General features: G+C 68.5%; 98 protein-coding genes, 1 other RNA gene and 1 riboswitch (2 of these 100 only partly in view). Of the genes, 59 read left to right on the forward strand and 40 right to left on the reverse strand.

Annotated features, from left to right (window positions below; translation table 11 throughout):
* Both BMW54_RS12550 and BMW54_RS12555 read left to right on the forward strand, forming a co-directional pair.
* Positions 1-970, forward strand: the 3' portion of a protein-coding gene (locus BMW54_RS12550; protein ID WP_090056459.1) for a xylose ABC transporter ATP-binding protein. 578 nt of this gene lie to the left of the window's left edge; the window shows 970 of its 1,548 coding nt (coding positions 579-1,548); its start codon lies off the left edge, out of view; its stop codon occupies positions 968-970.
* A 28-nt stretch (positions 971-998) separates the two neighbouring features.
* Positions 999-2,144, forward strand: coding sequence for a sugar ABC transporter permease (locus tag BMW54_RS12555; RefSeq protein ID WP_217642658.1), 1,146 nt, complete (start codon positions 999-1,001; stop codon positions 2,142-2,144).
* A 119-nt stretch (positions 2,145-2,263) separates the two neighbouring features.
* Here the strand turns inward: BMW54_RS12555 and BMW54_RS12560 are convergent, their stop codons facing one another.
* From BMW54_RS12560 to metE, 3 genes are all read right to left on the reverse strand, one after another.
* Complete coding sequence (locus tag BMW54_RS12560) at positions 2,264-2,776, reverse strand: DUF4142 domain-containing protein (RefSeq protein ID WP_090056464.1); 513 nt, start codon at positions 2,774-2,776, stop codon at positions 2,264-2,266.
* Positions 2,777-2,896: 120 nt separating this feature from the next.
* Entirely contained in the window at positions 2,897-4,117 is a 1,221-nt protein-coding gene (gene metK, locus BMW54_RS12565) for a methionine adenosyltransferase (RefSeq protein ID WP_090056465.1), read from the reverse strand.
* 291 nt (positions 4,118-4,408) lie between these two features.
* Entirely contained in the window at positions 4,409-6,700 is a 2,292-nt protein-coding gene (gene metE, locus BMW54_RS12570; protein WP_090056468.1) for a 5-methyltetrahydropteroyltriglutamate--homocysteine S-methyltransferase, read from the reverse strand.
* Positions 6,701-6,889: 189 nt separating this feature from the next.
* Positions 6,890-7,108, reverse strand: a riboswitch (cobalamin riboswitch).
* An 84-nt stretch (positions 7,109-7,192) separates the two neighbouring features.
* Between metE and BMW54_RS12575 the strand changes: the two genes are divergently transcribed.
* From BMW54_RS12575 to BMW54_RS12600, 6 genes are all read left to right on the forward strand, one after another.
* Entirely contained in the window at positions 7,193-8,473 is a 1,281-nt protein-coding gene (locus BMW54_RS12575; protein WP_175472851.1) for a glycosyltransferase, read from the forward strand.
* 248 nt (positions 8,474-8,721) lie between these two features.
* Positions 8,722-11,109 carry a membrane-bound PQQ-dependent dehydrogenase, glucose/quinate/shikimate family gene (locus BMW54_RS12580; protein WP_090056472.1) on the forward strand — a complete coding sequence of 796 codons (2,388 nt, stop codon included), beginning with the start codon at positions 8,722-8,724 and terminating at the stop codon, positions 11,107-11,109.
* A gap of 424 nt (positions 11,110-11,533) precedes the next feature.
* On the forward strand, positions 11,534-13,606 hold the full coding sequence (fusA, locus tag BMW54_RS12585) for an elongation factor G (RefSeq protein ID WP_090056473.1): 2,073 nt from the start codon (positions 11,534-11,536) through the stop codon (positions 13,604-13,606).
* A 148-nt stretch (positions 13,607-13,754) separates the two neighbouring features.
* Entirely contained in the window at positions 13,755-14,951 is a 1,197-nt protein-coding gene (locus BMW54_RS12590; RefSeq protein WP_175472852.1) for a molybdopterin molybdotransferase MoeA, read from the forward strand.
* On the forward strand, positions 14,948-15,481 hold the full coding sequence (locus BMW54_RS12595; protein ID WP_254779316.1) for a molybdenum cofactor guanylyltransferase: 534 nt from the start codon (positions 14,948-14,950) through the stop codon (positions 15,479-15,481). The genes BMW54_RS12590 and BMW54_RS12595 overlap by 4 nt, the downstream gene beginning before the upstream one ends.
* On the forward strand, positions 15,478-15,816 hold the full coding sequence (locus BMW54_RS12600; RefSeq protein WP_090056477.1) for a hypothetical protein: 339 nt from the start codon (positions 15,478-15,480) through the stop codon (positions 15,814-15,816). The genes BMW54_RS12595 and BMW54_RS12600 overlap by 4 nt, the downstream gene beginning before the upstream one ends.
* Positions 15,817-15,818: 2 nt before the next feature.
* Here BMW54_RS12600 and fdhD read toward each other — a convergent pair whose 3' ends face one another.
* From fdhD to dusB, 6 genes are all read right to left on the reverse strand, one after another.
* Entirely contained in the window at positions 15,819-16,709 is an 891-nt protein-coding gene (gene fdhD / locus BMW54_RS12605) for a formate dehydrogenase accessory sulfurtransferase FdhD (protein ID WP_090056479.1), read from the reverse strand.
* Between the two features lie 59 nt (positions 16,710-16,768).
* Positions 16,769-17,146, reverse strand: a complete 378-nt coding sequence (locus BMW54_RS12610) for a hypothetical protein (RefSeq protein WP_090056482.1) — start codon at positions 17,144-17,146, stop codon at positions 16,769-16,771.
* The gene (locus BMW54_RS12615; protein WP_175472853.1) at positions 17,143-17,916 is read right to left on the reverse strand and encodes a hypothetical protein; all 774 of its coding nucleotides are present in this window, start codon (positions 17,914-17,916) and stop codon (positions 17,143-17,145) included. Before BMW54_RS12615 ends, BMW54_RS12610 begins: the two co-directional genes overlap by 4 nt.
* Before the next feature lie 147 nt (positions 17,917-18,063).
* Positions 18,064-18,444, reverse strand: a complete 381-nt coding sequence (locus tag BMW54_RS12620) for a hypothetical protein (RefSeq protein WP_090056487.1) — start codon at positions 18,442-18,444, stop codon at positions 18,064-18,066.
* Positions 18,441-19,220, reverse strand: coding sequence for an enterotoxin A family protein (locus BMW54_RS12625; protein WP_090056490.1), 780 nt, complete (start codon positions 19,218-19,220; stop codon positions 18,441-18,443). The genes BMW54_RS12620 and BMW54_RS12625 overlap by 4 nt, the downstream gene beginning before the upstream one ends.
* Positions 19,221-19,523: 303 nt before the next feature.
* Positions 19,524-20,510 carry a tRNA dihydrouridine synthase DusB gene (gene dusB / locus BMW54_RS12630; RefSeq protein WP_090057090.1) on the reverse strand — a complete coding sequence of 329 codons (987 nt, stop codon included), beginning with the start codon at positions 20,508-20,510 and terminating at the stop codon, positions 19,524-19,526.
* A 143-nt stretch (positions 20,511-20,653) separates the two neighbouring features.
* On the opposite strand from dusB, the gene BMW54_RS12635 reads away from it, so the two are divergent.
* The 10 genes from BMW54_RS12635 (at position 20,654) to BMW54_RS12675 (ending at position 32,830) form a co-directional block, all read left to right on the forward strand.
* Positions 20,654-20,857, forward strand: coding sequence for a hypothetical protein (locus BMW54_RS12635; RefSeq protein ID WP_090056493.1), 204 nt, complete (start codon positions 20,654-20,656; stop codon positions 20,855-20,857).
* Between the two features lie 43 nt (positions 20,858-20,900).
* Positions 20,901-21,548 carry a cupredoxin domain-containing protein gene (locus BMW54_RS18830; protein ID WP_175472854.1) on the forward strand — a complete coding sequence of 216 codons (648 nt, stop codon included), beginning with the start codon at positions 20,901-20,903 and terminating at the stop codon, positions 21,546-21,548.
* Between the two features lie 8 nt (positions 21,549-21,556).
* Positions 21,557-23,899, forward strand: a complete 2,343-nt coding sequence (locus BMW54_RS12640; RefSeq protein ID WP_175472855.1) for a putative bifunctional diguanylate cyclase/phosphodiesterase — start codon at positions 21,557-21,559, stop codon at positions 23,897-23,899.
* 62 nt (positions 23,900-23,961) lie between these two features.
* Positions 23,962-25,074, forward strand: a complete 1,113-nt coding sequence (locus BMW54_RS12645) for a porin (protein ID WP_139206105.1) — start codon at positions 23,962-23,964, stop codon at positions 25,072-25,074.
* A gap of 164 nt (positions 25,075-25,238) precedes the next feature.
* Positions 25,239-26,417, forward strand: coding sequence for a GGDEF domain-containing protein (locus tag BMW54_RS12650; RefSeq protein WP_175472856.1), 1,179 nt, complete (start codon positions 25,239-25,241; stop codon positions 26,415-26,417).
* A gap of 122 nt (positions 26,418-26,539) precedes the next feature.
* The gene (locus BMW54_RS12655) at positions 26,540-29,140 is read left to right on the forward strand and encodes a glycoside hydrolase family 31 protein (protein ID WP_090056502.1); all 2,601 of its coding nucleotides are present in this window, start codon (positions 26,540-26,542) and stop codon (positions 29,138-29,140) included.
* Positions 29,141-29,143: 3 nt separating this feature from the next.
* Positions 29,144-30,046 carry a glycine betaine ABC transporter substrate-binding protein OsmF gene (locus tag BMW54_RS12660; RefSeq protein WP_090056504.1) on the forward strand — a complete coding sequence of 301 codons (903 nt, stop codon included), beginning with the start codon at positions 29,144-29,146 and terminating at the stop codon, positions 30,044-30,046.
* Positions 30,043-31,167: an ABC transporter permease gene (locus tag BMW54_RS12665; RefSeq protein WP_090056506.1), complete on the forward strand. Its 1,125-nt coding sequence runs from the start codon at positions 30,043-30,045 to the stop codon at positions 31,165-31,167. The genes BMW54_RS12660 and BMW54_RS12665 overlap by 4 nt, the downstream gene beginning before the upstream one ends.
* The gene (locus BMW54_RS12670) at positions 31,164-32,093 is read left to right on the forward strand and encodes an ABC transporter ATP-binding protein (protein ID WP_090056508.1); all 930 of its coding nucleotides are present in this window, start codon (positions 31,164-31,166) and stop codon (positions 32,091-32,093) included. The genes BMW54_RS12665 and BMW54_RS12670 overlap by 4 nt, the downstream gene beginning before the upstream one ends.
* Positions 32,090-32,830, forward strand: a complete 741-nt coding sequence (locus BMW54_RS12675; RefSeq protein WP_217642659.1) for an ABC transporter permease — start codon at positions 32,090-32,092, stop codon at positions 32,828-32,830. Before BMW54_RS12670 ends, BMW54_RS12675 begins: the two co-directional genes overlap by 4 nt.
* A gap of 2 nt (positions 32,831-32,832) precedes the next feature.
* Here BMW54_RS12675 and BMW54_RS12680 read toward each other — a convergent pair whose 3' ends face one another.
* Positions 32,833-34,887, reverse strand: a complete 2,055-nt coding sequence (locus BMW54_RS12680) for a M13 family metallopeptidase (protein WP_090056510.1) — start codon at positions 34,885-34,887, stop codon at positions 32,833-32,835.
* A 219-nt stretch (positions 34,888-35,106) separates the two neighbouring features.
* On the opposite strand from BMW54_RS12680, the gene BMW54_RS12685 reads away from it, so the two are divergent.
* From BMW54_RS12685 to BMW54_RS12695, 3 genes are all read left to right on the forward strand, one after another.
* A complete protein-coding gene (locus BMW54_RS12685; RefSeq protein ID WP_090056513.1) occupies positions 35,107-35,883 on the forward strand; it encodes a TenA family transcriptional regulator in 777 nt (258 codons plus the stop codon).
* Positions 35,884-36,011: 128 nt separating this feature from the next.
* A complete protein-coding gene (locus BMW54_RS12690; RefSeq protein ID WP_343124118.1) occupies positions 36,012-38,681 on the forward strand; it encodes a putative bifunctional diguanylate cyclase/phosphodiesterase in 2,670 nt (889 codons plus the stop codon).
* A gap of 147 nt (positions 38,682-38,828) precedes the next feature.
* The gene (locus BMW54_RS12695; RefSeq protein WP_090056517.1) at positions 38,829-39,503 is read left to right on the forward strand and encodes an HAD family hydrolase; all 675 of its coding nucleotides are present in this window, start codon (positions 38,829-38,831) and stop codon (positions 39,501-39,503) included.
* A gap of 58 nt (positions 39,504-39,561) precedes the next feature.
* Here the strand turns inward: BMW54_RS12695 and BMW54_RS12700 are convergent, their stop codons facing one another.
* From BMW54_RS12700 to rsmI, 3 genes are all read right to left on the reverse strand, one after another.
* Entirely contained in the window at positions 39,562-39,924 is a 363-nt protein-coding gene (locus BMW54_RS12700; RefSeq protein ID WP_254779318.1) for a YraN family protein, read from the reverse strand.
* A gap of 34 nt (positions 39,925-39,958) precedes the next feature.
* Positions 39,959-41,758: a penicillin-binding protein activator gene (locus BMW54_RS12705; RefSeq protein WP_090056519.1), complete on the reverse strand. Its 1,800-nt coding sequence runs from the start codon at positions 41,756-41,758 to the stop codon at positions 39,959-39,961.
* A 146-nt stretch (positions 41,759-41,904) separates the two neighbouring features.
* Positions 41,905-42,729, reverse strand: coding sequence for a 16S rRNA (cytidine(1402)-2'-O)-methyltransferase (gene rsmI / locus BMW54_RS12710; RefSeq protein WP_175472858.1), 825 nt, complete (start codon positions 42,727-42,729; stop codon positions 41,905-41,907).
* 295 nt (positions 42,730-43,024) lie between these two features.
* On the opposite strand from rsmI, the gene rnpB reads away from it, so the two are divergent.
* From rnpB to lpxC, 16 genes are all read left to right on the forward strand, one after another.
* Positions 43,025-43,390, forward strand: an RNA gene (rnpB, locus tag BMW54_RS12715) — RNase P RNA component class A.
* A 356-nt stretch (positions 43,391-43,746) separates the two neighbouring features.
* On the forward strand, positions 43,747-44,193 hold the full coding sequence (gene mraZ, locus BMW54_RS12720; RefSeq protein WP_090056523.1) for a division/cell wall cluster transcriptional repressor MraZ: 447 nt from the start codon (positions 43,747-43,749) through the stop codon (positions 44,191-44,193).
* Positions 44,194-44,253: 60 nt separating this feature from the next.
* A complete protein-coding gene (rsmH, locus tag BMW54_RS12725; RefSeq protein ID WP_256374592.1) occupies positions 44,254-45,162 on the forward strand; it encodes a 16S rRNA (cytosine(1402)-N(4))-methyltransferase RsmH in 909 nt (302 codons plus the stop codon).
* Positions 45,159-45,431, forward strand: a complete 273-nt coding sequence (gene ftsL, locus BMW54_RS12730; RefSeq protein WP_090056525.1) for a cell division protein FtsL — start codon at positions 45,159-45,161, stop codon at positions 45,429-45,431. Before rsmH ends, ftsL begins: the two co-directional genes overlap by 4 nt.
* Positions 45,428-47,236, forward strand: coding sequence for a peptidoglycan D,D-transpeptidase FtsI family protein (locus BMW54_RS12735; protein WP_254779320.1), 1,809 nt, complete (start codon positions 45,428-45,430; stop codon positions 47,234-47,236). Before ftsL ends, BMW54_RS12735 begins: the two co-directional genes overlap by 4 nt.
* The gene (locus BMW54_RS12740; protein WP_090056528.1) at positions 47,233-48,726 is read left to right on the forward strand and encodes a UDP-N-acetylmuramoyl-L-alanyl-D-glutamate--2,6-diaminopimelate ligase; all 1,494 of its coding nucleotides are present in this window, start codon (positions 47,233-47,235) and stop codon (positions 48,724-48,726) included. Before BMW54_RS12735 ends, BMW54_RS12740 begins: the two co-directional genes overlap by 4 nt.
* Positions 48,723-50,087: a UDP-N-acetylmuramoyl-tripeptide--D-alanyl-D-alanine ligase gene (gene murF / locus BMW54_RS12745; protein WP_090056530.1), complete on the forward strand. Its 1,365-nt coding sequence runs from the start codon at positions 48,723-48,725 to the stop codon at positions 50,085-50,087. Before BMW54_RS12740 ends, murF begins: the two co-directional genes overlap by 4 nt.
* Positions 50,077-51,159: a phospho-N-acetylmuramoyl-pentapeptide-transferase gene (gene mraY / locus BMW54_RS12750; protein ID WP_090056532.1), complete on the forward strand. Its 1,083-nt coding sequence runs from the start codon at positions 50,077-50,079 to the stop codon at positions 51,157-51,159. Before murF ends, mraY begins: the two co-directional genes overlap by 11 nt.
* Positions 51,160-51,164: 5 nt before the next feature.
* Complete coding sequence (ftsW, locus tag BMW54_RS12755; protein WP_090056533.1) at positions 51,165-52,388, forward strand: putative lipid II flippase FtsW; 1,224 nt, start codon at positions 51,165-51,167, stop codon at positions 52,386-52,388.
* Positions 52,385-53,479, forward strand: a complete 1,095-nt coding sequence (gene murG, locus BMW54_RS12760) for an undecaprenyldiphospho-muramoylpentapeptide beta-N-acetylglucosaminyltransferase (protein WP_090056536.1) — start codon at positions 52,385-52,387, stop codon at positions 53,477-53,479. Before ftsW ends, murG begins: the two co-directional genes overlap by 4 nt.
* Positions 53,476-54,918, forward strand: coding sequence for a UDP-N-acetylmuramate--L-alanine ligase (gene murC / locus BMW54_RS12765; protein ID WP_090056537.1), 1,443 nt, complete (start codon positions 53,476-53,478; stop codon positions 54,916-54,918). The genes murG and murC overlap by 4 nt, the downstream gene beginning before the upstream one ends.
* Entirely contained in the window at positions 54,915-55,889 is a 975-nt protein-coding gene (locus tag BMW54_RS12770) for a D-alanine--D-alanine ligase (RefSeq protein ID WP_090056540.1), read from the forward strand. Before murC ends, BMW54_RS12770 begins: the two co-directional genes overlap by 4 nt.
* Positions 55,886-56,626, forward strand: coding sequence for a cell division protein FtsQ/DivIB (locus BMW54_RS12775; RefSeq protein WP_090056542.1), 741 nt, complete (start codon positions 55,886-55,888; stop codon positions 56,624-56,626). The genes BMW54_RS12770 and BMW54_RS12775 overlap by 4 nt, the downstream gene beginning before the upstream one ends.
* 8 nt (positions 56,627-56,634) lie before the next feature.
* Entirely contained in the window at positions 56,635-57,870 is a 1,236-nt protein-coding gene (gene ftsA / locus BMW54_RS12780; protein ID WP_090056544.1) for a cell division protein FtsA, read from the forward strand.
* A 136-nt stretch (positions 57,871-58,006) separates the two neighbouring features.
* Positions 58,007-59,191, forward strand: a complete 1,185-nt coding sequence (ftsZ, locus tag BMW54_RS12785; protein ID WP_090056547.1) for a cell division protein FtsZ — start codon at positions 58,007-58,009, stop codon at positions 59,189-59,191.
* Between the two features lie 328 nt (positions 59,192-59,519).
* A complete protein-coding gene (gene lpxC, locus BMW54_RS12790) occupies positions 59,520-60,431 on the forward strand; it encodes a UDP-3-O-acyl-N-acetylglucosamine deacetylase (protein WP_090056549.1) in 912 nt (303 codons plus the stop codon).
* Between the two features lie 586 nt (positions 60,432-61,017).
* On the opposite strand, the gene BMW54_RS12795 is transcribed toward lpxC, so the two are convergent.
* Complete coding sequence (locus BMW54_RS12795; RefSeq protein WP_090056551.1) at positions 61,018-61,476, reverse strand: DciA family protein; 459 nt, start codon at positions 61,474-61,476, stop codon at positions 61,018-61,020.
* Between the two features lie 33 nt (positions 61,477-61,509).
* Here BMW54_RS12795 and BMW54_RS12800 point away from each other — a divergent pair, with 33 nt between their 5' ends.
* Together BMW54_RS12800 and secA are read left to right on the forward strand one after the other, a co-directional pair.
* The gene (locus tag BMW54_RS12800) at positions 61,510-62,448 is read left to right on the forward strand and encodes a M23 family metallopeptidase (protein ID WP_090056553.1); all 939 of its coding nucleotides are present in this window, start codon (positions 61,510-61,512) and stop codon (positions 62,446-62,448) included.
* 130 nt (positions 62,449-62,578) lie between these two features.
* Complete coding sequence (secA, locus tag BMW54_RS12805; protein ID WP_090056555.1) at positions 62,579-65,293, forward strand: preprotein translocase subunit SecA; 2,715 nt, start codon at positions 62,579-62,581, stop codon at positions 65,291-65,293.
* A 36-nt stretch (positions 65,294-65,329) separates the two neighbouring features.
* Here the strand turns inward: secA and BMW54_RS12810 are convergent, their stop codons facing one another.
* From BMW54_RS12810 to BMW54_RS12840, 7 genes are all read right to left on the reverse strand, one after another.
* Positions 65,330-66,181 carry a symmetrical bis(5'-nucleosyl)-tetraphosphatase gene (locus BMW54_RS12810; protein WP_090056557.1) on the reverse strand — a complete coding sequence of 284 codons (852 nt, stop codon included), beginning with the start codon at positions 66,179-66,181 and terminating at the stop codon, positions 65,330-65,332.
* 57 nt (positions 66,182-66,238) lie between these two features.
* Entirely contained in the window at positions 66,239-66,622 is a 384-nt protein-coding gene (gene apaG, locus BMW54_RS12815; protein WP_090056559.1) for a Co2+/Mg2+ efflux protein ApaG, read from the reverse strand.
* A 52-nt stretch (positions 66,623-66,674) separates the two neighbouring features.
* Complete coding sequence (rsmA, locus tag BMW54_RS12820; protein WP_090056561.1) at positions 66,675-67,454, reverse strand: 16S rRNA (adenine(1518)-N(6)/adenine(1519)-N(6))-dimethyltransferase RsmA; 780 nt, start codon at positions 67,452-67,454, stop codon at positions 66,675-66,677.
* Positions 67,451-68,446 (reverse strand): 4-hydroxythreonine-4-phosphate dehydrogenase PdxA, encoded by a 996-nt coding sequence (gene pdxA / locus BMW54_RS12825; RefSeq protein ID WP_090056563.1) that lies wholly within the window; start codon positions 68,444-68,446, stop codon positions 67,451-67,453. The genes rsmA and pdxA overlap by 4 nt, the downstream gene beginning before the upstream one ends.
* 8 nt (positions 68,447-68,454) lie before the next feature.
* The gene (locus tag BMW54_RS12830; RefSeq protein WP_090056565.1) at positions 68,455-69,825 is read right to left on the reverse strand and encodes a peptidylprolyl isomerase; all 1,371 of its coding nucleotides are present in this window, start codon (positions 69,823-69,825) and stop codon (positions 68,455-68,457) included.
* A 30-nt stretch (positions 69,826-69,855) separates the two neighbouring features.
* On the reverse strand, positions 69,856-72,357 hold the full coding sequence (gene lptD, locus BMW54_RS12835; RefSeq protein WP_254779322.1) for an LPS-assembly protein LptD: 2,502 nt from the start codon (positions 72,355-72,357) through the stop codon (positions 69,856-69,858).
* Between the two features lie 163 nt (positions 72,358-72,520).
* Positions 72,521-73,081: a cob(I)yrinic acid a,c-diamide adenosyltransferase gene (locus BMW54_RS12840; protein ID WP_090056570.1), complete on the reverse strand. Its 561-nt coding sequence runs from the start codon at positions 73,079-73,081 to the stop codon at positions 72,521-72,523.
* Positions 73,082-73,162: 81 nt separating this feature from the next.
* Here BMW54_RS12840 and ubiH point away from each other — a divergent pair, with 81 nt between their 5' ends.
* The 3 genes from ubiH to BMW54_RS12855 all read left to right on the forward strand — a co-directional run bounded on the left by ubiH (position 73,163) and on the right by BMW54_RS12855 (position 76,446).
* Positions 73,163-74,371: a 2-octaprenyl-6-methoxyphenyl hydroxylase gene (gene ubiH, locus BMW54_RS12845; protein WP_090056573.1), complete on the forward strand. Its 1,209-nt coding sequence runs from the start codon at positions 73,163-73,165 to the stop codon at positions 74,369-74,371.
* Positions 74,368-75,582 (forward strand): FAD-dependent oxidoreductase, encoded by a 1,215-nt coding sequence (locus tag BMW54_RS12850; protein WP_090056575.1) that lies wholly within the window; start codon positions 74,368-74,370, stop codon positions 75,580-75,582. The genes ubiH and BMW54_RS12850 overlap by 4 nt, the downstream gene beginning before the upstream one ends.
* A gap of 66 nt (positions 75,583-75,648) precedes the next feature.
* Entirely contained in the window at positions 75,649-76,446 is a 798-nt protein-coding gene (locus tag BMW54_RS12855) for a dienelactone hydrolase family protein (protein WP_090056578.1), read from the forward strand.
* A 15-nt stretch (positions 76,447-76,461) separates the two neighbouring features.
* Here BMW54_RS12855 and BMW54_RS12860 read toward each other — a convergent pair whose 3' ends face one another.
* Complete coding sequence (locus tag BMW54_RS12860) at positions 76,462-77,460, reverse strand: polyprenyl synthetase family protein (protein ID WP_090056580.1); 999 nt, start codon at positions 77,458-77,460, stop codon at positions 76,462-76,464.
* 131 nt (positions 77,461-77,591) lie between these two features.
* On the opposite strand from BMW54_RS12860, the gene BMW54_RS12865 reads away from it, so the two are divergent.
* The 6 genes from BMW54_RS12865 to ssb all read left to right on the forward strand — a co-directional run bounded on the left by BMW54_RS12865 (position 77,592) and on the right by ssb (position 84,034).
* Positions 77,592-78,791, forward strand: coding sequence for an MFS transporter (locus tag BMW54_RS12865; protein WP_090056582.1), 1,200 nt, complete (start codon positions 77,592-77,594; stop codon positions 78,789-78,791).
* Positions 78,792-79,001: 210 nt separating this feature from the next.
* Entirely contained in the window at positions 79,002-79,562 is a 561-nt protein-coding gene (locus tag BMW54_RS12870; RefSeq protein WP_090056584.1) for a fimbrial protein, read from the forward strand.
* Positions 79,563-79,629: 67 nt separating this feature from the next.
* A complete protein-coding gene (locus BMW54_RS12875) occupies positions 79,630-80,361 on the forward strand; it encodes a fimbrial biogenesis chaperone (RefSeq protein WP_175472859.1) in 732 nt (243 codons plus the stop codon).
* Between the two features lie 16 nt (positions 80,362-80,377).
* Positions 80,378-82,807 (forward strand): fimbria/pilus outer membrane usher protein, encoded by a 2,430-nt coding sequence (locus BMW54_RS12880; protein WP_090056588.1) that lies wholly within the window; start codon positions 80,378-80,380, stop codon positions 82,805-82,807.
* An 8-nt stretch (positions 82,808-82,815) separates the two neighbouring features.
* Positions 82,816-83,319: a fimbrial protein gene (locus BMW54_RS12885; protein WP_175472860.1), complete on the forward strand. Its 504-nt coding sequence runs from the start codon at positions 82,816-82,818 to the stop codon at positions 83,317-83,319.
* A 103-nt stretch (positions 83,320-83,422) separates the two neighbouring features.
* Entirely contained in the window at positions 83,423-84,034 is a 612-nt protein-coding gene (gene ssb / locus BMW54_RS12890) for a single-stranded DNA-binding protein (protein WP_090056592.1), read from the forward strand.
* A 402-nt stretch (positions 84,035-84,436) separates the two neighbouring features.
* Here ssb and BMW54_RS12895 read toward each other — a convergent pair whose 3' ends face one another.
* Positions 84,437-85,264 (reverse strand): LysR family transcriptional regulator, encoded by an 828-nt coding sequence (locus BMW54_RS12895; protein WP_254779324.1) that lies wholly within the window; start codon positions 85,262-85,264, stop codon positions 84,437-84,439.
* Positions 85,265-85,383: 119 nt separating this feature from the next.
* On the opposite strand from BMW54_RS12895, the gene BMW54_RS12900 reads away from it, so the two are divergent.
* Entirely contained in the window at positions 85,384-86,163 is a 780-nt protein-coding gene (locus BMW54_RS12900; RefSeq protein WP_090056597.1) for an alpha/beta hydrolase, read from the forward strand.
* A 90-nt stretch (positions 86,164-86,253) separates the two neighbouring features.
* On the opposite strand, the gene BMW54_RS12905 is transcribed toward BMW54_RS12900, so the two are convergent.
* A complete protein-coding gene (locus tag BMW54_RS12905) occupies positions 86,254-86,715 on the reverse strand; it encodes a PA2169 family four-helix-bundle protein (RefSeq protein ID WP_090056600.1) in 462 nt (153 codons plus the stop codon).
* A gap of 175 nt (positions 86,716-86,890) precedes the next feature.
* On the opposite strand from BMW54_RS12905, the gene BMW54_RS12910 reads away from it, so the two are divergent.
* Together BMW54_RS12910 and BMW54_RS12915 are read left to right on the forward strand one after the other, a co-directional pair.
* Positions 86,891-87,703: an SDR family NAD(P)-dependent oxidoreductase gene (locus BMW54_RS12910; RefSeq protein WP_090056603.1), complete on the forward strand. Its 813-nt coding sequence runs from the start codon at positions 86,891-86,893 to the stop codon at positions 87,701-87,703.
* Positions 87,704-87,811: 108 nt separating this feature from the next.
* A complete protein-coding gene (locus BMW54_RS12915) occupies positions 87,812-90,151 on the forward strand; it encodes a S9 family peptidase (RefSeq protein ID WP_090056604.1) in 2,340 nt (779 codons plus the stop codon).
* 162 nt (positions 90,152-90,313) lie between these two features.
* Here the strand turns inward: BMW54_RS12915 and msrB are convergent, their stop codons facing one another.
* The 4 genes from msrB to BMW54_RS12935 form a co-directional block, all read right to left on the reverse strand.
* Complete coding sequence (msrB, locus tag BMW54_RS12920; RefSeq protein ID WP_090056607.1) at positions 90,314-90,898, reverse strand: peptide-methionine (R)-S-oxide reductase MsrB; 585 nt, start codon at positions 90,896-90,898, stop codon at positions 90,314-90,316.
* A gap of 77 nt (positions 90,899-90,975) precedes the next feature.
* Positions 90,976-91,323, reverse strand: coding sequence for a glycine zipper 2TM domain-containing protein (locus BMW54_RS12925; RefSeq protein WP_090056609.1), 348 nt, complete (start codon positions 91,321-91,323; stop codon positions 90,976-90,978).
* Positions 91,320-92,267 carry a YihY/virulence factor BrkB family protein gene (locus tag BMW54_RS12930; protein WP_254779326.1) on the reverse strand — a complete coding sequence of 316 codons (948 nt, stop codon included), beginning with the start codon at positions 92,265-92,267 and terminating at the stop codon, positions 91,320-91,322. The genes BMW54_RS12925 and BMW54_RS12930 overlap by 4 nt, the downstream gene beginning before the upstream one ends.
* A 67-nt stretch (positions 92,268-92,334) precedes the next feature.
* Positions 92,335-93,045 (reverse strand): HAD family hydrolase, encoded by a 711-nt coding sequence (locus tag BMW54_RS12935; RefSeq protein WP_090056615.1) that lies wholly within the window; start codon positions 93,043-93,045, stop codon positions 92,335-92,337.
* Between the two features lie 88 nt (positions 93,046-93,133).
* On the opposite strand from BMW54_RS12935, the gene BMW54_RS12940 reads away from it, so the two are divergent.
* A complete protein-coding gene (locus BMW54_RS12940; RefSeq protein WP_090056618.1) occupies positions 93,134-93,325 on the forward strand; it encodes a CPXCG motif-containing cysteine-rich protein in 192 nt (63 codons plus the stop codon).
* Between the two features lie 57 nt (positions 93,326-93,382).
* Here BMW54_RS12940 and BMW54_RS12945 read toward each other — a convergent pair whose 3' ends face one another.
* From BMW54_RS12945 to BMW54_RS12985, 9 genes are all read right to left on the reverse strand, one after another.
* Positions 93,383-94,723, reverse strand: a complete 1,341-nt coding sequence (locus BMW54_RS12945) for a carbohydrate porin (RefSeq protein ID WP_090056619.1) — start codon at positions 94,721-94,723, stop codon at positions 93,383-93,385.
* 118 nt (positions 94,724-94,841) lie between these two features.
* A complete protein-coding gene (locus BMW54_RS12950; protein WP_090057101.1) occupies positions 94,842-96,365 on the reverse strand; it encodes a CoA-acylating methylmalonate-semialdehyde dehydrogenase in 1,524 nt (507 codons plus the stop codon).
* Positions 96,366-96,391: 26 nt separating this feature from the next.
* A complete protein-coding gene (iolB, locus tag BMW54_RS12955) occupies positions 96,392-97,189 on the reverse strand; it encodes a 5-deoxy-glucuronate isomerase (RefSeq protein WP_090056622.1) in 798 nt (265 codons plus the stop codon).
* Positions 97,186-98,094, reverse strand: a complete 909-nt coding sequence (gene iolE, locus BMW54_RS12960) for a myo-inosose-2 dehydratase (protein ID WP_090056623.1) — start codon at positions 98,092-98,094, stop codon at positions 97,186-97,188. The genes iolB and iolE overlap by 4 nt, the downstream gene beginning before the upstream one ends.
* Positions 98,091-99,974 (reverse strand): 3D-(3,5/4)-trihydroxycyclohexane-1,2-dione acylhydrolase (decyclizing), encoded by a 1,884-nt coding sequence (gene iolD, locus BMW54_RS12965; RefSeq protein WP_090056626.1) that lies wholly within the window; start codon positions 99,972-99,974, stop codon positions 98,091-98,093. The genes iolE and iolD overlap by 4 nt, the downstream gene beginning before the upstream one ends.
* Entirely contained in the window at positions 99,971-101,938 is a 1,968-nt protein-coding gene (iolC, locus tag BMW54_RS12970) for a bifunctional 5-dehydro-2-deoxygluconokinase/5-dehydro-2-deoxyphosphogluconate aldolase (RefSeq protein ID WP_090056629.1), read from the reverse strand. Before iolC ends, iolD begins: the two co-directional genes overlap by 4 nt.
* A 13-nt stretch (positions 101,939-101,951) precedes the next feature.
* Entirely contained in the window at positions 101,952-102,740 is a 789-nt protein-coding gene (locus BMW54_RS12975) for an ATP-binding cassette domain-containing protein (protein WP_217642660.1), read from the reverse strand.
* Positions 102,741-102,751: 11 nt separating this feature from the next.
* Positions 102,752-103,912 (reverse strand): ABC transporter permease, encoded by a 1,161-nt coding sequence (locus tag BMW54_RS12980; RefSeq protein ID WP_090056634.1) that lies wholly within the window; start codon positions 103,910-103,912, stop codon positions 102,752-102,754.
* Positions 103,913-103,930: 18 nt separating this feature from the next.
* Complete coding sequence (locus BMW54_RS12985; protein WP_090056636.1) at positions 103,931-104,974, reverse strand: sugar ABC transporter substrate-binding protein; 1,044 nt, start codon at positions 104,972-104,974, stop codon at positions 103,931-103,933.
* Between the two features lie 203 nt (positions 104,975-105,177).
* Between BMW54_RS12985 and BMW54_RS12990 the strand changes: the two genes are divergently transcribed.
* The 5 genes from BMW54_RS12990 (at position 105,178) to BMW54_RS13010 (ending at position 109,843) form a co-directional block, all read left to right on the forward strand.
* On the forward strand, positions 105,178-106,044 hold the full coding sequence (locus tag BMW54_RS12990; protein WP_090056638.1) for a MurR/RpiR family transcriptional regulator: 867 nt from the start codon (positions 105,178-105,180) through the stop codon (positions 106,042-106,044).
* Positions 106,037-107,029 (forward strand): inositol 2-dehydrogenase, encoded by a 993-nt coding sequence (gene iolG, locus BMW54_RS12995; protein ID WP_090056640.1) that lies wholly within the window; start codon positions 106,037-106,039, stop codon positions 107,027-107,029. The genes BMW54_RS12990 and iolG overlap by 8 nt, the downstream gene beginning before the upstream one ends.
* Before the next feature lie 11 nt (positions 107,030-107,040).
* Complete coding sequence (locus BMW54_RS13000) at positions 107,041-108,054, forward strand: Gfo/Idh/MocA family oxidoreductase (RefSeq protein WP_175472862.1); 1,014 nt, start codon at positions 107,041-107,043, stop codon at positions 108,052-108,054.
* A gap of 141 nt (positions 108,055-108,195) precedes the next feature.
* Entirely contained in the window at positions 108,196-109,422 is a 1,227-nt protein-coding gene (locus BMW54_RS13005; RefSeq protein ID WP_090056642.1) for an MFS transporter, read from the forward strand.
* Positions 109,423-109,450: 28 nt separating this feature from the next.
* On the forward strand, positions 109,451-109,843 hold the full coding sequence (locus BMW54_RS13010; protein ID WP_090056644.1) for a hypothetical protein: 393 nt from the start codon (positions 109,451-109,453) through the stop codon (positions 109,841-109,843).
* Between the two features lie 20 nt (positions 109,844-109,863).
* Here BMW54_RS13010 and BMW54_RS13015 read toward each other — a convergent pair whose 3' ends face one another.
* Both BMW54_RS13015 and cls read right to left on the reverse strand, forming a co-directional pair.
* Positions 109,864-110,622: a carboxylesterase family protein gene (locus BMW54_RS13015; RefSeq protein WP_254779328.1), complete on the reverse strand. Its 759-nt coding sequence runs from the start codon at positions 110,620-110,622 to the stop codon at positions 109,864-109,866.
* A 65-nt stretch (positions 110,623-110,687) separates the two neighbouring features.
* On the reverse strand, positions 110,688-112,109 hold the full coding sequence (gene cls / locus BMW54_RS13020; protein ID WP_090056647.1) for a cardiolipin synthase: 1,422 nt from the start codon (positions 112,107-112,109) through the stop codon (positions 110,688-110,690).
* A 116-nt stretch (positions 112,110-112,225) separates the two neighbouring features.
* Here cls and BMW54_RS13025 point away from each other — a divergent pair, with 116 nt between their 5' ends.
* Both BMW54_RS13025 and BMW54_RS13030 read left to right on the forward strand, forming a co-directional pair.
* Entirely contained in the window at positions 112,226-113,410 is a 1,185-nt protein-coding gene (locus BMW54_RS13025; RefSeq protein WP_090056649.1) for an MFS transporter, read from the forward strand.
* 22 nt (positions 113,411-113,432) lie between these two features.
* Positions 113,433-114,449: a zinc-binding alcohol dehydrogenase family protein gene (locus BMW54_RS13030; protein ID WP_090056651.1), complete on the forward strand. Its 1,017-nt coding sequence runs from the start codon at positions 113,433-113,435 to the stop codon at positions 114,447-114,449.
* A gap of 21 nt (positions 114,450-114,470) precedes the next feature.
* Here BMW54_RS13030 and BMW54_RS13035 read toward each other — a convergent pair whose 3' ends face one another.
* A protein-coding gene (locus tag BMW54_RS13035) for an FAD/NAD(P)-binding protein (RefSeq protein ID WP_090056653.1) crosses the window boundary here: on the reverse strand, positions 114,471-114,917 show its end. 936 nt of this gene lie beyond the right edge of the window; the window shows 447 of its 1,383 coding nt (coding positions 937-1,383); its start codon lies off the right edge, out of view; its stop codon occupies positions 114,471-114,473.

Below are 114,917 nucleotides of genomic sequence, written 5' to 3' on the forward strand. Positions count from 1 at the left end.
CGACGGCGTCGCGTGCGTGTACATCTCGCACAAGCTCGACGAGGTCGCGCGCGTCTGCGACACGGTCACCGTCATCCGCGACGGCAAGCACATCGTGACGAAGCCGATGAGCGAGATGACCACGCACTCGATCATCACGGCGATGGTCGGTCGCGACATCGAAAACCTGTTCCCGAAGGTGGAGCACGACATCGGCGAGGTGATCTTCGAGGCCCGCCACGTCACCTGCTGGGACGTGACCAACCCGAACCGCAAGCGCGTCGACGACATCTCGTTCGAGGTGCGCCGCGGCGAGATCGTCGGCATCGCGGGTCTGGTCGGCGCCGGTCGCACGGAGCTCGTCTCCGCGATCTTCGGCGCCTATCCGGGCCGCTACGAGGCCGAGGTCGTCATCGAGGGCAAGCCGGTCAAGGTGCGCAGCCCCGAACAGGCGATCAAGGCGGGCCTGTCGCTCGTTCCCGAGGACCGCAAGCGCCAGGGCATCGTCCCGCTGCTGGGGGTGGGCGACAACATCACCCTCGCCACGCTGTCGCATTTCGCCCGTGCCGGCCAGATCGACCGGCAGGCGGAGATGCAGGTGGTCGATGCCGAGATCAAACGGCTGCGCGTGAAGACGGCGAGTCCCGAACTGGCGATCGTCGGCCTGTCCGGCGGCAACCAGCAGAAAGCCGTCCTGACCAAGATGCTGCTGCCCGAGCCCAAGGTGCTTATCCTCGACGAACCCACGCGCGGCGTGGATGTTGGTTCCAAGTACGACATCTACAAGCTGATGTTCGAACTCGCCGCACGCGGCGTCGCGATCATCATGGTCTCGTCCGAGATGCCCGAGGTGCTCGGCGTGAGCGATCGCGTGCTCGTGGTGGGCGAGGGCAAGCTTCGCGGCAACTTCCCGAACGTCGGCCTGACCTCCGAGCAGGTGCTCGCCGCCGCCATCTCCCATGCCGCCGAAGGGCCGGCACACGCCGCCTGACCCCATTCGCGTTACCAGGAAGCCTTCCATGCAGGCCCAGAAAGTCCAGCAACTGTTCGTCCGCTACAAGATCCTCGCGCTGCTCATCGCGGTCGCGCTGATCTGGCTCTTCTTCCACATCAAGACCGACCAGGCCTTCGTCACGCCCGGCAACCTGTCCAACCTGTTCCGGCAGATGGCGATCACGGGCATGCTCGCCTGTGGCATGGTGTTCATCATCATCGCCGGCGAGATCGACCTGTCGATCGGCTCACAGCTCGGGCTGCTCGGCGGCGTCGTCGCCATCCTCACCGTGAACATGGGCTGGGGCACCTGGCCGTCCATCGCCGCGGTGCTCGCGCTGGGCCTGGTCATCGGCGCGTTGAACGGCTTCGTCGTGACGAAGATGCGCGTCCCGTCGTTCATCGTCGGCCTGGGCGGCATGCTGGCGTTCCGCGGCCTCGTGCTTTACCTCACCGGCAGTTCCACGATCGCTCCCGCGCCGGACGACCTCATCGCGCTCGGCCAGGGCTTCGTTCCGCCGGTCCTGTCGGTGTGGATCGGCGCCTTCATCTTCCTCGCCATGGTCGCGCTGACGGTCCGCCGTCGCATGCGCCGTGCGTCGCTGGGATTGCAGCAGGCCGCCACCTGGATCGACGTCGCGCGGCTCGTCGCGATCGGTGCCTTCATCTTCGGCTTCGTGCGCGTGCTCAACGACGCCAACGGCATCCCCATCCCGGTGATGATCCTGCTGGCGCTGCTGGCCGTGTTCACCTACGTGTCGACGCAGACCGTCTTCGGCCGCCACATCTACGCCGTGGGCGGCAACATGGAAGCCACGCGCCTGTCCGGCGTGAACGTCGCCCGCGTGAAGCTCGTGGTCTTCGCGATCATGGGCCTGATGTGCGCGTTCGCGGGCATCATCACCGTGGCCCGCACGGGTTCGGGATCGCCGTCCGCCGGTACGGGCGCCGAGCTCGACGCGATCTCCGCCTGCTTCATCGGCGGCACGTCGATGCGCGGCGGTTCGGGCACGGTCTACGGCGCGCTCATCGGCGCGCTGGTCATGGCCAGCCTCGACAGCGGCATGCAGCTGATGGACGTCGACAATTCCTGGCAGCTGATCATCAAGGGCGTGATCCTGGTGCTGGCCGTGTGGGTCGACGTGCTCTCCGGGTCGAATCGCAACGCCTGATTCTTCCGTAAGCTCCAATCGCCGATACGATCGGCTCCCACTCTTCGGTAGCAGGCCGCCGACCGAAGGGTGGGAGCCGATCGCCTCGGCGATCGCAGCGCACGGTTCCCCTCATCGCCTCACTTCTGCGGCAGAGCCTTCGCTTCCTGCAGGTGGTGCTTCAGGGTCGGCAGGGTCTTCTTAGCGAACGCCTTCAGCTCGGGGCTCGAGCCCTTTTCGATCTCGACCTCGAACACGGCCACCGCCTCCTCGTGGTCGGCGATCATCATCTTGCGGTATTCGCGGTTGAAGTCGGCGCCGTTCAGCCGCGACAGGGCGTCGATCATCTTCGAACCTTCCGGGGTCGGCTCGTGCGCGATCGAGTAGCCCTTGTCGCCGGACTTCAGTTCCTTCAGCTCGTCGTTCGCCTTCGTATGGTCCGTGACCATCTTCTGCGCGAAGCTCTTGACCGCCTTCGACGTGGACTGCTTGAGCGCGATCTCGCTCGCGGCCACCTCGGTCACGCCCGCGGCGGAGGCGTTCTTGTAGAAGCCGGCGTCGGTCGCCGTCCCGCCCTGGGAATCCTTGTCCTGGGCCTGCGCGGCGAACGACAGAGCGGTGGCGAGGAGGGCGGTGGACAGGATGCGGATCATGGGTAGGGTCTCCGGTGACGAAGGCCCTTATGTCGCACCCCGCCCATGAAACCGCCGTGAGGCCCACAGGCCAAAAAAAGGGCGCCCGGAGGCGCCCTTTCGTACGGCTTGATGCGTCGCTTACTTGCGGCGCGCGACCGTCGCGCCGAGGCCCGCGGCATCGTGCAGGATCTCGGCCTTGTCGGTCTTCTCCCACGAGAACGCCGTGAACGTGTTGCCGTTCTTGTCGGTGATCTCGTAGGGCTTGCGGCCGAAGTGACCGTTCGAGGCGGTCGGCTGGTACATCGGGTGCACCAGGTCGAGCATCTTGATGATGCCGTACGGGCGCAGGTCGAAGTGCTTGCGGATGAGCTTCTCGATCTTCTCGTCGGGAATCTTGCCGGTGCCGAACGTGGTCACGGAGATCGAGGTCGGCTCGGCCACGCCGATGGCGTAGCTGACCTGGATCTCGCAACGGTCGGCGAGGCCGGCCGCGACGATGTTCTTAGCGACGTAACGCGCGGCGTAGGCGGCCGAACGGTCGACCTTCGACGGATCCTTGCCCGAGAACGCGCCACCACCGTGACGGGCCCAGCCGCCGTAGGTGTCGACGATGATCTTGCGGCCGGTCAGGCCGCAGTCGCCCACCGGGCCACCGATGACGAACTTGCCGGTCGGGTTGATGTGGAACTTCGTGCCCTTGTGCAGGAGCTTCGCCGGCAGCACGGGCTTCAGGATCAGCTCGCGCACGCCTTCGATGAGGTCCTTCTGCTTGACGTCCGGATCGTGCTGCGTGGAGAGCACGACGGCGTCGATGGCGACGGCCTCGCCGTTCTCGTAGCGCAGGGTGACCTGGCTCTTCGCGTCCGGGCGCAGCCACGGCAGCGGCGAGTTCTTCTTCTTGCGGACCTTGGTCTGCTGCTCGACGAGGCGGTGCGCGTAGTGGATCGCGGCCGGCATGTACTCGCTGGTCTCGTTCGTCGCGTAACCGAACATCAGGCCCTGGTCGCCCGCGCCCTGTTCTTCCGGCTTCTTGCGGTCGACGCCCTGGTTGATGTCCGGCGACTGCTTGCCGATGAGGTTCAGCACGCCGCAGGTCTCGCCGTCGAAGCCGACTTCCGAGCTGTCGTAGCCGATGTCGAGGATGACCTTGCGGGTGAGCGCTTCGAGGTCGATCCACGCGCTGGTGGTGATCTCGCCCGCGACGATGGCGACGCCGGTCTTCACCAGCGTCTCGCACGCCACGCGCGCGCGCGGGTCCTGGGCAAGGATCGCGTCGAGGACCGCATCCGAGATCTGGTCGGCGATCTTGTCCGGATGGCCTTCGGAGACCGACTCGGAGGTGAAGAGGTAGTTGCTCATCGCTGGGATATATCCTTCTTTACGGATAAAGAGATAAATGGGGCGCGCCATGATACACGCCCCCGGTCCGGTTTGCAGGGGGAAGGGTACCCCCGCGGGGTGACGGTTGCATGGATGTTCAGGGCGCGCCGCCGTGGGAGCGGACCTGTGGGAGCGGACCTGGCGCGCCGCTGTGGGAGCGGACCTGGCCGCGACAGCTTTTCGCCGGAGTCCTGGAGCTGGCGCGCGAACTCCGGGACTGACGCGAACGGCTGTCGCGGCCAGGTCCGCTCCTACAAGGGGGGCGCTAGGCTAGCTTGTGGCCGCCAGGCGCTCCCTTGCCGCCCGGGCCACCGTCACCATGCCTTTCAGCGCCTCGGCGACTTCCGGCCAGCCGCGGGTCTTCAGGCCGCAGTCCGGGTTGATCCAGAGCTGGTCGGGGCGCAGGACCTGGAGCGCCCTGGCCACGAGGTCGGCCATTTCGGCCTCCGCCGGGACGCGCGGGGAGTGGATGTCGTAGACGCCGGGGCCGATCCCGTTCGGGTAGCGGAAGGTCGTGAAGGCCTCGAGCAGCTCCATCCGTGAGCGGCTCGTCTCGATCGAGATCACGTCCGCGTCCATCGCGGCGACCGCCTCGATGATGTCGTTGAACTCCGAGTAGCACATATGGGTGTGGACCTGCGTGCCGTCGCTGACGCCGCCCGCCGTGATGCGGAACGCGTCCACCGCCCAGGCGAGGTAGGCCGACCACGCCGCGCGTCGCAGCGGCAGGCCTTCGCGCAACGCCGGCTCGTCGATCTGCACGATGCCGATGCCCGCCTTTTCCAGGTCGTGCACCTCGTCGCGCAGCGCGAGGGCGATCTGTCGGCAGACCTCGTCGCGCGGCAGGTCGTCGCGCACGAACGACCACTGCAGCATCGTCACCGGTCCCGTGAGCATGCCCTTCATCGGCCGGTCGGTGAGCGACTGGGCGTACGCGGACCACGCCACGGTCATGGGCGCGGGACGCGCGACATCCCCGTAGATGACCGGTGGCTTCACGCAGCGCGAGCCGTAGCTCTGCACCCAGCCCAGCGACGTGAACGCGAAGCCCGCCAGCTGCTCGCCGAAGTATTCGATCATGTCGTTGCGCTCGGGCTCGCCATGCACGAGCACGTCGATGCCGGCCTCCTCCTGGAAGCGCACGGCGCGACGTACTTCGTCGCGCAGCACCTCGGCGTACGACGCGTCGTCGAGCCTGCCGGCGCGGTGCGCGGCGCGGGCGTTGCGCAATTCGGCGGTCTGCGGAAAGGAACCGATCGTCGTCGTCGGCAGGTCGGGCAGGGCGAACCGCTCCCGCTGGACCGCGGCGCGGAAGGCGTACGCCGAACGTCGCTGAGCGAACTGCGGCGTGAGGCCACGGACACGCGCACGCACATCGGCGCGCGCGACGTCCGGCGACGCGAGGCGCCGCGCCACGATCGCCTGCTGCCGCTGGAGGGCTTCGCGCGCGGAAGGTGATCCGACGACGGCGTCGGCGTAACGACGCAACTCGCCGATCTTCTGCCGCGCGAACGACAGCCACGCACCGATGTCGCCCGGCAGCCGCTTCTCTTCCGACGCGTCGATCGGCACGTGCAACAGCGAGCACGATGTCGAAAGCCAGAGACGTTCGTCGCCGAGGCGATCGCGCAGTGCCTCGACGCGGGGCAGGACAGCCTCGGGCGCGCTGAGCCAGATGTTGCGTCCGTCGAGGACGCCGGCGGAAAGCACGGTGTCGCGAGGCAGCGCGTCGATCAACGCATCGACCGACGCGCCACCGCGGACGAGGTCGACATGGATGCCCGCGACCGGCAGCGAGGCGGCGAGGTCGAGGTTGTCGCCGAGGTCGCCGAAATACGTGGCGAGGAGGATGCGTGCGCGCGAACGTTCCGCGATCCGCGCATACGCGTGGCGGTAGGCCTCGCGCGTCGGCTCGTCGAGATCGAGGACGAGCGCGGGCTCGTCGACCTGCACCCAGTCCGCGCCGGCGTCGGCCAGCGCGTGGAGCACGTCGATCCACGCGGGCAGCAGCGCGTCGAGCAGGGCGAGCGGATCGCTGCCGTCGACGGTCTTGGACAGACGAAGGAACGTGACCGGTCCCAGCAGCACCGGGCGCGCCACGTGCCCCGCGGCCATGGCCTCGCGGAATTCGGCGACCACCTTGGCCGGCCGGGCGCGGAACGTCTGTTCCGCGGACAGCTCCGGCACGATGTAGTGGTAGTTGGTGTCGAACCACTTCGTCATCTCGAGCGCGTGCAGGTCGAACGTATCGTCCTGGTGTCCGCGCGCCATGGCGAAGTAGCCCGCCAGCGGATCCTGCTCGTGCAACCGCCGGTAGCGCGGCGGAATGGCGTCGACCGTCACGGCGGCGTCGAGCACGTGGTCGTAGAGCGAGAAATCGTTCACCGACACGCTATCGGCGCCCGCCTTGCAAGCGAGCGACCAGTGCCGCAGGCGCAGTTCGCGCGCCGCGGACTGCAGTTCATCGGCGGAAACTTCGCCCTTCCAGTGGCCTTCGAGCGCGCGCTTCAATTCGCGGCGTCGGCCGATGCGGGGAAATCCGGGGTAGGTGACGTGTGGCATGCATGGATCCTCTTCGGGGAAAAGAGGAGGGAAGGGCGGCCGCCCACGCGCCGCCGTCCACCCGCACGCGATGCGTGCCGGTGGGCCGCGTCATGAGGGATGACCGTCGACCTTCGCCCCCGCGGGCGAACCGGGCGCCCGTCTTTCGACGGCACCCAGGTCGGACGGAACGGACGCGTCCATGACGACGCATGCGCTCCGGCCGGCGGCAGGTCTTCGGGCTCGTGGATGTGACGCCGTGGGGCGTCGCCTCGCCCGTCGCTTCCCGGATCGCCATCGATCCAGTGCCTGTGACGGGTTCGTCTCCACATACCGCTGCGGGGCAGCGCCGGAATCGCACCGGCTTCCCTCTTAGCTTTATCTCTCTATTCGAATATCGAGATAAAGACCGCTGGCAGCCGGCAAGGTAGTCGTCGACGGCCGGCAAGTCAATGCGCGCGCGCCGTGCACGCGGTAGCCGCGAGAATGCCCTGGTCGGCAAAGGAGCGAGGCATGGCGGGACGACACATCGTGATGGCCACGGTCGGGTCGCAGGGCGACCTGTTTCCGTTCCTGGCCGTCGGGCGCGAGCTGGTCGCGCGCGGGCACCGGGTCACGGTCGCCGCGCATGCGATCCACCGGGAGGCCGTCGCGGCGGCGGGACTCGCCTTCCTCCTTGCCAGCGGGATCGCGGAACCCGAGGACAAGGCAGCCTTCGCGGCCCGCGCGTTCCATCCCCTGCGCGGGCCGCGCTTCGTCGTGCGCGATCTCGCCGCGGCGGACGTCGCGGCAAGTTACGCCGCGCTCGCTCCCGTCTGCGCGGAGGCCGATGCGATAGTCACGACGACGCTGGCGTTCGCCGGGCAGATCATCGGCGAGACGGGGCGGCTCGCATGGCTCTCGGCCGTGCTGTCGCCGGCCGTCTTCCTTTCCGCGTGGGACCCGCCTGCGACGGGCTACGCGCGGCTCGACACGTTCCTGCGCGGTTCGCCACGGCGCGGCGGATGGTTGGGCCGCCTCGCGCGCACCGTCACGGCGCCATGGACGCGCCCGGTACGCGATTTCAGGGTGTCGCTGGGACTGCCGCCGGTTTCTCCGTGGGGCGATCCGTTCCATCAGGGACAGCACGCGCGCGACGGTGTCCTCGCGATGTACTCCCCGCTGCTCGGCGAGCCCCCGCCGGATGCGCCCGCGCGAACGCGTATCACAGGGCAGTGCCGTTACGCGCCCGGCGGCGACCGGCTCGCGCCGGAACTCGCCGCGTTCCTCGACGCGGGCGATGCGCCGATCGTCTACACGCTGGGCTCGGCCGCGGTGCACGCCGGGGCGTCGTTCCTGCGGGAAAGCATCGAGGCCTCCGTCGCGCTGCGGCGGCGCGCGGTGTTGTTGACCGGATCGCCCGAGATGCGCGCGCGTCTTCCGGCGGCGTTGCTGGAAGGTGTCCTCGTGCAGGAATACGCGCCGCATGGCGCGCTGTTCGCGCGCGCGGCGGCGGTCGTGCATCACGGTGGCGTGGGCACGACGCAGGAAGCGCTTCGCGCGGGACGCCCGCAACTCGTCGCGCCCCACGGCTTCGACCAGCCGGACAACGCGGCGCGCGTCGAGCGACTCGGCGTCGGGCGTGTGCTGCGCGCATCCCGCTATCGGGCGGATCGCGCGGCGGCATTGCTGCGCGAAGTGCTGGGCGACGATGCGGTGACGCGTCGTGCCGCGGACGCCGCGCGCGTGATCCAGCGCGAGGACGGTGCGCGCATTGCGGCCGATACGATCGAGGCCGCCATGCGGGAGCGCTGAGGGAGGCGTGCCCGCTGCCGCGGGATCGCCGATACGATCGGCTCCCACAGGCTGCCTGCCGAAGGGTGGGAGCCGATCGCATCGGCGACGGGTGCTCGCGTGTCCTCGCAAGATCGTGCACCCGAAGATCGTCGTCCTGCGAACGCGACGCGTACACGCGGGATATACCTGCCATGCTTATCTTTGGACGTTCACCACGCGGCATCGGGCGCGACGCGTACGACCGCGTCGCGCACCGGAGATATGCCATGTCACCCATCATTCGTTCACACCGCCCGCCGCGCATCACGGGCGCCGTGATCGCCGTCATCGGACTCGCGCTCGCGTTCGGCGGCGCGTGGCTCGTCGCACTCGGCGGCAGCTTCTACTACCTGATCGCCGGGCTCGCTGTCGCGGCGACGGGTGTGTCGCTGATACGCGGATCGTCGACATCGCTGTGGCTCTACGCGCTGCTGCTGCTCGGCACCACCGTGTGGGCCATCGGCGAAGTCGGCTTCGTCGGGTGGCAACTCGAGCCTCGACTCCTCGTCCCCGTGCTGCTCGGTATCTACCTCCTGATGCCGTGGGTACGACGGAAACTGGTGCCGTCGCGCGGCGCGGGTGCGGCGGTCGTCGTCGCGGTCGTGCTCGCGTTCGGCGTCGGCGTGGCGGGCTTCATGCAGCCCGTCGGCACGCGGGGCGAGGCCACCTTGCGCAACGACGCGGGTGGGCACGACGCGTCGGTCGCCGACGGCGACTGGCGGTTCTACGGCCGCACGCCGCGCGGCGACCGCTTCTCGCCGCTGGACCAGGTCGACACGAAGAACGTGAAGGACCTCAAGGTGGCGTGGACGGCGCGCACCGGCGACACGATGCGGCCGGGCGAAGACCAGGGCGGTACCGACGCGGGTCATGAATTCAACTTCGAGAACACGCCGATCAAGGTGGGCGACACGCTCTACGTGTGCACGGGTCACAGCTGGGTCGTGGCGTTCGACGCGGCGACGGGTCAGAAGAAGTGGAGCTTCGATCCGAAGGCGAATACCGACGCCGACGTCTACCTCGCGTGCCGCGGCGTCGCCTATTACGAGGCCCCGCCGGGCACGGCGACGGACTGTCCGCGCCGCATCATCGCGCCCGTGCTGGACGCGCGCGTGATGGCGCTGAACGCCGAGACCGGAAAACCCTGCGAGGACTTCGGCGAGCACGGCTTCGTGTCGCTGACCCAGTACCTCGGTCACGTGCCGGCGGGCTTCCATTTCGTCACCTCGCCGCCGCTCGTGCTGAAGGATCGCGTGATCCTGGGCGGCTGGGTTTACGACAACCAGGCGGAGGGCGAACCGTCCGGCGCCGTGCGCGCGTTCGATCCGCTGAGCGGCAAGCTGGTCTGGGCCTGGGACGTTGGCCACGATCCGCAGAACTGGACGCCCGGCCCGAACGAGCAGCTGACACGCGGCACGCCGAACGCATGGGGCGTCTACACCGCCGATCCCGACCTCGGGATGGTGTACCTGCCGATGGGCAACGCGACCCCGGATTACTTCGGCGGCCATCGGCGCGACTTCGACGAGAAGGTGTCGAGCTCCACGGTGGCGCTGGACATCGAAACCGGGGCACCGCGATGGGTTTACCAGAACACGCACCACGACCTGTGGGACATGGACGTACCGGTCGGCCCGTCGCTCGTGGACCTGCCCGATCCCAAGGGAGGCACGATCCCCGCGCTGGTGCAGACCACGAAGCGGGGCGAGTTCTTCGTGCTCGACCGTCGCACGGGTGCGCCCATCACCGAGGTCCAGGAGAAGCCGGTGCCGCAGAACGCGGTTCCGGGCGACAGGACGTCCCCGACACAGCCGTATTCGGTCGGCATGCCGTCGCTCACGCCGAAGGACCTCACGGAACAGCAGATGTGGGGCGCGACGCCCTTCGACCAGCTGATGTGCCGGATCGAGTTCCGCAAGGCGGCGTACGAGGGGCAGTTCACGCCACCGCAACTGAAGGACACGATCGTGTATCCCGCGTTCGACGGCGTGATCGACTGGCACGGCGCGTCGATCGATCCGTACAACAAGCTGCTCATCGCCAACGCGAACTACATTCCGTTCATCATCAGCCTCGCGCCGCGCGGTCCGGCCGAAGAACGCGGCCTGGTGAAGCCGTGGGACGGGTCCGGCAACGAGCCCAAAGTGGGTGGCGGCCTCGCGCCGCAGTACGGGACGCCGTACGTCGGAAAGGTCCATCCGTGGCTGAATCCGCTCGGCGTTCCCTGCAATCCGCCGCCGTGGGGCACGCTCGCGGCGATCGATCTGGTCACGCACAAGCTCGTCTGGGAACATCCGCTCGGCACGACGCGCGACACGGGCCCCTTCGGCACGCACGTCAACGCGCCGCTGCCCACCGGCATCTTCAACATCGGCGGCAACATGACGACGCGCGGCGGCCTCGTATTCATCGGCGCGACCGCCGACAACTACCTCCGCGCGATCGACGAGCGCACGGGCAAGGAGCTGTGGCGAGCGCGCCTTCCGGCCGGCGGCCAGGCGAACCCGATGTCCTATTCGGTCAACGGCAAGCAGTACATCGTCATCGCCGCGGGCGGCCACAGCGGGCTGGGCACGAAGTCCGGCGATTATGTCGTGGCGTACGCCCTGCCATGACCGCGACGCGTCGATTCCCGGGGGCTTGAAACGGATTCGGGCCACCCCATCTTGCTGCTACCCTGGCGACACGCGTCGCCTCCCGAGCCGAAGAGACCCACCATGTTCCGCTGCAAGCACGATCTGCTGAACGTCCCACCGATCGCCCCACGGGCGCGTCGCGGGTGCGCGCGTTCCGTGCCAGGCGGGATATCGTCGTAAGACGTCTCTCGTCCTCGAAGAACACCGAAAGCACCCGCGAGGGTGCTTTTTTTTGTGCTTTTTTCCATGCAAGCCCACACCGGAGTGTCCGTGTCATGAAGAACTGCCGCGACCCCCGGACCTGATCGCCGCGCTCGAGCCAGGGGCGGCGACGGATCCGGGGAGTGCCTCGCCCGACGTCGATGCTTATCCCTGGCGAACCCCGAACAGGAATCCGTTTGTCATGAGTACCACCCGCGAAACCCGTATCCCCGTCGACCGTTGGCGCAACCTCGGCATCATCGCGCACGTCGATGCGGGCAAGACCACGCTCACCGAGCGCCTGCTCTACAAGACCGGCACGATCCATCGCACCGGCGAGGTGCACGATGGCGCGACCACCACCGACCACATGGAACTCGAGCGCGAGCGTGGCATCACGATCGGCGCCGCGGCCGTGCGCGCGAACTGGACGCCGGAAGGCGGCCTGCCGCATCGCCTCACGCTGATCGACACGCCCGGGCACATCGACTTCGCCATCGAGGTGGAGCGTTCGCTCCGCGTGCTCGACGGCGCGGTGACCGTGTTCTCCGGCGTCGCCGGCGTGCAGCCGCAATCCGAAACCGTGTGGCACCAGGCGCGCCGTCACGGCGTGCCGCTGATGGCGTTCATCAACAAGATGGATCGCCCCGGCGCGGACTTCGACGCCGTCGTCGCGCAGATGCGCGAGAAGCTCGGTGCGAATCCGTGGGTCGTCGCGCGTCCCGTGATCGAGGGCGAGCACATCGTGGGTCTCGTCGACCTCGTCGCCGAGCGTACCTGGCGTTTCGACGACGCCGGCACGCCGTCCGTGCACGCGTGGAACGCCGACGAACGTGCCGCGCACGCCGACGCGCGCGCCGAACTCGTGGCCGCGGTCGCCGATCGCGACGAAACGCTCGCCGAACTGTGGCTCGCCGAACAGCCCATCGACGCGGCGGCGCTGACCGCGGCGTTGCGCCGTGGCACGCTGGCCGGTACCGGCTCGCCGGTGCTTCCGGGTTCGGCGTTCCGCAACGTCGGCATCGAGCCGCTGCTCGACGCGCTCGTCGCGTACCTGCCGTCGCCCGTCGATCGCCCCGCGGTCGTCGCGCATACGGACCACGGCGACGAGACGATCGCGCCCGACGCGGACGCGAAGCTCGCGGCGCTCGTTTTCAAGGTCGTCAACCAGGCGCACGGCCCGCTGGCGTTCATCCGTGTCTACTCGGGCCGTCTGCACGTCGGCGACGCCGTGTGGCGCAGCGGTACCGACCGCGTCCAGCGCATCGGTCGGCTGGCGGTCGTGCGCGCGGAAGACACCGAGGCCGTCGAGGTCGCGGAAGCGGGCGACATCGTCGCCATCGCGGGCTGGAAGGATGTGGCCACGGGCGAGACGCTGTCGGACGCGCATCACCCCGTGCGGCTGGAGACGATCCAGGCGCAGCCGGCCGTGCTGTCCTGGCGCCTCACGCCCGAGCGTTCGGCCGACCTGCTCAAGCTCGGCAACGGCCTGGCGCGCCTGGCGCAGGAGGATCCGTCCTTCCGCGTAGGCACCGATCCCGACACCGGCGAAACGCTGGTCTGGGGCATGGGCGAGCTGCACCTCGAGGTGATGGTCGAGCGCCTGCGTCGCGAATGGGGCGTGCAGGTCCGCACCGGCTCGCCACGCGTGGCTTACCAAGAGACGCCGGCCCGGGCTTCCGGACCCGTCGAGGGCAAGCTGGCGAAGCAGACTGGCGGCAGCGGTCAGTTCGCGCGCGTGGTGCTGTCGATCGCCCCGACGGGCGACGACGCGAACGCGTACGAGGACCGCACGACGGGCGGCGTGATCCCGAAGCAGTTCCAGGCCGCCGTGGAGAAGGGCGTGTCGTCGGCACTGATCGAGGGTCCGCGCGGGTATCCCGTGGTGGGCGCGGCGGTGGCGGTACTGGACGGCCAGGCGCACGCGGTGGACTCGAACGAGATGGCGTTCCATCGCGCCGCGCAGCTCGCGGTGAAAGCGGCGCTGGAGGCGACCGGCACCGTGTTGCTCGAGCCCGTGATGCGGGTGTCGGTCAGCGCGCCGGGCGCGGCGGTGGGCGACGTGCTGGGCGACCTGCAACGTCGCGGCGGCCAGATCGTCAACCTGGTCGACCGGCAGGAGCGTACGGAGATCGATGCCGACGTTCCGCTGGCGCAACTGGACGGCTACAGCACCGCGTTGCGGTCGCTCAGCCAGGGCCGCGCGTCCGCGACGGTGGCGTTCCACGCGTACCGCCCGGCCGCGACGCAGGACGCGGCGCGCCGTAGCGCGTAATGAAGGCGTGCCGGGGTGCGAGAGCACCCCGGCACGTTCTGTCTTGCGTGAGTTCACCCGCGTTTAGCGCGAAGCGCGCTCGCGGATGCGTTCTCCGCGTGCCGCCCAACCCGCCCAAATCATGCGCCGGCGGGTTACGCTGCGCTCCATGATTTCCTATCCCGACGCCCTCGCGCTGCTACTGGATACCGCGGCGCCCCTCGGTCGCGAAACCGTCGCCATCGACGCGGCCATGCGACGTTTCCTGGCAGGCGACGTGATGAGTCCCCTCGCCCTGCCGTCGTTCGACAACGCCGCGATGGACGGCTACGCGCTGCGTGCCGCCATGGACATCGTTCCGGCGGGTTCCTCGTTCGCGGTCGCGGCCATGCAGGCGGCGGGCGACACCGCGCACGCGTTGCCGGGAGCGGAGGCCTGCGAAATCGCCACGGGCGCGCGGATGCCGGAGGGCTTCGACACGGTGGTTCCGGTCGAGCGTAGCGAGCGTCAGGGCGAGCGTGTACGTTTCCTCGCCGACGAACGTCGCGGCCAGAACGTGCGTCACGCGGGCGCCGACATCGCGGTGGGTGCGCGTGCCTTCGCGGCGGGGCAGCGGGTCGACGCCGCGGCGATCATGCTGCTGGCGGCGCTCGGTATCGAAGAGGTCGACGTCGTGCGGCGGCCGCGCGTGGCGGTGATCACGACGGGCAGCGAGCTCAACGCGCCCGGACCGCTGCCGCCCGCGGGTATTCACGACTCCAATGGACCCTTCCTTGCCGCGAGCCTCGCGCACTGGGGCGTCGAGTGGCTGGGTCGTACCCGTGTGCCCGACACCGGCGACGCGTTCGTCCTCGCGATGCGGCGTGCGCTGGACGAGGGCGCCGACCTCGTCGTGACCACGGGCGCGGTGTCCGCCGGACGTTTCGACTTCGTCCCCGCGGCGCTGGCTTCCCTAGGCGCGCGCGAACTCTTCCACAAGGTGGCCATCCGACCGGGCAAGCCGCTGCTCGCCGCCCGTTTCGCGGATGGCCCGCTCGTCCTCGCGCTGCCGGGCAATCCCATCGCCGTGGCGGTCGGGTATCGCTTCTTCGTCGGCCCCGTGCTGCGCGCGATGGCCGGGCTCCCGCCCGAGGCGCCCACGCGCGTGCGCGTCGCGGCGTCGATGCCGGCGAAGGAAGGCACGCGCCATTTCGGGCTCGGCACGCTCGCCTGCGATGGCGACGGGCAGCAGGTCGCGCACCTGGCGGAAGGACAGGCGGCTTACCGCATCCTTCCCTACACGCAGGCCACGACGTGGTTGTCGAACGTCGCCGCGTCCGGCGACACGGCCGACGCGTGGCCGCTCGATCCGGCGGACGCCGCGTGATCCTCGGGCTCGTGCTCGCCGGCGGCCGATCCTCGCGCATGGGCGAGGACAAGGCGCTGCTGCGGATCGACGGCGTGACGCTGCTCGAGCGGACGTCGCATGCGCTGCTGGCCGCCGGCGCCGATCGCGTCGCGATCAGCGGCGATCGCGAGGGCGGCATCGCCGATCGCTGGCCGGCCGCGGGCCCCGTCGGCGGCATCGCCAGCGCGGCGCTCGCGCTGCCGGACGGCGAATGGCTCGTCGTGCCCGTCGACATGCCGCGCCTGGACGACGCGGTCCTGGCCCCGCTCATCGCCGAGCGCGCGCGAGCGACGACTTCCTGGCAGGGTCATCCACTGCCGATGCGGATCAGGATGGACGCGGCCGCCCGCGCGGCGCTCGACGATCTGATGCGTATTCCCGGAAGGGAATGCTCGATCGCCGCGTTGCAGGCGCGCCTCGGTGCGACCACACTGCCGCTGGATCGTCTGGATCCGCGGCGACTCATGAACTGCAACACCCCCGACGACTGGCGCGAGGCGAACGCATGAGGGTACAGCTCGAAGAAGACACGGTCCGCGTCCGCATCGACGAGGACGAACTGGCCGAACTGCTCGACGACATCGCGTTGCTCGGATCGACGGCCTTCGGCACCGCGTTCACGATGCGCTACGCCATCGATGCCACCGACGGCCCGGCCTGCACGCTCTCGGGGAACGCGCACGAGTGGCGGATGGGCGTGCCGCGCGGCGCGTTGCGCGACCTGCAGTCGCGCCTGCCGAGCAAGGACGGCCTCGTCTTCGACATTCCCGGTTACGACACCGTGGCGACCACCGTGCGCTTCGACGTCGACGTGAAGGACAGCCTGCGCCGGCGCCGGGGCTGACGTCAGCCCATCACGCGCTCGGCTCGCGTGTAGATGTTGAACCGCCCCGGTCGCGCGAACCCCAGCAACGTCACGCCGCAGTCGGCGGCGAGGTGGACGGCCAGCGCTGTCGGCGCGGAGATCGCGACGACCATCGTGATGCCCGCGACCGCGGCCTTCGTCACCATCTCGTAGCTCGCGCGGCTCGTGATCACGAGGAAGCCGTCGCGCGGATCGGTGCCGTCGACGAGCATCGCGCCGATGAGCTTGTCGAGCGCGTTGTGCCGGCCGACGTCCTCGCGCACCTTCACGATGCTGCCGTCGGGCAGCGACCAGGCGGCGGCATGCACCGAGCCGGTGAACGCGTTGATCGGCTGCCGGGCGCGCAACGCCTCCAGCGCGCGTTCGATCGCGTCGACCGGGACGGTCGGCCCCGCGGCGACCGGCGCCGGATGGCGCACGACGTCTTCCAGTTCGCGGCTACCGCAGATGCCGCAGCCGCTGCGGCCCGGCAGCTCGCGCGCGGCCGGTTCGTGCGTGACGGCCGGTGCGTCCTGTCGCGCGGCGAGCCCGGTCGCCGTGCGGATGTCGACGACGATGCCCTCGAGCACCTCGCGTACCTCGATGTCGACGATGTCGAGGACCGATCCGACCTTGCCCTCGGTGAAGGCGAAGCCGCGCGCGAAGTCGTCGAGGTCGGCGGGCGTCGTCATCATCACGGCGAACGGCTGGCCGTCGAAATGCATGGCGACCGGGACTTCTTCCGCGAGGCGGTCGTCGTCCTCGACACGCCTGCCGCGCTCGAAGCGGATGACCGGCCGCGTCGCGCAGCCGACGGGCGGCGTCCGGTGCGGCGCCGGCGCACCGGCGACCGCACGCTGGATATCGATCCCGGAGACCTGCTTCTCGCTCATGAATGCTTCCGCTCTGGTGCCGGAAGCGATTCTACGGCCAACGGCGGGCCGCTGCCTTGTCAGTTCAGAGGGTCGAAGAAAACGATGTTGATGGCTATGTCCTCGGTCGGGTAACCCTTGGTCTGGTAACAGACTTTCCTGCCGAGTGAGTACGCGGTGTAGAGCAACGGTTGCATGCCGGAGTGCGGGACGCGATACCAGTTCCTGTCATCGGAGAAGGCCGCGTAGGCATCGTCGGCGCCGCTGGTCCAGATGGAATCGACGGTGACGCCACAGCGGAATCCGGGCGACCGGGCCGATCGCTCGATGGGCGTGTTGTACGGGTTGTCCTCCGCGGGAGTCGCGTTGTGCTGCTGTGCGATGGCTCCTGTCGGAAGCAGGGCGATGGCGCATGCGATGGGGATCGTCAGTGGTCGCGACTTGTTCTCAGAATTCACGGGTCTTCCCTCCATTCATCATCGACGGGTTTTTTGTCGAACAGCCGGATCAGCACGGCAAGGCGATCGGCCATTCTTCTTCGGCACGCGAGTACGTTCCCGATGACGTCGCGGGACGCCTGGCGTCTGCCGCGGTCGGGGGACAGCAGGAAACTGAAGCAGGAGCTGCTACAGGCGTCCGGTGAATCGGGTGTGGCCGGCTGGTCTTCGCGGTACCGCCAGATGAAAGGTTCGGTCGCGACAATGGATGGTCCGGCGACGTAGTGCAGGTTCACATGGCTCGTCACCCGGTCGGGTGCCGCTCCACGTCCCTGACTGATGTACTCGACGGCGTCGACGATCGTGTCGCGGGGAATGGCGCCTCGGGCAGCCCATTCCGCCTGGTCGACGAACGTGCGTGCCGCCTGGTGATATGGCGAGTTTCCCGTCGACGCGAACGCGTGCATGAGGCTCGTCGTGGTGCTGTGGAACTGATCCGTCTGCCTGATCCGGTACACGAAGAACCGGTGGCCGCGTCGCGCGAATTCACTTCCCCAGTCCAGGGCGAACTGCAGACTGGATGTGGTCGCCACGAAGCCAGACGTGCGCTCGCCCCGATAGCAGGTCTCTCCCGTGACATGACGGAACAGGTTCGCGTTGTCGCCCGCAGGGACGAACCCCGTTGAAAAGATCACGTCGGGCGCGCGATGGTCCATGCGGTAGAGGAAGTTCTCCGCATGGCCCGCGATCGGCAACGCGAGTAGAGCAAGGAGGACCAGCCAGGCTTTCATGTGGCGTCCGGACACCGTGGGAAGCGCGGTATTCTGGGTATCCGCCCTCACGCCCGCAGGCGGTGCGAGCCTCATCGTGCCGCCCGTAAGATCCCGGTGCGCTGTACGTGCGGGCTCGCCCCGCGTCAGGGGCGTGCCGTGCTCCCGCTAGTTGAGGGGATCGAGAAAGACGACGTTGATGCCGATGTCGGCATGCGGGTAACCCTTGGTCTGGTAACAGACCTTCCGGCCCAGCGAATAGGCGGTGTAGAGGAGCGGCTGCATGCCCGCGCGGGGAACGCGGTACCAGATCCTGTCGTCGGAGAAGGCGGCGTAGATGTCGTCGGACGCGGTGCTCCAGACCGACTCCACCGTGACGCCGCAGCGGAAGCCGCTCGACCGGGCGCTGCGGTCGATCGGCGTGTTGTAGGGATTGTCGGCGGCCGGCACGGCGTTGTGTTGTTGTGCGCCTGCCGTCAGGGGCGACAGCGCGAGAACGCAGGCGAGCCAGGCCGAGCGCGCGGCGGAGTGGGTCTTCGTCGGAATCACATTTCGTCCTTTATCTTCTCTTCGATGATGGGTGTCTCGTCGAACAGGTTCACGAGCGCGGATGTCCGGTTCGCCACCTTCTTCCGGCAGGCGATCACGTTGTGGATGATTTCGACCGGGGCGTGCCGCTTGGTGCGGCCGCTGAAAAGCGAAAAGCTGAAGCACGAGCTGCCGCACATGGCGCCTGGCGAGTCGGGCGCCGCCGGCGCGTCTTCGCGGTAGTCCCAGCGGTATGGCGTGTTGACGACCGTGGCGGGCGCGGCGACGTAGCGAAGATTCGACGTCGTGCCGATACGTTCGGGCGCCTCCATCGACCCGCGGGCGATGTAGTGCGTCGCATCGATGATCGTGCTCGGCGGAATGGTTCCACGTGACGCCCACTCGCTCTGCTCGACGAACGTGGCGGCCGTGCTTCGGTAGGCCTCCGTGCCCGTGACCGCATACGCGTGCATCAGGCTGGTCGTCGTGTTGTAGAAGTGCGCGGTCTGGCGGATCCGGTAGATGTAGAAACTGCGTCCGCTACGGACGAGTTCGCTGCCCCAGTCGAGCGCGAACTGCGGATCGGACGTGGTGGCGACGAACGCGCCGCTGTGCTCGCTGAAGTAGCAGGTCTGGCCGGTGACGTGCCGGTACAGGTTGGTGTTCGCGCCGGGTGGCACGAAGCCGGTGGCGAAGATCACGTCGGGTGGCCGCATGTCCATGCGGTAGAGGAAGCGCTGGGCGTGGCACGCGAACGACGTCGCGACGAGGCCGAGGAGAACGATGAAGCGAAGCATGCTGGCATCCGTGCGCCTGGAAAGCACTCATTTTGCGGGCGAGCCCACGGCGACGCAGGCGGTGTAGCCCTCGCCACGACGCACGAAAGTTCCCTAAGCGCTGTAGGCCGCTAGATGACCCGTTGTGGGACTGCCCCTGGCCGCGACGTCTGTTGGAGCGGACCTGGCCGCGACAGCTTTTCGCCGTAAGTCTCGATCTCACGCGCCAGCTCCCAGGTGTTCGCGAAAAGCCGTCGCGGCCAGGTCCGCTCCCACGGAGCTATCGCGGCCAGGTCCGCTCCAACTGCCGTACCGGTGAGCGGCTCACGCCGCCAGCGACACCCCGGCGGCGAGCGCGTCGAAATACTCGCGCGTCAGCCGCAGCTGCGTGGCGGCATCCTCGGCCTGGTTGACCACGTGGCGGAACGCGGCGTTTTCCGGACGATCCTTCGCGTACCAGCCGAGATGCTTGCGCGCGATGCGCACGCCCATCCGCTCACCGTAGAACGCGTACAGGTGCTCCAGGTGCCCGGCGAGGATGTCGCGCACCTCGGCGGGCGAGGGCTCCGGCAGGAAGCCGCCGGTATCGAGGTGGTGCGCGATCTCGCGGAAGATCCACGGACGACCCTGCGCGCCCCGTCCGATCATCACGGCGTCCGCGCCGGTCTGGCGCAGCACCTCGCGCGCCTTCACCGGATCGGTGATGTCGCCGTTGGCGAGCACCGGTATGGAAATGCTGGCCTTTACCGCGGCGATCGTCGCGTATTCTGCCTCGCCTTCATACTTGTCCGCGCGCGTGCGGCCATGCATGGCGAGCGCGGCGATGCCGGCCTCTTCCGCGATGCGCGCGATGGTCAGGGCGTTGCGGTGCTCGCGATCCCAGCCGGTGCGGATCTTCAGCGTCACCGGGACGTCGACGGCCTTGACCACCGCCTGCAGGATGCGCGCGACGAGCGGTTCGTCCTGGAGCAGGGCGGAGCCCGACCAGACGTTGCAGACCTTCTTCGCCGGACACCCCATGTTGATGTCGACGATCTGCGCGCCGTTGTCAGCGTTGTACTTCGCCGCTTCCGCGAGCATGCCCGGGTCGTAACCCGCGATCTGCACGCTGACCGGCTCCGGCTCGCCATCGTGATCCATGCGGCGCAGCGACTTGGTGGTGTTCCACAGTCGCGGATCGGCCGTCGTCATTTCGGACACCGCCAGGCCGGCCCCCATGCGCTTGCACAGGAGCCGGAACGGCTTGTCGGTGACGCCGGCCATCGGCGCGAGCACCACGGCGGGCGAAATGGAGTAGGGGCCGATACGCATGCCGTTGATTTTACGACATTCGCCGCAGGCGTGCGTCGGCGACGGACCGATGGACTCCCCCAAACGCCATCCCGCCATTCGGTCTATTGTCCCTTCACATGCCACGCCCTAACGTCGGAAGCGACGAAAGGGGAGGTGGAACCATGCGCAGCACGATCCGGAGTGTCGCGATCCTTGCGGGTATCGCGCTGTCGCTGGCCTGCGGCGTGGCCGGCGGGGCGGGGCGGCCGTCGTTCGACGAGGTGGCCGCGACCCGGCCGCACAACGATATCTGGAGCACCGACCCCTGCGGGTCGCACCGGCACATGGTCGGGGTCTGCCGGTTGCTGCGCCCTGTTCGCGGTTGAGCGTCGATCTGGGCTAGGCTTGCCCCATTCCCGGGGGAAGTCCATGCCACGTCTGCTGATCGCCACGGCGACCCTGTTTTCGCTCGCCATGGGGCCGGCCCATGCCGGTCGCGTCGCCGTCGAGGTGGTCGATGTCGAGGGCAGGCCGGTGCGCGACGCCGTGGTCAGCCTCGAGCCCCTGGCGGGCACCGCGGCGAAGCCCATCGTCCCGGCCACGCGTTACGTGGACCAGAAGAACGAAACCTTCCTCCCGTACGTGACCGCGCTCCACGCGGGCGACAGCATCGTCTTCCGCAACAGCGACGGCACGCGGCACCAGGTCTACTCCTTCTCCGACCTGGCGAAGTTCGAATTCGTGCTCAAGCCGGGCGAGAGCTCGCCGCCGCTGGTCCTGCCGCGCCCCGGCAACATCGCGGTGGGCTGCAACATCCACGACATGATGATCGCCTACCTCTACGTGACGAAGGACGCCGACATGGCGACCACGGACGCGAAGGGGCAGGCCGTGCTCGACGGCGTCGGCGCGGGTCGCTATCGCGCCCACGCATGGCACCCCCAGATGCGCCCCGGCATCGCGCTGCCGGTGCAGGGCCTGCAGGTCGACGACTCCACGCCAGGGAAGGTGACGTTCACGCTGGCCCTCCTGCCCGATCCACGGGGCATGTCGGACCGCGAACACATCGGCTACTGACCCGACGCATGCGCGCTCCCGGGTTCCGCTCGCGGCTTGCCCTGTTCTTCGTCGCGTCGCTGGTCCTCGTCCAGGGGCTGACCGCGCTTCTGACCTACGGCATCGCCCATCGCCAGCTCGTGGCGGAAGGTGGCCGGCAGCTCAGCGTCAACGCGGGCGCCTTCGTGGCGCAGATGAACGATCTCTCCATTCGGGTCGCGAACGGCGTGCAGATCCTCTCGCTCGATTACGGGCTTCGTTCCGCGATCGGCGCGCGCGACAAGGAGACGGTGCTCTCGGTGCTGCGCAACCACGGCCGCCGCGTCGGTGCCGCGCGCATGCAGCTGCTCGGCCTCGACGGACGCGTGCAGGCCGACACACTGGCGCCGGCCAGCGACGGCGAACCGTTCGCGTTCCCGGACCTGCTCGCCAGCGCCTACGACAGGCGCAGCGCGGCCGTGATCGTGTCAGAAGGCAAGGCGTACTGGCTGGTCGTCGTGCCGATCTACGCGCCACAGCCCGTCGGGCTCGTCGTCGCGAGCATCCCGGTGGACGACGCGCTCCTTGCGCACATGCAGGAACTCTCCGCGCTGCCGCGCGACGTGGAACTGGCGACACCCGTCGGCGAAGGGCGCTACGCGGTGATCGCGCGGGGCAGCCATGATTCCGGACTGACCGAGAGCCTCTCCGCGCGGGGCGAGCCATTGCCGTCGACACCGACGCTCGCCGCCATCGGCGGTCGGGAGTACCTCGTGCTCGCCCAGCTGCTGCGCCAGCCGAAGGGCGGCGGCGCGGTCTACGCCGTGCTCGGCTATTCGCTCGACGACGCGTTGCGTCCTTACCTTCCCGTCTGGAATGCCTGGCTGGCCGTGCTGATGGTCGGACTCGCCGGCGGCTTCCTCGTCGCGTGGCTCGTGGCGCGCGGTGTCGCGCGTCCCGTCGAAGCCCTGGCCGGATCGGCGCGGCGCATCGCGGCGGGCGATTACGACGACGTGCCCGACGTGCGCCGTGGCGACGAGGTGGGCGACCTGGCCATCGCGTTCCACACGATGACCGACGCGATCCGCGAGCGCGAGCGGCGCATCCTCCACCAGGCGTCGCACGACGGCGTGACGGGCCTGCCGAACCGGGCGGCCGCCGAGTCGGCCGTCGACGACGATCTGGCCACGACGCCCGGCATGCAGGGCGCCCTGCTGATCGTGGGTGTCAACCGGCTTCCGGAGATCGTGAAGACGGTCGGCCACGCGCTGGCCGATCGCCTGATGCGCGAAGCCGCGGTGCGTCTCGGACAGGTCGCCGGCACGCACTTCGTGGCTCGCGCGACGGACACGCAGTTCGCCGTCTGGCTGCGGGACACCGGCAGGATGGAGGCCATAGACACCGCGTTCCGGATCATGGACGCGTTGGGCCTCCCGTATCTGGAAGCCGACATCCGCATGGACCTGGGGCCCGCCGTGGGCATCGCGCTGACGCCGGGACATGGCGAGCGCGCCGCGATCCTGCTCAGGCGCGCGGAGGTCGCCGAGTTCGCGGCGGTGGGATCGACGCGCGGCGTCGACGTCTACGATCCCGAAGCCGATCCGCACCGGCCGGAACGTCTCTCGCTGATGGGCGAGCTGCGCGCGGCGATCGAGGCCGACGCGCTGGAGCTCTGGTACCAGCCGAAACGCCGCATGGCCGACGGCGTCATCGACAGCGCCGAAGCGCTCGTGCGCTGGCATCGTCCGGGCCGGGGCGCCGTATCGCCCGAGCTCTTCGTCGCCGTCGCGGAAGAGACCGGCACCATCGGCCGGCTCACGCGCTGGGTGCTGGCGCGCGCGATCCGGGAGATGACGGCCCTGGCGGCGGCGGGTATCGACGTCACCGTCGCCGTGAACCTTTCCGCCCGTGACGTCGGCGACTCCGAGCTAGCCGGCCGGGTGGAAGCGCTGCTTCGCGCCCACAGCCTGCCTGCGCAGGCGCTGAGCCTCGAGGTGACCGAGAGCGCGGTGATCCACGAGCCCGCCGCGGCGCTTCAGGTCCTCGGTCAGCTGGCCGATATGGGCATCGACGTCGCCATCGACGACTTCGGCAGCGGCCAGGCGTCGTTCGCCTACCTCCGCCGCCTCCCCGTCACCGAGCTGAAGATCGACCGGATGTTCGTGCAGCACCTCGCCACCGATGAAACCGACCGCGTCATCGTCCAGTCGCTGGTCGAGCTGGGCCACCGCCTCGGCTACCGCGTGACGGCCGAGGGCGTGGAGGACGAGGGTAGCCTGGCGTTCCTCGCCGAAGTCGGTTGCGATCACGCGCAGGGTTACCTCGTCGGCCGGCCGATGCCGTTCGCGGACCTCGTGGCGCGATGCATGGCACCGGCCAGCGGCGACTCGTGATGCGCCGTCACCTCGCATTCGTCCTTCTGGGAGCGTGCGCGTCCGTCGCCTCCGCGCGGGACGTGAAACTGCACGCCTTCGCCGATGCGAGGCTCGTCGATGCGCCGTCACCGACATCGTTCATCGACGGCGGTAGCGGCCACGCGCGTTATGGCGACGGCGAGCGCGGTGTCCGCTTCGGCGCGGCGGGTGTCGTCGTCACGGCGCAGCTGACGCCTGCCCTGTTCGCGCTGGTCGACGTGCAGGCGCAGCGGACCGACCGCACCGACCTGCAGGTTCCCGAGGCGTTCCTGCGCTACCGGCCGGTGTCGACGAGCGCGTGGCGCGGCTCCGTGAAGGCGGGACTCTACTTCCTGCCGATATCGCTGGAAAACGACGGTGTCGGCTGGACCAGCCCGTGGACGGTCACGCCATCGGCGATCAACAGCTGGGTAGGCGAGGAGATCCGCGGCTTCGGCGCGGAGGCGCGCGAGGAGTGGCGTGGCGTCGCCGGCACGTTCACGGCGGGGGGCGGGTTGTTCCGCCACAACGACGTGGCCGGGAACATCCTCGCGCTGCGTGGCTGGTCGCTCAGCGACGTGACGTATGGGCTGGGCGGCCGGCTGCGCGAACCCGCCGAGGCCGGCGAGCGCGAGGTCTACGATCCCTTCCACGCGATAGGCGGCCGAACCGGCTGGTATGCCGACGCGGCGTGGAAGGCGCCGGCGGGATGGGAGCTGCGCCTGCTGCGTTATGACAACCGCGCGGATCCCTCGGCCTACAGGCTCTACGCCGGCGGCGAGAAGCTGTTCGCGTGGCGAACGCGTTTCTGGTCGGCGGGCGCGGTGTGGACACGCGGCCCGGTCACCCTCATCGCGCAGGCGATGGACGGCGATACGGAGGTGCGGCCCGACGGCGTGAGCTACCGGACGCCGTTCCGTTCGGCCTTCCTGCTGGCCGGCTGGAACCGTGGCGCCTGGCGGCCGGCGCTCCGTGTCGAGCGTTTCGGCACCGACAACCCTCGCGAGCGCGGCCACGCCGTCACCGCCGCGCTCAACTGGCGACCGCGCGACTGGCTGCGCCTGACGGCGGAATGGCTGCACGTGCACGTCGATCGCGACGCGTCCGCCGTGATCGGCGATCCGTCGCGACAGGGCGGCGAGCAGTGGCAGCTGATGGCGCGCGTCTACTACTGACGCCTCGGAACCCTGTGGGAGCGGACCTGGCCGCGACGGCTCTTCGCGAAGAGTCGCAGGGCCTGTGGCGAACGGCCCCGGAATATGTCGCCGTCAGGTCCGCTCCCACGGCGCGCCCGCACGGCGTACGATCCGCCCAGGGCAACGAGCGACGGCGGGACGACTTGGACGAGGGGATCTGGGAGCGCAAGTACCATCTTGCGCTGGAGCGGATGGAGCGCGACGAAGAGGCGTCGCGAGCCGTCGGCGACGTGCTGCGCCGGCTTTCGCTGCGGCTGGCCGTGCTGGTCCGGGGCGATGGCGGCGAACTCGACGAACTGCTCGACCGGTTGACGACGGAACTGCGCGGTTCGCCGTCGCCGGCGACCGTCGAGCCGCTCCTGGAAAGACTCGCCGAGGCCGTGACCCGCCTGGACGCCGCGCCGCCGGGCGCCGCCCGTGCATCCGACACCACGGAGGATGCGCTCGTCGACGCCTTGCGCGCCGACGTGGCGCGTTTGCAGGAACTGCTCGGAACGGTCAGCGCGCGGCTGGGCGACATGACCCGTTACCTCGCCGGCGAGCGTGACGAAGCGGACGCCGGCGCGACGGAAGGCCACCGGCTCGACGCCCAGGTGCGCGAGGAAATGCGCCTGCTCGGCGAGAAAACGCAGGCGGCCACGGATCTGGCGAGCCTGCAGGCCGAGGTCGACGAGCGGCTTTCGGTCATCGACCGCCACTTCCGCGACTTTCGCGAGCGTGAAGACGCGAGGCTTTCGGCGTACCGCGAACGCGCCGAGCGCATGCATGATCGTCTCGAGCAGCTCGAGTCGCAGGCATCCAGCCTGCAGGATTCGCTTCGCCGCGAGCACGAGCTCGCGCTGACCGATGGCCTCACCGGACTGCCGAACCGCCTCGCTTACGATCGCCGCGTCGCCGACGTCGAGCGCCAGGTGCGCGAGGAGGGCGGCGTGGCCTGCGTCGGCGCCTTCGACATCGATCATTTCAAGGCGATCAACGACACGTACGGCCACGCGGCGGGCGACGCCGTGCTGCGCATCGTGGGGCAGACGCTCGCGCGTGAACTCGACGGCCGCGCCTTCGTCGCACGCTACGGTGGCGAGGAATTCGTGGTCCTCTTCTCCGACATGGGGCCCGACGACGCCGAGGACCTGGCGAGGCGCCTCTGCGCCACGGTGGAGAAGCTCGCGTTCCACGCGAGCTCGAAACCCGTCACCGTGACGATGTCGGGTGGGCTGACGCGCTTCACCGCGGCGGAGCGTGCCGCGGCCGTCTTCGACCGCGCCGATCGCGCGCTCTACGCCGCGAAACGCGCCGGACGCAATTGCTGCGTGGTGCTCTGAGGCACCGATCGTAGGAACGCTCCACCATCGATTCCTTCAGGAATGCGAGCCCGTTCACCGGTTCGATGCGGCAACGCGTCATAATGGTCCGCCTCCGGTCCGACAAGGGGTGACGCAAGCCCATGGAAGCCACGACTCAGAGCCGCCCCGTCACGGGAGCGGCAGCCCGGCCCGAGGCCATCGTCGAGCGCGGCGAGGTCCGGTTCACCGTCCTCACGCCGCGCCTCATCCGCCTGGAATGGAGTGCCGACGGTGTCTTCCGTGACGACCGGACGCAGGTCGTCGTCCATCGCGCGGTGGACGTACCGCCGTTCACGCTCACCGAAGACGCCGACGGGCTCGCCATCGACACGGGGCGGCTCCGGCTCCGCTGGACGAAAGGCGGTGGCCGCTTCGACGCCGCGAACCTGTCGATCGTCGTGCGCACCGCCGACGGCGACATCACCTGGCACCCCGGCGATGCGCAGCAGGCCAACCTCGGCGGCACCTACCGCACGCTCGACCGCTACGACGGCGACACGTGGCAGGACGGCAGCAAACTCCCCTTGGAGGAAGGCCTCATCGCGCGCGATGGCTGGCACGTCGTCGACGACACGCACGCCTTCGGCCTGGACGACGACGGCTGGGTGCTCGAGCGGCCGGAGGGCGAACGGCAGGATCTGTATTTCTTCGGATACGGCCGCGACTTCATGGCGGCGCTCTCGGACTTCGCGTCGATCGCGGGGCCGCAGCCGATTCCGCCACGCTTCGTCTTCGGCTACTGGTGGTCGCGTTACTGGAACTACTCCGATGCCGAACTGCGCACGCTCGGCGCGCGTTTCGAGAAGGAGCGCATTCCGCTGGACGTGCTCGTGCTCGACATGGACTGGCATACCACGCCGGGTCTTTCGTTGCGCCCCGGCCACGAACACAAGGATGTCTTCGGCGAAGCGTCGGGCTGGACGGGTTACACGTTCAATCGCAGCCTGTTTCCGCATCCGAAGGCCTTCATGCGCTGGGCGCGCGGCCAGAACCTGCGCATCACGCTCAACCTTCATCCCGCCTCGGGCGTCATGCCGCACGAGGAACGTTACGAAGCGATGGCCGCGGCGCTGTCGTGGGACACGAGCACGCAGGCGCCGATTCCGTTCGAAGGCACGTCGCCCGCGTACATGCGCGCGCTGTTCGACACCATCCTGCACCCGCTGGAAGAGGATGGCGTCGACTTCTGGTGGCTCGACTGGCAGCAGTGGCCGGAATCGAAGGCGCATCCCGGCCTCTCGAACACGTGGTGGCTCAACCATGCGTTCTTCACCGAGATGCAGCGCGACGGCGAGAAGCGCGGCCTGATCTACCACCGTTGGGGCGGTCTCGGTAACCATCGTTATCCGATCGGCTTCTCCGGCGACAGCGTGATCTCGTGGACGTCGCTCGCGTACCAGCCGCACTTCACGGCGATGGCCTCCAACGTGCTGTACGGCTACTGGAGCCACGACATCGGCGGCCATACGTTCCACAAGCACATCCCGCGTCCCGAGCGCCATCTCGAGCCCGAGCTCTACGCGCGCTGGATGCAGCTGGGCGTGTTCAGTCCGGTGCTGCGCACGCACTCCGCGAAGGAAGCGAGCCTGCACAAGGAACCGTGGCACTTCGGGCCACCCTGCGGCGACGCGATCTTCGCCGCGATCCGTCTTCGCTATCAGCTGGCCCCGTACATCTACGCGGCCGCACGCCATGCGTACGACACCGGCGTGTCGCTCGTGCGTCCCATGTACTACCACTGGCCTGAGCACGAGGAAGCGTACGCGCATCCCGCGCAGTACATGTTCGGCAACGACATCCTGGTCGCGCCGGTCACCACGCCGGTCGGTGCCGACGGCACAGCGCCGTTCCCCGTCTGGCTGCCGCCGGGCCTGTGGTACACCCGCGACGGCGCGGAATCGTTCGAAGGGGGTGCGATCCTCGAACGCTCCTACACGCTGGAGGAGATCCCGATCTTCGTCCGCCCGGGCAGTGTCGTCCCGCTCTACCCGGAAGGCATGCGCGACCTCGCGACGGTGCCGGACTCGATCATCCTGCAGGTCTTCCCCGGCGACGAGGGCAGCACCGTGCTCTATGACGACGACGGAACGACCCAGGGTTACCAGCGCGGGGAGTTCGCGCGCACGCCGGTGCGCAGCCGCCGCGGCGATCGCGCGCATCGCGTGCACATCGACGGCATGGAAGGGCGGTATCGCGGGCGGCCGGAAACACGCGCGTATGTCGTGCAGTTCCTGGACGCGGGCATCCCCGAGACCGTCGAGGTCAACGGCGAAGCGCTGCCGTACAGCCCGACGCCGAAGCCAGGAACCTGGTTGTTCGACGCCGCGTGGCTATGCATCCGCGTCGACCTCGGCCATGTGCCGGTCTGCGAGGCGCAGGACGTCGTCGCCCGCTTCGCTCCCGAGCACGCGCCGCCCAAGGCGCTGCTGCATCGCATGCGGCGCGCGGCCGACGCGGTGAAGTACCTCAAGCAGGTATGGGGCGACATCTCGGCGCTGCCGGACGACGTCGACCTCGCCGGGCAGGCGGCGCGCGTGATCGAGTACGCGGTGGAGGAGGGCGACGACGAGGGCCGCGCGGAGCGTTTCACCCAGGCGGTGCAGGCGTTCGAGGCACGTTTCGCGGCCCTGCCCGATAGCGTCTCGGCGACGCCGATCGACGACGCGTTCAAGCGCGGGTTCATCGACCTGTTGGGGCGCTGACCGTTGCGTCGCCTGCTGGGCTTCGCGCTCGCCCTGGCCGCCCTGGCCGCGCAGGCGCAGGGTGCCGTGCGGGTCGGCTCCAAGGCGGACAACGAGGGCGCGCTCCTCGGCCAGATCGTGCTCCAGGTGCTGAAACACGAAGGCATTCCGGTGGTGGACCGGACGCAGCTCGGCCCGACGTCGATCGTGCGCCGAGCGCTGCTCAACGGCGATCTCGACGTGTATCCCGAATACACCGGCAACGCGGCGTACTTCTTCCATCGCGAAACCGATCCGGCATTCCGCGACGCCGCGAAAGCCCATGCGCTCGCGTCGTCGCTCGATCTCGCCGCCAACCGCCTCGTGTGGCTCGCGCCGGCGCCGGCCGACAACCACTGGGCGATCGGCGTCCGCGGCGACGTCGCGACACGTCGCGGTCTGCGCAGCCTCGCGGACTTCGCGCGCTGGGTGACGGGCGGGGGCGACGTCCTCCTCGCCGGTTCCGCCGAGTTCGTGGAGAGCGACGCGGCGCTGCCCGCGTTCCAGTCCGCCTACGGGTTCGCGCTGCGCGGCGACCAGCTGCTCGTGCTGGCGGGCGGCGATACGTCCGCGACCATCAAGGCGGCCGTCGAGGGTACGTCGGGTGTGAACGCGAGCATGGTCTATTCGACGGACGGCGCGATCGCGGTCACCGGACTGGTCGTGCTCGACGATCCGAAACACGTGGAGATGGTGTACCAGCCCGCGCCGGTCGTTCGCGAGGCGGTGTTGCAGGCTCACCCGGCGATGCGCGCGGCGCTGGACGCGGCGTTCCGTCCGCTGACGGTGGACGTGCTTCGGCGGCTGAACGCGCGGACGCAGATCGGTGGCGAGGACGCGGGAGCGGTCGCGGCGGATTACCTGCGGTCGGAGGGGCTGTTGAAATGATGTCGCGGGCGCTGCCGGTGTTCGTCTTGTCCGCGATGGCGCTCGTCGCGGCGGCATGCCTGCCTTTCCTGCACGTCGCCCCGAATCGTCTGCTTTCGGGCCATGCCGTGAGCCCGCTCGCAGGGCCGCTCGCCGCGGCCTGGCTTGCCGTCATCGCCGTCACCGCGTTCCGCATTCCCATGCAGCGCGTCGTCGTCACGGCCATGGCCTGGTTTGCGATCGCGGGGCTGCCGTGGCTCGCCGGCGCGGAGGCCCAGCGCCTCCTTTCGGACGCGTCGGCGACGACGCGCGTGCAGCCCGGTGCGGGGTTCTGGCTGATGTGGCTCGCCGCCGCGCTGCTCCTGCTCGACGGGCTGCGCGGCCGGCGTCCGGCGGTGCAGGTCGCCGCGTGGATCGCGGCCGGTGTCACCATCGCCATGCTCGCGGCGGCCGGCGCGTTCGACGGACTCTCGCTCGTCCGCGAATGGCGGGCGCAGCGCGCACCGTTCGCGGCCGCCGTCGCGGAACATCTGCGACTGGCAGGGACCACGCTCGTGCTGGCCTTGCTGACGGGGGCGCCGCTGGGCTGGTGGGTCTGGCGGAGGCGCCGCGCCGATGGCGTCGTCGTCGGCATTCTCGCCTTCCTTCAGACCGTTCCGTCGCTCGCCCTGTTCGCGTTGCTGATCGGACCCTTCGCGTGGCTCGCGCGCACATGGCCCGCGCTCGGCACCCTGGGTTTCGGCGGCACCGGCGCCGCGCCCGCGGTCTTCGCGCTGTGGCTTTACGCCCTGCTTCCCGTCGTGCGCTACACCGCCGCAGGCCTCGATGCCGTGCCGGCCGATACACGCGACGCCGCGCGCGGCCTCGGCATGAGTCGCACGCAGCTGCTCATGCGCGTGCAACTTCCGCTGGGATGGCCGGTGCTGCTGGCCGGCCTGCGCATCGTCGCGGTGCAGACGATCGGTCTCGCCGCCGTCGCCGCGCTGATCGGCGCGGGCGGGCTCGGGCGTTTCGTCTTCCTCGGGATCGGACAGGGAGCCACCGACATGGTGCTGCTGGGCACGCTCGCCATCATCGTGCTGGCGCTGCTGGTGGATTTCGTCTTTCAGGCTGTCCTCGCATGGACGGAGCGTCGCGCATGATCGAGTTCGACCACGTATCCAAGCGCTTCGGCGGGCACGTCGTGATCGACGACCTGTCGCTGCGCATCGACGACGGCGAGTTCTTCGTCCTCGTCGGTCCGTCCGGCTCGGGCAAGTCCACCTTGCTGCGCACGGTGAACCGGCTCGTGCCGGTCGACGCGGGCGCGGTCCGCATCGACGACGAGGACGTGCTTTCGCGCGATGTCGAGACGCTGCGCCGTGGTATCGGTTACGCCATCCAGTCGGTGGGTCTGTTCCCGCATCGCACCGTTGGCGAGAACATCGCGACGGTCCCTCGCCTCCTCGGCTGGCCAGAGGGCGACATCCGCGCGCGCGTGGCGGAACTCGTCGAACTCCTCCGGCTCGACGAGCCCGGCATCGCGGATCGCTATCCCGCCACGTTGTCGGGCGGGCAGCAGCAACGCGTGGGCGTGGCGAGGGCGCTGGCGGCGCGGCCGCGCATCGTGTTGATGGACGAACCGTTCGGCGCGCTCGATCCCATCACCCGCGACTCGCTGCAGGGCAGTCTGAAGGCGATCCAGCGCGATACGGGAACGACCATCCTGTTCGTCACGCACGACATGGACGAAGCGTTCCGGATCGGCGATCGCGTGGCGTTGATGCTGGACGGAAGGATCGCGCAGGTGGGGGCGCCGCTCGATCTCCTGCATCGCCCCGCCAACGACCGCGTCCGCGACTTTGTCGGCGGCACGCGGGCCCGGCTGCGCGAACTCGCGGTGCGCACCGTGCGCGACAGCATGCGCGTCGGCGAGCCCGCGGAAGGCGAGGCGGTGGACGTGGCCGATTCGTTGCAGGACGCGCTCGCGGCCATGCTGGCGCAGCGGCGCGATCGGCTGCCGGTGAACGAGCGGGGCGAGCGTGTCGGCGCGATCGTCCTCGCCGACCTCGTGGCGAACGGGCCGTGACGAACGCCTGGCATACGCATGGCGTGATACGTGTCGTCGCGCCGCTGGCGGTGCTCGCGTCGCTGTTGTTCGTGCTGCCGCGATCCGGTCCGTGGTTCCACGCCTGGCTACCGGAGCTCTCGCATCCGCTGTACACGCGCACGTCGTTCGGCGCGCTGATGCTCGCGCATCTGTCGCTGGTGACGATCGCCACGCTGCTCGCCGTGGCGATCGGTCTGGGGTTGGGTATCCTCGCCACGCGCCCGTCCGGGCGCTCGCTCCTGCCGACCGTGCGCGCCGTCGCCGTGATCGGCCAGACGTTCCCGCCCGTCGCCGTCCTCGCGATCGCGGTGCCGCTGTTGGGCTTCGGCGCGGCGCCCACGCTGCTCGCGCTCGTGCTCTATGGCGTGCTGCCCGTCCTCGGTCAGACGATCGCCGGGCTCGAACACGTGTCGGTCGCGACGCTGCACGCCGCCGACGGCATGGGTTACGGGCGCTGGCGCCGCCTGTGGGAGGTAGAGCTGCCGCTGGCGGCGGGGCCCATCATGGCCGGCGTGCGCCTGTCCGCCATCGTGAGCGTGGGGACGGCGACGATCGGTTCCGCGGTGGGCGCGACCACGCTGGGCTCGCCCATCGTCGAAGGACTGGTCGGCAACAACACCGCCTACGTGGTGCAGGGCGCGCTGCTGGTCGGCGCGCTCGCACTGAGCGTGGATGCGGTGCTCGGCGCGATCGAGCGCCGCATCCGCCGGGGGTGACGCTACCAGATCCGCACGCGCTGCTTCGGATCGAGGTACAGCTTCTCGCTCGGCGTCGGCTTGAACGCGTCGTACCAGGGATCGAGGTTGCGCACGGTCTGCGCGCGGTAGGGGCCGGGCGAGTGACCGTCGCCGATCACCTGCTGGCGCAGGGCGGCGTCGCGCGTCTTGCTGCGCCACGACTGCGCGAACGCGAGGAAGAAGCGCTGGTCGCCGGTCAGGCCGTCGATCACCGGCGCGGGCTTGCCGCCCAGGCTTTCCTTGTAGGCCGCGTGCGCGATCGCGAGGCCCGACACGTCGGCGATGTTCTCGCCCAGGGTCTGCTGTCCGTTGATGTGCAGGCCCGGCAGGGGCTCGTACTGATTGTACTGCGCGACGAGCTTCTGGCCGGCTTCCTTGAAGTGTTTCTCATCTTCCGGCGTCCACCAGTTCGCGAGGCGCCCCTGGGCGTCGAACTCGGCGCCCGTGTTGTCGAAGCTGTGGCTGATCTCGTGGCCGATGACGGCACCGATCGAGCCATAGTTCGCGGCCGGGTCGGCCTTCGGATCGAAGAACGGCGCTTCGAGGATCGCCGCCGGGAAGTTGAGGGCGTTCTGCAACGGCAGGTTCACGGCGTTGACGGTCTGCGGCGTCATCCACCATTCGTTGCGATCGACGGGCTTGCCCAGCTTCGCGACCTGGTGGCGGTATTCGGCGAGCTCGGCGCGCTGGTGGTTGCCGAGCGCGTCGTCCGGCTTGATGACCACCTTCGAGTAGTCGCGCCAGGTGTCCGGGTAGCCGACGCCGACCTTGATGGTCGCGATCTTCGCCTTCGCCTTCTGCTTGGTGGCGGCCGACATCCATTCGATCGTGTCGACGCGCTGGTCGAAGGCCTTCAGGATGTTGGCGACCATGTCCTGCACTTCCTTGCGCGACGACGCCGGGAAGTACTGCTTCACGTAGATCTGCCCGACGGCGTCGCCGAGGTCGACGTTGGTGCGGCTCACGCCGCGCTTCCAGCGGTCGCGCTGTTTCGGCGTGCCCGTGAGGGTCTTGCCGTAGAACCCGAACGAGAGCTCGTCGTACGCCTTCGGCAGCAGTCCGGATGCGTTCTCGTTGATCGCATGGAAGCGCAGCCAGGCCTTCCAGGTGTCGAGGGGTTCGCTGGCGACGAGCGCGGCGAACTTCGTCACGGTGGCCGGCTGCCAGACGATGAAGGTCGGCTGGTCGTCGAGCCCCGCGGCTTTGAAATAGGCGTTCCAGTCGAGACCGGGCGCCTTGGTCGCGAAGCTGGTGCGCGGCCACGGATTGTTCGCCTTGTGGATGTCCTCGCTCTCGACGATCGACAGCTGGGCCTGCGCGATCTTCGTCTCCAGCGCGAGGACGGCCTTCGCCTTGCCCGCGGCGTCGGGCGTGCCGGCCTGGGTCAGGATCGCCTGGACGTAGGCGGCGTATTTCTCGCGTGTCTCGACCATGTCCTTGTCGGTCTTCAGGTAGTAATCGCGGTTCGGCATGCCGAGGCCGCCCTGCAGCAGGTAGGGCACGTTCTTCGACGGGTCTTCGAGGCCCTGCGCCACGAACAGCCCCAGCAGGTGCTCGGTATCGAGGTTGGTCGCGTTGATCGGATCGACATCGGCGCGCAGCTGCGCGCCCAGCGCCGTGGCCAGGGCCGTCTTGTCCTTGATGCCGTCGATGGCGGCCAGCGCCGGTTCCAGCGGCTTCAGCCCGGCTTTCTCGATGCCCGCCTCGTCCATGTACGCCTTGTAGTAGTCCGCGATCAGGCGCTGCTCGCTTCCCGCCGCCGGGTTGCCCTCGCCGGCGGCCTTGATCAGTTCGGCGTTGCGCTTCTCGGCCTTCTGGAACACCTCGAGGAACACGCCCGTGCTGGCGCGGTCGGCGGGAATCTGCGCCGTCTTCTCCCAGGCCCCGTTGGCGTAACCGTTGAAGTCGTCGCCCGGCTTCACCGCCCGGTCGATGCCCTTCAGGTCGATGCCGGAGGGCGCGTCGGCCGCGAGGGCGGCCGTGGAGGCGAGGCCGCAGGCGATCGAGGCGGCGAGGAGCCGGTGGATGGTGGCCATGGACGAATCCCTAGGTGGTTGGGGAGCCCACGATAGACCTCCCCTCCGCACTTTTGTCCATGACCGATGGACTAGGTCCGGTTCCTTCCGTTCCACGAAAGCGGCCGGGGGGATGTGCCCTAATGGTCTTCCGGTGCCGCAACGGCGCCGGGAGGGCGGGCCGCGGGTCGCCCGGGTCCGCCTATCCATCATTGGCAGAAGATCTTTAGGGAGATCTATATGAACGCACGTTTCGAACTGACCGGCTCGCAGACCGACATCGCCAGCTATCCGATCTGGGCACAGGACATGGTGTCTTCCTGTGCGGATGCGCGGCGGGGTATCGTGGAGCATGAGATGTGGGACGCCATGCGCGCCGCCACGCTCGACCCGCAGACCACCCGTAACTTCATGGTCGGCGTCTGGCCCGTCATCGAGCGCTTTCCGGGGTACATGTCGCACAGCCTCCTGAAGACCCGCTACGGCCGCAGTGCCGGCGACGACCTCGCCCGGCGCTGGCTCGTCCGCAACATCCGGGTGGAGCAGAACCATGCGGAGTACTGGCTGAACTGGGCGGAGAGCGCGGGGGTGTCCCGCGAGGAGGTGCTGTCGGCCGAGCCGCCGAAGGGCACCCAGGCCCTGGCCGACTGGTGCGAGGAGGTGAGCCGCAACGATTCGCTGGCCGCGGGCATCGCCGCGACGAACTACGCGGTGGAGGGGGCGACCGGCGATTGGTCCCAGTTGATCTATGAAAGCAAGACGTACGCGGAAAGTTTGCCGATTTCCGGCCGCAAAGCCGGCCTTCGCTGGCTTCAGCTTCACGCCGCGTATGACGATACCCATCCGTGGGAAGCGCTGGAGATCGTCTGCACGCTGATGGGAACCAACCCCCCGGCCGACCAGATCGAGCACATCAAGGAATGCGTCCGGCGCAGCTACGTCAGCATGAGCATCACGCTGGATCGCTGCATGGACGGGGCCGGGACGGTCCGCAAGTGGAACGAGGCGGCCGCGTAACTCGCAAGTTGGACGCCTTCTGGCGCACTATCACGTCCGTTTGATCGATCAATGAGGGTTCGATGCGGTTCGAAGCCAGTCATCATCAACTCCTGACCAGGCGCCTCCGGCCCCTGGCATGGGCGTTGGTGGCTGTCGTCGGGCTCGTGCTGGCCCTGACGTGGGTGGCGGTCCAGACCCAGGTGACTCTCGCCGGTTTCCTCAACGGCGAGAGTCTCTGGTCGAAAGCGCAGAAACAGGCGGTCATCGACCTGGACGAATATGCCGGTCATGGCCGCCCCTCCGACCTGGCGGGGTTCCGCCGGAACTACGCGGTCCTCGTGGCCGATCGCTGGGCCCGCGACGCGATCGCCAGCGGCGACTTCTCGCATGCCGAGGTCGAGGAGGCCTTCGCCAGGGGCGGGGTGATCCGCGAGGCCATTCCGGGCATGGTCTTCATCTTCCAGTATTTCTCCGGGTTGCCGTACGTCCGCGAGGCCGTCACCGAGTGGCGCTCCGTCGACGGCAGCCTCATGGCGCTCGACGCCACCGCGAACCGCCTCGAGCGCGCCTGGGGTTCGGGCACGCCCTCCCCGGAGGCGATCGTGGCCGAGCGCGCGCGCATCGCGGCGCTGAACAACACGATCGAACCACGGGCGAAGGCGTTCTCCCTCTACATCGCCAACGGCGCCTCCTGGCTCGGGCGCGTCCTCTTCTTCACGGTGCTCGGGGTGGCGGCGCTCGCGTCGCTGCTCTGGCTGCGCCTCGCGCAGCGCATCCTGGCCGGCATCCGTGGCACGGAGGAGCGCTACAGCCTGCTGTTCGACAGCGCCGCCGACGCCATCTTCATGGTGGACCAGGAAAGCGGCCGGATCCTCGACGCCAACGATCGCGCCGCGACCTGGCTCGGATGCAACCGCGCCGACCTCATCGGCATCGAACTGTCCAGCCTGTTCGTGGAAGGATCGGCGCTGGCGGGAGAAGGGCACCTGCGGACCGCCGACGGCGGCCTGCGGCCGGTGGAAACGCACAGCAGCCTCGTCTCGTGGGGTTCGCGCGAGGTGTCGCAGGCGATCGTGCGCGACATCTCCGACCGCGTCGCCATGGAGCAGGAGCGCAAGATCGCCGCGGAAGCGCTGGCGAGCATCGCCGAGGGCGTGATCATCGCCGACGCCGATCGTCGCGTGACCACGGTCAACATGGCCCATACCAAGCTCACCGGATTCCCACCGCACGCGCTTCGGCGCACGCGTTTCGACGCGACGCGCACGCTGCCCGACGGCCGGCCGCTGCCGCAGACGCTGTGGGAGGACATCGCTCGCGGGGAGAACTGGCTGGGCGAGGTCGAGAGTCGCCGCGCCGACGGCAGCACCTATCCCGAACTGATGAGCATCAGCACCATCCGCGACCGCGAAGGGCGTCCGCAGCACTACGTCGCGGTGGTCTCGGACATCACGGCGCGCAAGGCCGATCGCCAGCGCCTGCAGCACCTCGCCACGCACGATCCGCTCACCGGCCTGGTCACGCGCTCCGAGTTCGAGCGCCGCTGCGCGGAGGCGATCACGCGCGCCGCGCATGAGCGCGGCGCGGTGGCCGTGCTGTTCGTCGACCTGGACGCCTTCAAGGTCGTCAACGACAGTTACAGCCACGCGATCGGCGACGCCCTGCTGATGCGCGTCGCGGAACGCATCCGCGCGCAACTCGCGCCGCACGACGTCGCGGGCCGCATCGGTGGCGACGAATTCACGGTGCTGCTCGCCGACCTGCGCTCGCGCGAGGAAGCGCTGCTCGTGGCCGAGGCCATGCTCGCCGCGCTCTCGCGTCCGTTCGATCTGGGCGATTACGAGCTCTTCGTCAGCGCGAGCATCGGCATCGCCGGCTACCCGCTCGACGGCAACGACGCCGTCACGCTCATCGCCAACGCCGATGCCGCGATGTACGTGGCCAAGACCGAAGAGCGCAACGCGCTGCGCTTCTACACGCCGAAGATGCACGCGGACGCGCGCCGCCGCCTCAAGCTCGCCTCCGAGCTGCGCCAGGCGCTCGTTCGCAACGAGTTCCACCTCGTCTACCAGCCCAGCATCGAGATGAAGACGGGCCGCATCGTGGCGGTCGAGGCGCTGATCCGCTGGCGCCATCCGGATCGCGGCAACGTCGGCCCGGACGAGTTCATCCCCATCGCCGAGAGCCTCGGCCTGATCCGTCAGATCGACCAGTGGGTGCTCGAACACGCCTGTCGCCAGCTCGTCCGCTGGGACGAGGCGCGGCTCCCGCCGTTGCGCATGGCGGTCAACGTGTCCGCGGGATCGTTCGGTCACCCGGACTTCCTGCAGGGCATCAGCCAGGCGCTGCGTGCGACGGGCGTGCCACCGAGCCGTCTTCTCGTCGAACTGACCGAAAGCGCGATCCTGCGCCTCGGCGAAGACACCGAGCGCGCGATGCAGGCCCTGCACAATCTCGGCGTCGCCGTTGCCATCGACGATTTCGGCACCGGTTATTCGTCGCTGGCTTACCTGAAGCTGCCGGCCGTGGCGTACCTGAAGATCGACCGCTCGTTCGTCACCGGGCTGCCCACGAACGGCAACGACGTGGCGATCACCGAGGCGATGGTGGCCATCGCCCGCAGCCTCGACCTGCACACCATCGCCGAAGGCATCGAGACGGAAGGCCAGCACGAGTTCCTCGTGCGCGCCGGCTGCCAGGAAGGGCAGGGGTTCCTGTATTCACGGCCGCTGCCGCCGGACGAGATCGAGCGCCTGCTGGCGCCGAAGGCCACGGGCGGCAAGCGCCTTTCGCTGGTGCCGCCCCGCCGGGCGTGAAGCTGTTGGAGCGCACCTGGGCGCGACGGGTGCTTGCCGCGAGCACCCCATCGCGCCCAGGTGCGCTCCTACAATACGCAAGCGGCATCTTCCGTCGACACTTGGCGTCCCCATATAGCGGTGATCGTTCCCGTGCAAGGATTTCCCGTGTCCACCCACGATGCCATCGTCTTCCTGTTCGACGTCGACAACACGCTGATCGACAACGACCGTTTCAGCGCCGATCTGGCGGCGCGCCTCGAGAGCGAGCTCGGCGAGGATGGGCGCGCACGCTACACGGCCATCGACAAGTCGATCCGCGCCGAGGTGGGTTACGCCGATTACCTCGGCGCCCTGCAGCGGCTGCGTGGCAAGGAAAGCAGTCCGGCCTACATGGCGCTGTCGTTCTTCCTGCTCGACTACCCGTTCGACGAGCGCCGTTTTCCCGGGGTGCCGGAGGCGATCGCGCACCTGCGCACCCTCGGTCGGCCGGTGATCATGTCCGACGGCGACACCGTCTTCCAGCCGCGCAAGATCCGCCGCGCGGGGTTGTGGGACCTTTTCCGCGAGGACGTGCTGATCTACGTGCACAAGGAAGAGATGCTCGACGACATGCGGCGCCGCTATCCCGCGGACCACTACGTGATGGTCGACGACAAGCCGCGCATCCTGGTGGCGCTGAAGAAGCTGCTCGGCGACAAGGTGACCACGGTGTTCGTGAAGCAGGGTCACTACGCGGCGGCCGCCGGCAAGGAACTCGAAGAGACCCCGCCGGACATCGTCGTCGACACCGTGGCGGAACTGGCGACCCTGACCCGCGAGGATTTCCTGGCGTCCGCCTGAGCGGCCCCATCGCCCACGCTCGTGGCGTAGGAGCAGGATCGAGCCAGGCGATGCGCGTTCAGGCCTCGAACGCGTTCGGAATCCATTCCACCCGGTCGCCCTCGAACGCCAGGACGTCGAACCGACAGGGGCGGCGCGCATCGTAGGGTCGTCCCGCCATCCACACGTGCGCCGCGCTGATCACGCGGCGTCGCTTGGCCGCCGTGACCGACGCCGCGGCGCCGCCGAAGGCCTGGCCGCGGCGATAGCGCACCTCGACGAACACCACCGTGTCGCCGTCCCGCATGACGAGGTCGATCTCGCCGTGACGGCAGTTGAAGTTGGCCTGCACGACGCGCAGGCCGCGGGCTTCGAGAAATCGCCGCGCCGCCGCTTCGAAACGGTCGCCGGTGGCGCGGCGGGGTGGGATCTTCGTTGTCACGCGAACCTCGTTGCAGGCCCGCGCCGGCGAGGGATCAGCCGCCGCCGCTTTCCACGGTCGGGGCCGCGGCCGGCGCTTCGAGCTCGAGACTACCCGCGACCGGACGTGCGACGCCGTCGGCGAAGCGCGCCCAGATGAGTACGCGACGGACGCGTCCGAACTCGTCGGCGACCAGCTGGCCCGTGGCGCCCGGCAGGTAGCTCCCGGGATGGCCGCGCATCCAGTCGATGTACGGCACCAGCCCCCACGCATCCATGCCGAACGCGAACAGGCGCGCGGTGACGCCCTTGGTCGCCGGAATGGCGTTGCCGAGTTCGGCGCGGCGGGGCAGGCCCGGCTGCGCGTCGAACAGCCACGGCGCGTCGCAGAATTCCACGCCGTCGAGGTCGCGGTCGGCGGAGGGATCGTCGCCGCCGCCGTACACGTGCGACGTGGCGAACACCGGCAGCGCGTTCTTGGCCAGGCGCAGCTGCGGCAGGAGCAGGCGTGCCTGCTGGGGCTTCATGCTGATGAACACGCCGCTCGTCGCCGGATCCTCGCCGACCGGTTCCGAAAGCTGCGAAGCGAAATCGATGCTAGCCGAATCGAGCGTCACCTGACCTGCGAGCGTGCCGCCACGCGCCTGCCACTCGGCCTTGAAGGCGTTGCCGGCGCGGCGCGCGAAGTCGTCGGTGGAGACGATGACGGTCGCCGTGCGGATGCCGCGGTCGGCCATGTGATCGGCCACCTGGGCGCCCTCGGTTTCCGGCAGCATGCCGAACTCGTTCGCACCCGCCGGCGGCAGGTTGCGGTTGTCGTTCGGGTAATTGAGCGTGAGCATCGGCGCTGGCAGGGCGCCCTTGGCGAAGATGGCGGAAACGCCGTCGCGGTTGAGCGGGCCGACGACGAAGCGCGCGCCTTCCGCGACGGCCTTGTCGTAAGCGGCGACCGCGTGGGCCGCGTCGTTGCCGGAGTCGTACACCACCACCTCGGGGCGCGGCGCGTCGGTATGCGCCGCCTCGATGTAATTGGTGAAGAAGCCATCGCGGATCGCGGCGCCCGCGCCGGCGAGCGGACCCGACAGCGGCAGCAGCAGCGCGACCTTGGTCGGCACCTTGTAGCCTTCGCGGACGCCCTTGTCGCCGCTGACGGTGCCGACCGCCTGGTCGAGCACGGCCGGCGCCCGGTTGACGCTGCCCAGCTGGGACTGCGCCTCGACCACCCACGGCTTCAGCGGATCGTTCGCCGCGAGAGCGGCGCCGCGGTCGGCGAGCGGCTGCGCGCCCAGGCCGGTGAGCAACGCGAGGATCTGCTTGCGGTTTTCCTCCCGGTCGATGCCGCGGAGCTGGCCGTCGAGCTCGACCCGGGTCTGCGCGGCGCTCCAGGGATCGCCGGCGGCCGCCTGCGATCGTGCGCGCAGTTCAGCGAGGCGCTGGTCGATCTGCGGCGACACGCGCGTCGCCGGCTTGCCGGTGAGCGAGAGCGCCGTCTTCGCGTCGTTGTTCTTCAGGGCGATCTCGGCGCGCAGGGCGTCGAGGCGCAGGGCATCCTCGCCTTCGAGGCGGGAGCGGCGCACGTCGGCGACGACCGGCGCGGCGCGGTCGAGCGCGCCTTCCTGCCGGTAGGACTCCGCGGCGAGCAGCTTGTAGTAGTCGCGATGCGTGGCGTCCTGCGCGGCGAGCGCGAGGTACGCCTGCGCCGCCTGGTCGAACTGACCCTTGATGTAGAGCGTCTGCGCCGCTTGCGTCGCTTCGCCCGACGGCGCCGTGCCATGCTGGACGCCGCCCTGCGTCACGCAGCCGGCGAGGCCGGCGGAAAGCAGGATGCCGAGGGTGGTGGCACGGATCGATCGCATCGAAAGGATTCCTTGGCTGCGCAGTGACGCCCCTGGCGGCGCCGAAACGACAGGATCATAGCCCATCGGTTTGCGAGGCCGGCGTGGAGGCGGAAGCGGCCGCCCGGGGGCTCCTCGCGAAAAGATGTCGCGCGCAGGGCGCGCTCCTACGGTCCGTAAAGCGCCTTCCGCGGCGCGCCGGTGATCGCCGCGGCGAGCTTGGCGGCCTTGGCGGGTGGCAGTTCCTCCTTGAGGATGCCGAACACCCGCAGGCCCTCGGCGAGGCGCTCGTCCTCGCCGGCGTCGCGGCCGGCCACCATCACCACGAACTCGCCCTTCTGCTGGTTCGGATCGGCGGCCACCGCCGCCACCAGCGACTCCAGCGTGCCGTCGAGCACGGTTTCGAACATCTTGGTCAGTTCACGCGCCACGACCGCTTCGCGCGAGGCGCCGAAGACGTCGCGCATGTCCTGCAGCGATTCGAGGATGCGATGCGAGGACTCGTAGACGATCAGCGTGCGCGATTCGCCGGCCAGCTCGGTCAGGCGCGAACGCCGTGCGCCGCCTTTCGCGGGCAGGAAGCCCTCGAACACGAACCGGTCGCTCGGCAGCCCCGCCACCGACAGGGCGGCGATCACCGCGCTGGGTCCCGGCACGGGACTCACCCGAAGGCCGGCCGCCCGCGCGGCGCGCACCAGCCGGAAACCCGGATCGCTGATCAGGGGCGTGCCCGCGTCCGAGACCAGCGCGACGTCGTCGCCGCCGCGCAGGCGCTCGACCAGGCCGTCGACCGCGGTGCGCTCGTTGTGGTCGTGCAGCGCGACCAGCGGCGTGTCGATGTTCAGGTGCTGGAGCAGAGGACGCGTATGCCGCGTGTCCTCCGCCGCGATCACCGCCACGCGCCGCAGCGTCTCGATCGCGCGCGCGCCGATGTCGTCGCGGTGACCGATCGGCGTGGCGACGACGTGCAGGGTGCCGGGGCGGGAGGGCATGGGGAGGTCCGTTGCGTGAGGCTGGGCAGGGGATTGTAGGGGCGGAAGGTGTGGTGGGTGCGGCACGGGTGGGGGTTGGGAGATGGGAATTGGGGGCGACAGAGCCGGCGGGCGCATGAGGGTGCTGGACATTCCGCGCCGGCCACGACGCCGACGGGCGGCTTCCGGTCCCCTCGGGCGTTCGCCGGGATCACGCCCCCCATTCCCATCCCCCATCTCCCATCCGTGCCGCGCCGTGCCAGTTTCCCTTACGCCCGCGCACCGCGATCCCCCTCCCCCCGCTATACTCCCCCACGGAGTCGGCCAGACAGTCGCGAAACGCCGTGTGCGTTTCGAGGAAAGTCCGGGCTCCACAGGGCAGGGTGCCAGGTAACGCCTGGGCAGCGTGAGCTGACGGCCAGTGCAACAGAGAGCAGACCGCCGATGGCCCCGCGAGGGGATCAGGTAAGGGTGAAAGGGTGCGGTAAGAGCGCACCGCGTGCGGGGCTAACGTCGCACGGCACGGTAAACCCCACCCGGAGCAAGACCAAATAAGGGAACCATGACGCGGCCCGCGTCGTTCCCGGGTAGGTTGCTAGAGCCTGGCGGCGACGCCAGGCCGAGAAGAATGACTGTCACGTCGCAAGACGCACAGAACCCGGCTTATCGGCCGACTCCAACTTCTTCGCGGTATGTGGGAAGCGCGCTGGCGCGCGAATGGGTGCTTGCCTCGAGCGCCCATTCGCGCGCCAGCGCGCTTCCCACATTTCTACAGTTCAGTCCGTCATCTTCCATGAACGTGAGTTCATCGGCCTGCGTGAATTGCCCTTCACCTGCCTCCCGAAAGCGCGAAGTCCATCGCAAAAAACCCCAACGATTCAATCACCTTGCGCCCGTTCCTCAGAAACGGCTGGAAATGGTGATGAACGTGAGCTTTCTCCTTGATTCACAAGAAAAAATTCCTTGACAGTCTCAGGGGGCGAGACTATCGTGGGCCCCAGTGTGAAATCGTGGGATTTGGTGGGGCAACCAACGAATATGTTCCAGGGCGAGACAGCCATCACGGTCGACGACAAGGGTCGTCTGACGATTCCGACTTCGTATCGGGATCAGGTGGCCGTCGCCTGCGCGAATCGTCTGGTCGTCACCTACAACCCCTTCGAGACCGGTTGCCTCTGGATCTTCCCGTACGCGGAGTGGGAGCAGGTGCGCGATCAGGTCAACGCGCTGCCCAGCGTGAAGGCCGTCCATCGCGCGTTGCAGATGAAGCTGGTGGGTGCCGCGGCGATCGTCGAACCCGACGGAGCGGCCCGCATCCTCCTTCCATCGAGTCAGCGCGCGGCGGCGGGCATAGAAAAAAAAGCGGTGCTGCTGGGCATGGGCAACAAGTTCGAGCTGTGGAGCGAACAGGCTCACCTCGCGAAGATCCGCCAGACGATCGGCGAGGACGAGATCAGCGACGACATGGCGGAACTACGGTTGTGACGAACTAATTCGAGGTTTTCGGTGGAACGGGAGTGGGATGTGGCGACGGCGGGGCGCGATGTGCACATCCCTGTGATGCTCGACGAAGTGGTGGAGGGCCTCGCCTTGCGCGAGAACGGGCGTTATCTGGACGGGACATTCGGCCGGGGCGGGCACGCCCGGGCGATCCTTGCCCGTCTCTCCGACGCCGGCCGTCTCTACCTGATGGACCGCGACCCGACCGCGATCGCGGTCGCCGAAACCGGCCTCGCCACCGATCCCCGCGTGGCGCTGCGCCACGACAACTTCGCCACCATGGGCGAGTGGTCCGCGCTCGAAGGCGGCCTCGACGGCATCCTGCTCGACCTGGGCGTGTCGTCGCCGCAGCTCGACGACGCCAGCCGCGGCTTCAGCTTCATGGCCGACGCGCCGCTGGACATGCGCATGGATACGACGCGCGGCATCAGCGCCGCCGACTTCCTGCGCGACGCCGACGAGGCCGAGATCGCCGACGTGCTGTGGACCTTCGGCGAAGAGCGCTTCAGCCGGCGTATCGCCAAGGCCATCGTCGAGCGTCGTGCGACGGCGCCCATCCTGCGCACCGGCGAACTCGCCGAGCTGGTGGCGCGCTGCGTGGGCCGCCGCGAGCCGGGCAAGAACCCCGCGACGCGCACCTTCCAGGCGTTGCGCATCCGCGTCAACGCCGAACTGGAATCCGTCGAGCGTGGCCTCGACGCCGCCCTCGAGCTTCTCAAGGTCGGCGGCCGGCTCGCCGTGATCAGCTTCCATTCGCTGGAAGACCGCACGGTCAAGCAGTTCATCCGTTCGCACGAAGGTCGCGTGCAGGGCAGCCGCCGCGCGCCGCCGACGGAAGCGAAGCTGGCCCGCCTCAAGCCCGTGGGCAAGGCCATCTTCCCTTCCGACGCCGAAGTCGCCGCGAACCCGCGTTCGCGCTCCGCCGTGCTGCGCATCGCGGAGAAACTCGCATGAAGGTCTTCGGCGCGATCTGCCTCTCGATCCTGCTGCTGGCGGTCATCGCCAGCGCGATCGGCGTGGTGTGGACGCGCCACGAGAGCCGCCAGCTGTTCATCGAGCTCTCGAAGCTGCAGGCGCAGAAAGACGACCTGGGCGTGGAGTACGGTCGCCTCGAACTGGAGCAGGCGACCTACGCCGAGCCCAGCCGCATCGACGCCGACGCCCGCGGCAAGCTCGGCATGTTCACGCCGAAGCCGCAGGACATCCAGCTGGTGCGCCGATGAGGGCCCGTCACGGCAAGCCGGTCGTGCCCACCCGCCGTCGCGGCCAGGGCCCGAGCCCGCGCAAGCGCATGACGGTGATCGTCGCCGTGCTGTGCGTGGCCGCCTCGGGCCTCGTCGTGCGCGCGTTCGACCTGCAGGTGGTCCGCAAGCAGTTCTATCAGGACCAGGGCGACGCGCGCTTCCTGCGCGAGATGCCCATCGCCGTGTCGCGCGGCACGATCTTCGACCGCAACGGCGAACCGCTGGCCGTCTCGACGCCGGTGGCGTCCATCTGGGCCAATCCGCCGGAAGTGCTCGAGAACGAGGACCGCATTCCGGAGCTCGCGAAAGCGCTGCACGTCGACGCGGACGACCTCAAGCAGAAGATCGCGCAGCGCGCCGACAAGGAGTTCATGTACATCGCGCGCCAGCTGCGCCCCGAGGACGCGCAGGCGATCGTCGACCTGAAGATCCCCGGCATCGCCGCGCAGCGCGAGTACCGCCGTTACTACCCGTCGGGCGCGGTGAACAGCCACATCCTCGGCTTCACCAACATCGACGACCACGGCCAGGAAGGCCTGGAACTCGCGTTCGACGAATGGCTGGCCGGCAAGCCGGGCGCGAAGCGCGTGATCCGCGACCGCATGGGGCACGTGGTGCAGGACGTCGAGCTGCTGCGCGAACCGCAGCCGGGCCGCGACCTCACGCTGTCGATCGATCGCCGCATCCAGTACCTCGCGTACAGCGCGCTCAAGGACGCCCTGGAAAAGAACAAGGCCGATTCCGGGTCGATCGTGGTGATGGACGTCCACACCGGCGAAGTGCTCGGCATGGCGAACCTGCCGTCGTTCAACCCGAACGCCGTGCGCGGCAGCACGCCGTCCGAGCGCCGCAACCGCGCGGTGACCGACGTCGTGGAGCCGGGCTCGACGATGAAGGCCTTCACGATGGCCGCGGCGCTGACGAGCGGCAAATACACGCCGACCTCGCCGCTGATCGAGACGTCGCCCGGCACGTGGATGATGGGCGGCCATCCGGTGCGCGACACGCATAACTGGGGCACGCTGACGCCCACCGGCGTGATCACGAAGTCGTCGAACGTCGGTGCCGCGAAGATCGCGATGACGCTCGACACCGACTTCCTCTACGGCATCTACAAGGCGTTCGGGCTCGGCAACAGCACCGGCAGCGGCTTCCCCGGCGAAGCGGCGGGTTACCTGCCCGTCGGTCGCACCTGGAAGCCGATCGAGAAGTCGCGCCTCGCGTACGGCTACAACCTCAACGTCACGCCGCTGCAGCTGGCCACCGGCTACGCCGCGCTCGCCAACGGCGGCGGCCTGCGCTCCCCGACCTTCATCAAGGGTGCGGACAACGATCCGGTGCAGGTCGTCACGCCGGCCGTCGCGCACGAGATCGTGCGCATGCTCGAGACCGTCGTGTCGCCGGGCGGCACGGGCTACGGCTTCGCTTCCGTCGCCAACTACAGCGTCGCGGGCAAGACCGGTACGTCGCACAAGAACTCGGTCGGCGGCTACTACTCGAACAACTACATCTCGCTGTTCGTCGGCATGATTCCGGCCAGCGCGCCGCGCCTCGTCACCGTCGTGGTGATCAACGATCCGAAGGGCGGCCGCTACTACGGCGGCTCGGTCGCCGGCCCGGCGTTCGCGCAGGTGATGGAAGGCGCGGTGCGCCTGCTCGACATCGCGCCGGACAACGTCGGCCGCTGGTACGCGGGCGGCCCCAGCCAGGGCGGACTCATCGGCACGACGAACGCGCCGCCTCCGGCCGCCGACGACAGCGCCGCCGAAGAGGTGGTGCCATGACGATGCGTCTGGCCGACCTGCTCGACGGATTCGCCGACGCCGCGGGCGCCGGCGATCTCGCCGTTTCGGGCCTCGCGATCGATTCGCGGGAGATCCAGCCGGGTAACGCGTTCGTCGCGTTGCGCGGCACGAAGGATCACGGCATCGCCTTCGCCGCGAAGGCCGTGGCGAACGGTGCGACGGCGATCCTCGCCGAGCCGCCGTTCGACGCCGTCGACGCGGGCATCCCGGTCTTCGCGGTGGACGGTCTGCGCGAGAAGACCGGCGCCATCGCGGCACGTTTCTTCGACGATCCCTCGGCCGCGCTCGAGGTGATCGGCGTCACCGGCACGAACGGCAAGACCTCCACGGTGCAGCTCGTCGCGCAGGCGCTCGCGTTCCTGGGGCGCAAGCCGGCGACGGTCGGTACGCTCGGCGCGGGCCTGCATGGCGCGATCGCCGAAGGCGAGCGCACGACGCCCGATGCGATCCGCATGCAGGCGCTGCTCGGCGAATTCCGCGATGCGGGCGCCACGCACGTGGCGATGGAAGTCTCGTCGCATGCGCTCGAGCAGGGCCGCGTCAACGCGATCGCCTTCGATGTCGCCGTGTTCACCAACCTCACGCGCGACCATCTCGACTACCACGGCACGATGGAAGCCTACGGCGCCGCGAAGGCGAAACTGTTCGCCTTCGAAGGCCTGCGTGCCGCCGTCGTCAACGTCGACGACCCGTTCGGCGCCAAGCTGGCGAAAGGCCTGCCCGAGGGCGTGGCGAAGCTGCGCACGTCGATGGCGACGGACGCCACCGAGAAGGACGCCGAGGTTCGCGCCGACATCGTTGTGACGTCGGCGAAGGGCCTGTCGTTCAACCTCACGACACCGTGGGGCATGCGCACCGTGCGCAGCGCGCTCCTCGGCCGTTTCAACGTGGCCAACCTGCTCGCCGTCGCCGCCGTGCTCGGCGCGCTGGGCGAGCCGTTCGATCGCATCCACGCCGCGCTGGAATCGCTCCAGCCGGTGAACGGCCGCATGAGCCGCCTCGGTGGCGACGGCCGCAAGCCGCTGGTCGTGGTCGATTACTCGCACACGCCCGACGCGCTGAAGCAGGCGCTGCTGGCGCTGCGGTCGCATACGAAGGGCCGGCTGATCTGCGTGTTCGGTGCGGGCGGCGATCGCGATCAGGGCAAGCGTCCGCTCATGGCGGCGATCGCCGAACGTCTCGCCGACGTCGTCATCGTCACCGACGACAACCCGCGCACCGAGGATGGCGATGCCATCGTCGCGCAGATCGTGGCCGGCTTCGTCCATCCCGAAACCATCATGGTGATGCGCGATCGCGCGCAGGCCATCGCCCTGGCGCTTGCCGACGCGAAGGCCGACGACGTCGTGCTGATCGCCGGCAAGGGCCACGAAACCTATCAGGAAGGTCCGGAGGGCAAGCGTCCCTTCGACGACCTCGCCGTCGCCAGCGAGGCGATGGCATCCGGCAAGAAAGGAGTCCGCGCATGATGCGCCTGTCCGCCGTCGCCCTCTGGACCCGTGGCCGCCTTCAGGGCGCCGACGTGGACGTGGGCGGCTTTTCCATCGACACCCGCACGCTCAGGGCCGGCGACCTCTTCGTGGCGCTGCCCGGCGAGCGCGTCGACGCCCATGATTTCGTCGCCGCCGCGGCCGAACGCGGCGCGGTCGCGGCGCTCGTCACGCGCCCCGTGGACGCGCCGATCCCGCAGGTGATCGTCAACGACACGCAGGCGGCGCTCGGCGATCTCGCCAGCGCGGTGCGCGCGCAGCGCGACGTCCGCGTCGTCGGCATCACGGGATCGAACGGCAAGACGACCGTGAAGACCCTGACCGCGTCGATCCTGTCCCGCCACGGCCGCACGCACGTGAACGCCGGCAACTTCAACAACGAGATCGGCATGCCGCTCACGCTGCTGGCGATGCCGGAGGACACGCAGTACGCCGTCCTCGAGATGGGCGCCGGCAAGCCGGGCGACATCGACTACCTCGCCGCCATCGCACGGCCCGATATCGGCCTCGTCAACTCCATCGCGCCCGCCCACCTTGAGCGGATGGGCACGATCGAAGGCGTCGCCGAAACCAAGGGCGCGCTCTATCAGTCGCTGCCTCCCGATGGCATCGCGATCGTCAATGCCGACGACGAGCGCTTCGCCGGCTTCTTCGCCAACCTCGCCGGGTCGCGCACGATCCTGCGCTACGCGCTCGACCATCGCGCGGACATCGGTGCCGACATCGTCGAAGAGCGCATCGATGGCACGCACTTCGTGCTGTCGACGCCGCATGGCGATGGCGACGTGCATCTGCCGATGCCGGGCCGCCACAACGTGGCGAACGCGCTGGCGGCCGCCGCCATCGCGACGGCGCTGGGCGTGCCCGTCGAGACCATCGTCGAGGGCCTGGAGCAGGTCCCCGCCGTGGCGGGCCGCCTGAACCTGGAGCCGATGCCCGGCAACTGGACGCTGATCGACGACAGCTACAACGCGAATCCCGGCTCCGCCGCGGCGGCCATCGATACGCTCGCGCTCGCGCGCGGCGAGCGCTGGCTCATCCTCGGCGACATGGCCGAGCTCGGCCCCGACGCCGTCAGGCTGCACGCCGGCATCGGTCGCCTCGCCCGCGAACGTGGCATCGAGCGGCTGCTCGCCACGGGCGCGAAGAGCGCGGCGGCGGTCGAGGCCTTCGGCGCGGGTGCGCAACATTTCGCGACGCAGGAAGAGCTCATCGAAGCCGCCTGCGCGCAGATCCACGAGGGCGTGACGTGCCTCGTGAAGGGGTCGCGTTCCTCCGGCATGGACCGGGTCGCGGCTGCGATGAAGAAGTACGCTGAAGGAGCATCCCATGCTGCTTGAACTGGCGGAATGGATGGCTCGGCACTTCACGTCGCTGCATCTGTTCCAGTACATCACCTTCCGCGCGATCATGGCCGCGCTGACCGCGCTCGCCGTGTCGCTGCTGCTGGGTCCCGCGCTGATCCGCAAGCTCGCCGCGCTCAAGGCCGGGCAGGTCGTGCGCAGCGACGGTCCGCAGACGCACCTGTCGAAGGCGGGCACGCCGACGATGGGCGGCCTGCTGATCATCTTCGCCGTGGCGATCGCCACGCTGCTCTGGGCCGACCTCGGCAACCGCTATGTGTGGGTGGTGCTCGCGGTGACGCTCGCGTTCGGGGCCATCGGTTTCTACGACGATTACCGCAAGCTCGTGCTGAAGGACAGCCGCGGCCTCGCCAGCCGCTGGAAGTATTTCTGGCAGTCGGTGTTCGGCCTCGGCGCCGCGGTGTTCCTCTACCACACGCACCAGCTCCCGGCCGAGACGGCGCTCTACGTGCCGCTGTTCAAGCAGGTCGCGATCCCGCTGGGCATCCTCTTCGTGGTGATCGGCTATTTCATCATCGTCGGCTTCTCGAACGCCGTGAACCTGACCGACGGCCTGGACGGCCTGGCGATCATGCCGAGCGTGCTGGTCTCCGGCGCGCTGGGCATCTTCGCCTACCTCGCCGGCAACAAGCTGTTCTCCGAATACCTCGGCATCCCTGCGATCCCGGGCGCGGGCGAGCTGGCGATCTTCTGCAGCGCGCTGGCCGGCGCGGGCCTCGGCTTCCTCTGGTTCAACACCTATCCGGCGCAGGTCTTCATGGGCGACGTCGGTGCGCTCGCGATCGGCGCCGCGCTCGGCACCGTCGCGCTCGTGGTGCGCCAGGAAATCGTGCTGCTGGTGATGGGCGGCGTGTTCGTGATGGAGACCGCCTCGGTGATGCTCCAGGTCGGCAGCTTCAAGCTGCGCGGCAAGCGCATCTTCCGCATGGCGCCGATCCACCACCACTTCGAACTGAAGGGCTGGCCCGAGCCGCGGGTCATCGTCCGTTTCTGGATCATCAGCGTCGTGCTGGTGCTCATTGGCCTCGCAACCCTGAAGGTGCGCTGAGAACGATGTTCGGCTTCGGCAACAAGCAGGCGAAACGCCGCCAGGGCCCGCGGGGAAGCTTCGATCTCCCGCTGCTCGTGGCCGCGCTGTCGCTGGCCGCCCTGGGCGTCGTGATGGTCACGTCGAGCTCGATCGCCGTGGCCGACGGCTCGCACCAGGGCGCGTTCTACTACCTCAAGCGCCACCTCGTCTTCCTCGTGCTCGGCGCGTGCCTCGCGGGCGCCGCGATGCGCACGGAGCTGAAGACGCTCGAGAAGCACAGCTTCCTGCTCCTGCTGATCGGCATCATCATGCTGCTGATGGTGTTCCTGCCGGTCTTCGGCATGCGCATCAACGGTGCGCGTCGCTGGGTCAACCTGCTGGTGACGAGCTTCCAGCCCGTCGAGGCGGTGAAGCTGATCCTCGTGGCGTACCTGGCGAGCTATCTCGTGCGTCATCGCGAGGGCGTCGAGTACGAACTGTTCGGCGTGGTGAAGCCCGTGGGCGTCGCTGGCTTCATCGTGCTGCTGCTCCTCGCGCAGCCCGACTTCGGCTCGGCCGCGCTGGTGGTCGCCACCACGGTGGGCATGGTCTGGCTGGCCGGCGCGCGCATGCGCAACCTGCTGCTGCTCGGCACGCCGCTGGTTCCCGCGCTCATCTACGCGGCGACCGCCGAGGACTACCGCATCAAGCGACTGACGTCGTTCCTCGATCCGTGGAAGGACCCGTTCAACGACGGCTTCCAGCTCACGCAGGCGCTGATCGCGGTGGGCCGCGGCGAGTGGACGGGCGTGGGCCTGGGATCCAGCGTGCAGAAGCTGTTCTATCTCCCGGAAGCGCACACCGACTTCATCCTCGCCGTGCTCGCCGAGGAACTCGGCCTGGCGGGGATCATGCTGGTGATCTTCCTCTACGTGGTGCTGGTCGGCCGCGGCCTCTACATGGGCCTCAAGGGCGTCGAACTCGGACACCGCTTCTCCGGTTACGTCGCCTACGGCATCTCGCTGATGATGGGTTTCCAGGCGATGGTCTCCATCGGCGTGAACCTGGGCGTGCTGCCGACCAAGGGCCTCACTCTGCCGCTGATCAGCTCGGGCGGTTCGTCCGTGCTGATGACCTGCGCGATGGTCGGCGTGCTCCTGCGCGCGACGTTCGAGATCAACCGCGCCGAGGACGCGCGCCAGACCGCCGTGCGCATGCCGGCGAGCGCGGTGCCCGATTCGGCGGCCCCCGCGGGCGGTGTCGCATGAGCGGCCCCGTGCTGATCATGGCCGGCGGTACGGGCGGCCACATCTTCCCGGGTCTCGCCGTCGCCGACGAGCTGCGCTCGCGCGGCGTGCCCGTCGCCTGGCTGGGTGCCGAGGGCGGCATGGAGACCCGCGTCGTGCCGGCGCATGGCCTCGACCTGCACACGGTGTCCGTCGGTGGCCTGCGCGGCAAGGGCATGAAGACCCGCGTGCAGGCCCCCTTCATGCTCGCCCGCGCGCTGCTCGACTCGCTCAGACTGCTGCGCAAGCTCCGTCCGCGCTGCGTGATCTCGATGGGTGGCTACGTCGCCGGCCCCGCCGGTGTCGCCGCGCGACTGGCCGGTATTCCGCTCGTCGTGCACGAGCAGAACGCCGTCGCCGGTTTCACCAACCGCAAGCTGGCCGGGTTCGCCAAGATGGTGCTGACGGGCTTTCCGAACGTCCTGCCGAACGGCGAATGGGTCGGCAACCCGGTGCGCGCCCGCATCGCCGCGCTGCCGCCTCCGGCGGAGCGCTTCGCGGGGCGCGACGGCCGCGCGCGCATCCTCGTGCTGGGCGGCAGCCTCGGCGCGCGCACGCTGAACCTGATCGTGCCCAAGGCCCTCGCTCACCTGCGGGCCAATCCCGACCTCGACACCCTCGATCCGGAAGTGGTGCACCAGACGGGCGAGCGTGGGCTCGAGGAAGCCAACGCCGCGTACACCGAGGCGGGCGTGGCGGCGACCATCGTGCCCTTCATCGAGGACATGGCCGGCGCGTACGCGTGGGCGGACATCGTCGTGTGCCGGGCCGGTGCTCTGACGGTCGCCGAACTCTGCGCGGCGGGTCTCGAAGCGCTGCTGGTGCCGTTCCCGCACGCGGTCGACGATCACCAGACGGTGAACGCGCGCGCCATGGTCAACGCCGGCGGCGCGCGCATCGCGACCGACGCCATGCTCAACGCACCCGGGGCGCACGAAGCGCTCGCGCTCGTCCTGTTCGACATGCTGCTGGATCGCCAGCGCATCCTTTCCGCGGCCAATGCGTCCCGCACGCTGGCCAAGCCCGACGCAGCAGCAACGATTGCCCGTCACTGCATGGAGGTTTCCGCATGACGCCCGGTCGTTTGCGCGCCCACGAAGATTTCATGACCTCGTTCCGCCGTGTCCACTTCATCGGCGTCGGCGGCGTCGGCATGAGCGGTATCGCCGAGGTGCTGTGCAACCTCGGTTACAGCGTGTCCGGCTCCGACCGGGCGCCGTCGCCGACCACCGACCGCCTCACCAGCCTCGGTGTCGAGGTGCACATCGGTCACGAAGCCTCGAACGTCGACGGCGCGGACGTGATCGTCACGTCGAGCGCGATCCGCCAGGACAATCCGGAACTCGTCGCCGCGCGCGCCGCGCGCATTCCCGTGGTGCCGCGCGCCGAAATGCTCGGCGAGCTGATGCGCTTCCGCCGCGGCATCGCGATCGCCGGCACGCACGGCAAGACCACCACCACCAGCCTCGTCGCCAGCGTGCTGGCCGAGGCGGACTACGATCCGACGTTCGTGATCGGCGGCCAGCTCAACGCGGCCGGCGCGAACGCGCGACTCGGCACCGGCCAGTACCTGGTGGCGGAAGCGGACGAATCGGACGGCTCGTTCCTGATGCTGTCGCCGGTGATCGCGGTGGTGACCAACATCGACGCGGACCACCTCGAGAACTACAACAACGACTTCGCGCAGGTGAAGAAGGCGTTCGGCGATTTCCTGCATCGCCTGCCGTTCTACGGCATGGCCGTGCTCTGCATCGACGACGAGGAAACCGCGAAGCTGGCGCAGGACACTTCGCGCCGCATGCTGACCTACGGTATCGACAAGCCGGGTGCCGACGTCTCGGCCTCGAACGTCCGCCAGGTCGGTTTCGAGATGCATTTCGACCTGCACCTGCCGGGCATGGCGGGCACGCTGCCCGTGACGCTCAACCTGCCGGGTCGCCACAACGTGCAGAACGCGCTGGCCGCGGCCGCCGTGGGCTGGCAGCTCGGCGTCGACGCGGAATCCATCGCCCGCGCGCTCGCGCGCTTCGAAGGCGTCGGTCGCCGCTTCCACCGTCGCGGCGAAATCGCGCTCGACCAGGGCCATGCGCTGCTCGTCGACGATTACGGTCATCACCCGCGCGAGCTGGCCGCCGTGTTCGCCGCCGCCCGCGGCGGTTGGCCGGATCGCCGCCTCGTCGTCGCGTTCCAGCCGCACCGCTACAGCCGCACGCGCGACCTGCTCGACGATTTCGCGAACGTGCTGGCCGAGGTCGACGTGCTGGTGCTGACCGAGGTGTATCCCGCCGGCGAAGCGCCGATCGCGGGCGCGGACGGCCGCTCGCTCGCGCGCGCCATCCGCGCGCGCGGCAAGACCGACCCGGTGCTGGTCGACCACCCGCGCGACCTGCGCGCCACGCTGCCCGCGCTCGCGCGCGACGGCGACCTGATCCTGCTGCTCGGCGCCGGCGACATCGGCGCGGCGGCCATCGAGCTGGCGAACGCCGGCAACCTGAGGACCCCGAACCGATGAGCACCACCCGTTTCCCGCGCCTGGTCACCGACGCCGCCGATTTCGGCCGCGTGGCCGTGGTCATGGGCGGAAACTCGGCCGAGCGCGAGGTTTCGCTCAATTCCGGCCAGGGCGTGCTGGACGCGCTGCGCGCCAGCGGCGTCGACGCCCATGCGATCGACGGCATTCCCGCCCTGCTCGACGCGGTGCGCGCCGGCCACTTCGCGCGCGTGTTCAACATCCTGCACGGCGCGGGCGGCGAGAACGGCGAGCTCCAGGGCGCGCTGCAGTCGCTCGGTGTTCCGTACACGGGGTCGGGCGTGCTCGGCTCGGCGCTGTCGCTGGACAAGGTGCGCGCGAAGCAGGTGTGGATCGCGCTCGGCCTGCCCACGCCGAAGTTCAAAGCGCTGCCGCGCGGTGCCGACGTGCATGCCGCGGCGCGCGAGATCGGTTTCCCGCTGATCGTGAAGCCGGCCTGGGAAGGTTCCAGCGTGGGCATCACGCGGGTGTTCGACGAAGCGGGCCTCGACGCCGCCGTGGAACTGGCGCGCCGCTATCCGGGCGACCTGCTGATGGAAACGCTGATCGAAGGCGACGCGAACGAGGGCGGCGAATTCACCGTCGGCGTGCTCGGCCGCGAAGTGCTGCCGACCATCAGGATCGTGCCGAACAGCGCCTACTACGACTACAACGCCAAGTACATCGCCGACGACACGCGCTACATCGTGCCCGGCCTGGACGGTGCCGCCGAGGACGAGATGCGCGCACTCGCGCTGCGCGCGTTCGACGCGCTGGACTGCTTCGGCTGGGGGCGCGTCGACATCATGCGCGACCGCCACGGCAGGAACTGGCTGCTCGAGGTCAACACGGCGCCGGGCATGACCTCGCACTCGCTCGTCCCGAAAGCCGCGGCCGTCGCGGGCCTCGATTACCAGGCGCTGTGCTGGCGCGTCCTCGAAACGTCCATGCAGCGGGAGGGTGCGAAGGCATGAAGGGAGCCGCCGCCACGCGAATCGTCGCCTGGGGTATCGCCATCACGCTGGTGGCGCTGCCCGTGGTCGGCGTGATGCAGGGCTGGTTCGCCGCCGGCCGCTGGCCGGTGACGCAGCTGAAGGTCGAGGCGGAGTTCGCGCACGTCAGCGCCGAGCAGATCCGCAGCGCCGTGCTGCCGCGTCTGGGCAAGGGCTTCTTCGCCACCGATCTGGAAGACGTGCGCAAGGCGATCGGTTCGCTGCCGTGGGTGGAGTCGGTGGAAGTGCGCAAGCGCTGGCCCGACACGCTGCTGGTGCGGATCTACGAACGCCAGCCGTTCGCGCGCTGGAACGAGGATCGCCTGATCAGCCGCCAGGGCCTCGTCTTCGAGGCGCCCGGCGCCGACCAGATGGGCGACCTGCCGCGCCTGCGCGGTCCGGACTCGCGCCTCGCCGAAGTGGTCAGCTTCTACGCGCAGGCGCGCAAGGCGTTCGAAGGCCGTACCGGCCTGTCGATCGTCGGCGTCAGCCTGAGCGATCGCGGCAGCTGGAGCGCCACGACGGACAGCGGCGCCGAGATCGTGATCGGCGACCGCGACCAGGCCGATCGTCGCCTCGCGCGCTTCCTCGACGTCTACCCCCAACTCGTCGCGGGCCGGCACGGCGGTTTCGCCTATGCCGACCTGCGTTACACCAACGGATTCGCCATCCGGTGGCCGGAACCGGAAACCACGGCCACACCCAAGGTCGGAACCTGAGCTAAACCATGAGAAACAAGAACGACAAGCAGCTCGTCGTCGGCCTCGACATCGGAACGTCGAAGGTCGTCGCCATCGTCGGCGAGTACGAGCCGGGCGAACCGATCGAGGTGATCGGCATCGGCACGCACGTCTCGCGCGGCATGAAGCGCGGCTCGGTGGTGGACATCGAATCGACCGTGCATTCCATCCAGCGCGCGGTGGAGGAAGCCGAGCTGATGGCGGGCTGCGACATCCGCTCGGTGTACGCCTCGATCTCGGGCAGCCACCTCGAGACACGCAACTCGCACGGCACCGCGGCGATCCGCGACCGCGAGGTGATGTCGGCCGATCTCGAGCAGGTGCTCGAAGCCGCGAGCGCCGTCGCGATCCCGGCCGACCGCAAGGTGCTCTACAAGGAATCGCAGGAATACCGCATCGACGGACAGGACGGCATCCGCCATCCGGTCGGCATGAGCGGCGTGCGCCTCGAGGCCAGCGTGCACCTGGTCACCGGCGCCGCCAGCGCGGTGCAGAACATCTCCAAGTGCATCCAGCGTTGCGGCCTTTCGGTCGACGAGCTGGTGCCCGCCGCCGTCGCCAGCGCGAAGGCCGTGCTGACGGAGGACGAGCTCGAGCTCGGCGTGTGCCTCGTCGACATCGGTGCCGGCACGACGGACATCGCCATCTACACGCAGGGTGCGATCCGCTACACGAAGTCGCTGCCGGTCGGCGGCGACCAGGTGACGAACGACATCGCGTACGGCGTGCACACACCGACCGCTCACGCGGAAGAGATCAAAATCAAATACGCGTGTGCGCTCGCCCAGCTCGCGCACGCGGAAGAAACCATCCAGGTGCCGAGCGTCGGCGACCGTCCGCCGCGCCGTCTCGCGCGACAGGCGCTCGCGCAGTCGGTGCAGGCGCGCTACGAGGAAATCTTCGAGATGGTGCAGGACGAACTGCGCCGCTCTGGATACGAGAGCCTCGTCGCCGCGGGCATCGTGCTGACGGGTGGCGCCTCGCGCATGGAAGGCGCGCTCGAACTCGCGGAGGAGATCTTCCACAAGATGGTCCGCATCGGCGTGCCACAGCACGTCTCGGGCCTGGGCGACGTCGTGTCCAGCGAGCTGCATTCGACCGGCGTGGGCCTGCTGCTGCACGGCTCGCGTTCGAGCGGCGGCGCGCGGCACACGGGTTCCGCGGTCGGCAACGTGGGCAGCGTGGTGGAGAAGTTCCGGAGCTGGTTCACCAAGAATTTCTGAGTTTCGCTTCACCGGATAGTCGGTGCCCGACGGAAGGGGGGCGCCGGGGCAAGAGGAAGGCCCGCAACCCGCGGCCGACAGGAGTCGGACTCGGGACATAAACCAAAAAAAACCAAAGTTCTGCGGAGGACGGGAAATGTTCGAACTGATCGAAAAACTGGCACCGAATGCGGTCATCAAGGTCATCGGCGTGGGCGGTGGCGGCGGTAACGCCGTGGCCCACATGGTCAACTCCAACATCGAGGGCGTCGAATTCGTCGTCGCCAACACCGATGCGCAGGCCATGAAGAGCTGCGGCTCGCGCACGCACCTGCAGCTCGGCGGCAACGTCACCAAGGGCCTCGGCGCCGGCGCGAATCCGGAAGTCGGCCGCCAGGCCGCGCTGGAAGACCGCGAGCGCATCGAGGAAATGCTCGAAGGCGCCGACATGGTGTTCATCACCGCCGGCATGGGCGGTGGCACGGGTACCGGCGCCGCGCCGGTCGTCGCGCAGCTGGCGAAGGAGAAGGGCATCCTGACGGTCGCCGTCGTGACCAAGCCGTTCCCGTTCGAAGGCCGCCGTCGCATGCAGGTCGCCCTCAAGGGTATCGAGGACCTCTCGCAGCACGTCGATTCGCTGATCACCGTGCCGAACGAGAAGCTGCTCTCGGTGCTGGGTCGCGAAGTGACGCTGCTGAACGCCTTCAAGGCGGCCAACGACGTCCTCCAGGGCGCGGTCCAGGGCATCGCCGACCTGATCACGGCCCCGGGCCTGATCAACGTCGACTTCGCCGACGTCCGCACCGTCATGAGCGAGATGGGCATGGCGATGATGGGCTCGGGCACCGCCCGCGGCGACGATCGCGCCCAGGCCGCCGCCGAGTCGGCGATCAACAACCCGCTGCTCGAGGACGTCAACCTGGCCGGTGCCTGCGGCATCCTGGTCAACGTCACCGCCGGTCCGAACCTGACCATGCGCGAATTCGACGAGATCGGTCGCGTGATCCACGACTTCGCCTCGGAAGACGCCACGGTCGTGATCGGCACCTCGCTCGATCCGGAAATGCAGGACGACGTCCGCGTGACGGTCGTGGCCACGGGCCTGAACCGCGGTGTCGCGGCGAAGCAGCCGATCCGCCCGCCGGTCCAGCAGCAGGTCGAGATGCGTCAGCGTCCGCGCCCGGTCGTGCTGCGCACGGGCACCGGTAACGAGGTCGTCGACTACGCGCAGGCCGATGCCGTGCCGTCGGTCCGTACCGAGCAGGCGGCCCCGCAGAAGAACGCGGAGCCGGCGATCGACTACCTCGACATCCCGGCCTTCCTGCGTCGCCAGGCCGACTGATCCAAAGACACGCCAGGGCACGTTAAGGAAAACGTGCGGACGATCCTGCAGGACGCGAGGATCGACAGGCGTTCCGCCGCCGCTCCCGTCCGGGCGGCGGAACGCCTCCGTGTCCCCTCCGGAAAAGCTGCAAGTGATATCAATTACTTGCAAGTGCTTGACTCGGCCCGCATTTCAGTCGCAAGCGGAATGAGAACGGGTCGCGGCCGATGCTGAAGGGATAGTGAAAGGAATCGTGAACTGTACTGTCTGGTTTGTTTATTCCGAGGTTAAGACTGTGTTAGCATGTCGGTTACTTTAGGCTGCTGCCAACAAGGTTTGACCCAACATGATCAAGCAGCGCACGCTCAAGAACATCATTCGCGCCACGGGCGTCGGTCTCCACACCGGCGACAAGGTGTACATGACGCTTCGTCCGGCGGCGCCGAACACGGGCATCGTGTTCCGCCGTACCGACCTCAATCCGCCGGTCGAGCTCAAGTCTCGTCCGGAAAACGTGGGCGACACGCGACTGTCGACCACGCTGATCCATGGCGACGTCCGCGTCTCGACGGTTGAGCATCTGCTCTCGGCGATGGCCGGTCTCGGCATCGACAACGCGTACGTCGACCTTTCCGCGCCGGAAGTGCCCATCATGGATGGCAGCGCGGGTCCGTTCGTGTTCCTGATCCAGTCCGCCGGCATCGAGGAACAGGATGCCGCCAAGCGTTTCATCCGCATCAAGAAGCCGGTGATCGTGCAGGACGGCGACAAGTGGGCCAAGCTCGAGCCGTTCGACGGCTTCAAGGTCGGCTTCTCCGTCGAGTTCGACCATCCGCTGTTCAACAAGCGCAATTCGCAGGCCGAGATGGATTTCTCGACGACGTCGTTCGTCAAGGAAGTCAGCCGCGCCCGCACGTTCGGTTTCATGCGCGACATCGAGATGCTCCGCGAGCGGAATCTCACGCTCGGTGGTTCGATGGACAACGCCGTGGTGCTCGACGACTACCGCGTGCTCAACGAAGACGGCCTCCGTTACGACAACGAGTTCGTCAAGCACAAGATCCTGGACGCCATCGGCGACATCTACATGCTGGGCCACAGCCTGATCGGCGCGTACTCCGCGCACAAGTCGGGCCACGAGCTCAACAACAAGCTGCTCCGCAGCCTCATGGCCGACGTGACGGCGTGGGAAGAGGTCAGCTTCAAGGATCCGGCCAAGGCGCCGATCTCCTACGCCCACCCCGCCCAGGCGGTGTAAGGCGAGGCCCGCCACGGCGGGTCGACGCGATACGAAGAAGGCCGCGAGCGATCGCGGCCTTTTTCATTGTGGCGGGCTCGGCTGCGCCTCCGCGTTGCGGCCCGGGCGCGCCCGGCATTGCCGCGACGTGGGGCAGCGTCGTCGCACCGGCGCACGCCGGTGCCCACCGCCTCGGTCTGGGGCTCAGGCGACGGCGTCGCATCGGTGTGCGTTTCGGCGTGCCCGACAAAGCCGATGTGGCCGCGACGCGAACACCGAACGCACCGCGGTGGATCCCGGTTTTCACCGGGATGACGGTGAGGCGGGCAGGCGAGCTCGTCGCACCGGCGCAACGCCGGTGCCCACCGCCTCGGTCTGGGGCTCAGGCGACGGCGTCGCATCGATGTGCGTCTCCGCGTGCCGCCAGAAGCCGATGTGGCCGCGGCGCGGATCCCGGTTACCGGGATGACGGTGAGGAACGGCCCGAAACCAGGATGAAATTTACGTGCATTTTCGGTGCTCGCGCGGTCGACGCGTGCTATAAAGTTCGCCGGTCTCGTGATCCGTGGGTACTGACGGATCGTGAAGAGCCTTTGCAACTATAGGATTAATCTGAATTTTCGGCCTGGGAGGCCAGTTTGAGGAACAGATCCCGCAACGTGGGGTCGGAGAGTGACGCCGCGGCGGCTCGCAGATGGCGAGCGGCCGAGGTGGAAAGCGGCTTGTGCCAGTCGGGGACGACTTCCTCGGGTGGCAGGGGGGCCACTTTCACGGCAACCGAGTGGGCCTGTGCGCCGATGGCGCGGGCGGCTTCGAGGATCTGCGCCTGATAGAGGCGCACCCGGGAAGCCCAGGCCGACGAGGGCGCAAGGAAGACCAGCCTGCCGTCGCGCAGGTCCGCGAAACGGACCTGGTCGCGTAACGGGACGGGCAAGGTCGCGCGCAGCTGACGATCAAGCCGGTCGAGTTCGCGGGCCCGTTGGGCCAGCGAGGCGACGGGCCCGAAGTCGGCGATGGACTTCAGTCCATTCGTCGAGCGGCGGGTGGGCTTGGGCGGCGGTGGCATGGACCGGCTGATGACTTATTCGATGTGGAACGTATGCAGATCATACTTGTATCGCGCGGCCTGAAAGGGCCCAAAACGCTCGACCTGACCTGCCGGCGCCTGCGCTGCAAGGCCGTGGCGTTCGCCCTGGCGGGCGTCGTCGGTATCGCGGGCCTCGGTGCCGCGGTCGCGATGGCCGTGGCCAGCCCGAACCATCGCGCCCTGGGCACCATCGGCAATCTTGAGCGCCAGGTGGGCGACCAGGACGCCCGCGTCGCCGAGGTGAAGCGGCAGGCGCAGCGCGACCTGGACGCGCTGGCGGTGAAACTCGGCCAGCTGCAGGCGCAGTCGACGCGGCTTAACGCCCTTGGCGAGCGCCTGACGCAGGTCGGCAAGCTCGACGATGGCGAATTCGACTTCGACGAGGAGCCCGGGCAGGGCGGCCCCGAGCTCACCAGCGGCACCGAGGCGCCGGCGTTCTCGCTGCCGGCGGCGCTCGACAAGAGCATCGACCAGCTCTCGACCCGTTTCGACACCCAGCAGGCGCAGCTCGAAGCGCTGCGCGACATGCTCATGGACCGCAACATCGAGTCGAGCCTGCGCCCCACCGGCATGCCGGTGAACGGGTACATCTCCTCTTACTTCGGCGGGCGCCCCGATCCGTTCAGCGGTCATGCCGCCCGGCACACGGGGATCGACATCGCCGCGCCGAAGGGTACGCCGGTGACCGCGGTCGCTGAAGGGATGGTCACCTTCGCGGGTCAGCGCAGCGGCTATGGCGACGTCGTCGAAATCGACCACGGCAACGGCTACATGACGCGCTACGCCCACAACAGCGCCCTCGTCGCCACGCCCGGCCAGCGCGTGCGGGTGGGCGACGTGATCGCGAAGGCCGGCTCCACGGGCCGCTCGACGGGGTCGCACGTGCATTTCGAGGTCTGGTACCGCGACCGCGTGGTCAATCCGCTGGCGTACGTGAAGAGCCACCGCTAGCGCGGGCTTGAATACCCGCCGGGCCGCCGCCACCCCGAGGAAAGCCGGGGACGCCCGTAGTATGATCGTCCCTTCGTGCCGGCCGGCCATGGCCGCCCGGCAACCCTTTCGTACCAGATCCGGATGATCGATGTTCAATCGTGCCCTGACGAGTATTTTCGGCAGCCGTAACGAGCGTGTGCTGCGCGACCTCTCCAAGACGGTCAAGCGCATCAATGCCCTCGAGCCGGAATTCGAGAAGCTTTCCGACGACGCCCTGCGCGGGAAGACCGAGGAATTCCGCCAGCGCCTCGCGGCCGGTGAGACCCTCGACAAACTGCTGCCCGAAGCTTTCGCGGTCACCCGCGAGGGCGCGAAGCGCGTGCTCGGCATGCGCCACTACGACGTCCAGATGATCGGCGGCATGGTGCTGCACTCCGGCCGCATCGCCGAGATGCGCACGGGTGAGGGCAAGACCCTCGTCGGCACGCTGCCGGTGTACCTGAACGCGCTGGAGGGCAAGGGCGTCCATGTCGTCACGGTCAACGACTACCTGGCGCGCCGCGACTCGGCCCAGATGGGCAAGCTCTACAACTTCCTCGGCCTCACGGTCGGCGTCGTTTACCCGGGCATGGACCACGCCGACAAGCACAGCGCCTACCGCGCCGACATCACGTACGGCACGAACAACGAGTTCGGATTCGACTACCTGCGCGACAACATGGCGCTCAGCAAGGACCAGCGCAATCAGCGCGGCCTGCACTACGCCATCGTCGACGAGGTCGACTCCATCCTGATCGACGAGGCGCGCACGCCGCTGATCATCTCCGGTCCGGCCGAGGATTCCCCGCAGCTGTACATCGCGGTGAACAAGGTCGTGCCGCGCCTCACGCGGCAGGAGAAGGAAGACGCGCCGGGCGATTACCTGGTCGACGAGAAGCAGAAGCAGGTCCACATGTCCGAAGAGGGCATGGAGCACGCCGAGCAGCTGCTTCGCGAGGCCGGCGTCATCGAACCCGACAGCGGCCTGTACGACTCGAAGAACCTCGCCGTCGTCCACCACATGAACGCGGCGCTGCGCGCGAACGCGATCTACCAGCGCGACGTCGATTACATCGTGCGCGACGGCGAAGTGATCATCGTCGACGAGTTCACCGGCCGCACGCTGGCCGGCCGTCGCTGGTCCGACGGCCTGCACCAGGCGGTCGAGGCGAAGGAAGGCGTGCCCATCCAGCGCGAAAACCAGACGCTGGCGACGGTCACGTTCCAGAACCTGTTCCGCATGTACAAGAAGCTGGCCGGCATGACTGGTACGGCCGACACGGAAGCCTACGAGTTCCAGTCGGTGTACGGCCTGGAAGTGGTGGTGATCCCGACGCACAAGCCGATGGTCCGCGTCGACAACCCCGACTCCGTGTTCCTCGGGCCCGAGGCGAAATACAAGGCCGTCATCGCCGACATCAAGGCGTGCCATGAGCGCGGCCAGCCCGTGCTGGTCGGTACCGCGTCGATCGACGTGTCCGAGCTCGTGTCCAACCTGCTCCGCCAGGAGCGCATCCCGCACGAAGTGCTCAACGCGAAGCAGCACGAGCGCGAGGCGCACATCGTGGCGCAGGCCGGTGCACCCGGCGCCGTCACGATCGCGACCAACATGGCGGGCCGCGGCACGGACATCGTGCTGGGCGGCAGCCTCGAGGCCGCGCTCGCCGCGCTGCCCGAGGGCGCTTCCGACGCCGATCGCCAGAAGGTGCGCGACGACTGGAAGCAGCGTCACGAGCAGGTGCTCGCCGCGGGTGGCCTGCACATCATCGGTACCGAGCGTCACGAGTCCCGCCGTATCGACAACCAGCTGCGCGGCCGTTCGGGTCGCCAGGGCGATCCGGGTTCCTCGCGCTTCTATCTTTCGCTTCAGGACAACCTGATGCGCATCTTCGGCGGCGAGCGCATCGGCCGCTGGATGCAGATGTTCGGCATGAAGGAAGACGAGGCGCTCGAAGACCGCCTGATCACGCGCCAGATCGAGAAGGTCCAGCGCAAGGTCGAGCAGCACAACTTCGACATCCGCAAGAACCTCCTCGATTTCGACGACGTCGCGAACGACCAGCGCAAGGTCATCTACGCGCAGCGCGACGAGCTGCTGGAAGCCGAGGACATCTCCGACATGGTCCGCGACATCCGCCAGGACGTCGTGGAGGCGCTCGTGCGCAAGTACGTGCCGGCGGAAAGCATCGACGACCAGTGGGATATCCCCGCGCTCGATCGTGAGCTCGCGAGCGAGCTCAACCTTCGCCTCGACCTCCCGCACTGGGTGGAAGGCCAGAAGGAAGTGGACGCCGAAGGCATCCTCGAACACGTGCGCGAGTCGGTGGACGCGATGTTCGCGGACAAGGAAGCCCAGGTTGGTGCCGAGACCATGCGTTCGCTCGAGAAGCACGTGATGCTCTCGGTGGTGGACAACGCGTGGAAGGAGCACCTCGCCAGCATGGATTACCTGCGCCAGGGCATCTATCTGCGCGGTTACGCGCAGAAGCAGCCGAAGCAGGAGTTCAAGCGCGAGTCGTTCGAGCTGTTCTCCGAGATGCTCGACCGCATCAAGGCCGAGGTCGTGCAGATGCTTGCGCGCATCCGTATCCGCAGCGAGGAAGAAGTCGCCGCGATGGAAGCCGAACAGCAGCGCGCCGCCGAAGCCCAGCGCCTGCAGTTCCAGCACGCGGATGCGCAGGCGCTCGGCCAGGGCGGTGAAGAGGCCGCGGCGGATCGCGTGGCGGCACCGGTGCTGAGCGATGGGCCGAAGGTCGGTCGGAACGACCCTTGCCCCTGCGGTTCGGGCAAGAAGTTCAAGCACTGCCACGGTCAGCTGACCTGATACGAAAAACCCGCCGAAAGGCGGGTTTTTTTTGGCTCAGTCGCCGCCGCCCTTGGGCTTCTGGCGGAACGACTCCGCCTGCACCGTGATGTATTGCGGCTCCTCGGCATCCAGGCGCATGGCCGTGAGTTGGCCGCCCCAGACGCAGCCGGTGTCGATGGCGTGCACCCCGAGGCCCGCGAAGCGACCGAGTGCCGACCAGTGGCCGCAGACGATCTTCGTTTCGCGTCGACGCATGCCGGGGACTTCGAACCACGGATACATGCCGGGCTTCTGCGTGCCCGGCACGCCCTTGCCCTCGAAGTCGATGCGGCCATTGACGTCGCAGTAGCGCATGCGCGTCAGCGTGTTGATGGTGGCGCGATGGCGCTCGACGCCTTGAAGGCGGTTGTTCCAGCCCGGCGGACGGTTGCCGAAGAGGTTCTTCAGCAGGCGCTGGTGGCGCGGGCCGCCGAGCTCGCGTTCGACCTCGAGCGCGGCGCGCTGCGCCTGGCGGAGCGTCCACATCGGTGCGAGACCGGCGTGGACCATCGTCCAGCCCAGTTCCTCGTCATGGTGCAGCAGCTTCTGCATGCGCAGCCATTCGAGCAGGACCGGCGCGTCGTCGGCGAAGAGCACCTCGCGCAGCTCGGGGTTGACGCGCGCCTGCGCATCCTCGCGGCGCTGGCCGATCGCGAGCAGCGAGAGGTCGTGGTTGCCGAGCGTGATGACGACCTGCTCGCGCAACGAGTGGATCAGTCGCAGCGTGGCGAGCGACTCGCCGCCACGGTTGACCAGGTCTCCACAGAACCACAGCCGGTCGCTCGCCGGGTCGAAGCGAATCTTCTCCAGCAGGCGCTGAAGTTCCGGGTAGCAACCCTGGACGTCGCCGATCGCGTAGACGGCCATCAGTCGAGTTGCTCCGTGATGCCGTTCCCGGCGTGCGCGCTATCCATGGCTTCGATCCTAGTGGAGCGTGCGCGGGATCGAAAGCACGAACGCGGGAATCGGCGCGTCGAAGGGCGTGCCATCGTCGGCGATCATGCTGTAGGTGCCTTCCATGGTGCCGACCGCGGTCTCGAGGACGGCCCCCGAGGTGTATTCGAAGGTGTCGCCGGGTCGCATCCACGGCTGTTCGCCGACGACGCCATCGCCGCGCACTTCCTCGACCTTGCCGTTGGCGTCGGTGATCACCCAGTGCCGCGTGAGCAGCTGGGCGCCGGTCTCACCGGCATTGCGCAGCGTGATCGTATAGGCGAACACGTAGCGGTTGTCGGTCGGCTGCGATTGGTCGGGAACGAATCGGGTTTCGACCTCCACGTCGATCGTGTAGGGATGTTTGGAGTTCATGCGCCGATTGTCGGGGACGGGGAGGGGGTGGGCAAGTATGCCCTGAACGGCGTCACATCGCGTTCGCGAGTTTCACGAAGTCCGCGGGGGCGAGGGTCTCGGCACGGGCGCGAGGATCGATGCCCAGGCCACGGATCGTGGCCTCGTCGACCAGACCCTTGAGCGTGTTCGACAGCGTCTTGCGGCGCATGGCGAAGGCGGCCTTGACGACGCGGTGGATCTTTTCGGGATCGCCCACGGGCAGCTGCTCGGGCGGCAGGGGCACGAGACGGACGACGGCCGAATCCACCTTCGGCGGCGGACGGAACGCGCCCGGCGGCACCGTGAACAGGGGCGTGACCTTGCAGGCGAGCTGGAGCATCACGCTCAGCCGACCGTAGACCTTGCTGCCGGGCTCGGCGGCCATGCGGTCGACGACCTCTTTCTGCAGCATGAAGTGCATGTCCTGGATGGCGGACGCGTGCTCCACGCAGTGGAAGAGGATGGGGCTCGAAATGTAATAGGGCAGGTTGCCGGCGATCCGCAGCTTCTCCGCGCCGAGTTCGCGCGCCAGGGCGCTGAAATCGACCTTGAGGACGTCCGAGTGCACGATGCGCAGGTCGCCGATCGCGGCGGCGCGTTCCTGCAGCCCGGGGATGAGGTCGGTGTCGAGTTCGATCGCTGTCATGGTCTTCGCGACGGCGAGCAGCGGCATCGTCATCGCGCCTTCGCCCGGGCCGATCTCGACGACCGTGTCGCCATCCTTCGGTGCGATCGACGAGACGATGCGCTCGATGTAGCGCTTCTCGTGCAGGAAGTGCTGGCCGAAACTCTTCTTGGGGCGTGCGTTCATGACGATGTGCGGTGCCGTGCGAGATCGATGGCGAGGCGCGTGGCCGCGAACAGGCTGGCGGGATCCGCCTTGCCGGTGCCCGCGAGATCCAGCGCCGTGCCGTGGTCGACCGAGGTGCGGATGAAGGGCAGGCCCAGCGTCACGTTGACGGTGCGGTCGAACGCCTCGCTCTTGAGCACGGGCAGGGCCTGGTCGTGGTACATCGCGAGCACGGCATCGTAACGATCGCGCATCGCCGGCACGAACGCGGTGTCGGCGGGCATTGGTCCGAGCAGGTCCATGCCTTCGGCGCGCAGGCGTTCCATGAGCGGAATGATGGTGTCGAGTTCCTCGCGGCCCATGTGCCCGCCCTCGCCCGCGTGCGGGTTCAGGCCGAGCACCGCGATGCGCGGATGCGGGATGCCGAACAACGACATCAGCGAGCCGGCGACGATCCGCAGCGTGCGTTCGAGCAGATCGGGCGTCACGGCGGACGGCACGGCCGACAAGGGCAGATGGGTCGTGGCGAGCGTCACCCGGAGCTCCGGGCTCGCGAGCATCATCACCACCTCCGCACCCGCGCGCTCCGCGAAGAATTCCGTGTGGCCGCTGAAGGCGACGCCGCCTTCGTTGATGCTGGACTTCTGGACGGGCCCCGTGACCACCGCGTCGAAATCGCCCGACAGGCAACCGTCCGCGGCCAGCGCGAGCATGTCGAGCACGTGTCGCGCGTTGCGCGGGTCGGGAAGGCCCGGTCGCTCGCTGGCGCCCAGCGGAACATGACGCAAACGAATGCTGCCGCCGGGACGGCGCGGAATGCGCGTGCCGTCGTCGTCGACTATCTCGATGTCGACACCACACGAGGCTGCCGCGCGCCGGAGGAGGTCGCGGTCGGTGATCGCCACCAGGTCGGCCGCGATGTCGCTGGCGGCCAGGCGGACGAGCAGCTCGGGCCCCACCCCGGCAGGCTCACCGGCGGTGACGGCGAGCCTTGGCAGGGTGGTCGCGTTCATCGGGGCGGTTACGGCGTGGCCGACGCCTGCTTGTCGTCCGGATCCTTCAGCTCGGGAACGCGGATGTCCACGAACGAGCTGGAGCGCAGTTCACGCAGGTAGTTCTCGTAGGCTTCGTCGGCCTTGCGGTTGCCGATGGCCTGGCGGGCCTGATTGCGCTGCGATTCTTCCGTGACGTCGCTCTGGCGGGTGCCGAGGAGCTGCAGCACGATCCAGCCGGCGTCCGTCTGGAACGGCTTCGAGACTTCGTTTTCCTTCAGCCCCGCGACCTGGGTGGCGATGGCCTGGCCCCAGGCGTCCTTCTGGAACCAGCCCATGTCACCGCCGGCGTTCGCCGTGGTGTTGTCCTTGGAGTCGTCCTTCGCGAGCTTGGCGAAGTCTTCCTTCTTGTCGACGATGCGCGTGTAGAGGTCCTGCGCCTTCTTCTCGGCCTGTTCCGGGGTGACGACTTCGGACGGCTTGATGAGGATCTGACGGGCGTGGTACTCGGTGACGACCTGGCGACCCGGCTCGCGGGTCTCCACGAGCTTCAGGATCTGGAAGCCCGTGGGGCCGCGGAGGATCGAGGTGGTCTCGCCGGCCTTAAGCGACGCGACCGCGTCGGCGAACGCCGGCGGCACTTCGTCGAGGCGGCGCCAGCCCAGATCGCCGCCGTCCAGCGCGTCGGGCGCGTCGGAGTAACGGATGGCCGCGGCGTTGAAATCCATGCCGCCCTTGACCGCCTTGAGGGCCTCCTCGGCCTTGGCCTGCGCCTGCGCGATGTCCTGGGCGCTGGCGCCGTCCGGCGTGCCGACCTGGATGTGGGCGAGATGCGCTTCGCCGGCCTTGTACGTCGGGCTGGCGAGCAGGTTGTTCACTTCGGCGTCGGTCACCGTGACCTGGTCGCGGACCACGCTTTCATGCAGGCGCTGGGCGATGATCTGATCGGACAGCTGCTGGCGGAACGCCGCGTAGCTGTAGCCGTCCTGCTCGACCGCCGCGCGCAGCTGATCGAGGCTCATCTTGTTCTGCTGGGCCACGTTGCCCGCCGCCTGGTCGATTTCCTGGTCGGAGACGTGGATGTTCTGATCGTTCGCGCGCTGTACCTGGAGCTTCATGAGGATCAGGCGGTCGAGCACCTGACGGTCCAGCACGTTCTCAGGCGGAAGCTGGCCCTTGTTCGATGCGTACTGACGCTTGATGGCGTTGACGGCTTCGTCGAGCTCGCTCTGCAGGATGACGTCCTCTTCCACGACCGCGACGATGCGGTCGATCGAGCCGTTGCCCGAGCCCGTCCCGCCGCCCGACGGCTGGGCCGACGGCATCAGCTGGGCGTGGGCGGAAGGCACGGCCACCAGGATGGAGGCGGCGAGCAGGGAGTACGCGAGGATCTGCTTCATCGAATAGGGAGCCCGGGGCGCCTGCCCCACTTATTGATAGCCAAGGATAGCACGCCGCAGGTACTGGCCCGACTGGGGGTTGAGCGAGCCGACACCCTTGAATTCGACCTCGAACATGATGGCGTTGTCCGTGGCGCGGAGGTAATCGTGCACGTAATGCCGCCCCAGGACGCGGATGGCCACGCAGCAGCTGTTGTACTCGATGCCGGCGGCGGCCTCCAGCGTGCGATGGGAGTACGTGAAGGTGCCATTGCCGAACTGGTTGGGCAGGACGTCGCGACGGGCGAAGACCCAGCGCGCGAGTGCCCTCCAGCGTTCCGAGACGGGATAGACCACCGACGTGTCGAATTGTTCCATCACGTTCCGGCGGTACCGGTACGAGAAGTTGAGGATGCCGTCGCCCTTGATCCGGCGCTGGACCTGGACCGTGGCCAGGTCGGTGTCGCGGCCCTGGTAGAACGGCTGGTTGCGCTCGTTGGGCAGTGGGCTCTGCACCTTGTTCGGGTTCCACTGGTACGAACTGTTCAGACGCCACTTGTCGTTGAACTGGACGCCCAGCTGGGCCACGTAGTCGGAGCGCTCGAAATCGGTCTGCGGCGTGCCGAACATCTGGACGCGCTGATCGCTGAAGTACTTGATCTGGCCGATGCTGGCCGACAGCCGTTCCACGCCGCTGTCGTCGAGCAGGCGGGTGGTCAGCGCCGCGGTCAGGTTGTTCGCGTCCTGCTGGCGGTCGGCGCCCGAGAAGCGGTTCGTCGAGAACAGCTGCCAGAAGTCGAACGACATGACGTTGGTGTCGAACGCCGGCAGGTCGTCCTGGTTCCGGTACGGCACGTACAGGTAGTACAGGCGCGGCTCGAGGGTCTGGGTGTAGCTGTTGCCGAACAGGCTGGTCTGGCGGTCGAAGATCAGCCCGGCGTCGACGCTGGTGATCGGCACGGAGCGCGAGGGGCTCTGCTTCGTGTAATTGAACGTCCGGTAGTCCGAATCGAGGCGGTAACCCGTGTAGCGGTATTCCACGCGCGGCCGGACGAACCAGGATGCTCCCGAGAAGTCGGCGGCGAGGTAAGGGGCGAGGTCGATGCGATTGCCGTCGACCTGTCCGCGTCCGTTGAGGCGGTCGAACGGCGCGCGATCGGTCTTGCGGAACGCCACGGCTTCGGAATCGATGCCCGCGTCGAGCCAGCTGTTGACCGGTGCCTCGAGGTTGAACGTGGCGCGCGGCCAGCGACGGTAGGGCTCCACGTAGTTGTTCAGGCCGGCGTCGACGTTCTGGTAGTCGTCGGCACCGATGGCCGCGCTCCAGTACTTGCCGCCCGTGCTCACGTACGCGCTCGACGAGAGCAGGCCGATCGCGGAGCTGTAGAGATCGTTGCTGAAGTCGCGGAAATACTGGTTGTCGGACACCCGGTTGATGTTCGCCGAGAAGTTCCAGCCCTTCGCGATCGTGGTCGAGTTGGTCAGCTGCAGCAGCCAGCGCCTGGTCGAACCGTCGCGGTCGCTCGTGCCGCTCTCGTCGTCGTCCGGACCCTTGTCGTGCGCCATGTACTGGAAGTCGACCGTACCGTTCGAACGTGGCAGCAGGTAGCGGAACTCACCACCGAGCATGGGGCCGCGATCGGAGTAGTAACCCGGGGTGATCGTCGCGTCGTAGTTCGGCGCGAGGTTCAGGTAGTAAGGCAGGTTGAGGAACGTGCCGGAGCGGGTCGACGAGCCGAACGTGGGATACAGGAAGCCGCTCTTGCGGCGGTCGTCCAGCGGGAAAGTGAAGTACGGCAGGTACATGAACGGCACGCCGCGGTAGCGCATGGTCGCGCTGCGCGCTTCGCCGACGCCCGTCTCCTTGTTCAGGTTCATCTTCTTCGCGCGAAATTCCCACTGGCGGCTGCCGACGTCGCACGTGGAGTACGTCGCGTCCGTGAAGCGGCCGTGCTGCGGATCGAGCACCTTGGCATGGTCGGCCACGCCGTTGCCGCGCGACTGCAGCAGCTGGTACTGGACGTTATAGGCGTCGCCCTGGTTCGGGGTGGTCGTACCCGTGATCCGGTCGGCGCGCAGCAGCATGCCGGCTTCCTGGTAGCGCACGTTGCCCTTGGCGTCGTACGCCGTGGAATCGGCGTTGTACGTGGCGTCCTCGGCCTGCATCACCTGGTCGGCGCGCACGAGGCGCACGCCGCTGGTCAGGTGATAGAGGTTCGGTTCCGGCGTTTCCACCTTCACGCCGGTGGTGGCGTTGATGTTGGACGTGATGTCGGTGATGGACGTCTCGCGCAGCGAGGTGTCCTTCGTGATCGACGGATCGTAGAAGTCGAGCATCGCGTTCGGGCGGCAGAGCGCGTAGCTCACCGGTCGCGGCGGGCAGACGAACGAGCCCAGGGGGCAGGTTTCGGCGGCCACGGGGGCGTTGGCGCGGGATTCCCCCTGCGTCGGCGCGGCCTGCGCGGAGACCTCGCAGGCGCCTCCCGTGACGATGAGGGCGACGGCGGTCGCCAGCAGGCGGCGTTTAGGCAGGATGCTGATGCGTGACGTCACAGGCTCGGTCTTGTCCGTTCGAAAGGCCGCCAACTTAGCAGAATCGCCAACCCCACCGCACGATGGCACGTCGCCCATGAGCATCTTCCCCAGGAGGGCGCGACGTCGATCGCCGCACCGGCACGGGGAGCTTACACCGGCCGGGGCGGGGCCAGGCTTGGCGTTATCCGCGCGGACGCCGCTCGTGCTGCCAGAGGACCTCGCCGTGCCCGCTGCGGCGCGCGAGCACGCGCGCCATCACGAAGAGCAGGTCCGAGAGGCGGTTGAGGTAGCGCTGCGCCTCCGGACGGACCGTTTCGACCCGCGCGAGCGCGACCACCTCGCGCTCGGCGCGGCGGCAGATCGTCCGCGCCAGGTGGCAGGTGGCGGCCGCCATGCCGCCGCCCGGGAGGATGAAGTCCTTCAGGGCCGGAAGATCGGCGTTGAAGCCATCGAGCACGGCCTCCAGGCGATCGATGTCCCGGGCCTCGACCATCGCCATCCCCGGAATGCACAGCTCGCCGCCCAGGTCGAACAGCTCGTGCTGGATCTGCGCCAGCGCTTCGCGGATGTCCTCGTCGACGCCATCGGCGGCCATGACCATGCCGATGCAGCTGTTCAGTTCGTCGACGGTGCCATAGGCGCCGACCCGCAGGGAGTCCTTGCCGGTGCGGGAGCCGTCGCCGAGGCCGGTGCTGCCGTCGTCGCCCGTGCGCGTGTAGATCTTCGAAAGTCGGTTACCCATCGCGCCATTCTAGGGCCTGCACCTCCACTGCGGCAGGGGACCGCAGCCGGCGCCTTCACCCGCTGCGGGTATCATCGGCGCATGACCCAGACCCACCCGATCCTGATCGTTGGCGGCGGCCTCGTCGGTGCCAGCCTCGCCATCGCGCTCGACGCCGCCGGCGTGCCCGCCATCCTCGTCGAGGCCGCGGCCCCACGCGTCGGCGACCAGCCCAGTTACGACGAGCGCAACCTCGCCCTCGCCCGGGCGACGGTCAACGGGCTGGACGCCATCGGCGTGTGGGATCACGCGAGGGACAGGGCCACGCCGATCGTGCACATCCATACGAGCCGCGCCGGCGACTTCGGCAGCGTGCGGATGGACGCCACGACGGAACAGGTGGATGCCCTCGGCTGGACCTTGCCCGCCCGGGAGCTTGGGGCGGCGCTCCTCCGGCGGCTCGACCGCTGCCGGCACCTCACGCGCCTGGCCCCCGCGCGCGTCGAAACCATCGAACGCGGCGAGGGCGGCTGGCACGTGGACATCCTCGTCGAGGGCGAGCGGCGGCGGGTGACCACGCCGTTGCTCGTCGGCGCGGACGGGACGTCGTCGGGCATTCGGGCGCAGCTCGGCATCGGCACGCGCGAGCACGATTACGAGCAGGCGCTGTTCGTCAGCACCATGGTTCCCGAGCGCGACCCGCGTGGCCGGGCGTTCGAGCGGTTTACGGACGACGGACCGGTCGCGGTCCTCCCGCTCGCCGAGCGTCGCGTCGGCGTCGTCCTGACGGTGGCGGCGGACCGTGTCGACGAGGTCGCGGCGATGGACGACGAAGCCTTCCTCGCGTTCGCGCAGGCGCGTTTCGGCTGGCGCCTCGGCCGCCTGACCCGGCCGGGCAAGCGGGTGCCTTATCCGATCCGCCGTGTCGCCGCCGACTCGCTGGTGGCGACGCGGGCCGTGCTGGTCGGCAACGCGGCGCAGACCGTTCATCCGATCGGCGCGCAGGGCTTCAACCTCGGGCTGCGCGACGCCCTGACGCTCGCGGAGCTCGTGGCGGAAACCGCGGATCCGGGCTCCGCGGCCATGCTCGCGGAATATGCCCGCCGGCGCGCCCCGGATCGCGACGGCACGATGGCGATGAGCCACGGCCTGATCCGCCTCGCTTGCCTCGAGCAGCCCTTCCTCGGACCGCTGCGCTCGCTGGCCATGCTGGCGCTCGACCGCGTGCCGCCGCTGCGCCACGCCCTGAGCCGGCGCGGCATGGGTTTCCGCGAGAACGCGCCCCTGGCCGTGCGGGAGAAAACGCCATGACCGACGGTTTCGGCGGTCCGACGTCGCGTCGCCGCGGCAGCGGCGTCCTCGACGTGGCGGTGGTCGGTGGTGGCATGGTGGGCGCGGCGGCCGCGCTCGCGCTCGCCCGCGCGGGATTCTCCGTCGCGCTCGTCGACGCCCGCGAGCCGGCGTCCTGGGCGGCGGCCGACGAGGTCGACCTGCGCGTCGTCGGCCTCGCGCCGTCGTCGATCGTCCTGCTCGACGAACTTGGTGTCTGGAACGCCATTCGTACCGCACGTGCGTCGGCCTACGACCGGATGGTGGTGTGGGACGCCGAAAACGGCGCGACGATCCGCTTCGACGCCGCGGACGAAGGCCGCGACGTGCTCGGCTACATCGTCGAGAACGGCCTCGTGCAGGCGACGCTCTGGCATGCCCTCGACGACGCCGGGGTACGCCGCATCGTGCCCGGCGAAGTCGTCGCCTATGCAATGCGCGAGGACCGCGCGCAACTCGATCTGGCCGACGGCCAGGTCGTCTCGGCGCGGCTCGTCGTCGCGGCCGATGGCGCGGCGTCGCCGCTGCGCGAGATGGTCGGCATCGGCACGCACGGTCGGGACTACGCGCAGCGGGCGGTCGTGGCCCATGTTTCGACGGCGCGTCCGCACGAGCGCACCGCGTGGCAGCGCTTCCTTCCCTCGGGGCCGCTCGCGTTCCTGCCGCTCGACGACGGTCGCAGCTCGATCGTCTGGTCCCTGCCGGATGCGGAGGCGAAGCGCATGCTCGCGCTCGACGACGACGCGTTCCGCGACGCGCTCGGCGTGGCCTCCGATTTTCGGCTCGGCCCGATCCTTTCGGTCAGCCGGCGCGCGGCGTTCCCGCTTCGCCTGAAGCTCGCCGACCGCTACGAAGTGGGGCGCCTGGTGCTGCTGGGCGACGCCGCGCACGCCGTGCATCCGCTGGCGGGGCAGGGCGTCAACCTGGGCCTGCGCGACGTCGCCGAACTGCGGGCCACGCTGGTCGACGCGCGCGCGTCGGGGCGGGACTTCGCGGCCACCCATGTGCTTCGTCGTTACGCGCGTCGCCGGCGCAGCGCCGACGGTCTCGACGCCTGGTCGTTCGATGCACTGGCGAGGGTGTACGGATGGCGCGCGGCGCCGCTCGTCGCCGCGCGCGGCGCCGGCGTGCGCCTGCTCGACGCCTTCGGTCCGCTCAAGCGTCGGCTCGCGCGCCACGCGGCGGGTCTCTAGCGCCGGCCATTCCGCCGGCGCGCCCGGTCGCCTATGCTCTTCCCACCTTCCTGGGGAGTCACGCCGATGCGCCGTTCGTTGCTTGTCCTCTCGTTCCTCGTGTCCGCGTATGCGGGTACCGCCTCGGCGGCGATGGTCGCTAAGCCGGTCCAGTGGACCGACCAGGGCGTGACGTTCAAGAGCTTTCTCGTATACGACGACGCGGTCACCGCGAAGCGTCCCGGCCTGCTGATGGTGCCCAACTGGTTCGGCGTGAACGACATGGCCGTGGCGAAGGCCAAGGAGATCGCGGGCAAGGATTACGTGATCCTCCTGACCGACATGTATGGCGGCGACGTTCGCCCTGCGAACACCGACGCGGCGGGCGCGGCGGTGAAACCGTTGTACGCCGATCGAAAGATCATGCGGCTGCGCGTGTCGCGCGCGTTCGCCGAATTGCAGTCGCAGGCGAAGGGCGCGCCGATCGACACCGCGAAGCTCGGCGCGATCGGCTTCTGCTTTGGCGGCTCGGCGGTGCTCGACCTGGCGCGCGCCGGCGCGAAGCTGGCCGCGGTGGTCAGCTTCCACGGCCTGCTGTCCACCGACGATCCGAAGCTCGCGTCGAACATCCACGCCAGCGTGCTGGCGCTCAACGGCGCGGACGACGAAAACGTGCCGCCGGAGCAGCGCGCCGCGTTCGAGGCGGAGATGCGCGGTGGCAAGGTGGACTGGGCGTCGGAAGATTTCGGCGGCGCGGTGCACTGCTTCACCGAGAAGGAAGCGACCGCGGCGCAGGGCAACTGCCGCTACGACGCCAGGGTGGCGAAGCGTGCCTACGCGGCCATGCACGCATGGCTCGCCGAGGCGTTCGCGGCGAAGAAGTAATCGCCGCCGAGCGCCTCAGAACCGCCGTTCGACGGAATAATCGGCCAGGGCGGCGAGCGCGTCGCGGTGCGGCGAGGGCGGCAATGCGGTCAGCGCTTCCCGGGCCGCCGCCGCGTGCGCGACCGCCTTCGCGTGCGTGCGATCGAGCGCGCCCGAATCGCGGATGGCGGCGACGATGCGGTCGAGTGAATCGAGGCCACCGTGCTCGATCGCGTGGCGCAGCGACTTCAGCTGTTCGTCGTCGGCCGACTGCATCGCGTAGATGAGGGGCAGCGTGGGCTTGCCCTCGGCGAGGTCGTCGCCGATGTTCTTGCCGAGCGTCTCGGCGTCCGACACGTAATCGAGCAGGTCGTCGGCGATCTGGAACGCGTAGCCGAGTTCCATGCCATAGCGGCGCAGCGCGGCGACCTGTTCGACGGGAAGCCCGCCGAGCACGCCGCCCAGTTCCGTCGCCGCGGCGAACAGCACGGCGGTCTTGCGTTCGATGACGGCGAGGTAGGCGGCTTCGTCGACATCGGCGTTGCCGATGTTGAGCAGCTGCAGCACCTCGCCCTCGGCGATCGTGTTCGTCGTATCGGCGAGGATCCGCATGATGCGCATGTCGTCCAGTTCGACCATCAGCTGGAAGGAGCGCGAGTAGAGGAAGTCGCCCACGAGCACGCTGGCGGCGTTGCCCCAGAGCGCATTGGCGGTCTTGCGGCCGCGCCGCATGTCCGATTCGTCCACCACGTCGTCGTGCAGCAGCGTGGACGTGTGGATGAACTCCACGATCGCGGCGAGCTTCGCGTGCTCGGCGCCCTCGTACCCGGCGGCGCGCGCGGCGAGCACATGCAGCATCGGGCGCAGGCGCTTTCCGCCGCCGGCGATGATGTGGTCGGCGATGCGGTTGATCAGCACCACATCCGACGACAGCCGATGCCGGATGAGGGCGTCGACGTCTTTCATGTCATCCGCCGCCAGGGCGCGGACGCCGGCGAAATCGAGGGAGGTGGAACGATCGGCGATGGAGGACATGGATCCGGGTTCGTGTGCGGCAAATCAGCCCGCATTATAGGGTGAGCCCCGGTGGTTTCGGCGTGGACGTCCTTGCCGTCCGTATAATCCCCCGCGATGTCCACCTCCCGCGTCGTGCCCGGAACCTGCCGGTGAGCAAACTCAGTCCCCTCGAGCGGCGCGCCGCCCTGACGCTGGCCGGAGTCATCAGCCTGCGCCTTTTCGGTCTTTTCCTGGTGCTTCCGGTGTTTTCGGTGTACGCCCGGGCGATGCCGGACGCCACGCCCTTCCTCATCGGCCTGGCTCTGGGCGTCTACGGCATCGGCCAGATGTGCCTGCAGATACCCCTCGGCATGCTGTCCGATCGCATCGGCCGGAAGCCCGCCATCACGCTCGGTCTGGTGGTGTTCGCCGCGGGCGGACTGGTCGCGGCGCTCTCGCACACGTTGAGCGGTATCGTCCTCGGCCGCGCCCTGCAGGGCATGGGGGCCGTCGCGGGTGCCGGGACCGCCCTGGCCGCGGACCTGACCGCGGACGAGAACCGCGGGAAGGTCATGGGCATCGTGGGCGTATCCATCGGCATGTCGTTCCTGCTCGCGCTGATCCTCGGCCCGCCGCTCGAAGCGGTGGCCGGCCTGCCGGGGCTGTTCGGCCTGACCTCGCTGCTCTCCCTCGTCGCCATCGGGATGCTGTGGCTGCTCGTGCCCACGCCGCCCAGGCTCGGAGCGAGCCATGGCGCGCGGTTCGGCAAGGTGCTCCGCATGCTGGCCGATAGCCGCCTCGCGGTACTCAACGGCTCGGTGTTCTTCCTGCACGCACTGCTGACGGCGAGTTTCGTCGGCCTGCCGATCCTGCTCGTGGACGCGTTGCACCTGCCCGTCGCACGCCACTGGCTGCTTTACCTGCCGGTGATGACGATCGCCGCGCTGGCGATGGGCGCGCTGTTGCCCAGGATGCGCGACGAGACGCGCGCCGCCAGGATGGTGGTCGCGTGCGTCGCCGTCATCGGCACGTCACTCGCGGGCATGGCCGTCGCAGGGGCGAGCGCGCTCGTTCTCGGCGTCGCGGCGACCGCGTTTTTCGCCGCGTTCAATCTGCTCGAGGCCGCGCTGCCGACGCTGGTGTCGCGGCTGGCGCCTCCGGCGCTGCGCGGCGCCGCCATGGGCGCCTATTCGACGAGCCAGTTCTTCGGCGCGTTCGTCGGCGGCGCCATCGGCGGGATCGCGCTCGGCCGTTATGGGCCTCACGGGGTATTCGCCATGGCCGCGATGCTGAGCCTCGCCTGGCTTCCGCTCGCCGCCTGGGGTGCGCGACGCGTCGTCGCGGTCGACGGGGTGGCTCCGGCCGCCTGAGCGGATCGCAGAGGGCACTTCACCCACAGGCCGTATCGGTGCGTTCCGGTCGTCTCCTGGGAGGTCGCCCGCGCCTCGCGTCAAGGCATCGCTTTTTTTCAGAATTTACGTATCGAAGTGCGGTGTCCGCGTGCGCAGACTGCGTCGTGCCCACCGTCGCCTCGTCGCCGCGGCTGGGTATCCCTTTCCCCAACGACAAGGACATCCCGCATGCGCAAGACACTCGCCTCCGCGAGCCTGCTCGCACTGACGATCGGTGCCGCATTCACGCCGTCGATCGCCGCCGCGGCGAACGACGGCACCATCGAAATCACGGGCAACATCGTCGCCACCACCTGCACGGTCGAAGGCAAGCCGCCTGGCGGCGGTGCCGTCACCAAGGACGTGCGGCTCGCCGGCATCAGCGTCGGCTCGCTCACGAAGCCGGGCGCCACCGCCGGCGACCGCGGCTTCCAGATCCAGATCGGCGGCAACGACGACTGCACCGACGGCGCCGTCGCCAAGGTTCGTTTCGACCCGTCGAGCCCGTTGCTCGACCGCACCACGGGGCGTCTGAACGTCGACGCCGGGACGGACACGGCGAGCAACGTGCAGATCGAGATCGCCAACGCCGACGGCACGCCGATCAACATGTATACCGAGGACTCCCAGGGAGTGAAGATCTCCGGGCATGTCGCGTCCATCCCGCTGATCGCCCGGTACTACAGCCTGGGCGACGCGAAGGAAGGCAAGGCCGCCTCGCGGGTCGGCTTCCAGGTGGTTTACGAGTAACGGCACGTAACGGACCGGCCGACACGTTCGGCCGGTCCCCGGAATGCGTCACGACAAGGAATCCGTCATGTTTCGAACGCTGGCGCTCGCCGCCCTCGCCATCTTCATGGCAACCCCTTCCCGCGCCGCCATCGTTATCGGCGGCACACGGGTCGTCTTTCCCGCCGCGTCGCGGGATGTCTCGCTGAAGATCCAGAACAAGGGCAACGATCCTGCCCTCGTGCAGGTCTGGATCGACGACGGCGATGAAGCCTCCACGCCAGCGACCGCGAAAGCACCGTTCGCGATCACGCCGCCGGTGTTCCGTATCGATCCCGGCCAGGGACATACGTTGCGCATCGTGCACGTGGGTGACGCGTTGCCGCGCGAGCGGGAATCCCTCTACTGGCTCAATGTCCTGGAAATCCCGCCCAAGGCCGAGGAGTCCGCTGGCAAGAACGTGCTCCAGCTGGCCTTCCGCCACCGCATCAAGCTCTTTCACCGACCGGTCGATCTGCCGACGCCACCTGAAAAGGCCGTGTCGATGTTGCGCTGGACCGTCGAGCGCGACGCTGGCGGCACGCATGTCCGCGTGGATAACCCGTCTCCCTACCATGTCTCGTTCAATTCGGTGAGCCTTCCCGGCACGGGTCCGGGATCCGCTGCGATATCCCTTGGTGGTGGCATGGTCGCCCCGGGAGGCCAGACGCGTTTCGCGGTGCCTGCGGCTCATCGCGGCGTGCCATCGGGCGACGTGGGGTTCGTGACGATCAGCGACTTCGGTGGCACCGTCGCCGGGTCGGCGACGATGTCGCCATGACGCGCGGAACGCAGTCATGGCTGTCCTTCGCTTCGCAGGCGACCGTGTCGCCTCGCTTCGTCACGTCGCTCGGCCACTCCTGTTCGCCGTGGCGTGGGTCGTGACGAACATGCGGCCCGTGCACGCGCAGGATGCCCGCTTCGTGGAATTCGACCCCGCCTTCCTGCCAGCCGGCGCGGCGACCGTCGACCTTGCGCGCTTCTCGCGCGGGAACCCCGTGCTTCCAGGCGATTACGACGTCGATGTCTGGCTGAACGACGAATGGCAGTCGCACGGAACCGTCCGTTTCGCCGCTCCGTCGGCGGGTGCCGAGGCCACGCCCTGCATCGCCGATGCCCAGCTCACGGATTACGGCGTCGATCCCTCCGCGCTCCAGGTCGCGGCGGCCGATCCCTGCGTCGCGCTCGGTACCCGCATACCGTCGGCTTCCGTCCGTTTCGACATCGGCCAGCAGCGTCTCGACATCGAAGTTCCCCAGGCGGCACTGGCGCGAAGGCAGCGAGGCGCCGCGCCAGTCGCGCAATGGGACCCAGGCATCACCGCGGGTCTGCTCGCGTGGCGCGCCGGCGCGCGCCGTACGGCGACGCCGTGGCGCAGCACCTCGTCGTCGTTTCTCGCCGTCGATGCGGGCTTCAACCATGGCTCCTGGCGGCTGCGTCAGGCCGGGTCCTGGGCGGCGGGCCGCTACAGCCGAGGCCAGGCGTACGCGGAGCGGCAGCTGTCGTCGATGGCGTCACAGATGCGGGTCGGCGACATCGCGCCGGCGGACGACCTGTTCCCTCCTGTGGCGGTCCGTGGCGCGTCGCTGTCGAGCGATCCCCGCATGTCGAACGACGGCGCCGGCTGGCACGCCCCGCGTGTGAGTGGCGTGGCGGCGACGCACGCGACCGTCCGGGTGACGCAGAACGGCGTTCTCCTGCACGAGATGGCCGTCCCGCCGGGGCCCTTCCTCATCGACGAGCTGCACGCCGCGGCGCGCGCGGGTGATCTCGACGTCGACATCGAAGAACGCGACGGTCACCACCGGCGGTTCCGTATTCCTTACTTTCCCGTGCCCGAACTCGTGAGCGAAGGCCGAAACCTGTTCAGTGTCGTCGCGGGACGGCCGGTGGCGACACGCGGGCGGGTATCCCGGCTGGCGCAGGCGACGTGGCGTCACGGACTGCCCCACGGTGTCACCTCGTCGCTGGGATGGCGTCAGGCCGGCGCGCGGACATCGCTGCTGGCCGGTGCGGCCGTCGACACGCTGGCGGGAGCCTTCGCCACGGAGGCGACACGGTCGGCGGGTGACGGGTCGCGCGGCGCGAGCTGGCGACTGCGTCATGGGCGGCGCTGGAGCGAACGCAGCGTGGCGTCGCTGTCGCTCAGTTGGGAGCGCGGCACGGGAACGGCTGAGCGAGGCGCCGTGGGTCGGGGTATCGCGCGTCGCTACGATGCGCTCCTGCAGCATGAGCTGGGTAACGGCGGTGGCTCGCTGAGCATCGCCCTTGGCCGTCGCGTGTACGGTCACGCCGAGTCGGCCGTCGAGCAGAACGTCGCCTGGATGCGCAGCTGGGGGCGGGCGGCGATCGACGTTTCCTTCAGGCGTTCGCGCGTACGCGACACGCTGGGTGTCCATCGCGATGTTTCCGGCCAGATCGGGTTCTCCATGCCCCTGGGTGTCGCGTCGGCGCCACTGGTGCATGTCGCGGCGCAAGCGGCGCGCCAGGGCGGTGCCCTGCGCGTCGGGCTCCACGGCAGTTCAGGCCGGGACGACGCGACGCTGTATTCGCTCGCCGCGACGACGCGGCGCGATAGCGGGGCGACGCTCGACGCCTCCGTCTCCCGTCGCCTCGGTGGCGGCGAGGTATCCGTGTCGGTCGAGCGGTCCCGGCTCGCGAATTCGACGGCTCTCGCGGCATCGGGCGGAATGATCCTGCACGCCGGTGGCGTGACGTTCGCCCAGCGCCTCGGCGAATCGATCGGACTGGTGCATGCCGCTGGCGCCCGCGGGGCCCGGCTGGGCGGATACAGCGATGTCACCGTGGACCGGCGCGGGTATGCGGTCGTCCCCTATCTGACTCCCTTCCGCTGGAACGCGGTGGATCTCGATCCGACGGGCACGTCGCTCGACCTCGGCATCGAAGCCACCCACCGGCGCGTGGCGCCCACCGCCGGCGCGGTCGTCTCGCTGCCATTCGCGACGCAGGTCGCGAGGACGCGTCTCATCGTCGTCCGCCGCCCGGACGGCAGCCCATTGCCTTTCGGTGCCGAGATCGTCGACCAGGCCGGCCGCTCGGTCGGTGTCGCCGGGCAGGGCGGCCAGGTGTTTCTTCGCTCGAACGACCCCGACGACCGCTGGACCGCGCGGTGGCCGGGTGACCCGGACGGCCGCTGCGATGTCCGCATCGTCGGCTCCCATCCCATCGCCTCCGGCGACACTCAACACACAGGAGTATGTGAATGATCCGCAGCATGCGTTCCCGAATCACCGGCCGGCGCGCCGTGGCCACCCTTTGCCTCATGGCTGCCACTAGCGCGGCATGCGCCGACGACACGGTCGATTTTCTCGTGAGGGGTGCGATCGTGCCCGCCTGCGGGCTCTCGGCCAGCCGCGTGAAGATCGATCTCGGCACGGTGACGGCGGCCGAACTGACGGCCGGTCATTCCGCCTGGCGTGGCGCGTCCTTCTCCGGCACCGATTGCGTCGGCGTGACCCGGGCGTCCGTCACCGTGGTCGCCCCGCCGTACGGGCCGGACCGACGCTATATCGCCACCACCGGCGGCGCCGGAGGCGTGGCCATCGAGCTGCAGACGGCGAGTGGCCAGCCGCTGCCGCCGGACGGCGTCACCGAAGCCCGTTTCCACTGGCCCTCGGGTCAGCCGATCCTGGCGTTCCAGGCCCGATACGTCCGCGTCGCCACCGTGAAGCCGGGTCCGGCGGGGGCGATGGCGCAGGTTCACATCCGCTGGGAATGACGCGCCCGCGAGGGCGCGGCGCGTTTGATTAGCGGCCGACGTTCGACCAAACTACCGGGTCAGGTCTGGCCTGCGCCAGACGACACGTACACGAGGGCAATCCATGGCACGCGGCATCAACAAGGTCATCATCGTCGGCAATCTCGGCGCGGATCCCGAAACCCGTTACACCGGGAGCGGTACGGCGATCACGTCCTTGCGCATCGCCACGTCCGAAGCCTGGACCGACAAGCAGAGCGGCGAGAAGCAGGAGCGCACGGAATGGCACCGCGTGAAGCTCTTCGGCAAGCTCGCCGAGATCGCCGGTGAGTACCTGAAGAAGGGCCGCCAGGTCTACATCGAAGGCTCGCTGCGCACCGACAAGTACACCGACAAGGACGGCGTCGAGCGCTATTCCACCGACATCATCGCCAACGAGATGCAGATGCTCGGCGGCCAGGCCGGTGGCGGCGAAGGCGGCGGCTTCGGCGGCGGTCAGGGTGGCCAGCGTTCCCAGCAGGCGCGCGGCGGCCAGGGTGGCGGCGGCTACGGCGGTGGTGGCGGCCAGGGCGGTGGCAACTGGGGCGGCGGCGGTGGCGGTCAGCGCGGCGGCAACTTCGGTGGCGGCCAGCAGCGCGGCGGCGACGACTACGGCCAGCCGCGCGGCGGCAGCGCGCCGCAGCGCTCGGCACCGCCGGCCAACGAAGGCTTCGACGACGACGATATTCCGTTCTGAGCAGCCGGAAACCTCGCAGAATCGAAAGCCCGCGCCAGTCGCGGGCTTTTTCGTTCCCGCAAACCCGCCTGTTGGAGCGGACCCGGCCGCGATGGCTCTTCGCGACAAAGCCACAGGACCTGTCCCGCCCGGCTCCAAAGGCGTCGCGGCAAGTCCGCTCCCACAACAGCACGACAGCCGCCTGTGGGAGCGAACCCGGCCGCGATGGCTCTTCGCGACAAAGCCACAGGTCCTGTCCCGCCCGGCTCCAAAGGCGTCGCGGCCAGGTCCGCTCCCACAACAGGACAACAGCCGCCTGTAGGAGCGGACCCGGCCGCGACGGCTCTTCGCGACAAGGCCACAGGACCTGTTCCGCCCGGCCCCAAAGGCGTCGCGGCCAGGTCCGCTCCAACCATCGCGTTACTAGAATCCCCGGGCCGCATCCACCAGCACGCGCTCGAGAGCCTCGGCGGCATCGGACAGCGACGCCTGGCGGTCGATGACGTATTCCATGACGCCGAGGTCTGGAAGGTCTTCTTCGACGCGCGCGAGACCTTCGGGCATCGCGTAGCCGGTGAAGGCGCTGATGCCGAGGCCGGCCATGACCGCGGCATGGACTACCAGCACGCTGCTGCTCACGACGGCGATGCGGTAGGGGCGCCCGGCGGCGTTCAGCGCTTCGAAGATGCGCTCTCGCGAAATGCTTGGCTGGGGATGCACGGCCAGCGGAATCATCGCTTCGCCGACGGGGCGCGGCGCCGTCGCGCTGCCGCACCAGTGAAGCGGCTCGGTGCGGACGACGTAGCCGCGCCGGCTTCCGCTCAGGCGCTTGGCGAACACGAGGTCGTGGCGGCCTTCGCTCAGTCCGCGGAACAGCTCGCCGCTGAGCCCCGTAGTGATGACGAGCTCGACCTCCGGATTGCGCTGCACGAAGCTGGCAAGCGCGGCGGCCAGTCGCGACGACGCGAAATCTTCGGGCAGCCCGACGCGGACGGTTCCGCTGAGAGGTGGCCCACAAACGCTCGTCATGGCCTCGTCCATGAGGTCGAGTATGCGCAGGGCATAACGGTGCAAGGTGTCGCCCTGCTGCGAAAGCCGCACGTTCCGCGTGTCGCGGTCGAAGAGGGGCAGGCCGACGAGGTCTTCGAGCCTGCGCACGTGCTGGCTCACCGTGGACTGGGACAGGCAAAGATGCTCGGACGCCACGGTGAAGCTGCCCGTGCGGGCCACCACGACGAAACTGCGAAGCAAGTCGGTCGGTAACGGCCTCATCGCGATCCCCGATAAATGCGCGCTGATAACTTCATAAATCGGGCCACCACGCGGGCGTAGGCTGTTCCTACCTCATCCCCACCCAGCGGAACGCTCCGATGAAAAGCAAATCCCTGATCGCTTCCATGGCCCTGGCCCTCGCCACCGCCACCGCCGCCTTCGTCGCCCCCGCCATGGCCGCGACGCCCGTGAAGGACATCGTGCTGGTGCACGGCGCCTGGGTCAACGGTAGCGGGTGGAAGCCGGTTTACGACATCCTGGTGAAAGATGGCTACCACGTCTCCGTGGCGGAACACCCGCTCACCTCCTTCGCGGACGACGTGACCGCGGTGAAGCGCATCGTGGACATGCAGGAGGGACCCGTGATCCTCGTCGGCCATAGCTACGGCGGCGCCATCATCACCGACGTCGGCAACGACCCGAAAGTGGTCGGCCTCGTCTACATCGCGGCGCACGCGCTGGACCAGGGCGAAACCGAAGTGTCGAACGGCAAGCGCTACCCCAGCGAAACCAGCAAGACGCCGGACATCCGGAAGACGGCGGACGGATTCCTGTACCTCGACCCGGCGAAGTACCCGGCGGACTTCGCCGCCGATCTCTCGCCGCAACAGGCACGGTTCGAGGCGAACGCGCAGGCCCTCACCGCGGCTTCGGTATTCGCGGCGCCGGCCGGACAGCCCGCCTGGAAGACCAAGCCGAGCTGGTACGCGGTGGCCACGGCCGATCGCATCATCAATCCCGATCTCGAGCGGATGTACGCGAAGCGCGCGAACAGCCACACGATCGAGGTGCAGGGGGCGAGCCACTCCGTTTACCAGTCGCACCCTAAGGAAGTCGCCGCGCTGATCGAACAGGCGGCGAACCAGTCGGTGAAATGACCACGCTCGGGCCCTGCCATCGGGCCCATGCGTCACGCAAGAAAAACGGGGCCATGTGGCCCCGTTTTCGTTCCGCTGGATCAGCCGCGATCAGTTCGTGCCATGCAGCGCGTGCTTGAGATCGCGCATCTGATCGTGGCCCGACTTCACCGAGACATAGGCCTCGTTGATCAGCGAACGCGTGCCGGCGGTCACGTCGGTGTCCTTCAGCGCGTCTTCGTACTTCGCCTTGATGTGGTCCTCGCCACGCTCGACTTCGTCGACGATCGCGGTGTCGTCCTTCGAGCTCATCTTCGCGCGGAGCTCGACGAACATGCGGTGCGCCTTGGCGAGCACGGTGCCGTCGTCTTCCGGGTTGCCGCCCAGCGCGCGAACCTGCTGCTGCAGCTTCTGCGTCACCTGACGACGCTCCGCGGCGCGCGACTGGAAGGTGGCGGCATAGCGGGTGTTCTCGGCGTCCTTCGCCGCCTCGCCGTAGCCCTCGGCGCTGTCGATCGTGGTCTCGATAAGGTTGTTCAGGACCTTGATGTCGTGTTCGGTGCTGCTGCTCATCGTCTTGGGCTCCTTGGTGACTTCGATGAAGTCGTTCGTAGGACCTCCAGCTTCGCCGTTGCGGGGTGCAGCGATCCGTGAAAGACGCGTGGCAGCCACGCACACACGCGGCAACCGTTCATTCAGGACGATGCGGCGCATACTTGTCGCTCACGCTTCCACCACGGGGATGTCCATGACAGCTCATCGTCGCGCGCTGGTCACCGGCGCATCGGCCGGCATCGGCGAAGCCTTCGCGCGCGAACTCGCGCGTCGCGGTCACGATCTCGTCCTCACCGCGCGCCGCGCCGACCGGCTCGAGGCGCTGGCGCGCGAATTGCGCGACCGTCACCAGATCGACGTGATCGTCGCACCGCTCGACCTCGCCCGTCCCGACGGCCCCGAGGCGCTGGTCGCCGCGCTCGACGCGCAGAATCTCGCGATCGACATCCTCGTGAACAACGCGGGCTATGGCGTGCCGGGTTATTTCGAGGAGCAGCCGTGGGCCACGCATGCGGCGTTCATCCAGGTGCTCATGACCGCGCCGGCCGAGCTCGCCTGGCGGCTGCTTCCCGGCATGAAGGCGCGCGGATATGGGCGCATCGTCAACGTGGCCTCGCTGGCCGGCCACGTTCCCGGCTCCGCCGGGCACACGCTGTACGCCGCATCGAAGGCTTATCTGATCCGTTTCTCACAGTCGCTGGCGCTGGAAGGCAAGGCCGCCGGCGTCCACACGACCGCGGTCTGCCCCGGATTCACGTATTCCGAGTTCCACGACGTCACCGGATCGCGCGAGCTGGTCTCGAAGATGCCGAAGTTCATGTGGATGGATGCGGCTACCGTGGCGCGCCAGGGCATGGAGGCCGTGGAGGCGGGAAAGGCGGTGCTCGTGAACGGCCGGGTCAACCGGTTCATCAAGGCCCTCTTCAAGGTGGTCCCCGATGCCCTGGCCCTGAATATGGTCGAGCGGCAGGGCCGGCGGTTCCGTACCGGACCCCAGCGGGGGTGATCGGCGGGCAACCGTGACCTCTGGCATAGGCCCCGTCGTCCGGTGGGGGCTAGCCTCGTCCGGTTTGCGGCGCCTTCCGCGCCGCCCTGCCGTCACCGGGGACTCTAGATGTCGACCAAACGCAACACGGCGCTGACCGGCGCCGTCCTTCTCGCCCTGATCGGGGCAGGCGCCTCGGCGCAGACCGTCACCACCGACGACTACCGCCGGGCGGACTCGTTCCTTTCCAACAACACCGCGCCCCTCGTGGACCACTCGGTCCAGCGCGTGACCTGGATCGACGACGGCCACTTCTGGTATCGCGACCACGACAAGGACGGCGACCAGTTCCTCACCGTCGACGCGGCGACGGGCCAGGCGACGCGCGCGTTCGATCGCGACAAGGTCGCGGCCGCGCTGTCCGCCGCGACCGGCAAGAAGGTCGACGCGTCGAAGCTGCCGGTGACCTCGTTCGTGGTGCGCCCGGACGACGGCATCGACATCACCTCGCGCGGCAAGCAGTACGTCTGCGACAAGGCGATCGGCAAGTGCGAGCTCGCCGCGGTGAAGAAGGACGCGAACGGCAAGCCGTACGGCGACGAGCCGGGCCTGAAGTCGCCCGACGGCAAGTCCGAGGCGTTCATCCGCGACTGGAACCTCTGGGTGCGCGATGTGGCGTCGGGCGCCGAAACGCAGCTCACCACGGACGGCGTCAAGGATTACGGCTACGCCACCGACAACGCCGGCTGGAAGCACACCGACGAGGCGATCCTCGTCTGGTCGCCGGATTCGAAGAAGATCGCCACGTTCCAGCAGGACCAGCGCAAGACGGGCGAGATGACCCTCGTCAGCGTCAATGTCGGCCATCCCAAGGTCGACACGTGGAAGTACCCGCTGCCGGGCGACAAGGACGTGACCATGATCGAGCGCGTCGTGATCGACGTGCCGACGAAGAAGCTCGTCCGCTTCAAGATGCCCGCCGACCAGCACCGCTCGACGATCTGCGACGACATCTCGTGCAGCCCGGGCGTGTGGGACGACGTGCGCTGGTCCGCCGACGGCAGGAGCATCGCCTTCGTCTCCACCGCGCGCGACCATACGCACGAGTGGTTCCGCGTGGCGAATCCCGAAACCGGCGACGTGCGCACCGTGTTCGAAGAAAAGGCCAGGACCTACTTCGAAGGCGGCAACGACATGGCCAACTGGCAGTACGTGCCCGAGACCGACCAGGTGATCTGGTTCTCCGAACGGAGCAACTGGGGCCACCTGTACATGTACAGCCTGAAGACGGGCAAGCTCGAGCACGCCATCACGCAGGGCGACTGGAACGTCACCCAGGTGCTGCGCATCGATCCGAAGACGAAGACGATCTGGTTCCGCGGCGTCGGTCGCGAGAAGGGCGTCGATCCGTATTACCAGCAGTTCTACAAGGTCGGTTTCGACGGCAAGGGCCTCACGCTGCTGACGCCGGAGAACGCCGATCACACCGTGTCCATGTCGAAGGACGGCACGTACTTCTTCGATTCGTACTCCACCATCGATACGCCGCCGGTCGCCGTCGTGCGTCGCGCGAACGACGGCACGACGGTCAAGGAGATCGCGCGTGCCGACATCTCGCGCCTGAAGGCGAAGGGCTGGGTGCCGCCGACCGCGTTCACCGTGAAGGCGCGCGACGGCAAGACCGATCTCTACGGCCAGATGTTCAAGCCGACGAACTTCGACGCGTCGAAGAAGTACCCGCTCGTCGTCTACATCTACCCCGGTCCGCAGGTCGGCTCCGTGCGCACGCGCAGCTTCATCCCGTCGCACGGCGACAACCAGGCGCTGGCCGAGCTCGGCTTCGTCGTGGTCGCGGTCGATGGCATGGGCACGCCGCTGCGTTCGAAGGCGTTCCACGACGCGTACTTCCAGAACATCGGCGACAACACGCTGCCCGACCAGGTCGCGGCCGTGAAGCAGCTGGTGAAGAAGTACTCGTGGCTCGACGGTAACCGCGTCGGCATCTGGGGTCATTCCGGTGGCGGCAATGCCACGGCCACCGCGATGTTCCGTTACGCCGATACGTTCAAGGTCGGCATCTCGGAGTCGGGCAACCACGACAACCGCAACTACGAGGACGACTGGGCCGAGAAGTGGCAGGGCCTGCTCGTGATGGACAAGGACGGCAAGTCCAACTACGACGATCAGGCGAACCAGAAGTGGGCGTCGGGCCTGAAGGGGCACCTGATGCTGGCCCACGGCACCTCGGACGACAACGTCCCGCCGTACGAAACGCTGCTCGTGGTCGACGCGCTGATCAAGGCGAACAAGGACTTCGACCTCGTGATGATCCCGAACGCCCGCCACGGCTACGCCGCCGCGACGCAGTACATGACGCGCCGTCGCTGGGACTACTTCGTGCGCTACCTCGCCGGCGGCACGCCGCCGAAGGAATTCGAGCTCACGCCGATGACGCCTCCGGGCGGTTGAGGAAAGAAAACCCCGCTCATGGCGGGGTTTTCTTTTTACGCCGGGCCCTTCCGCTTCGTAGGAGCGCGCCCTGCGCGCGACAGTCTTTCGCGAGGAGCGTCAGGGCCTGCCGCGCTTGGCAAAAAGCTGTCGCGCGCAGGGCGCGCTCCTACGTGGGTGTGGTCAGGCGACAGCCACGAAGTGCATCGCCACCGCGTTCATGCAATAGCGCAGGCCCGTCGGATCGGGGCCGTCGTCGAAGACGTGTCCCAGATGCGCGTCGCAGCGCGCGCAGCTGACCGCGATGCGTTCCTCGCTGAGGCTGCGGTCGGTCGTCTGCACGATGTTCTTCTTCGAGATCGGCTGCCAGAAACTCGGCCAGCCCGTGCCGGAGTCGAACTTGGTCGCGGAATCGAACAGCGCCGTGTCGCAACCGATGCAGCGGTAGATGCCGTTATCGTGGCGATCCCAGCCCTCGCCGGAATAGGGCGGCTCGGTGCCTTCGTGGCGCGTGACGTAATACGCGCGGGTGGAAAGTTTCTCCTTCCACTGCTCGTCGGTCATGACGACGCGCGCTTCGACGCACGTACCCAGCGGCTTCTTGTCCCGGCCGAAGCAATCGAGGGTCACATTGCCGCCCCGGGGAGCCGGGGCATCGGCGGCGATGGCCGGCCGGCCGGCACGCAGGAAAAAGGGTAGCGAAACGGACGCCGCGGCCGTCACGGCCAGGACGCCCAGAAAACGACGGCGATCGGGATCGTTGCGCATGGTGCCTCCGGACAGGGAGGGAGCCGCGAGGGCTCCGTCCCCTACCAGACCGGCGTCGGTCCGTGGAAATTACACGGTCAGTCGTTCACCCAGTGGCACTCGCGGTGGGTCTCGTACCGCGCGTTCTTGTCCTGGTGGTTCTTCTGGATCTGGTTGCCGGCGTAGCCACCACCGACGGCACCGGCCACGGTGGCCAGCGTCTTGCCCTTGCCGCCACCCACCTGGTTGCCCAGCAGGCCGCCGGCGACAGCGCCCACGCCGGTACCGATCAGGCGGTTGTTGTCCTTCGACTGGATTTCCTTGGTCTGCACGTCGCGGCACACCTGGTGCTGGCTACGGCGGGCCTGGGCCTCGACGGGCGAGGTGGCGATGGCGGCGGTGCCCGCAAGGGCGATCGCGGCGGCGGCGATAAGCGTGGTCTTCATGTCGGATCCTCCTTCTCGGTGGCCTTCAGGGATACCGCCGGGCTCGTGATGGACGGGTCAATCCGCGCCTCCGGAACGGGCCGGGTCGACATCGCGTATGGCCGCGGTTTAATCGGCGTGCCACGGGCCTCCGCGACGGCCTCGGTCAACTCGGCGCCCAGCAACAGGATCAACGCGGAGTAGTAGACCCACACGAGGAGCACCACGACGCCGCCGGCCGGTCCGTACGGGCCGCCCACGTTGCTGCGGTCGAGATAGATGGCGATGGCGAACTTGCCGACGGCGAACAGAAGGGCGGTGAGCGTGGCGCCGATCATGGCGTCGCGCCATTCGATGATCGCGTCGGGCAGCACCTTGTAGATGGCGCCGAAGATCAGGACGAAGACGGCGAGGGAAATCAGGATCTCGAGGACCTGCCACCCCGTGGTGCCGCCCCGGACGAAGACGGCGATGAGCGCGCTGGCCGAGAACGAGATGACCAGCAGGAACGCCAGCGAGAGGAGCAGCCCGAGCGCATGCATGCGCGCCCGCAGCCAGCCGAGGATGGCCCCTTTGGTCGATCCGGGGCGCGGCTGCAGGCTCCAGACCCGGTTCAGCGCGCCCTGTAGCTGGGCGAACACCGCCGACGCGCCGACGAGCGTCACGCCGAGACCGATGACACCGGCCATGCTGCCCACGCTCGGCCGCTGCTTGGCGTTCTCGATGACCAGCCGCACCGCGTCCGACGCCCGTGGGCCGACCAGCCCGTTCAGGCTGTCGATGAGCTGGGCCTGCCATTCGGGCCGCAGCGACGCCACGATCCAGAGCAGCAGCACGAGGAGCGGCGCGAACGAAAGCGCGGAATAGAAGGCGAGCGCGGCCGCGCGCGTCATCAGCTCGTCGTCGCTGAACCCCTTCGCGGTGGTCCGGATGACGCGCCAGGTGAGTTTCAGCCTCGAGTCCACGGCGGGAACCTCCGTTTTTTTGCCGCCCAGCTTCGGGGTTGGCGCGCGAAGGCGGCGTGGAGCGCCGCTATCCCCCGGCGGAATGCATGCGCGCGATGGCATCGGGAATGCCCTCGGCGCCGGCCACCTCGATGACACGCTCCCCGAGGGTGAAGTCGGCGACCAGCTCGTGCGCCCACGTGCTGTGGTACGGCATGTACACGCCGAAGCCGCCCAACTCGACGACGGGCGCGATGTCCGATTTCAGCGAGTTGCCGACCATAGCGAACCGCTCGGGCGCCACGCCGAACTCGGCGAAGAGCCGCGTATAGGCCGCCGGGTCCTTCTCGGAGACGATCTCGATGCGATGGAAGATGTCGGCCAGGCCGCTGCGCGCCACCTTGTACTCCTGGTGGAACAGGTCGCCTTTCGTGATGAGCACCACCCGGTGGTTGGCCGCCACGGCGGACACCGCTTCTCGGATCCCCGGCAGCAGCTCGACGGGATGGGCGAGCACTTCCTTGCCCAGCCGCACGATGCGGTGGATGTCCCGGGCCTCGATCCGGCCGTCGGTGAGCTCGATGGCCGACTCGATCATCGACAGCGTCATGCCCTTGGCCCCGTAGCCAAAGAGGGCAATGTTGCCGCGCTCGGTGGCGAGGAGGGCGTCGCGAAGGCCGCGACTGGCGAGGTCGACGTAACGACCCAGGATGGCCTCGAACGCCTCCTGCGCCTGGTCGTAGAACTCCTGGCTTCGCCAGAGGGTGTCGTCGCCGTCGAAGCCGACAAGGTCGATCATGGGATGCGCTTCCCGGTCATGCGAAGCGGGCTAGGATAACGCGTCCCCCGCCGCCATATCCTCTCGCGACCTGGATCGGGAGCTTCCCATGTACGAATTCACCGATATCGACTGCCCCTACTGCGGCGAGACCATCGAGGTCGCGGTCGACACCTCGGCGGGCAGCCAGACGTATATCGAGGACTGCCAGGTGTGCTGCCGCCCCATCGTCATGCGCCTCGTGGTCGATGCGTCCGACGAATCGTTCGAGCTCTCCGCGTCGGCGGAGAACGAGGGCTAGAAAAACGAAAGGCCCGGGAAGCCCGGGCCTTTCTCGGTGCATCGACGGGGCGTTCGATCAGAACGCCACGCTGGTCTTCAGGCCAAGCACGAACGCGTCGTCGTTCTGCTTGCTGCCGCCCGGATCCTTGATGTACTGAAGGTTCGGGCGGATCGCGATCGACGGGATCGGCGACCAGCTGTAGAACACTTCCGCCACGCGCTCGTAGCCGTCCTTGATCACGCCTTCGTTGCCCGGATTCAGCGCGTTGAACAGACGCTGGTTCTTCGCGGCGTAGCCGTTCGCGTGCGAACCGCCGAATGCGGCGCCGATGAAGTCGTTCGGGCGATCGAAGATGCCCTTGTACTCCATGCCGACGGCGAACTGGTTGTTCGTGGCGGACGTCGCGTGGTCGGCGGCCGTGTAGTTGAGGAACACGCTCGCACCCTTGCCACCGGCCACACCCGTGATCTGCTGCTGGAACGTGATCCAGGCGCCGCGACGCGAATCGTGCTGCAGCGGCGTGCCGCCGTTGGAGGCGAGCGGCAGGTGATCCTCGTTGAGGTAGAGGTCGTCGCCGTCCGACGTGTTGTACCAGACGCCTGCGCGATAGGAGCCGGGCAGGCCGTTGACCGACGGCTTCCAGCCGAATTCCAGCGGAATCAGCGCGCCGGTGGTGCCGCTCGGGAAGTTCGGCTTCCAGCCGTTACGGCGCGCGTAACGGTCGTCGACGTACTTCGGGTTCATCTGGTACGCGGCGATCTGCACGAAGGTTTCCTTCGTGGTGTCGAGCTTGAGCACCGTGGCCCACTGGCTGGTCGGCCAGTTCACCCAGTAGTCGCCCACGATGTTGCCGGGCTGGGCGCCGCAGAAGTTGAGGTTCTGGAAGTCGCACGAGAACTGGTTGATGTCCTCGCCGACCGGCAGGCGGCCGACCTTCCAGGTGAGGCGGTCGTCGAAGAACTTCTGTTCCAGCGAGAAGATCGTCAGGTGCCAGGTCTGGCCGCGACCGTAGACTTCCTGGATCAGCTGGTTGGTGCCGATGTTGGCGTCGGCGCCGATGTTCCGGCCGTTACGATCGGTGACGACGATCTTGAAGGTGGCGCCGCTCCATCCCCAGAGCTTCTCAAGATCGAACGCGCTGCCGAACTTCCACTGGTCGGTGTAGCGGGTGATGCGGCGGTCGCCGCCGGAATAGTTGTGCGCGGCTTCGAAGCCGTAGCCGAAGTCGAACGTGATGCCCTTGTCCGCGAGGCGCGTACGCTCACCGCCCCAGTCGCCGAACAGATACTTGCTGCTCGCCATCTCGCTGGTGTCCGACTTCATGGAGTCGTCCTGCGCGTGGGCGGCGGTGGCGCCGAGCGCAAGGCAGGCCAGGACCGTCTTCGCAAGGGGATGCCTGATGAATGAATGGCGCATGTACCCTTCTCCCTGAAAGAAAAATTATGCTTTTTCGTACGTCGATTTTGTTTATATCAGTTGCGACGCAGCATCTTTTCACTACGCACAACCGAGCAATCATAGAGCTTTTGTCATATCAAAGCGTAGGCATCGCGAACTCGGCGCCAGTGCTTTCACTGTGGTTCAGCCAACGCTGTGTAATGGCCTTCTGCCTTGTGTAAAACCTTACGGATTCCGGTCCGTGGGCGTGGTGATCGCCCATCAGGCTCTTCTTCCAGCCGCCGAAACTGTGAAACGCCATCGGCACGGGGATCGGCACGTTGATGCCGATCATGCCCACCTGAACGCGATGCGCGAATTCCCGCGCCACCTGTCCGTCACGCGTGAAGATCGCCGTGCCGTTGCCGAACTCGTGGTCGTCGACCAGTTTGAGGGCGCTCGCGAAATCGGGGACGCGGACGACGCACAGTACCGGTCCGAATATCTCTTCCTTATAAACCCGCATCGATGGCGTCACGCGGTCGAACAACGTGCCGCCGAGGAAAAAGCCTTGCTCGCAACCGGCGACGCGATGCCCGCGACCGTCGACCACGAGCTCCGCGCCGGCCGCGACGCCGTCGTCGATGTAGCCGGTGATGCGATCGCGATGGACACCCGTCACCACCGGTCCCATGTCGACCGACTCGTCCAGGCCGTGCCCGATGCGCAGCGCTTCCACGCGAGGTGCGAGTTTCGCGACGAGGTCGTCCGCCGTGGCTTCGCCGACGGCGACGGCGACGGAGATGGCCATGCAACGTTCTCCCGCCGCACCGTACCCGGCACCCAAAAGGGCATCCGCGGTCTTGTCCAGATCCGCGTCGGGCATGACGATCATATGATTCTTGGCCCCACCCAAGGCTTGGACGCGCTTGCCCTGCGCGCATCCACGCGCGTAGATGTACTCGGCGATCGGCGTCGAACCGACGAAACTGACGGCACGGACCAGATCGTGATCGAGGAGCGCATCCACCGCGGTCTTGTCACCATGGACGACGTTGAACACGCCATCGGGAAGACCAGCTTCCTTGAGCAGCTTCGCCAGCTCGACGGCCAGCGTCGGATCGCGCTCGGAGGGTTTCAGCACGAACGTGTTGCCGCAGGCCACGGCCATCGGGAACATCCACATCGGCACCATGGCGGGGAAATTGAACGGCGTGATGCCCACGCACACGCCGAGCGCCTGGCGCATCGTCCACGCGTCGATGCCGTTGGCGATCTGTTCGGTGTATTCACCCTTGAGCAGCTCGGGAATGCCGCACGCGTACTCGACCACTTCGAGGCCGCGCACGAGTTCGCCCTTCGCGTCCGAAAGCACCTTGCCGTGTTCGGAGACGATGATGCGCGCGAGGCGATCCATGTCACGTTCGATGAGTTCCTTCAGGCGGAACATCACGCGCGCGCGCTTCAGCGGCGGTGTCTGCGACCACGCGGGGAACGCGGCGTGCGCCGCACGCACGGCGGCATCGACATCGGCGACCGAGGCGAGATCCACCTCGGCGGCGGGCACGCCGCGCGCGGGATCGTAGACAGGCGCGCTACCGGAGGGCGAGCCGGCGTAAGGCTTGCCGGCGATGAAGTGGCCGATGCGGGGAAGGGTCTGGCTCGACGGCTGGGCTGACATGATCGTGTGTACTCCGACCGCGCGCGTCAGCGCGCGATCATCCATTCGTGGGCGGGGTCGTTGCGGAAGTGCCATTCGCGGCGCGGGCCGGCCATGACGTTGAGGTAGTAGCCGCGATAACCGTGCGGCATCACCACGGGGTGGTAACCGCGCGGGACCATTACGACGTCGTGATCGCCGACGGCCATCGACTCGTCGATGTCGCGCGTGTCGGTGTAGACGCGCTGGAACGCGAAGCCCTGCGGCGGGTCGACGCGGTGGTAGTAGGTCTCCTCGAGCACGCTCTCCTCGGGCAGCGCGTCCGTGTCGTGCTTGTGCGGCGGATAACTAGAGGAATGGCCGGCGGGCGTGAGCACCTCGACGACGAGCAGCGATTCGGCAGGCTCGGTCTCGGGCAGGATGTCGCAGACATAACGCGTGTTCGCGCCGGTGCCGCGCACCGAACGCTTCATCGTCGACGGTTCGATGTGGCGCACCCCATGCTTGCCGCTCGCGGGTGCCGAAGCGACGGCGATCTCGGCGTCCGTGGACGCGACGATCTCGTACACGGACGACGGTGGCGCATAGACCGCGTGCGGAGAGGTGTCGTCGAAGACGCTGGCGCGACCGCCGAGTCCCTGCCACGACGCCTCGCCGACGCGGACGTCGACCGTGCCGGTGAGGATCACCAGGCAACCTTCGCGATCGGCGGGAAGTTCGATGCGCGTCGTCGCGCCGGCGGCGAGCCGGCGCGCCTCGAAGCCGACGTGCTTCCAGTGCGCGGTCTGCGGCGTCACCTTGACGATGGCTTCGCCGGTGGGCATGGCCTTGACCAGGAGCGTCATGCGACCTCCCTGACCGTCTCGCGGTCGAGCAGGGTACGCAGCGTGTCGTAGCCCTTCTTCGCGTACGCGTAGCTCGGTGCCACGGCCGGATCCTGCTCGGCTTCGACGACGAGCCATCCGCGATAGCCGTGCGACTGCAGGCGCGCGACGATCGACGCGAAATCGATGACGCCGTCGCCGGGCACGGTAAACGCGCCATTGAGCACGGATTGCAGGAACGTCCATTGGCGGTTGCGGGCGAGGCGCACGATGCCGGGGCGCACGTCCTTGCAATGCACGTGACAGATCCTGGCGATGTGGCGGTCGAGCACGGCCAGCGGATCGCCGCCACCGAAATAGGTGTGACCGCTGTCGAAGAGCAGGCCGACCTCGTCGCCGGTGTTGGCCATCAGCTGGTCGATGTCCTCGGGCGATTCGACATAGGCGCCCATGTGATGGTGGTACGCGAGGCGCACGCCGTGGGAGAGCGTGAAGCGCGCGAACTCGGTGACCCGCTCGCCGTAGCGTTTCCAGTCGTCCGCGCCGCGAAAGCGTGGGCGCTTGTACAGCGGCACCGGCTCGCCCTGGATGGCATGGGCGACCTCGCCGTAGACCATCACCTTGCAACCGTTCTCCGCGAGCAGGCGCAGATGCTTCGCGACGGCCTCCGTCTCTTCCTTCGCGTGGCGCTCCCCGAGGCGGCCCGAGTACCAGCCGGAAACCACGGCGAGGTCGTACCCCGCCATCAGGTCGCGCAGGGCCGCGGGTTCCTTCGGAAACTTGTTGCCGAGTTCGAAGCCCTCGTAGCCGATGGCCTTGCCTTCTTCGAGCGCGGTCGAGAGCGGAATCTCGCCGCCGAGCGACGGCAGGTCGTCGTTGCTCCAGGAGATCGGGTTGATGCCGATGCGGATCGAATCGTTCTTCATGCTGGCGTAATCCTGGCCTTGCGGCCGGCGAGGGCGGTCTCGTAGTCCGTGCGCGCGTCGCGCACGCCCTGCCGCGTGGAGACTTCCGGCACCGCCACGTCCCACCATACGCCGCCTTCGGCGGTGGTGCGCGTGTGGTCGGTATCGATGCTGATGAGATAGGTGCGGTCGGCCGCGCGTGCCCGTTCGAGGGCATGTTCGAGCCCGGCGATGTCGGCGACGTGTTCGGCGATGGCGCCGAGGCTGCGCGCGTGGGCCGCGAAGTCGATCATGGGGGCGCCGTGCCGGCCCTGCACGCAGTCGTCGAACATGTTGTTGAACGGCGCGCCGCCGGTCGCCTGCTGCAGGCGGTTGATGCAGCCATAGCCGCGATTGTCGAGGAGCACGATGATCAGCTTCGCGTCGAGCATCACCGACGTCGCGATCTCCGAGTTCATCATCAGGTAGCTGCCGTCGCCGACCATGACGATCACCTCGCGGTCGGGCGCGGCCATCTTCACGCCGAGCCCGCCCGCGATCTCGTAGCCCATGCAGGAGTAGCCGTACTCCATGTGATAGCCGCCGGGCGTTTCGGTGCGCCAGAGCTTCTCCAGTTCGGCGGGCAGCGTGCCCGCGGCGCAGACGACGATGTCGCTCATCGCCGACCGCGGCGACGAACGCTGCACCGCGCCGATCACCTCGCCGTCATACGGCAGGCGTCCTGGCGGCGCGTCCCGCTGTCCGGTGATGCGCGAGACGATGTCCACCCATTCGCTCGCCGCCTGCCGTGCGCGTGTCGTCCATGCCTCGGGTGCGGCCCAGTCCTCGAGACTGAAGCTCAGGTCGTCGAGTACCTGTGCCGCGTCGCCGACGCACTCGATGCCCTCGCCCTTCAGCGTATCGAACGCGTTCACGTTGATCGACAGGATCGGCACGTGCCGGAACAGGGCGTTCGAGCCGGTCGTGAAGTCCTGCAGACGCGTGCCGACCGCGATGACGAGGTCGGCCTCCGGCAGTAGCGCGTTGGCCGCGGTGGAACCGCTGACGCCGGCGGGACCGAGGTGCAGCGGATGGTTCCATGGCAGCGCGCCCTTGCCGGCCTGCGTCTCGCAGACCGGCACGCCGTGCTTCTCGGCGAACGCCATCAGCTCGGGCGTGGCCTTCGCGTACAGCGCGCCGCCGCCCGCCACGATCACCGGCCGTTCCGACGCCTCGATGGCGTCGAGGGCCGCCATCAGTTCGTCGTCGGTGGGCTGCGGCGCACGGAACACGATCTCGCGCGGCTCGAAGAACGAGGCGGGGAAATCATAGGCCTCGGCCTGCACGTCCTGCGGAAGCGCGAGCGTCACCGGGCCGCAAAGGGCCGGATCGGTCAGCGTGCGGATCGCCCGGGGCAGGGCGGTCAGCAGTTGTTCCGGCCGCACGATGCGATCGAAGTAGCGCGACACCGGCCGGAAGCAATCGTTGACCGAGACGGTGCCGTCGCTGAAATCCTCCAGCTGCTGGAGGACGGGATCGGGCGCGCGCGAGACGAAGATGTCGCCGGGAAGCAGCAGGACGGGGAGGCGGTTCACGTGCGCGAGCGCCGCGGCGGTCACGAGATTCGTGGCGCCCGGGCCGATGGACGTCGTGACCGCCATCATGCGGCGGCGCATGTTCGTCTTCGCGTAGGCGATCGCCGCATGGGCCATCGCCTGCTCGTTGTGCGCGCGGTAGGTCGGCAGTTCGTCGCGGATGCCGTGCAGCGCCTCGCCCAGTCCCGCGACGTTGCCGTGCCCGAAGATGGCGAACACGCCGCCGAACAGCGGCACCGCTTCTTCCTGGTCCGCGTCGCGGCCGCGTAACGCGGCGAGGTAGCGGACCAGCGCCTGCGCGCAGGTCAGTCGGATCGTCTCGCTCATGCGGCGGCACCTTCTTCGATCCGGCGGCCGGTGCTCCGGCCGTCGCGCCACAGCGCGATCATGCGCTCGAAGGATGCCTGCGCCTGCGCCACCAGCGCGTCGTCGTCGATGTCTCCGGCGAGCCACGCGCGGGCGCAGTCGGCGAAGATGGTGCGGCCGACCGCGAAACCGCGGCACGTCTCGCTCGCCGACGCGTCGGCGAAGCCGGCGGCCAGCGTCTCGGCCGGCGCGTTCAGGCCGAGCAGGAGCACGCCACGGCAATGCGGGTCGCGTTCGTGGATCAGGGCGTCGATCGCCGCCCACGCGTCGCGGCGGGGCGGGCACAGTTTCCACCAGTCCGGGCGGATGCCGAGGTTGTAGATACGCTTCAAGGAGCGCAGCACCTTCTCGTCGCGCACGACGGGATCCGGGCAGCCGGGCGGAATGACTTCGAGCAGCAGCTCGTGACCGCTGAGCGTCGCCGCGTCGTACAGGCTGCGGAGCTGCGTTTCCTGCTCCACGCGCAGCAGGGGATCGGCGTCGGGATCGAAGGCCACGAGGCATTTGATGACGTGCTCGCGCGGCCAGGCGACGAGCTGGCTGCCGATGGACCGTCCGCGTTCCAGTTCGAGCGGATTCGATCCGGAGACCTCGACGGGACGGCCGATCCACCAGCCGCGGCCGGTGGCGGCGTTCAGGGCGTCCTGGCCGTATCGGTCGTCGGCCAGGAGACCGACATGGCCCTGCAGCCTGCCGGCGCGCTCGGTGGCGGCCACCGCCTCGACGAGGAGTTCCTTCAGGCGGGGAATCCGCGCCTCGTCCGCGCCGGCCTGACGCGCGATCTCGAAGAACGGCACGCGGTGGTCGAAAGCGAACACGTAGAGCTCGTCCCACGCCTTGCGCGGCACGGCGGTGCGGTGCAGGTGCGACAGGTCGGCGTCCAGATCGGGGCGACGGATCGTGCCTTCCCTTGCGAGGAATGCGTCGAGTTCCGCGCGGCCCGGCATCGCCGGCGCGCAGCCGTGGCGCGACACGACGATGGCGCCGCACGCGTTCGCGAAGGCGCACGCGCGTTCCACCGTCTCGCCACGCAGCCAGCCGGCGAGGAAGCCCGACAGGAACGCGTCGCCGGCGCCGAGGACGTTGAGCACGTCCACGCGGCTGCCGCGGAAGGTGGGTGCTTCGTCGATGTCGGCCGGCACGGCGCCGTCGACGATGCTGCAACCCAGGGGCCCGCGCTTGACGACGAGCGTGGCGTTGCTGATCCCGCGCACCGCGCGCAACGCGGCGAGGAGATCCTCGCTGCCGCCCGCGATGTGGAATTCCTCCTCGGTGCCGACGATGACGTCGAACCCGCCGAGGATGCCCTGTAGGTGCGCGGTGACGTGATCGGCGGCGACGAACCGTCGCTCGCCCTCGCCACGGCCCGTCAGGCCCCAGAGCACGGGGCGATAGTCGATGTCGAGCACCGTGCGCACGTCGTGCTTGCGGGCGAGTTCGAGCGCCCGCGTGCTGGCGGCGAGCACCCCGGGCGTGGACAGGTGCGTGCCGGTGATCGCGAGCGCGCGGCAGGAGGCGATGAACGACTCGTCGATGTCGCCGGCGTCGATCGCCATGTCCGCGCAGTTCTCGCGATAGAACAGCAGCGGGAAGGTGTCGCGATCCTTGATGCCGAGGATGGCCAGCGCCGTGAGCCGCTCGGCGTCGACCTTCACCTGACTGGTGTCGCAGCCTTCGGCGTCGAGGGTTTCGGTCAGGAAACGGCCCATGTGGTCGTCGCCGACGCGAGAGAGCATCGCCGAGCGCAGGCCGAGCCGCGCGGTGCCGAAGGCGACGTTCGCCGACGAGCCGCCGAGGTACTTCGCGAAGCTCGTGACGTCCTCGAGGCGGGCGCCGATCTGCTGGCCGTAGAGATCCACCGCGAGCCGGCCGAGGCAGGCGACGTCGATGGGGCGGGAGGCGGAGCGGGGCAGGGGACTACGCATAGGGGTTCCGTGTTCAGGCCGCGCGGCCTTCCAGTTCGTCGACGAGGCTCTGGATCTCGGTGCCGCCGGCCATCATGTCCAGCACCGCTTCCTTCGTGATGTCGCTCTTGGCGAACGTGCCCATCGACTGGCCGCGATTGAGCAGCGTGAAGCTGTCCGCGATCGGGTAGGCGTGGTGCACGTTATGGGTGATGAAGATCACCGAGATGCCGCGCTCGCGCGCGCTGTGGATGAGCTTGAGCACGTTGCACGACTGCTTCACGCCGAGCGCCGCCGTCGGCTCGTCGAGGATCAGCACCTTCGCGCCGAAGTGGATCGCGCGCGCGATGGCGAGGCATTGCCGTTCGCCGCCCGACATCGTGCCGACCGGCTGGCTCGCGTCGCGCACGCGGATGCCCATCTCGGCCAGCTTGTCGCGGGCGGTCTCGTTCGCGTAGTTCATGTCGATGACGGGGATGCAGCCGAACAGCTTCTTGCGCGGCTCCCGGCCGGCGAAGAAGTTGCGGGCCACGCTCATCAGCGGCACCAGCGCGAGATCCTGGTAGACCGTGGCGATGCCGCGGTCCAGCGCCTCGCGCGGCGAGTTGAAGCGGACGTCCTCGCCCTCGACGCGGTAGGTGCCGGTGCTCGGCTGGTGCACGCCCGCGAGCGTCTTGATGAGCGTGGACTTGCCGGCGCCGTTGTCGCCGAGCAGGCAGTGCACCTCGCCGCGCTTCAGTCGCAGCGTCACGCCCTGGAGCGCGATCACGGTGCCGAAGTACTTGCTGACGTTGTCGAGTTCGAGGATGTAATCGTCGGCCATGGTGGCGCTCCTCATTTCGTGGCCGCGGCGCGGCTGCGGATGTAGTGGTTGAACAGCACCGCCAGCAGCAACATGCCGCCGAGGAAGACGCGGTACCAGTCGGAATCGATGTTGGTGTAGGAGATGCCGATCTGCACGACGCCGAAGATCAGCGCGCCGAAGCAGGCGCCGATGACGGAGCCGAAGCCGCCGGTCAGCAGCGTGCCGCCGATGACCACGGCGATGATCGCCTCGAACTCCTTCTGCAGGCCGCGGTCCGCAGCCGCCGAGCCGACGTCGGCCACCTGCAGTACGCCGAACAGGCAGGCGCAGAAGGCGGTCAGCACGAACAGCGAGATCTTCACGCGGCGCACGGGAACGCCGACGTTCTTGGCCGCGTTGGCATCGCCACCGACCGTGTAGATCCAGTTGCCGAAACGGGTGCGCGCCAGGACGAAGCCCGCGGCGAGCGCCATCACGATCCACCACACCAGCACCTTGGGCAGGCCGCCAACGACCGGCTCGCCGCTGGGCAGCTTCTCGATGAGGTTCATCGAGGCCAGTCCGCTGAAGAGCCAGTGGAGCGTCGTGCCCTGGAACAGCGCGGAGACGACCGGGTCGTTCGTGAACTTGTCGCCGACACCGCTGACGATCGTGCTGTTGGCGAAGCTGGTGGAGAGCACCAGCGTCAGGCCGCGGAGGATGAACATGAAGGCGAGCGTGACGATGAACGACGGCAGCTTCGTGCGGACCACGAGGTAGCCGTTGAGCGCGCCCAGCGCCATCGAGCCGGCGAAGGCGAAGATCACCGACGCCCACAGCGGCCAGCCGAGGTACATCGGGGGAATGGCCACCATGACGCCGGCGAAGCCGATCATCGAACCCATCGACAGATCGAATTCGCCGGCGATCATGAGCAGGCAGGCGCCCACGGCGATGATGCCGAGGTACGCCGCGACCTGCGCCCAGTTGATGACGCCATCGAGCGCGAACATGCCCGATCCGCCGGCGGTGATGCCGAAGAAGACGAAGACGAGCACGGTGCCCGCGATGGAGCCCAGTTCGGGCCTGTCGAGCAGGACGCGCCACGGGGATATCTTCCGTACGCGCTCGTCCGTGGGTTTCGTCGCTTCCGGCGTCGTGGCGCGGGTGTTCTGGATCATGTGGGTGACGCTCTCGTTGATGGCGCTCATGGACGGTACTCCTGCCGGTCAGCGGTACTGGCCGGCGTACTTCTCGACGGTGGCGACGTTGTCCTTGGTGACGAACGCCGGGCCGGAGCTGACGCCGGTGGCGGTGTAGATCGGCTTGAGGTCGTACTGCTTCAGGCGCGCCTGGAACTTCGGGTTGGCCTTCAGCGCCGCGATGATCGCCGCCGGATCCTTCGTCTTCTGGTCGTTGGCGATGATCAGCGCCGCGATGCCCATGTAACCCTGCAGGTACGGCTGCTGATCGATCGCGTACTGGATCACGCCGGACTTGATGCCGCCGATGATGGCGGGGGAGAGATCGAAGGTGCCGAAGTCGATCTTGCCGGTCAGGCGCATGTCCTGGACCACCTTGATCGTCGGCTCGGCGGCGTTGGGGCCGAGCGCGAGGATCGCCTGGGTCTTGGGATTGCTGCGCAGGTAGGCGCTGACCTTGCTGGCGACCACGGTCGGGTCCATGCCCGTGTCGATCATCGAGGTCTTGCGCCAGTCCTTCACGCCGATGGCTTCGGCGAAGCCCTGGCAGCGCTCGAACGAGGCGTTGTTGGTCGCGTAGTGGTTCACGCAGACGAAGCTCGTGATGCCCTTGGCCTTGGCGCGTTCGCCCGCCGCCTTGCCGGCTTCGTATTCGCCCTGGCCGATGTGCATGATCGCGCCGATCTTCTTGCTCTCCGCCGGCGTGCCGGAGTTGATCGTGACGATGGGAATGCCCTTGGCCGAGACCTTCTTCGCCGGCCCTTCGAGCACGGAGTAGTTCGCGATGTCGAACGCGACGCCCTTGTAGTTGCGAGCGGCGGCGGACTCGAGTTGGCGGGCCATCTCGCTCAGGTCGCCGTTGCCCGAGCCGCGGTAGTCCACGGAAACGCCGAAGTCTTCGCCGGCCTGCTTGATCGCGTTCTTGATGGTGTTCCACCACGAATCGGAATCCGCGGCGTGGGTAACGAGAACGTAACGGTCGCCCGGCGCGGCGCGGGAGGCGGGGGCGGCGGCGCCCAGACCGAGGGCGAGAGCGGCTGCCAGCGTGGCGTGGAACAGTTTGGATCGCATATTTCCTCCCCGAGTGACCGCATCGCGGTCGGATGGATGGATTGACGTGACTGCGATGCGGCCTGGCGGCCGCTGTTTGTGCCGAAAGCGGACCGAGCATGGACCGCCTGTTCCAGCGTTGCAATTTGCATTGCAGCAAAAAAATAAATGGAAAAAACGTTCCATCCCGTGCTTGAATGCGCCGGTCACCGCAGGAGACGCCGATGGCCAAACGCAGCGAAGCCGATGCCCTCATGCAGCGCATCGCGGAGGAATACGAGGCCCTGCCGCGCCAGCTGCAATGCGTCGCCCGTTACCTTGAGGAACATCGCAGCTCGATCATGGTCCAGCGCGTCGGCGAGATCGCCGAGGGCTGCGGCGTGCATGCGTCGGCGGTGGTCCGCTTCGCCCAGCGCTTCGGTTACTCCGGCTTCTCCGAGATGCAGGCCGTGTTTCGCGACGCGTGGGCCGCGCAGGCGTCGCCATCGCGCAGCTACCAGCAGCGCATCCGCAGCGTCATCAAGGGGCGTACCGACGGCGTGTCCGCGGTGGAGATCGCCTCGCGCTTCATCGATGCCAGCCGCGCCGGCCTCGACGAGCTCGCGGCGGAGATCGACGAGGCGCGCTTCCAGAAGGCGGTCGACATGCTGGCCGGCGCCGAGAACATCTACGTGATGGGCGTGCGCCGCTCGTTCGCGATCGCGACGTACATCGCCTACGCGTTGCAGCACACGCAGAAGCGGGTCCACCTGGTGAACGGCCTGGGCGGCATGTTCCGCGAGCAGCTGCGCAGCATCGGCAAGGGCGATGCGCTGATCGCGATCAGCTTCCCGCCGTTCGGCAAGGAAACCCTTTACGCCATGCGCGTCGCGCAGCAGCACAAGGCGGGCGTGCTCGCCATCACCGAGAGCGATCTCGGCCCGCTGGCGCGGCATTCCGATGTCCTGCTCAAGGTGAAGGAGGGCAGCGCGTTCGCCTTCCGTGGTCTCACCAGCACGATGTGTCTGTGCCAGGCGCTGTTCGTCGCGCTGGCCTACAAGCTTGAACTGACCGTTGAAGAAACGATTCCCCGAGGAGAATACGATGATTGAAGTAGCCGTTTTCGGTGCCGGTCGCATCGGCAAGATCCATGCGGGCAACGTCGCCCGGCATCCGGAGGCGCGCCTGCGCTACGTGGTCGACGTGCACGAGCCCTCGGCGCGGGAACTGGCCGGGAAACACGGCGCGAAGGTCGCGTCGGTCGACGAGGCGCTTAACGATCCGGCGGTGGGCGCCGTCGTGATCGGTTCGAGCACGGATACGCATGCCGACCTCATCCATCGCGCCGCCGCCGCGGGCAAGGCCATCTTCTGCGAGAAGCCCGTCGACCTCGACGTGGAACGCGCGCGCTCCTGCCAGGCGGCGGTCGAGAAAGCCGGCGTGGTCTGCATGATCGCCTTCCAGCGACGGTTCGATCCCACGTTCTCCTCGCTCAAGAAACGGCTCGACGAGGGCGAGGTCGGCACGCCCGAGCTGCTGATCGTCACGAGCCGCGATCCCGGCGCGCCGCCGGTGAGCTACATCAAGAGCTCGGGCGGCATCTTCAAGGACATGCTCATCCACGACTTCGACATCTTCCGCTGGATCCTCGACGACGAGGCGGTCAGCGTGCATGCGACGGGGAGCTGCCTGACCGACCCCGCGATCGAGGCGGCCGGCGACATCGATACGACGGCGGTCACGATCCGCACGAAGAGCGGGAAGCTCTGCCAGATCAACACCTCCCGCCGCGCGGCTTATGGATACGATCAGCGCTTCGAGGTGCTCGGCAGCAAGGGCATGCTGCAGGCGGGCAACGTCGCGCCGACGCAGGTCGTCTCGCACGGCGCGGCGGGCATCGTGCACGACCTGCCCGAGCACTTCTTCCTGGAGCGCTACCGCGAGGCCTATGCCGCCGAGATCGCGCACTTCTTCGATGCGCTGGCGGCGGGAACGCCGGTGCGTACGACGATCGCCGACGGCATCAAGGCCCTGGAGCTCGCCGAGGCCGCGGCGCGGTCGTGGCGCGAAGGCCAGGCCGTGGCCGTCGGCATCTGAGGGGCGGCATCATGACGTCCCTTCGTATCGGCCTGGCCGGCCTCGGTCGGCTGGGCCAGCGTTACGCCGAGAACCTCGCGCGGGCGGTGCCGCGCGCCGAACTCGTCGCGGTGTGCAGCCCCGTGGACGCGGAGCGCGCCTGGGCGCGCGAGGCGCTCGCGGTGCCGGCGATCCACGAAACCTACGAGCAACTGCTCGCCGATCCGTCGGTGGACGCCGTGTTCCTGGTGACGCCGACGTCGTTGCACGCGAGCCAGATCGAGCAGGCGCTCGACGCGGGCAAGCACGTCTTCTGCGAAAAGCCGTTGTCGCTCGACACGGAGGACTGCCGTCGCGCCGCGGCGCACGCCGCCGCGTCGGACAAGCGGGCGATGGTGGGATTCGTGCGCCGCTTCGACGAGAGCTATCGCCATGCCTTCCAGCACATCGAGGCGGGCGGCATCGGGCGACCGTTTCTCGTCTACTCGCAGACGACCGATCTGGCCGATCCGAGCGGCGCGTTCCTGAAGTTCGCGCCGACCAGCGGCGGCATCTTCCTCGATTGCAGCGTGCACGACATCGACCTCGCGCGCTGGCTCCTTGGGCGGCCGAAGGCGGTGAAGGTGTACGCGACCGGGACGGTCGCGATGTATCCGCCGCTGGAGGCGATGGGTGACGTCGACAACGGCATCGCGACCGTCGAGTTCGAGGGCGGCCGCATGGCGATGTTCTACGCCTCGCGCACGCAGGCGCACGGACACGACACGCATACCGACATCACGGGCACCGCGGGCCGGTTGAGCGTGGGGCGCAACCCGCGGGCGGACCGCGTGGAGATCGCCGACGCGAGCGGCATCCGCAATACGGTGCTGCCATCGTTCTACGAGCGTTTCGCGCCGGCGTTCGTGACTCAGGCGAGGCATTTCGTCGATGCGATCCTCGACGGCACGCCGTTCGACCTGACGATGGACGACGCGGTCGAGGCGACGCGCATCGCCGTGGCGTTGCGCGAGTCGCTCCACCGGGGGCAACCCGTGACGCTGTGACGCGCCATGGCGCGGATCGCCGATGCGATCGGCTCCCAGCCTCCGGTAGTTGCAAAAGGTGCTACCGAAGGGGTGGGAGCCGATCGCATCGGCGATTTCCTTCAATGACGCGCCGCAACATCGGGCGGTATAATGGCACCCATGTCGCTCCCACCCCTCGTCCCCCAGCGTGGCCGGCGTTTCGCCGTCACCGCGCGGATCCTGTCCGCGGTCGTCTTCTCGTTCGTCTGTTACCTCTGCATCGGCGTTCCGCTCGCGGTGCTCCCGGGCTTCGCGCACCACGACCTCGGTTACTCGACGATCGTGGCGGGCCTCGCGGTCAGCGCGCAGTATCTTGCGACGCTGCTCAGCCGGCCGCACGCGGGACGCATGGCGGACGCGATGGGGCCGAAGCGCACCGTCGTCGCCGGACTCGTCGTGCTGGCGCTCTCCGGCCTGTTCCTCGCGCTCGCCGCGCTCGTGCCCGGCACGCCCGCGCTCTCGTTGGCGCTCATCCTGATCAGCCGCCTCGGGCTTGGCTTCGCGGAGAGCTGGGTCAGCACCGGATCGATCACGTGGGGCATCGGTGGCATCGGCGGCGAACACACGGCTCGCGTCATCTCGTGGAACGGCATCGCGACGTACGGTGGCATCGCCGTGGGCGCGCCGCTCGGCGTCACGCTCGCGCGCGACCACGGTTTCATCGCGTTGGGCGTCCTCACGTTCCTGCTGGGGCTTGTCGCGCTTCCGTTCGCCCTGTGGAAAGCGCGCGTCGCCCCGTCGCACGGCGAGCGGCTGCCGTTCCGCAGCGTGTTCGTGCGCGTCATGCCCTATGGCGCAGGCCTCGCGCTCGGTTCCATCGGCTTCGGCACCCTGTCCACGTTCGTCGCGTTGTACTACGCGAGTCGCGGCTGGTCGGACGCGGCGCTGTCGCTCTCGGTGTTCGGCGCGTGCTTCATCGGCATCCGCCTGGTCTTCGGCAACGCCATCGACCGCTTCGGCGGCTACCGCGTGGCGATCGTTTCGCTCTTCGTCGAATGCCTCGGGCTGCTGTTGCTCTGGCTGGGTCACACGCCGTCCCTGGCGCTGGCGGGCGCGGCGCTCACCGGCGCCGGCTTCGCGCTGGTGTTCCCCGCGCTGGGCGTCGAGGCCGTCGGCCGCGTCAGCACCCACAACCGCGGCGCCGCGCTGGGTGCGTACTCCGTGTTCCTCGATGTCGCGCTCGGCCTCACCGGTCCGATCGGCGGCTGGGTCGCCGGCGCGTGGGACTACCCGGCGATCTTCCTGCTGGCCGGGTTCGCGGCCCTGGCGGCGGTGCTGCTCTCCGTCTCGCTCTACCTGCGCTACGGCCGCGACGGCAACGCTACGCCGGCCCGCGCACGGGCATAATGCAGCCTGATCCCGGACGAGTCCTCACATGCCATACGATCGCAGCTGGATGGGCTACGGCATCGTCGGTGCCCTGCAGGCGGGCGCGATCGCGCTCGCGGTCGGCATCGTCGTCTACGGCCTGCTGCACCGGCTCAATCGCGGCAACGGCTGGAGCCACGGCAAGGAACTGGCGGTGGCGTTCGCCCTCTCGGTCGTCCTCGCGGCCGGGCAGGACATGTGGAACCTCTTCTACTTCAACATGGCGCCGCTGCAGTCGCTCACGCTGCTGAAGCTGAAGCTCGCCGCCGTGCACGACCCCGATGCCATCGGCCTTCGCGTGTTCTTCGAGTGGCTCGGGGCGCTCGTCGGCGTCGGCCTCGGCTGGGTGGTGTTCTCGGGTGACCTCAAGAAACTGATCGCGGGTATCCGGCACTCCTGATCGAGACGGGCGTCGCCTCGTCACCGCGTGTGCGCGAACATCCACTCCCAGAGATCCGGCGTCGCATACGCCTTCTCCCACGAGCCGTGATTGACGCCCGGGAATTCCGTGTACTTCACCTGTGCACCGCGCTTCACCAGCGCCGCGTTCATCCGGCGCGACTGCTCGGTCGGCACGACGTCGTCGTCGCCGCCGTGGAAGATCCAGACCGGCAGGTCGCCGACCTTCTTCGCGACCCACGCGAAGGGATCCTGGCCTTTCGGTACGCCGTGCACGAACAGGTCGCGCCCGTCGCGCAGCGGTTGCACGCCGCCGCAGATGATCGCCGCGGCGGCGAAGGTGCCGGGGTGGTCGACGGCGAGCTGCCACGAGCCGTAGCCACCCATCGAGAGGCCGGTGAGGTAGAGGCGCTTCGGATCGCCATGGAATTCCGCGACGCTCTTCCGGAGGGCGGCCATCGCCATGTCGGCATCGGCCTTGTCCGTCCACTCCGTGTCGTCGGGTGCCTGCGGGATCACGACCACGGCGGGGAAATCCATGTGCTTTTCCAGCCACGGCGGAAGGCCTTGCGAGAGCTGCTTGCGGTTGTCGCCGCCGCGCTCGCCGCTTCCATGCAGGAACAGCACGACCGCCGCTGGCCCCTTTGCGTCGGCCGGCACGAAGACCTGGTAGCGGTAGGTCTTGCCATGGACGTCCACGCTGCGCTCGACGAATCGGGCGGGGTCGGCCGCGGCGGCCGTGGCGACCATGGCGGTGAGGGCGGCAAGGATACGGAGCATGGCGGGATATCCAGGAGGCGGAAGGCCCAGTCAAGCCGAGTAACGGCCGTATCGCAAGCCGGTCGTCAGAGGATCGGGTCGAACAGCCGCGCCACGTGCAGCGCCACGCGGTGGAAATACGACAGGCGGCGGTAGTCGTTGGGATTCACCTCGTCCGCGTTCGCGAAGTCGCGTTCGAGCATGGCTTCGACCTGGGTCGCGAACGGCACGTCGACGTTCAGCGCGGCGATCTCGAAGTTGAGGCGGAAACTGCGGTTGTCGAGGTTCATGCTGCCGACGACCGCGGTGTCGTCGTCGATCAGCATCACTTTCTGGTGCACGAAGCCGGGCTGGTAGCGGAACATGCGGATGCCCGCCAGCGTGGCCTCGTGCGCATAGAGCGACGACGCCATGAAGACCGTCCGGTGATCCGGGCGGCAGGGAATGAGGATGCGCACGTCGACGCCACGGTGGACGGCCAGGCGCAACGCGCTGAACACCGCCTGGTCGGGGACGAAGTAGGGCGTCGTGATCCACACGCGGCGCGTGGCCGAACCGATGGCCTGGGTGAAGAACAGCGAGCAGCTTTCCTGGCGGTCGGCGGGTCCGGTCGCGACGATCATCGTCTCCGCGCGGCCGCAGCGCTCGGGTGGCGGCGACGACGGCGGTCGCTCGCCGGTCACCCAGTACCAGTCCTCGGCGAACACGCGCTGCAGGTCGGCGACGGCGGGCCCTTCGATCTCCATGTGGGTGTCGCGCCAGGGCGACAGGGGCGGCTTCGCGCCGAGGTATTCGTCGCCCGCGTTGAGTCCGCCGACGAAGCCCCGCTCGCCGTCGACGACGAGCACCTTGCGGTGGTTGCGGAAGTTGAGCTGGAAGCGATTGCGCCAGCGCCGCGTGGCGAAGCGATGGACGTGCACGCCGCCCGTCCGCAGGCTCTCGACGTAGCTGTCCGGCAACGCGTGGCTGCCGATGCTGTCGTAGAGGAGGCAGACGTCGACGCCGGCCGCGGCGCGCTCCAGCAGCGCGTCGCGCAGGCGGCGGCCGAGCACGTCGTCGTGGATGATGAAGAACTGCACCAGCACGTAGCGATCGGCGCGCGCGATCGCGGCGAACATCGCGCCGAAGGCGGCCTCGCCGTCGATGTGCAGCGCGAGCGCGTTGCCTCCGTGCATCGCCGTCTTGAGCATGCGCCCGATCGCGTCGTAACGGATGTCGCCGGCCTGCGTGGGCGCGGCGAGCATGCCGGGCCGCCCCGGATGCCCGGCCTCCTCGTGCAGCAGGAAGAACCGGGCCTGCCGTTGCCGGTGCAGGTCGACGTAACCGCTGAAGTGGCTGGATCCGAGGAATAGGTAGGGGACGAGCGTCACGTACGGGAGCAGTACGAGGCCCAGCACCCAGGCGAACGCGCCCTGCGCGGTCCTCGTGTGCATCACGGCGTGCATGGCGGCGAACACGCCCGCGACATGAAGCGAAAGGGCGGCGACGGCGATCAGGCTCGCGAACATGCGGGCGCGGCCTCCACTTTCGAATCCGCGGCAACAGTCTTTGGCGCTGGCAGGTGTTTCTGCATGGGGGCCCGGGCAGGAGAATGCACGTTATCGCTTTCCATCGAGCCTAACCTATGAACGTTCCCTCGTCCCGTCTGCCCCTGCTTGCCCTGGCGGTGGCGGCCTTCGCGATCGGCACCACCGAATTCGTGATCATGGGCCTCCTGCCCGAAGTGGCCGCCGACCTTCGGGTGACCATCCCGGCCGCCGGCATGCTCGTCTCCGGCTACGCGCTCGGCGTCGCGGTGGGCGCGCCGCTGCTCGCCGCCCTCACCGCGAAGCTCGAGCGCAAGCGCGCCCTGTTGTTGCTCATGGGCCTGTTCATCGTGGGCAACCTGCTCTGCGCCATCGCGCCGAGCTACGACGTCCTGATGGTCGCCCGCGTGGTCGCGGCGTTCTGCCATGGCTCGTTCTTCGGCATCGGTGCGGTCGTGGCCGCCCACCTCGTTCCCGTGAACCAGCGCGCGCGTGCGATCGCCCTCATGTTCGCCGGGCTGACGCTGGCCAACGTGCTCGGCGTCCCCTTCGGCACGTTCCTCGGCCAGTACGCCGGCTGGCGCGCGACCTTCTGGGCCGTGACGGTGCTGGGTATCGTCGCCGCGTTCGCGGTCGCGCGCTTCGTGCCGGCCCTGCCGAACCTCAAGGCCCCGCACATGGGGCGCGAAATGCGCGTGCTGCGCGAGCCGCAGGTGCTGATCGCGCTGGGCATGACGGTGCTCGGCTTCGGCGGCGTCTTCACCGTGTTCACCTACATCGCGCCGATCCTGCAGGAACAGTCGCACATCAGCCCGCACTGGACGGGCGCCGTGCTCGTGCTGTTCGGCCTCGGCACGACGATCGGCAACATTCTCGGCGGCCGTCTGGCCGACTGGAAGCTGATGCCGTCGCTGGCCGGCATCCTCGTCGCGCTGACGCTGCTGCTGGTGCTGTTCGCGTGGACGATGCATTCGACGGTGGCGTCGATCGTGACGGTCTTCGTCTGGGGCATCGCCGCCTTCGCCACGGTGGCGCCGTTGCAGTCGCGCGTGGTCCATGTCGCCGGGGACGCGCCGAACCTCGCCTCCACGCTCAACATCGCCGCGTTCAACCTCGGTAACGCCGGCGGCGCATGGCTGGGCGGCGCGGTGTTGGCCGCCGGCTACGCGATGCCCGTCGTGAGCCTGGCCGGCGCGGCGGTCACGGTCGCCGGGCTGCTTGCTACGATGGCAAGCGTCGCGCTCGAGCGTCGGGCCACGCCCGCCGTCGCCGGTTGCGCCTGACCCCCTCGGAGACCGATCGAACATGAAAGCCGTCATCTATCGCCAGCCGCTGCCCGCGGACGATCCGCGCAGCCTCGTCGACGCCGAACTGCCCGAGCCGCTGCCGGGCCCGCGCGACCTGCTCGTCAAGGTCGACGCGGTGTCCGTGAATCCGATCGACACGAAGCGGCGTCGCAACGCTGACCCGAAAGGCGTCGACACCGTATTGGGCTGGGACGTGGCCGGTACCGTGGTGGCCGTCGGCGCGGAGGTGACGCGGTTCAAGGCCGGCGACGCGGTCTGGTATGCCGGGGAACTCGAGCGGCCGGGGGGCGACAGTGAGCGGCATGCCGTCGACGAGCGCCTCGTCGGCCGCAAGCCGTCGACGTTGACGATGGCGGAGGCGGCGGCGCTTCCGCTCACCGCGATCACGGCCTGGGAACTGATGTTCGAGCGCATGGGCATCCCGCACGGTACGCAGGGCAGGCCGGCGACGCTGCTGGTCGTCGGGGCGGCCGGTGGCGTCGGCTCCATCGCCGTCCAGCTCGCGCGGCGGCTCACGGGCCTCACCGTCATCGGCACCGCGTCGCGCCCGGAGACCCGCGCATGGGTGGAAGCGATGGGGGCGCACCACGTCGTGGACCACGCGAAGCCGCTGGTGGAACAGGTGAAGGCGGTCGCGCCGGCCGGCGTCGACTACGTGCTGTCGCTCACGCACACGACCGAGCACTTCGCCGCGCTCGTCGAGCTGCTCAAGCCCTTCGGGAAGATCGGCCTGATCGATGACCCGGCCGAGGCGCCGGACATCCGCCTGCTCAAGCGCAAGAGTCTCTCGCTGCACTGGGAGCTGATGTACACGCGGTCGCTCTTCCACACCGACGACATGGGCGAGCAGGGCCGCATCCTCGACGAGGTGGCGAACCTGGTCGACGCCGGCGCCATCCGCACGACGATGCGCGAGAACCTCGGAATCATCGACGCCGCCAACCTGCGTCGCGCGCACCAGCTGCTCGAAAGCGGCCGGACGATCGGCAAGGTGGTGCTGGAAGGCTTCGCCTGACGACGGGAAGCGGCGCTGGAATCAGCGCCGCTTGTCGGGTGAGAGCAGCAGGTTGGCGAGCGCCTGCGCCTGTTTGCGGATTTCCGGAATCGCGGTGGATTCCCACAACGTGCCGCGAAGCAGGCTGCCGATCGCGAACACGTTGGCGCGCGGCTTGCCGGACGCGTCGTGCAGCCGCCCGTCCGTCTCGGCCATGAGGCCCAGGCCTTCGGCCTCCGGCGCCACGTGCCCGCCGAGAACGAGCTGCCGGATCAACGGATGTTCCGTGCGCTGCGTGTCCGTGTTCAGTCCCACGGTCTGGATGACCACGTCGTAGGACTGCACGACGTCGCCACCGCCGGGCACGCCGCGCGTGACGTCGAGGACGCCGTCCGGCGTGAGATGCACCGAGCGCATGCGACCACGGTCGCGCGTGAGGCGGCCTGCCTTTTCCAGCGACGCGATCTTCGCCGCGACCTGCGGCGGCAT

Origin of the sequence: Luteibacter sp. 329MFSha (assembly GCF_900111665.1) — a bacterium.
Classification (GTDB): Bacteria; Pseudomonadota; Gammaproteobacteria; order Xanthomonadales; family Rhodanobacteraceae; genus Luteibacter.

Excerpts from the sequence above, each read along its gene's own strand:
- iolG (WP_090056640.1), top strand. The coding sequence starts at position 106,037 with ATGATTGAAGTAGCCGTTTTCGGTGCCGGTCGCATCGGCAAGATCCAT.
- ssb (WP_090056592.1), top strand. The coding sequence starts at position 83,423 with ATGGCACGCGGCATCAACAAGGTCATCATCGTCGGCAATCTCGGCGCG.
- BMW54_RS12560 (WP_090056464.1), bottom strand. The coding sequence starts at position 2,776 with ATGATCCGCATCCTGTCCACCGCCCTCCTCGCCACCGCTCTGTCGTTC.
- BMW54_RS12975 (WP_217642660.1), bottom strand. The coding sequence starts at position 102,740 with ATGGCCGACGATTACATCCTCGAACTCGACAACGTCAGCAAGTACTTC.
- BMW54_RS12555 (WP_217642658.1), top strand. The coding sequence starts at position 999 with ATGCAGGCCCAGAAAGTCCAGCAACTGTTCGTCCGCTACAAGATCCTC.
- BMW54_RS12870 (WP_090056584.1), top strand. The coding sequence starts at position 79,002 with ATGCGCAAGACACTCGCCTCCGCGAGCCTGCTCGCACTGACGATCGGT.
- BMW54_RS12575 (WP_175472851.1), top strand. The coding sequence starts at position 7,193 with ATGGCGGGACGACACATCGTGATGGCCACGGTCGGGTCGCAGGGCGAC.
- BMW54_RS12925 (WP_090056609.1), bottom strand. The coding sequence starts at position 91,323 with ATGAAGACCACGCTTATCGCCGCCGCCGCGATCGCCCTTGCGGGCACC.
- pdxA (WP_090056563.1), bottom strand. The coding sequence starts at position 68,446 with ATGAACGCGACCACCCTGCCAAGGCTCGCCGTCACCGCCGGTGAGCCT.
- msrB (WP_090056607.1), bottom strand. The coding sequence starts at position 90,898 with ATGCGCAACGATCCCGATCGCCGTCGTTTTCTGGGCGTCCTGGCCGTG.
- BMW54_RS13010 (WP_090056644.1), top strand. The coding sequence starts at position 109,451 with ATGCCATACGATCGCAGCTGGATGGGCTACGGCATCGTCGGTGCCCTG.
- apaG (WP_090056559.1), bottom strand. The coding sequence starts at position 66,622 with ATGAACTCCAAACATCCCTACACGATCGACGTGGAGGTCGAAACCCGA.
- BMW54_RS12800 (WP_090056553.1), top strand. The coding sequence starts at position 61,510 with ATGCAGATCATACTTGTATCGCGCGGCCTGAAAGGGCCCAAAACGCTC.
- BMW54_RS12910 (WP_090056603.1), top strand. The coding sequence starts at position 86,891 with ATGACAGCTCATCGTCGCGCGCTGGTCACCGGCGCATCGGCCGGCATC.
- BMW54_RS12795 (WP_090056551.1), bottom strand. The coding sequence starts at position 61,476 with ATGCCACCGCCGCCCAAGCCCACCCGCCGCTCGACGAATGGACTGAAG.
- rsmA (WP_090056561.1), bottom strand. The coding sequence starts at position 67,454 with ATGAACGCACGCCCCAAGAAGAGTTTCGGCCAGCACTTCCTGCACGAG.
- BMW54_RS12640 (WP_175472855.1), top strand. The coding sequence starts at position 21,557 with ATGCGCGCTCCCGGGTTCCGCTCGCGGCTTGCCCTGTTCTTCGTCGCG.
- iolB (WP_090056622.1), bottom strand. The coding sequence starts at position 97,189 with ATGACGCTCCTGGTCAAGGCCATGCCCACCGGCGAAGCCATCGTCAAG.
- ftsW (WP_090056533.1), top strand. The coding sequence starts at position 51,165 with ATGTTCGGCTTCGGCAACAAGCAGGCGAAACGCCGCCAGGGCCCGCGG.
- BMW54_RS12980 (WP_090056634.1), bottom strand. The coding sequence starts at position 103,912 with ATGAGCGCCATCAACGAGAGCGTCACCCACATGATCCAGAACACCCGC.
- BMW54_RS12900 (WP_090056597.1), top strand. The coding sequence starts at position 85,384 with ATGAAAAGCAAATCCCTGATCGCTTCCATGGCCCTGGCCCTCGCCACC.
- BMW54_RS12705 (WP_090056519.1), bottom strand. The coding sequence starts at position 41,758 with ATGCGATCGATCCGTGCCACCACCCTCGGCATCCTGCTTTCCGCCGGC.
- BMW54_RS12685 (WP_090056513.1), top strand. The coding sequence starts at position 35,107 with ATGAACGCACGTTTCGAACTGACCGGCTCGCAGACCGACATCGCCAGC.
- mraZ (WP_090056523.1), top strand. The coding sequence starts at position 43,747 with ATGTTCCAGGGCGAGACAGCCATCACGGTCGACGACAAGGGTCGTCTG.
- BMW54_RS12875 (WP_175472859.1), top strand. The coding sequence starts at position 79,630 with ATGTTTCGAACGCTGGCGCTCGCCGCCCTCGCCATCTTCATGGCAACC.
- ubiH (WP_090056573.1), top strand. The coding sequence starts at position 73,163 with ATGACCCAGACCCACCCGATCCTGATCGTTGGCGGCGGCCTCGTCGGT.
- BMW54_RS12840 (WP_090056570.1), bottom strand. The coding sequence starts at position 73,081 with ATGGGTAACCGACTTTCGAAGATCTACACGCGCACGGGCGACGACGGC.
- BMW54_RS12855 (WP_090056578.1), top strand. The coding sequence starts at position 75,649 with ATGCGCCGTTCGTTGCTTGTCCTCTCGTTCCTCGTGTCCGCGTATGCG.
- fusA (WP_090056473.1), top strand. The coding sequence starts at position 11,534 with ATGAGTACCACCCGCGAAACCCGTATCCCCGTCGACCGTTGGCGCAAC.
- BMW54_RS12985 (WP_090056636.1), bottom strand. The coding sequence starts at position 104,974 with ATGCGATCCAAACTGTTCCACGCCACGCTGGCAGCCGCTCTCGCCCTC.
- fdhD (WP_090056479.1), bottom strand. The coding sequence starts at position 16,709 with ATGAGCGAGAAGCAGGTCTCCGGGATCGATATCCAGCGTGCGGTCGCC.
- BMW54_RS12950 (WP_090057101.1), bottom strand. The coding sequence starts at position 96,365 with ATGTCAGCCCAGCCGTCGAGCCAGACCCTTCCCCGCATCGGCCACTTC.
- mraY (WP_090056532.1), top strand. The coding sequence starts at position 50,077 with ATGCTGCTTGAACTGGCGGAATGGATGGCTCGGCACTTCACGTCGCTG.
- metE (WP_090056468.1), bottom strand. The coding sequence starts at position 6,700 with ATGCCACACGTCACCTACCCCGGATTTCCCCGCATCGGCCGACGCCGC.
- BMW54_RS12655 (WP_090056502.1), top strand. The coding sequence starts at position 26,540 with ATGGAAGCCACGACTCAGAGCCGCCCCGTCACGGGAGCGGCAGCCCGG.
- BMW54_RS12880 (WP_090056588.1), top strand. The coding sequence starts at position 80,378 with ATGGCTGTCCTTCGCTTCGCAGGCGACCGTGTCGCCTCGCTTCGTCAC.
- BMW54_RS12770 (WP_090056540.1), top strand. The coding sequence starts at position 54,915 with ATGAGCACCACCCGTTTCCCGCGCCTGGTCACCGACGCCGCCGATTTC.
- BMW54_RS12940 (WP_090056618.1), top strand. The coding sequence starts at position 93,134 with ATGTACGAATTCACCGATATCGACTGCCCCTACTGCGGCGAGACCATC.
- ftsL (WP_090056525.1), top strand. The coding sequence starts at position 45,159 with ATGAAGGTCTTCGGCGCGATCTGCCTCTCGATCCTGCTGCTGGCGGTC.
- BMW54_RS12665 (WP_090056506.1), top strand. The coding sequence starts at position 30,043 with ATGATGTCGCGGGCGCTGCCGGTGTTCGTCTTGTCCGCGATGGCGCTC.
- secA (WP_090056555.1), top strand. The coding sequence starts at position 62,579 with ATGTTCAATCGTGCCCTGACGAGTATTTTCGGCAGCCGTAACGAGCGT.
- BMW54_RS12935 (WP_090056615.1), bottom strand. The coding sequence starts at position 93,045 with ATGATCGACCTTGTCGGCTTCGACGGCGACGACACCCTCTGGCGAAGC.
- cls (WP_090056647.1), bottom strand. The coding sequence starts at position 112,109 with ATGTTCGCGAGCCTGATCGCCGTCGCCGCCCTTTCGCTTCATGTCGCG.
- BMW54_RS12810 (WP_090056557.1), bottom strand. The coding sequence starts at position 66,181 with ATGGCCGTCTACGCGATCGGCGACGTCCAGGGTTGCTACCCGGAACTT.
- BMW54_RS12830 (WP_090056565.1), bottom strand. The coding sequence starts at position 69,825 with ATGAAGCAGATCCTCGCGTACTCCCTGCTCGCCGCCTCCATCCTGGTG.
- BMW54_RS12625 (WP_090056490.1), bottom strand. The coding sequence starts at position 19,220 with ATGCTTCGCTTCATCGTTCTCCTCGGCCTCGTCGCGACGTCGTTCGCG.
- BMW54_RS12600 (WP_090056477.1), top strand. The coding sequence starts at position 15,478 with ATGAGGGTACAGCTCGAAGAAGACACGGTCCGCGTCCGCATCGACGAG.
- murF (WP_090056530.1), top strand. The coding sequence starts at position 48,723 with ATGATGCGCCTGTCCGCCGTCGCCCTCTGGACCCGTGGCCGCCTTCAG.
- ftsZ (WP_090056547.1), top strand. The coding sequence starts at position 58,007 with ATGTTCGAACTGATCGAAAAACTGGCACCGAATGCGGTCATCAAGGTC.
- iolC (WP_090056629.1), bottom strand. The coding sequence starts at position 101,938 with ATGCGTAGTCCCCTGCCCCGCTCCGCCTCCCGCCCCATCGACGTCGCC.
- BMW54_RS12915 (WP_090056604.1), top strand. The coding sequence starts at position 87,812 with ATGTCGACCAAACGCAACACGGCGCTGACCGGCGCCGTCCTTCTCGCC.
- BMW54_RS12615 (WP_175472853.1), bottom strand. The coding sequence starts at position 17,916 with ATGAAAGCCTGGCTGGTCCTCCTTGCTCTACTCGCGTTGCCGATCGCG.
- BMW54_RS12590 (WP_175472852.1), top strand. The coding sequence starts at position 13,755 with ATGATTTCCTATCCCGACGCCCTCGCGCTGCTACTGGATACCGCGGCG.
- BMW54_RS18830 (WP_175472854.1), top strand. The coding sequence starts at position 20,901 with ATGCCACGTCTGCTGATCGCCACGGCGACCCTGTTTTCGCTCGCCATG.
- BMW54_RS12885 (WP_175472860.1), top strand. The coding sequence starts at position 82,816 with ATGCGTTCCCGAATCACCGGCCGGCGCGCCGTGGCCACCCTTTGCCTC.
- dusB (WP_090057090.1), bottom strand. The coding sequence starts at position 20,510 with ATGCGTATCGGCCCCTACTCCATTTCGCCCGCCGTGGTGCTCGCGCCG.
- BMW54_RS13025 (WP_090056649.1), top strand. The coding sequence starts at position 112,226 with ATGAACGTTCCCTCGTCCCGTCTGCCCCTGCTTGCCCTGGCGGTGGCG.
- iolD (WP_090056626.1), bottom strand. The coding sequence starts at position 99,974 with ATGAGCGAGACGATCCGACTGACCTGCGCGCAGGCGCTGGTCCGCTAC.
- BMW54_RS12945 (WP_090056619.1), bottom strand. The coding sequence starts at position 94,723 with ATGCGCCATTCATTCATCAGGCATCCCCTTGCGAAGACGGTCCTGGCC.
- BMW54_RS12990 (WP_090056638.1), top strand. The coding sequence starts at position 105,178 with ATGGCCAAACGCAGCGAAGCCGATGCCCTCATGCAGCGCATCGCGGAG.
- BMW54_RS13000 (WP_175472862.1), top strand. The coding sequence starts at position 107,041 with ATGACGTCCCTTCGTATCGGCCTGGCCGGCCTCGGTCGGCTGGGCCAG.
- murC (WP_090056537.1), top strand. The coding sequence starts at position 53,476 with ATGACGCCCGGTCGTTTGCGCGCCCACGAAGATTTCATGACCTCGTTC.
- lpxC (WP_090056549.1), top strand. The coding sequence starts at position 59,520 with ATGATCAAGCAGCGCACGCTCAAGAACATCATTCGCGCCACGGGCGTC.
- BMW54_RS12850 (WP_090056575.1), top strand. The coding sequence starts at position 74,368 with ATGACCGACGGTTTCGGCGGTCCGACGTCGCGTCGCCGCGGCAGCGGC.
- BMW54_RS12735 (WP_254779320.1), top strand. The coding sequence starts at position 45,428 with ATGAGGGCCCGTCACGGCAAGCCGGTCGTGCCCACCCGCCGTCGCGGC.
- BMW54_RS13030 (WP_090056651.1), top strand. The coding sequence starts at position 113,433 with ATGAAAGCCGTCATCTATCGCCAGCCGCTGCCCGCGGACGATCCGCGC.
- BMW54_RS12740 (WP_090056528.1), top strand. The coding sequence starts at position 47,233 with ATGACGATGCGTCTGGCCGACCTGCTCGACGGATTCGCCGACGCCGCG.
- BMW54_RS13005 (WP_090056642.1), top strand. The coding sequence starts at position 108,196 with ATGTCGCTCCCACCCCTCGTCCCCCAGCGTGGCCGGCGTTTCGCCGTC.
- iolE (WP_090056623.1), bottom strand. The coding sequence starts at position 98,094 with ATGAAGAACGATTCGATCCGCATCGGCATCAACCCGATCTCCTGGAGC.
- BMW54_RS12775 (WP_090056542.1), top strand. The coding sequence starts at position 55,886 with ATGAAGGGAGCCGCCGCCACGCGAATCGTCGCCTGGGGTATCGCCATC.
- BMW54_RS12635 (WP_090056493.1), top strand. The coding sequence starts at position 20,654 with ATGCGCAGCACGATCCGGAGTGTCGCGATCCTTGCGGGTATCGCGCTG.
- rsmI (WP_175472858.1), bottom strand. The coding sequence starts at position 42,729 with ATGCCCTCCCGCCCCGGCACCCTGCACGTCGTCGCCACGCCGATCGGT.
- murG (WP_090056536.1), top strand. The coding sequence starts at position 52,385 with ATGAGCGGCCCCGTGCTGATCATGGCCGGCGGTACGGGCGGCCACATC.
- ftsA (WP_090056544.1), top strand. The coding sequence starts at position 56,635 with ATGAGAAACAAGAACGACAAGCAGCTCGTCGTCGGCCTCGACATCGGA.
- BMW54_RS12905 (WP_090056600.1), bottom strand. The coding sequence starts at position 86,715 with ATGAGCAGCAGCACCGAACACGACATCAAGGTCCTGAACAACCTTATC.
- metK (WP_090056465.1), bottom strand. The coding sequence starts at position 4,117 with ATGAGCAACTACCTCTTCACCTCCGAGTCGGTCTCCGAAGGCCATCCG.
- BMW54_RS12860 (WP_090056580.1), bottom strand. The coding sequence starts at position 77,460 with ATGTCCTCCATCGCCGATCGTTCCACCTCCCTCGATTTCGCCGGCGTC.
- BMW54_RS12670 (WP_090056508.1), top strand. The coding sequence starts at position 31,164 with ATGATCGAGTTCGACCACGTATCCAAGCGCTTCGGCGGGCACGTCGTG.
- BMW54_RS13015 (WP_254779328.1), bottom strand. The coding sequence starts at position 110,622 with ATGCTCCGTATCCTTGCCGCCCTCACCGCCATGGTCGCCACGGCCGCC.
- BMW54_RS12580 (WP_090056472.1), top strand. The coding sequence starts at position 8,722 with ATGTCACCCATCATTCGTTCACACCGCCCGCCGCGCATCACGGGCGCC.
- BMW54_RS12680 (WP_090056510.1), bottom strand. The coding sequence starts at position 34,887 with ATGGCCACCATCCACCGGCTCCTCGCCGCCTCGATCGCCTGCGGCCTC.